Here is a 112,538-nt window from a genome sequence, read left to right as displayed (position 1 = left end):
GGTGTCAGTTCATCGGGTTATTATGCTTGGTTAAAAAGAGCAAACAAATCAGCTAAACTCAGCGAGTATATCCAAAAACAGTATTGGCAACATAAAGCTCGTTTGGGTGCGCCAAGCCTGCTTCATGATGCAAGAGAAGCGGACTATCAAGTTTCAGAAAGGACAGCTTGCCGTGTTTTGCAACAATGGGGATTACTTAGTTTAAGATTGCATAGTAAAGCAGCACGTAAATTCAAGTATAAAACAGATATGGCTCATCGCAATATTGCGCCCAACACGTTAGATAGGCAATTTAACCCTGATAAGCCTAATAAAACATGGGTAACCGATATTACTTATATTAAAACAGGGGAAGGTTGGTTATATTTGTCGGTGATTATCGATTTATATGGACGAAAAGTGATTGCAAGGCAAACCAGACGCTACATAGACCGCCATTTAGTGTGTAATACATTAAAACAAGTCTTATTTCGGCGTTACTTTCCTAAAAATGTACTCATTCATAGTGACCAAGGAAGCCAATATTGCAGTGCTGATTTCAAGCAATTATTGTTACAATATGGGCTAAGGCAAAGCATGAGTCGAAGAGGAAACTGCTTTGATAATGCGATTGTTGAAAGTTTTTTCCATACACTCAAAACCCATATTATTCATGACTGTTACTATAAAACGAGGAAGCAGGCTAATAAAGCACTATTTGAATATATTGAAATCTATTATAATCGGATACGCCGTCATTCAGCCAATGGCTGGGTATCACCTGAACAATATGAACAACAATATTACCAAAACGAAAAAATGATAGAGGCGGGCACTGTCTAATATTTTGGCGAGGATCAACGGTTGAAGGATTTATTGGAGGAACCTTATCAGCAAGTTTAATTGGTGCGTGCTTATTTTGGATCACACCTTTTAGTTTTATCCAAGCAGGTTTTATTTCACTCATGCTTACATTATTAGTTTTTTTGGGTGGTTTGGTTATGTCTGCCATCAAACGAGATAGAGGTATAAAAGATTGGGGAAATTTAATTAGTGGTCATGGTGGTGTGCTCGATCGTTTAGATTCTGTTTGTTTTGCCGCACCGATCTTTTTTCATCTTGTACGTTATTTTTGGGTCTAACTTTAATATTAACTTTAGATAAGCAAACTAGTTTATCTAAATTATACAAATTCACATGCAAAAAAAGAGCAAAATCGTTTAATTTATGATATAAATACAGTTATAGTTTTAACTTTAAAATATAAATAAGGACTTTATTATGTTAAAAGAGCAAATGGTAGTAAAAAATTCAACGGGCTTGCATGCTCGCCCTGTAACAACACTAGTTAAATTAGCTGGTCGTTATAAATCATCAATTGAGCTTGTTTATAATGATAAAGCAATTAAATTAAAAAGTATGATGGGTTTACTTGGTGCTGGGGTTAAAGGTGGTTCAACTGTAGAAATCATCTGTGATGGTGAAGATGAACAAGCAGCAATGGACGAAATCCGTGAATTATTTGCTACAGGTTTTGGTGAATAATTACAACATTAGCTAGCTAATAATTATTTTTTTATTTGATTCCGTCGACTTAGGTCGACGGAGTTGTTTTTTGAAAGGCGTAACTAGATACTTTTAAGTAGACCTAATTTAAAAAGATTAAGTTAATCTTTAATTATTGAATTCAATTCGCTATGATCAATTGATGGCAACGTTTTGGTAAAACCTTTAGTTAGATAAATTAAATAAATAACTCCAATTGCTAACCAAACTAAACCAACAATCATCGCTGTTGCATCAAGACTTGTCCACAACCACAATGAAAGCAAAACGCCAATTGAAGGTAATAGTCCATACTTAAATAGCATTGATGCTGTTTTTGTATTACCACTAAGGTAGCTTTTGATCACACATAGATTGACAAAAGTAAACGCCACTAATGCACCAAAGCTTATCATTGAGAAAACCAAACTAAGATCTAATACTAATGATAGTAATGAAAAACAAGCGACAAAGATAATCGATAAATAAGGCGTTCTAAAGCGTGGGTGAATTTTATAAAAGATCTGTTTAGGTAGCACGCCTTCACGTCCCATTGCATAAAAAATCCGTGATACGCTAGTCTGTGCAGTCATTGCCGATGCAAAGACGCCAGTTAGATATGCCGCTTGGAAGAAATTGTACATAAAATTGTTACTAATTTGTCTAATAAATTCTATACGATTGATTTTATCAAGGTGGTGCATCACATCAAGGCTTGCCGTATCTTGGTTATCAACAAAACTACTCCACATAGGAAAAATCAGATGACCACAATAAGAGACAACCAAAAAGATACAGCCAGCAATAAGAACTGTCCAAATAATGGCTTTAGGCAGAGATCTTTTTGCATCATTGGATTCTTCTGCCAACGTTGCTATCGCGTCAAAGCCTAAAAAAGCAAGGCAAAGTACTGCGGCTCCTGACATTAATCCGCTAAAATCATCAGCATTGATCTTAAGTGGTTTTATTATCACTTCTGGGGTTAAATGGGTATTAGCAAAAGTGAAAAATATAAATAATCCAATAAAAATCATCTGAACAATAATTAAGGTGAAATTTACCGAATTGATCAACTTAATACCCAGATAATTTAAGAGACTAACCCCAATCAATGATCCAAGTACAAATACATAAGCAGGAACGCTAGGAAATGCTTCGTTAAGATAAATACCTAAAACCAAATAATTTAATATTGGTAAAAATAGGTAATCAAGGATTTGTGCCCAACCCACCAAAAATCCAGCTTTTCCACCAAAAGTACGTTGTACATAAGAATAAGCAGAACCAGCAATAGGTAGTTTATTTGCCATACGACAATAGCTTAATGCAGTGAAAAAAATCATGGCAAGGGTGATGATATAGGCTATAGGTAAGTGTCCATTACTTTTAACTGTTACTTCCCCATAAGTGGTAAAGATCCCTAAAGGAACCATATAAGCTAAACCAAATGCAATTAATGCAGGTGTGGTTAAAACTCGTTTCATTTTTATTGCGGACATGACTTACTTTGCTCCTCTGTCCCAAAAAACAATAAAAAACTACTAAGTATAGTTTTGCCTTTTTACCCGCTTAAAGCGGCAGGGAATTCTGCCATATTATAATAATTATGCAAGCTAATTTTTTGTAAAAAATATTAAAGCGGGCAAATTATAAACTTTAAAGTATATTAGCTGCTAATTAAGACCTATTTAATTTAAACTGGTTAGTTAAAACTTTGAATTTCTATTTTTACATTTGAGTAGCAACAGAAATACTAATTTAACAAATCAGTTTATAAAATAAGTGTAGATTATTGTATTGATCTTTAGTGGAATTAGGAGGTATGGTCAGGAGCTATATGGTATGTGATTGATATGTTTATCGGAGTATTGATTATTGCTGCTATCTTACATTTCACAAAAACGACAGCGGGGAAACAGAAAAAGCAAAAGCAAAAGCAAAAGCAATTGAAGTTGATTAAAGCTTGGATAATTATTTATGCTACACCACTAATAATTGTGGTGTAGTAATTTGACATAAAAAATTTAAATTTTAAATTACATCATTTTGATAAACCGTTTTACCGCCAACAATAGTTGTTAACACGTTAACGTTTTGGATATCATTAGTTGGTATGGTAAATGGGTTGCGATCTAAAATAATTAAATCAGCAAATTTACCTTTTTCAATTGAACCAATATATTCATCTTGATTTAATACATATGCAGCATTGATAGTAGCACTACGCAATACTTCAGTAATAGTTAAATTACGATCGCTGTCTAATCGTGGATGATCAGCATCAATTTGTCGAGTCATAGCAATTTGGAAATCATACCATTCGTTTAAAGGATCAATTGGCCAATCGCTACCAAATGCACAGTTTACACCAGCATCAATGTATTGCCCGTGCGCTTCTAATCCATTATAACGTTCTGGACCAAATAGAGTTTGATACTGCTCAACCATTGCTGAACTACAACCAGCCCACTGGAAAGAAAATACTACGCAAGCATTTAATTGTTTATATCTAGCAAACTGGTGTGTTGCGCTTAGTTCGTTATGTGCAGTGCTTGGACGGATATCTGCATCAGGTAAGGCTTTTCGCATTTTTTCAATAGCGTCAAGTACTACTTCAATTGCCCCTTCACCAACAGTATGCATATGTGGATGAAAACCTGCTTTTGCGGATTCAAGTATTAATGCATCTAACATTTCAGTGGAATAATAAAGATCACCGTAACGATCTTTTTCGTTTTCTAACTGATATGGTTTAAGTAATCGTGCCGTCATCAAAGGTGCTTGCATTACGCCATCTACAAATAACTTAGTATGTGATATTTTAATGCCTGGTTTAGGTTGCCAGTTTTTATCATCATAACGAGTGGCAAACTGTTTTACTTTCTCAATGACATTTGGAATATCGGCAATTGATGACACATCATCAGGTGGCAATTCCCGAGCGCCGAACAGGCGGATAGAAAGCCCATCTTGTTGCTGTAGTCTTAAAAAGGCATCGGCTTGAGTTTCAGTAATTCGAGCATCCATAACAGCAGTAACGCCTTGTTTATTTAATTCTGCTTGCGATAATTTAGCAATATTAAGTGCTTGTTCATCTGTTAGTTTAGAAATACTATCAAAAGCACGCATGGCTGGGGCATCTTCTAATATACCATTTAATTCGCCGTCATCAGTACGACCAATTTTACCATCCGATGGTTCTGGAGTGTTTCTATCTAAACCAAATTTCTCTAATGCTATACTGTTAGCAACCAAAGTATGGCAATCATTTGAAAACAAAATAACAGGGCGTTTTGTATTGAGTTTATCAAGATCAAAACGAGTAATATCTGTACCAATTGGCAACACTTCTTGGCGTAACCAACCACGGACTTGCAACCAATTAGCGTTATGATTGGGATTATCTTTATCTAAATAGTCTTGGATAATAGCTAAAGTCTCATCAATAGTTAAACTTTGGTAATTTAAATTACATGATGATAATTGCATGCCACCCCAAAAGGTGTGTAAATGTGAGTCAATAATGCCAGGCATCATTGTTTTACCTTGCAAATCATAAATTATTGTATGATTATCAACATAGTGACTGTTATTTATTTCTTGCGTGGAGCCTGTTGCAATAATATAGCCATTTTCAATTGCGATAGCTTCACACACGCTGTCTTGCTTATCTGCGGTGTAAATATAGCCATTAATATAAATAACATCAGCTTTAACCATTATGTAGGATTCCTTAAATAAAGATAGAAATGAAAGGCTCACGATAACAGATTTATAAAAAATTTGTCAAACGCAATAATTTTCTTTATTGTGTGAGCAGATTATGCTACAAATAGCTATTTAGTTACAGCGTCACAAGGTGAACGGATGAAATATCAACAGCTAGAAAACCTTGAATGCGGTTGGAAATGGAACTATCTAGTTAAGAGACACTTAGAAGGTGAGTTAATTACACGCTATATTGAAAAAAGTGCTGCGCAACATGCGGTCAATGAGTTATTGTTGTTAGAACATAACCCAACTGGTGTTGTTGATTGGATAAAAAAGCATTTAAACCCTGACTTAGATAATCGCTTGAAGCAAACTATTCGGGCAAGGCGAAAGCGCCATTTTAATGCAGAACAACAATATACTCGGAAAAAATCCATTGATTTGGAATTTTTAGTCTGGCAACGATTGGCTAATTTAGCTAAACGCCGTGGATGCACGTTGTCACAAACCATTACTCAATTAATTGAAGATGCAGAGCAGAAAGAACAATATGCAACGAAAGTATCAACAATTAAAGATGATTTACTATCACTCTTAGATGTAAATATTGATAGTAAATAATACAAACAACAGAATAGAAAGGTTTAATTATGGGAAAATCCCTTGTTATTGTCGAATCACCAGCTAAAGCAAAAACGATCAATAAATATCTTGGTAAAGATTTCGTGGTTAAATCAAGTGTAGGTCATATTCGCGATCTACCTGTGAGTGGTAGTAGCCAACGAGCTGAAAAATCAACAAAAGACAAAAAAGATAAAGCAGATAAAAAAGTTAAACGTTCAGAAAGACAGGTCTTGGTTGATCGCATGAGCGTCGATCCATATAACGGTTGGAAAGCACATTACGAAATTCTACCAGGTAAAGAAAGGGTAGTATCTGAACTGAAAAAACTGGCTAAAGATGCTGACATGATCTATCTTGCAACCGATTTAGATAGAGAAGGGGAAGCCATTGCATGGCATCTTAAAGACGTGATAGGTGGTGAAGATAGCAAATATCGTCGTGTTGTTTTTAACGAAATTACCAAAACGGCGATCAAAAATGCTTTTAATGAACCATCGATGCTTGATATGGATCGTGTTAACGCCCAGCAAGCACGTCGATTTATGGATCGGGTAGTTGGCTTTATGCTATCGCCATTACTTTGGAAAAAGGTTGCTAGGGGGTTATCAGCTGGTCGTGTACAATCTGTTGCTGTACGCCTTGTTGTTGAACGTGAACGCGAAATTCATGCTTTCATTCCTGAAGAATACTGGGATCTGTTTGCTGATTTGAACACGGCTAAAAATGAGCCATTAAGTTTGCAAGTTACTCATTATAAAAACGAAGCATTCGAACCTAAAGATAAAGTTGCCATTGATATTGCGCTAGCTGAACTTAGTAAAAACCAATATCAAGTAACTAATATTGAACAAAAGCCAACTAAAAGTAATCCAACAGCACCTTTTATTACCTCAACTTTACAGCAAGCAGCAAGTACTCGTCTTGGTTTTGGTGTTAAAAAAACCATGATGTTGGCTCAAAGATTATATGAAGCAGGTTACATTACCTATATGCGTACTGACTCGACCAATTTAAGTCAGGATGCGCTAGCGATGGTACGTGATTATATCGGTAAAAATTTTGGCGATAAATATCTACCAAAATCGGCTAATGTATACAGTAGTAAAAAGAACTCGCAAGAAGCGCATGAAGCGATTCGCCCATCAGATGTTACTATCTTAGCTGATAATCTTAGTGATGTTGAAGCTGATGCCGCTAAATTATACCAACTAATTTGGCGCCAATTTGTAGCTTGCCAAATGACATCGGCTGAATATAACTCAACAACAATTACGGTTAATTCAGGTGATTTTACTTTAAAAGCCAAAGGTCGGACATTGCGTTTTGATGGTTGGACTAAAGTGCAGCCACAGCTAGCCAAAAATAATGAAGATAAAATATTACCATCACTATCGATAAACGATAAGCTTGATTTAATTAACTTAAATCCAAATCAACATTTTACCAAACCACCAGCAAGATATAACGAAGCATCTCTTGTTAAAGAGCTTGAAAAGCGAGAAATTGGGCGACCATCGACTTATGCAACCATTATTTCGACAATTCAAGATCGTGGTTATGTGCGTTTAGATAATCGTCGGTTTTATGCTGAAAAAATTGGTGAAATTGTTACCGATAGACTTAGTGAAAACTTTAATGATCTAATGAGTTATGATTTTACAGCACGTATGGAACATGCTCTGGATGAGATTGCTCATAAAAAACAAGAATGGCGTGAAGTGCTTGATCAGTTTTTTAGTGACTTTAGTCAGCATCTTGAGGTTGCTGAACAAGCACCAGATAAAGGTGGAATGCAGCTTAATCCATTGGTGCTAACACCTGAAATTAAATGTCCAAATTGTGGGCGTGAAATGGGTATTAAAACTGCCGGTACCGGTGTATTTTTAGCTTGTTCAGGCTATGCGTTGCCACCTAAGGAGCGTTGTAAACAGACCATTAACTTAATTCCTGAGCACGAAACATTAAATATTCTAGAAGAAGCTGAAACAGCAGAAACTGATGCTTTAAGAGCCCGTAAACGCTGTCCAAAATGCCACACGGCTATGGATAGTTATCTACTTGATAATGAACGAAAACTGCATATCTGTGGCAATAACCCGATTTGTGATGGTTTTATTGTCGAAAAAGGTAACTTTAAGGTTAAAAGTTATGAAGGGCCAATTATTGAATGCGAAAAATGTGGTTCAGAAATGCATTTAAAATCAGGGCGATTTGGCCTATATATGGGCTGTACTAATCCTGATTGTAAAAATACGCGTAAGATCTTAAAAAATGGTGATGTTGCACCACCAAAAGAAGACCCAGTTGATCTACCAGAACTAAAATGCACCAAGTCAGATGCACATTTTGTATTACGTGACGGTGCTGCGGGTATCTTTTTGGCGGCGCATAATTTTCCAAAATCAAGAGAAACACGCGCACCTTTGATAGAAGAGTTACAACGTTTTAAAGAGCGCTTACCCGAAAAATTCATTTATTTGACCGAAGCACCAAATAAAGATCCTAATGGTAATCCATCAATTGTTCGTTTTAGCCGTAAAAATAAACAACAATATGTTACTTCTGAAGTTAATGGAAAATCGACAGGTTGGGTGATGCAATATGTAGATGGCAAATGGATCAATAGCAAAAAGTAGGTAGGCACGTCTGAATTTTGTTAAAAACTTTCAGGAAAGTATGCGTTTTAGTATAAAATAATTATTCTTTTGCGCTAAGCTGTGAAATGACTTACCTTAGCAATTCTTCCTTTTGTAATGTTATTAAAAAGGAAGAAAGGCATACAGTTAAAGGAGCGTTTGAGTGTTATGAAATTGCAACAATTACGCTATATTGTTGAGGTCGCAAATAACGACCTCAATGTATCGCTAACATCCGAAAAACTGTATACCTCTCAACCCGGTATAAGCAAACAAATAAAATTATTAGAAGACGAGCTCGGCGTTCAGATATTTACTCGAGTGGGTAAACACCTTTCTCAAATCACACCGGTTGGTGAAAAAATCATTGCTCTTGCCCGAGAGATCCTCAATAAGTCCAATGATATTAAGATTATCGCCAAAGAGTTTAGTCAACCAAATCAAGGCTCATTAACAATTACCACTACCTATACTCAAGCTCGTTATACATTGCCAGTTGTGATTCAACAGTTTATGCAGCAATATCCAAGTATTACATTGCATATGGAGCAAGGATCTTCTCCTCAATGTATTTTACAAACTCAAGAAGGTCTGGCTGAATTTGCGATTGTGACCGATATCTCACAGCTTAGCGATGATATGATAGCCTTACCTTGTTATCACTGGAACCAGGCTGTGATTGTGATGAAAGATCATCCGCTTGCCAAAAGTAAATTAATTTCGATTGAAGAGCTTTCAAAATATCCGTTAGTTAGCTATGATTTTTCTAATGATGGTTCAGATTTAAATCAAGCTTTCTTGCATGCTAACCAATCACCTAATATTGTTTTTAGCACAACGGATGCCGAATTAATTAAAACTTATGTTAAATTAGGTGTCGGCGTTGGTATTGTAGCAAAAATGGCGGTGATCAATACATCAGATGACGATTTAGTTGTACTTAATGCTGGACATATTTTTCCTTACAGCACGACCTATATTGTTTTTCCTCGCTCATTATATTTACGCAGTTATATGTATGATTTTATCAGTCAGTTTTCACCTCATTTGAATCGACAAGCTGTAGACAAACTTATGTTATGTGAAAACAATTCCGAAGTATTAACGATGTTTAACGGGGTAAAATTACCCGTTTACTAATTTATTCTATCTTTTTTTATGAGAATAAAAAATTGAAACAAAGTGCGACATAACTCGCACTTTGGATGGGTTATAACTATTTATGTCTTGCTTTTAAAATACCAATGACATCTTGTAAAGACAGATTCTGGTCTTGGAGTAAAACTAATAAATGATAAATTAAATCGGCAGATTCATTTTTTAGTTCCTCGCTGTCATGAACTGTTGCTGCAAGGGCTGTTTCAACGCCTTCTTCTCCCACTTTTTGAGCTATGCGTTTAGTGCCGTCATGATACAGTTTTGCGGTATATGATGATTTAGGATCGGCATTTTTACGCCCTGCAATTATCTGTTCTAATTCAAATAAAAATCCCCATTGAGTTTTAGTCGAAGCAAAACAACTTGTTGAGCCGGTATGGCAAGTTGGGCCAACTGGATCAACTAAAATCAATAACGTATCATTATCACAATCCGTTGAAATACTCACAACATTAAGAAAATTGCCAGAAGTTTCACCCTTTGTCCAAAGGCGCTGTTTGGTTCGTGAATAAAAAGTGACTTTGCCGCTATTTTGTGTTTGTGCTAACGCTTCTTGATTCATATAGCCAAGCATTAACACATCGCCCGAAACATAATGCTGAATAATGACCGGCATTAAATTATCCACTTTTTGCCAATCCAGTTGTTGTAAATCTAATTGGGTATTGCAATTTTGCGTTAACATAATCGAATATTTACTCCATGCTGTGCCAAATATTGTTTAAGTTCACCAATATTAATAATTTGTTTATGAAAAACTGAGGCAGCTAATGCTCCATCAACTTGTGCTTCATTAAATGCCTGTAAAAAATGCTCAATAGTACCAGCACCGCCTGAAGCAATTAGTGGCACGTTGCATACTTCTCGAACGGCGTTTAGTTGAATAATATCATATCCATTACGAACACCGTCTTGGTTCATCATATTAAGAACAATTTCACCTGCACCACGTTTTTGTACCTCCTGTACCCAGTCGAGAGTGTTCCATTTTGTGGCAACGGTACGTTTTTCGTCACCAGTAAATTGATAAACATGATAATTGTTTGACTGTTTGTCATACCAGCTATCAATGCCAACTACAATGCACTGTACTCCGTAACGATCTGCAAGCCGTGTAATTAAACTAGGATCAGCAAGGGCAGGGGAATTAATCGAAATTTTATCAGCTCCAAAGGTTAATATTTGACCTGCATCTTCAACCGTTTTAATACCACCAGCAACACAAAAAGGGATATCAATCACTTCGGCAACTTTTGCGATCCAACTTTTATCGACAACACGGCCATCTGACGAAGCGGTGATATCATAAAAAACGAGCTCATCTGCGCCTTCTTCTGCATATCTTTTTGCTAAGGGGACTATGTCTCCAATAATTTCATGATTACGAAATTGTACACCTTTAACCACTTGTCCATCGCGAACATCTAAACAGGGAATTATTCTTTTGGCCAACATGAAATTGCCTCCTGAACTGTAAATTTTTCTTCAAGTAAAGCACGGCCAACAATGACACCTTTAACACCACTGTCTTTCAGTGCTTTGACATCACTCAATTGACCAATTCCGCCAGACGCTTGAAAAGCAATCTGTGGGTATTTACGACTAATTTCCTGATACAACTTAACGTTTGAGCCACTGAGTGTGCCATCTTTGGAAATATCTGTACACAATACATGCCTTAAGCCATAAGGAAGGTAATCATCAATCACTTGTTCTAGTGTCTGACAGGAATCTTCTTGCCATCCATGAATAGCGACATATTTATTTCCTTGGTTGTCAATGCGGACATCAAGAGCCAATACTAGCCTTTCTGCACCATATTTTGAAAACCACTGTTTGACCAATTCGGGTTGCTTAATAGCTGTCGAACCAATTACTATGCGAGCAGCGCCGGCAGATAGCAATGATTGTATATCTTTTTCAGTACGAATTCCTCCACCAACTTGAACTGGTATTTGCACACCATTAATCAGATTTTGTATTAGTAAAATTTGGCGTTTTTGGGGATCTTTCACACCTGTTAAATCAACAAGATGTAACAGTTTAGCACCTTGTTTTTCATAATCCTGTAAGCGTAAAAGTGGATCGTTGCCATAATCACGTTTTTGTTTATAATCACCTTGATGTAATCGCACAACGGAACCATCGATTAAATCAAGTGCAGGAATGATTATTGGAAAAGCTGTCATAGTTACATCTCCAAAAAGTTTTTTAGCAATTTTGCACCGGCTAAGCCAGAACGCTCGGGATGAAATTGCACGCCGTAAAAGTTTTCTTTTTGTACGGCTGCGGTAAAGCTTTCGCCGTAATTGGTTTCTGCTATTGTTGCTGAGCATAATGGCATCGCGTATCCATGTACAAAGTAAAAATAAGCATCATCAGGAATATCTCGAAATAGATGATGACCGGCTTTAGGTGAAACCTGATTCCACCCCATATGTGGTAAAGGTAAACCACAATCAGGAATTTCTCTAACTTTTTCGTGAATAATTCCCAATGTGTTAACATGTCCTTCGGTACTATAATCGGCTAGAAGTTGCATACCAAGGCAGATCCCTAATACAGGTTGAGTACAGACTTTGATAAGTTCAATTAAATGACGCTCTTTTAATTTTTCCATTGCTGAACTTGCGGATCCTACTCCAGGTAAAAACAACTTATCTGAGCTGAGCACGATATCAGGGTCAAGGCTAATTATTGGATCATAACCTAATCGTTGCACGGCATATTTGACCGAAGATAGATTAGCACAGCCAGTATCGAGGATGACAATCTTCATTTATAGCACTCCTTTTGAGCTTGGTAATCGGTCACTTTCAATTTTGATGGCTTGTTTTAATGTTCTAGCAAAAGATTTAAATAAACTTTCTACTTTATGATGATCATTATCGCCTTCTGTTTCAATATGCAATGTAATAGCCATAGCATAACTTATTGAGTAAAAGAAATGTTCTACCATTTGCGTGCTCATATCGCCAACTTTAGGGTGAGTAAACTCTGCTTTAAATTTTAGATAAGGGCGTCCTGAAATATCTATTGCACATCTGGCCAAACACTCGTCCATAGGGATAACAGAGGCATAACGGGTAATACCACGTTTATCACCGAGTGCTATTTTTAGTGCCTCTCCTAAAGCTAGTCCAGTATCTTCTATGGTATGATGATCATCAATATGTAAATCACCATCAACTTGGATATTGAGTTTAATTCCACCATGAGTCGCAATTTGATCGAGCATATGATCAAAAAAACCAATTCCAGTATTAATTTGACTGCCACCTTGGCGATCAAGCCACACTTCAACAAGTATTTTAGTTTCTTTGGTATTGCGTACAACTTTTGCATAACGATCTTTAGTGGTTAATCGTTGGGCGATTTCGTCCCAATTTAAATTTTCAGGATGATATCGTAATCCTTGGATTTGCATGTTTTCAGCCAATTGAATATCTGTGACCCTGTCACCAATAACATAACTGTTTTGTTTATCTAATTTACCACTAGTAAGATATGGCAAAACTAATTGGATTTTCGGCTTACGACACTCACAATTATCTTCTGGAAAGTGTGGGCAAATTAAGACATCCTTAAAATTAACACCTTGCGATTTAAAAATCTGCATCATCAAATTGTGTGGACCATCAAAATCAGCCTGTGGATAGCTACTAGTCCCGAGCCCATCTTGATTGGTGACCATCACTAAATGGTATCCCGCAGTTTGTAGCTTGAGTAGGGCTGGGATCACATTAGGTTCAAAAGCCAATTTTTCAAACTGATCAACCTGAAAATCAACTGGAGGTTCAGTAATTAGTGTGCCATCTCGATCAATAAATAAGTACTTTTGTAACATTTTTGCTCCTATTTAATTGTTTTGAGCGCAGAAATGACTGCTTCGCACTCGGCTTGGGTTCCAATGGTAATACGAATAATATTTTGTTGCCCAATAGATCTACTTTGATCTCGTAAAATAATACCTTGGCGCCATAAAATATTAAATACATCTTTATCATGTTGAAATTTAACACACAAATAGTTGGAATAACTTGGATAAACTTTTTCGACAATTGGCAATTGTCGAAGTAAATTGGCAAATTTTTCCTTTTGATTATTTAAATTTACCACATGTAGCTTCATGGTATTCACACCATCTTTACTCAATGCTTGAGCTGCAATATCAGCAACAGGGGTTGCTAGAGGGTATGGTGCAATAACCTTCTGTAAGGCTTCGATCACAGGTTTATTAGCAATGGTGAAACCGCAACGTAATCCAGCCAAAGCAAAGGCTTTGGATAATGTTCGTAAAATCACCAAGTGAGGATAGTCATTAAGCCAACTAACGACACTAGATTCAGGCGAAAACTCAATATAAGCCTCGTCAATAATGACCAAAGCACGATCTTTGGCAATATTAAGTAAAGCTTTGATATCATCAGAATCGATTAAATTACCGGTCGGATTATTTGGTGAACAGACATAAATTAGTTTTACAGTATCAATATTTTGTTTTATACCCCCAAGATCAAGCTGCCAATCAGAAGTGGTTGGCACAGTTTTGGTTTTAATACCTAATGTCTCAGCACTTACTTGGTACATACCATAAGTTGGTGGACAGTACAAAATGCTGTCTTTTTCAGGCTCACAAAATGCACGCATTAATAGCTCAATACCCTCATCCGCTCCACGGCTAACAATTAACTGATCGGCTTGCACGCTTGCATATTGAGCATAACGCTGAATTACTTTTTCAGGCTGTGGTTCTGGATAACGGTTTAAAGTTTGCTCGGACAACTCAAAATGCGGAGCAACGGGATACTCGTTAGCATTCAGCCACACATCGCCTTGACCACCAATACGGCGAGCAGATTGATAAGGCGTTAATTGCTGAACATTTTTTCGAACTAATTGATTGATATCCATTTAAGCCACCTATTTTTGATTTATTGAATTTAATACCGCAAGCCTAAGGCTAACCGCCTGTTTGTGGGCAGTGAGTTGTTCTGCTTCTGCCATCAACTCAACCGCATGACCAATGGCTTTTAAACCTTCTGGTGATAATTTTTGCACCGTCATACGTTTTTGAAAATCTGCCAAACCAAGGCTAGAGCAGGTTGCGGTATAGCCATAAGTTGGCAAAACATGATTCGTTCCTGATGCATAATCACCTGCTGACTCCGGTGACCAATCACCCAAGAAGATCGAGCCAGCACTAGTAATTTGCTCAACTAATTCATCCGCATTCGCAGTTTGAATAATTAAGTGTTCTGGACCATAGCGATTGCTAATAGCAACACATTCATCCAAATCTTTAGTTACAATAAGGCGACTTTCTTGTAATGCTTTTTTAGCGATATTTTGGCGCGATAGTTGCGTAAGTTGCTTATCGACTTCAATCGATACTGCTTGTGCTATTTTTTCATCAGGTGTTAACAAAATAACTTGTGAATCAGGACCATGTTCAGCTTGCGACAAAAGATCAGCAGCAATAAAAGCAGGATTTGCTGAACTATCTGCAATCACTAACACTTCAGACGGACCAGCTGGCATATCAATGGCTGCGCCATCAAGTCGCTGACTGACTTGTCGTTTGGCTTCGGTAACGTAGGCATTTCCAGGGCCAAAAATCTTATCGACTTTAGGAACCGACTTGGTGCCAAGCGCCATTGCGCCAATGGCTTGTGCACCGCCTAATTGATAAACCTCGCTAACATCACATAATTGTGCCGCAAATAAAATTTCGTCAGCAATGGGCGGTGGTGAACATAAAATAACTTGACGACAACCGGCAATTTTAGCAGGTGTTGCAAGCATTAACACAGTAGATAATAAAGGGGCAGAACCACCCGGAATATAAAGCCCAACTGAATCAATAGGGCGCGTTACTAACTGACATTTTACGCCCGGCATTGTTTCGACCATAATGGATTGATAGGCTTGTGCTTGGTGGAATTTTTCAATGTTGGTAACCGCTAATTGCATGGCTTGTTTTAATTCAGGATTAACACGATTTGCGGCGGTTTTTATTTCTTCTTGTGTAAGCTTTATTTGCTCAATTTGAATTTTATCAAATTTGCTACTTAGTGCTTTTAATGCCTTATCACCATCTTGTTTAACTTGTGCCAAAATATCTGCAACAGCTTGGCTAATCGAATCAGAGGCTGTAATTGCTGGACGCATTAATAATGCTGTTTGTTGTTCATTTGTACATTGTTGCCAATAAGAGAGTTTCATATTATTACTCCATCATTTTTTCAATTGGTAATACAAGAATTGAGCTTGCACCTAACGCTTTTAGTTTTTCCATCGTTTCCCAAAAAAGCGATTCACTGCTCACCATATGTAGTGCAACCCGATTTTGCTCGCCAGTTAAAGGCAAAATGGTAGGATTTTCAGCGCCGGGTAATAGTGCAACAATATCATCTAACACCTCGGTAGGGGCGTGGAGCATAATATATTTGGATTCACGAGCTTGAATAACGCCTTGAATGCGTGTCATGATTTTATCGATTAACGCCTGTTTTATTGGCGACATTTCACCTTGACGTTGAATTAAGCAGGCTTTTGATTTATAGATAACTTCGATCTCTTTTAGTCCATTGGCCTCAAGCGTTGCACCACTCGAAACCAAATCACAAATTACATCGGCAAGCCCAGCCCGAGGGGCAACTTCGACCGAACCATTAAGCAAACATGTTTTAAAGTTAACATTATATTGAGCAAGATAACGGCGGAGCAGGTGAGGGTAAGTGGTGGCAATACGCAAATCATTTAAACATTCTGGTCCTGTATACTCAAAATCACGAGGTGCTGCGATCGACAACCGACAGCCACCAAAATCTAAACTGCGCAATTTTTTAAATTGTGGATCTTCGCCTTCGGCCTGCCTATCTAATACTTCCTCTTCTAAAACATTTTCGCCGACAATCCCAATATCGACAACGCCATCAATAACCAGTCCGGGGATATCGTCGTCACGAACACGCAAGATATCAATGGGCATATTTTCAGCAAAAGCGATCAAACGCTGTTCTTGAAGATTAATTTTAATACCACATTGGGCAAGTAACTTTTTTGATTCGTCACTTAATCGACCTGACTTTTGCATAGCAATGCGTAAACGCGAATTATCCAACATATCTTTCTCCAAAGTTATCTAAAAATTTATAAACTACAAACAAAAAACCCTCGGAAGTTTGATCTTCCGAGGGTTTCTGTTTGCTTTTGCGACATCACCGGAAGACCAAAGTCTTCCAGCACCAATTGCCCGAAGACTATTCAGGAATGATGGTGATGATGTGTACTAATAGCATTAGTAATAAAAACGCAAAAACAATTCATAAAAATAAAAAACCTTTAACTGAGTTGATAATTAAAGCTACTGAACAGAATATAACAGAATTTATTTGCTCGCAACTTTTTTTGTTTTTTATGTAAAAAAATCTTTATACAAAAAATAGTCAACAAGTTTAGGTGTAAATTTTTAAAATAGCGTTATTTAATCACTTTTGACTGATGACTAACTTTATAACGGCAATAGAGCTCAAGTTTGTCTAAAAAATGTGGTAAGTTTTGGTCTGTAAATTCACTTTTTATAAAATAACACCCATCGCCTGTGATTTTATAAAATTCGATGATTTCTTTAAACGACATGACCATGTTTTCGAACGAGGTGAATTGATTTGAATTCATATAAATCGTTATAAACTGAAGCTGATTTGTTTTTTCTTTAATAGTAAATTTTTCAATAATATGATTATTATACAATTCTTGAACTCGCTGTCCAACAGCCTGTCCTGACAAATATACTTTTTCGCCAATTTCTTTCCATGATTGACGACTATTTTTTTTAAGTTCATCTAAAATAGCGCGATCTTTTTTATCCATACTTGTTTATCTTTTTCATTTTGAAAGTAGGTAAGTAATAATACTTTCAATTCATTATGTAACAGATAGCGTAATTATCGCATAATTATCAACTCAAACATAATTTAAGGACAAAACAATGAAACAAGGGTTAATAATTATCGACGTACAAAATGACTATTTCCCAACGGGTAAATTTACTTTAAACAATACAGAATTAACTTTACAAAATACCTTAAAACTACAAAAACACTTTAGAGCACAACAATTACCGATCTTTTATATTCAGCATATAAAGTCTGATCCTCATGCGGATTTTTTTGCTAACGGAAGTTTAGGCGCTGAAATTCATCCAAGTTTGTTACCGCTTGGTAACTTGCATGAGTATCTTGTCAAAAAAACATTCCCTAATAGTTTTTATCAAACTGAGCTACAAAAAAAATTACAACAAGAACAGATCCAGCAGATGGTTATTTGTGGAATGATGAGCCATATGTGTGTTGACTCAACAACACGTCACGCATCCGAACTAGGTTATCAACCGATATTAATCCACGATGCTTGTACAACTTGTGATCTCGAATTTGATGGTAAAACGATTCCATCCCAAGTGGTACATAACAACTTTATGTCTGCCTTAACCAATTTTGCATCGGTTGTAAGTTGTGAAATGTTTGTTCAAACCAAACTGGCTATTTTATAAATTATAGCATTGTAATTAAATGATTATGGATAATGGATGCCAAAAAAGCGATAACATAATTATAAACAATCTAAATTGGCTCGATTAACCCACTCAACCCTAAGTAAAGATCAGTCAGAAAAAGTATTTATTTTATTGAGGTTTTTATTCAACTGTTTTGTCAAAAAAACAACTAATATCTCCCCCTCTAATACGCCAAATATTTAGCTAATACACTAAAGCGACCACTTCCTAGCAATGCTAAACTGAGTGCTGTTAGCGCCATAAAGGCAGGATATTCCCAACCGCCACCTGCGTTACTAAATGACCAACCATTCACTGAGTGAATAAATGTAATAACAATCATTTGAATCACTGCCAATAAACTAACAATGCGGGTTAAAAGACCTAAAAGCAATAACAAACCGCCGCCAATTTCAAACATAATCGCTAAATAACCAATGAACCAAGGAACCAAGGAAAGCCAAGTGATTGAAAATATTGCGCAGTACCTGAGGGAGTAAAGACGAGTAGTTTAGTAAAACCGTGCGCCAAGAACATGACACCCAAGGCAATTCGTAACATGAGTGAAGCTAGATCTGTTTGATATTGTTTCATTTTATTTTTCCTGTAAGTTAATTATTGTGATTGGTTAGCACCATTTGTTTATGATAATGGTTATTATTTTGTAGATAAATAAGCTATTATGTGATTTATTGTCAAAATAAGTGGGACAATTGTTTGGTGTTGGTGAAAGGCAGATGGATAGATCTAATAAATTACTAGAAATGATGGTTTTTGTGGCGGTAGTTGATTGTAATAGTTTTGTTGATGCGTCAGTTAAGTTAAATATGTCTAAGCAGGCAGTGTCACGTTATATTCAAGCATTAGAAAATCGCTTGCAAGTTCGGTTGTTACAACGTACAACTCGCAAAATGGTCATTACCCATGAGGGGCAAATTTTTTATTTGCAAACTAAAGCCATTATTAATGCTACTACAGAAGCAGAAAATAGCCTCACTTTAGATCATGCAAGTCCACAAGGTATTCTTCGGGTTAATGTGCCTGTTAGTTTTGGTATTTTGCATTTGGCGCCTTTATGGCAAAAATTTATCAATAAATACCCTAAAATTGAGCTAGATATTACGTTGTCAGATCGTGTGGTTGATCTGCTTGAGGAGGGCTACGATCTTGCTGTTCGAATTGGTCGGCTAGAAAGTTTGTCGCTGATTAGCCGTAAGTTGGCAACTACGCAAATCATAGCCGCCGCGTCGCCTGATTATATTGCTAAATATGGCATGCCGAATGATCCTGATGATTTGTTGAATCATAAAATTGTGATGTATAGTCAGTGGGCAAAAAAAGAGCAATGGCATTTTTATAAAGACAATGCCCATTACTCGGTGAATTTAAAAGCGAATATCTATTGTAATAATGGCGATACTTGCCGCCAAATTATGTTACAAGGAGGTGGTATTTCGTTGCAACCTGATTTTATTATTGGTAAAGATATTAAAATAGGCCGTTTAGTTCGTGTTTTGTTGAATTATAAAGTCGAGAATTTGAATATTTATGCCGTTTATCCAAGCCGTAAATTATTACCGCTCCGAACTCGATGTTTAATCGATTTTTTAGTTAGCGAACTAAAAAATTATCAATGGTCAGTTAGTTAAAACATAACCGTTATTATTTGATATGTAAAAAATCTTTAGACAAAAAATAGTCAAATGTATTACTGATTTTACAATAACACAGAAATGATTTACATTATACTAGTTATTAATTGATTATTCAGAAACAATCTTTACTATATATTGTTTTCAAGATTTATTGTCATTATATGAATATCAATAATAAGGCTTTGTGGCAGCAATTCTATATAAATAAAGTAAATCAAATTATTATCTATAATAGGTATGTTTTTTTATAATGAATAACACATTATAAAAAAGCATCATTTAAGAAATTTTAGTGCAATATTAATTTTTACTATAATTTAACACTCATGTTTTATATTTTCTTATTGATTGTTTTTTAAAGAAATAAAACTCTATTATTAACAAGCTTAGAGCAAAGTTTTAATGTTTTTTTGAGTTTTTAAGACAGTTAGTAGATCTTGATTTACACAAGATCGAAAAGAATAAGTATAATAATACCTAAGTTACTATATTTTACATTTGAATATAACAAAGGTTTTCATTAAAGAATGTCTTTAATTAAACATAATGAGTGCGAAATCGCATTTAATAATATCAAGTTTCAACAACGAAAAATATCGTTTTACATGTAATAAATATATTTGATTTTGTTACCCACTTATTTTAGCTAGGTCTATAAATATAATATCTAATCTGAAGTTACCGACCATTTACCGAATTTGTATTTTTAGTAATATTATTTTAGGAGTTTTAAAAAATGAATCTGATCTGGTCAGCAGTTGGGCAAGTTGTTAGTTCTTGTCTTCCGGTTTTTTTGTTAATTTTTCTTGGTTGGTTATGTGTGCAGCAAGGGATCTTTTCGAAGGATTCTAAAAAATTATTATCAGGACTGGTATCAAACTTTGTCTTTCCTGCTTTACTTTTTGTGCATACGTCTCATGCTAAGCCATCGCAAATATTCAATGGCATTTGGATGATTGCATTTTTCTGTACTATGTCATTTTTATGGATAATTTGTTTTTTAACCAATAAATACATTTTGCATAAAGAGTTAAAGTCAACAGCTATGAATGCAATGCTATGCTGTTTTCCAAACATGGGCGGGATGGGTGTTCCTTTCTTGACGTTAATGTTAGGAGCCGCATCAACTATTTCCGTTGCGATTGCTAATTTTGTTGTTGCATTATCATTGATTCCAATGACAATATTTTTATTAGAACTTTGTGATACTAAATTGTCTGGTGGTAAAGTCACCGGTGGTATGATCTTTAGTGCAGTAAAAAATTCACTTATGAAGCCAATGTTTTTAGCCGTTATTTTAGGGTTAATTGTGAGCGTTACCGATGGAACTAAATGGCTACCACATTTTGTGTTTAACACTTTTGATATTATGTCAAATGCCTGTAACTTCATTTCACTTATTGCGGTCGGTGTTGGTATTCATGGTGTTAAATTGAAATTATCTAAACCATTAATGATTAATGTTGTGTTGAAAAGTTTTATTACACCAATTGTTGCACTTATTTCCGTATATCTATTTGGCATAACAGGTATGGAAGCAGAAGAATTAGTTTTCTTATTGGCAATGCCAACGGCATCAACAGCGGTTATTTTGGCTTACAATTGGAATGTTGAGCAAGAACAAGCATCAAGCATTTTCTTTGCATCAACAGTTTTATCTATCTTCATTTTACCAACCTTATTGCTTATTATGGACTTCACCATTCCAGGTGTTGCTTAATTAAAAGCTAAATATAAATGCTCTCATTTAATTTTAGATGAGAGCTTTTATTATCAATTACACGTTTCTTTGGCAAGCCATGCTGGAATTACTCGGGTTGTTTACAGTAATAATAACCACCGTATTTCAAAAATCAACTAAACTTGCTGCTTACAAACGAATGGAAAAGTAAAAAGAGTAATACCAACTTTGGATTAAAATACGGCATAATCAACAAGTATATAGTGATTCAAAAGGTGAAGACTAAGTCTTAATTGATTAATTATTATAATTTTGTTAACCCCCATAAGGTGATTTTAGAAAAAACGCCTTATGGGGTTTTGGAGTGGTTACTTAACCATGAAGTGTAAATAACCCAGTTTTTTTCTACATATTAACAGTAGCAAGAAATGTAGCGATAATATTGGTAACTAAACTAAAAAGAGCCATTGTTTTTTTAGTTTATTAATTAGAAGCTATAGCGAACACCAGCTAATAAATCAATTGAACTTAGCTCAGCACTAGCATTAGTTCGATAGTATTCATTATGTTTTTTGATGTTTACTTTACCTGCATCCACATAACGAGCAGTGAAATCAACAACCATATTATTATTCAACTTATAAGCTACGCCAGCAGCAACATTCCATGCAAACTTTGTTTTTGTTTTTGATAATGAACGTTCATAATCAACACCATCAACAGAAACGTTATATTTTTCCTTATGGCTATTTTCTAGTTTAGTGAAGGCAACACCAAATCCCGCACCAATAAATGGAGTAATTGGTGAGTCAATATCAATATCATAATAACCATTTAACATTAATGTATTCATGCGGGCTTTGACTTTTTGAGTAGTACGAAGACGATATTCTTCATAATCAGTGTATCTATTTTCTTTTTTATCTGTATTGCCACGTAAGGTAAGAGATAATTCTACACGTGCAGGAATATCATAATTAGAAAAGTTGTAACCTAAATTTAAAGCACCTGCTAATTTAGTTTTATGCATTGAGTCAAAAATACCATCGTTGATAACACCGCCGTGATTATAATGTAAGGTATCCTTAATATTTTTCACTTTTATTATAGAAGCTCCTAATTGACCTCCTAGGTAAAGTTCATTTGTTTCAGCATAAGCAAAATTTGAAAAACAAGCAAAAGTTGTTAGTGCAATTAATGTCTTCTTCATTTTATTTCCTTTATTTATTATGGTTGTTTAAGATTTGCCAATTATAAAGCAAATAAATTAAAAATCAATTTGAGGTATTAGGAAATTATTTCAACGAAAAACAAAAGCCGTAACTGTAACTATCCCTTAAAATAGTACAGCAAGAAAGTAGAAAATTCTCTATAGTAACAAATGCTTGCCGAGTTAAATCTAAAATCGCAGCCTCAGGAAGAAATCATAAAAGCTGTAGTGCCCACATTGCAACGAAAAACATGGGCAAGAGAGCTACAAGCCACTAAATTAATCTCAATTGCCATTAGCTGTCACATTGTGTAATTAAGTCGTTGTGTCTACTATTATCAACCTCACACAGTATTACCATATTTTATACTTGAATCTTGTACTAAGTTTGAGGTATTCACAATAGTTACAAACTTACAAATATACAAAATTTAGGGTGGGTTTAGTTTACTATGAAGTGTAAACAACACGTTTTTTTCTACATATAAATTGATTTACAGGGGCTTTTATAATTAACAGACTACAATCGATAGTTTCCAATCCTCAATTTCTTTCCAATATTTTTTTTCTTGTTCTAAATCAAATAATATCAATTTATTATTTTCAACAAATTCCCGATTAATTTCTATAGTCACTTTAGTTAGTTTATTTTTTATTAATTTTAAACGAAATGCTTGTAAATTAATTTCTGTATTTCGCTGATTATTGATGAGTATAGATAATCTTAGGATTTGCATTAGCGGTATTATATGTTTGTATTCGAACAAACTAAAATAGGGTAGTGTATCTATATTGATAGTCTTTCTATGGTAACGTACAAGAGTAGACAAAAGTAATTGCTGTTCTTCGTTAAATCCGGGTAAATTACTATTTTGTAAAATATAGCTTGAATGTTTATGAACTGAAGAAAAGTTAATTTTTAACCCTACCTCATGTAACAAAGCAGCCCAATATAAAATAGATTCAAGGCTTGCCGGAATAGATGTTGGTGCTTGTTGTTGCCATTGAGAAAATAAATATTTTGCAGTTTTAACAACTTGCGTAGCATGGCGTTGGTCTATATTGTAATGTTCAGAAAGAGTTTGCGCGGTATTTTGTCTAATATCTCGGAAATTAAGACCTCCAACCAACTCATAAAGCACCCCTTCACGTAATGCGCATGGGCTAAATTGTAAAGTATTTAACCCAAATGCGTTAAAAACCCCACTAAATATAGCTAGCCCGCTGACAAATACACTTTTTCTTTCACTAGAAAGTGAAGGGTAGTCAATATCTTGAAAAGAGTTGAATTCTAAAACATAACTAATTAAATCATCGAGCCTTTTTTGGGTAATAATTCCATCACAAACCCCAATATCTAATAAGATACGATAAATAGACTTGATGGTTCCCGATGTACCAAATGCAACAGTAATATTTTGTTTTTTTATAATATTAATCAAGCTTTCAATTTGTTGTTCGGCGGCAAGCTTTGCTTGTTCGAATGAAATAGCGTTAATTTTTTTTTCATGAAAAAACTGTTTAGCATAAGTTATGCATCCCATAGGGCGACTAGCAACAATCAACGGTTTTAGATCATTTCCTCTACCTATTGCAATTTCTGTAGATCCTCCACCGATATCTATTACAAATTTAGTATCATTTGACGATGTTGGTTCTGATGTCATAGTACCTAAATAAATAAGACGTGCTTCTTCTTGTCCCGATATGATTTCTATAGGAAATGGAAATACTTTAGCCGCAGCCATTAAAAATTTATATCTATTTTTTGCAACCCGTAATGTATGAGTTGCTACAACACGAACATTTTCGGGAGGAAAGCCAATTAATCTTTCGGAAAATAGTGTAAGACATTCCAGACCTCGCATAATGCTTGATTCACTTAGATGGTTATTAGCATTAAGCCCTGTGGCAAGATGAATATTTTTTTTATTTTTATAAATGATCTGTATAGCACCATCTATAATACGAGCAATAACCATGTGAAAACTATTTGAACCAAGATCAACTACCGCATATTCATTGAATTTATTCACTTTAAATCCCTTATTCAACCGTTTCTAACTGATTCAAATAATCATAAATGGCATATTGTGCTCTAATTTTTTTCTTATTACCTCTTTGTACATAATTATTAGTTGCATCTTTATCAATAATACGAGCCTTTACATTATCATTGCATTGAATATTAAAAATATTATGGATAGTTGATTTTATTATTGGATCGAAGATTTTTACACCTACTTCAATACGATTATCTAGGTTACGAGGCATCCAATCAGCAGAAGAAATATAAGTATCTTTTTTCCCATCATTTTCAAAAATATACACACGAGCATGTTCTAAAAACTGATCAACAATACTTGTGACAGTAATATTTTCGCTTAAATTAGGAATTTTGGGTATCAAGACACAAGTTCCTCTTACTACAATTCTAATTTTTACACCTGCACAAGATGCACGGTATAATTGGTCTATCATATCTTTATCGGTTATTGCATTGAGTTTTAAATAGATACCAGCTACTTTACCTGCTTTAGCATTATTTATTTCTTGTTGGATAAATTCATAAAATCTCAATCGGGTATTTTGTGGAGACACAAGTAAATGATGGAATGAAACTGGTTTAAATGGGTTTTCAATGAAATTAAATACATTTTTAACTTCATCTGTAATTACAGGATCTGCAGTTAATAACGAAAAATCGGTATAAATTCTTGCAGTCCTTTCATTAAAATTACCTGAACCAATATGGGCGTAACGAACAATTTCGTTATTCTCTTTACGATCAATCAAAAATAATTTAGCGTGGATCTTTAGTTTTGGTTGTGAATAGATAACTTTAATTCCACTACTAATTAATCGTTTTGCCCATTTTATATTTGCCTCTTCATCAAACCTTGCTTGCAATTCAACAACTACAGTGACCTTTTTACCATTATTGGCAGCATTAATGGCCGCATGAATAAAGCGGGAATCTTTTGCAACTCTGTAGATATTCATGCGAATATGCGTAACAGATGGATCAAACGAAGCTTGGCGCATAATCTCTAATACATGTCCAAAAGAGTAATAGGGATAATAAAGCAATACATCTCGATCTTTAATCGCATCAAACGAATTACGAAATTGTTTAAATCGATTATAGCTTAGGCTTGGAATTTTTTTATTTAATAGCTTTTTTTGACCAAAATCAGGAAATTTCACAAGATCTTTAAAATTAGGATAGCGTCCACTTGGCATTGCGTCTTGTTCAGTTAATAACAATTTATTAATCAATAACTCAAATAATGCTTTTGGCATATCTTTTTGATAAGTAAAACGAACTGGCTGAGCAGTCAAACGTTGTTTTAAACCTTGTGACATAAGTTCAAGCAAACTGTCTAATTCTGTGTTTAATTCGTATTCAGCATCTCTATTAATATTAATAGAATAGGCATTTAATTCTTTGGCATCAAAAAACACTTTAAAAATATCGGGTAAACAGTAACGTAATATGTTATCCAAAAAAATGATCGATTTATTTTTAGTTGAAACTTCTGACGGTAATAAAACAAAACGAGAAATATTATCCGTCGGTAACTCAAGTAACGCATAATTGGTTTTATCTTCACAAATAATTTCTACAGCCAAATAGGCATGATCATCTTTTAAAAATTGAATAAGTTCGGTATGACTATCGAGTAAAATAGGGGTAATATATTGTCTAAGATTTTGTTTATAATAGTTTTTTATCCAACCTTCTTGATAAGAAGAAAGTTGTCTTTCGTTAATCAAAAAGATTTGATTTCTCGCCATTTCTAATAATAGTTCATTATAAAGCTGGTCAAACTGTAATTCTAGTTGAATAACTTTTTGGTTTACTTGGCGTAATAAGTTTTTAGAGTTAGAAGATGAGTTGGCTTGTTCTTGTTCAATAAGTACATATTTTTTTAAGTTGGCAAACTGTACTTTATAAAATTCATCAAGATTACTTGAGTATATACCTAAAAAATGTATCCTCTCTATAAGTGGATTACTTTTATCAGCAGCTTCTTGTAAAACTCGCTGATTGAAAGATAACCAACTTAGTTCCTTAGGTAAATATACTTTTTCTTCAATCATTTTAATCTTTCAAATTCTATTAATAGTATTTTATACAGGATATCTTATGTAAAAAAAAAAGCTAGCATGTAGCTAACTTTTTTATTTCAGGACAAATAATAAGTATGCCGTTTTAAATACGGTGAACAGATGTTGTGTTAGTAGTTCCACTTGGTACTAAAGCACCAGATACCATTACAATGATATCACCTTGTTGTAAACCGCATACTTTCACAGCCATCTCTTTACCTAAACGATAAAAATCGTCAGTTGAGTTAATTGAATCAATTAAAATAGGCTCTACACCTTTTGTCACGGCTAACTGATTAACTGTCTTTTGACTTGAAGATAATGCTAAAATACGAGCTCTAGGAAAATAATGACGAACTTCCCTAGCTGATTTACCGCTACGAGTTGCTACAACAATTAATGGAGCATTTAAACGCTCAGCAATTTCTACAGCACCACAGCAAACAGCTGAAGTTATACTCAACTTTTCTTCTTTTGATGTCAATTCTAACGATGCTGGAATTATGCTATCAGTTCGGTTACAGATAGTTGCCATAACATTCACAGTTTCGAGCGGATATTTACCTTTAGCACTTTCACCCGAAAGCATAACTGCATCTGTACCATCAATAATTGCATTAGCTACATCACCAGCTTCCGCACGAGTTGGACGTGGGTTTTTAATCATTGAATCAAGCATTTGTGTTGCTGTTATGACTGGTTTAGATGCTTTATTACATTTTTTGATCATCATTTTTTGAGCAAAAATAACTTCTTCAACAGCGATCTCAACCCCTAAATCACCACGTGCAACCATAATACCGTCAGAAGCATCAAGAATTTCATCAAAATTATCTAAACCTTCTTGGTTTTCAATTTTAGATATAATTTTAATGTTTTCACCACCATGAGCTTTTAAGTGAGTACGAATATCATCTACATCAGAACGTTTCCGAATGAATGATGCAGCAATAAAGTCAACACCTTGTTCACAACCAAAAATCAGGTCATTTTTATCTTTTTCTGCTAGTGCTGGCAATTTAATTGAAACGCCAGGTAAATTAATACCTTTATTTTCACCGAGTTCACCGTTATTTAAAACAGTACAAATAACCTCATTACCTTTAATTTCTTTAACGTCCATAGCAATTAAGCCATCATCAACTAAAACACGATTACCTGGTTTAAGGTCATGCGCAAAACCATCGTAAGTTACGGCTACACGGTCTTTGTTTCCGATAACATTTTTGTCTGTAGTAAACGTGAATGTTTGACCTGCAACTAGGGATACATCATTACCGCCTTCTAATTTAATAGTGCGAATTTCAGGGCCTTTGGTGTCTAGCATAATAGCTGCTTTTAAACCAGTTTCTTGCATTACTTCACGTAAATTTTTGATACGGTTGCCATGTTCTTCGTAATCACCATGCGAAAAATTTAAACGCATAACATTCATGCCTGCATTTAATAATTTTGCTAACATTTCTTTTGATTCAGATTTTGGTCCGATCGTACAAACAATTTTTGTCTTTTTCATAATAGTATCTACTTAGTAATTTATTTAATGTTAAGGTTAATGTTTTAATTCAATTTAAAAAATTCGATAAACCAACTTTTTGCAAAAAAAAAACCAATGGCAAAGCATTGGTAGTTTTATTGGTTAAAAAAGGTATTTGTAGCTCAATATGGCTACCAAAATCACATAAAATCTTTGAAGAATATAATAATTTCATCAATAAGTTAAACCCTTTAAAATTCTTCTTATTATATTCTTAACAGTATTTTAAATAAAGTATTTTATCTTTAATATATTTTGTTATTTATAATAACATACTAAATTATAGCAACTAAACATTTGGCTTACATTAAGTCTTTAAGTTGATAAATTAGTTCATTATTGTTATTTTTCAAGGTTAGTTGATTATTTTTTAAATTGATTTTTGTACCTTCAGTAATTAAGTTCTCAATAATATAATCTAATTGATTTAATTGATCATCATTACAAAGCATTTTAGTCATCACAATTCCACTACCTTTTATGCTACCGTTGTCTAAAGTAACTTTACCAGAAAAATGGTTACACATTTTACCTGTAATTGTCATATTTTCCCCAAATATAAGCTCTGCTTGATCATCTAACGGAATATCTTGACCATTTACTTTAGTGAGTACAAAACGGTGGTGCATGAGGTCGGTCTCTTGTAAAGTACTTGAGTCATTACATCCTGATAAAGCCAGTAAAGCCATAAATAGAGCAGTTAACAAAAACGTTTTTTTCATTTGAACTCCTAATAATAGGTTAAATTTGTTATAATCGTGCATTAATGTAACTATAATTGAAATATCTGAAACGCTATGCTATCTCAACAGCAATTAAAAAATCTTGATTCAATGACTTTCTTAAATAAGCATAAAATAATCAAATTAGCTAAGAAAAGTCAAACTATAGCTGATATAGATTCCGCCATACAAAATGCTAACTTACATTATCAAAGCAGACTAGAGTCGTTACCGAAAAATATTATTTTTCCCAAAAATTTGCCTGTGACTGAAAAAAAACAAGAAATTTATGATGCTATTAAAAATAATCAAGTAGTTATAGTTGCAGGTGAAACTGGCTCGGGAAAAACAACACAGATTCCCAAAATCTGTTTAGAATTAGGCTTAGGTGTCAAAGGCTATATTGGTCATACCCAACCAAGACGATTAGCAGCACGTTCAGTAGCTAATCGTATCGCTGAAGAGCTAAAAACAGAGATAGGGCAGTTAGTTGGTTTTAAAGTCAGATTTTCTGATCATGTCAATGACACAACTCTGATTAAATTAATGACTGACGGAATATTGCTTGCTGAAATTCAGAAAGATAAATTCTTACTACAATATGATACTATTATTATTGACGAAGCACATGAACGCAGTTTGAATATTGATTTTATTTTAGGCTATCTTAAGCAGTTATTATCTAAACGTCCAGACTTAAAAGTCATAATAACATCAGCGACTATTGATGTGGAACGTTTTTCTAAACACTTCAATGAGGCTCCAATTATTGAAGTATCGGGTCGTACCTATCCAGTCGAGGTTAGATATCGTCCCCTAATCCTGAAAGAAGATGATAATAATGATAAAAGTTTTGATTTTCAACCGATTATAGATGCCATTGATGAATTATCAACTGAAAGTCTTGGGGATATATTAATCTTTTTAACAGGAGAACGAGAAATTCGAGATCTTGCCGATACACTTAATAAGTTAGAACTCCGTCATACGGATATTTTGCCATTATATGCAAGGTTATCAGCATCAGAACAAAATCGAATTTTTCAATCACATACTAAACGTCGAATTGTCCTTGCTACTAATGTGGCAGAAACATCGTTAACCGTTCCGGGTATTAAATATGTGATCGATTCGGGGTTAGCCAGAATTAGTCGTTATAGTTACCGAACTAAAGTTCAACGTTTACCTATTGAACCAATATCACAAGCCTCTGCCAATCAGCGTAAAGGACGTTGTGGACGAACATCTAATGGTATCTGCATACGTTTATATGATGAACAAGATTTTTTATCTCGCCCCAAATTTACCGAACCCGAAATATTACGGACCAATTTAGCTTCAGTAATATTACAAATGACATCATTAGGCTTAGGAGATATTGCCGCTTTTCCTTTTGTTGAAAAACCTAATTCAAAATATATTCGTGATGGACTTCGCTTATTAGAGGAACTTGGGGCAATTCATACCATACAGAATAGATATCATTTAACTGAAATAGGTAAAATTTTAGCACAATTACCAATTGATCCAAGATTAGCTAGGATGCTGGTTGAAGCAAGGCGCCTAGGGTGCATTAAAGAAATAATGATAATTACTGCTGCTTTATCGATTCAAGATCCAAGAGAAAGACCTTATGATAAACAGCAAGCTTCTGATGAGAAACATCGTCGTTTTGTTGATAAAGAGTCAGATTTTATTTCTTTAATTAATTTATGGAACTACATTAAAGAACAGCAGAACGTATTATCAGGGAATCAATTTAGACGATTATGCCAAAAAGAGTTTTTAAATTATCTTCGAATCCGTGAATGGCAAGATGTCTATACGCAAATTAGACAAACAATTAAGCAATTAGCGTTTCCGATTAATAGTAAAGAGGCTGATTATAATTCATTACATATCTCGTTACTAAGCGGTTTACTATCTCATATTGGAATGAAAGAGCTTGAAAAGCGTGAGTATATAGGTGCACGTAATATAAAATTTGCAATTTTTCCTAATTCAGCACTTTTCAAAAACCAACCCAAATGGTGTATTGCTAGTGAACTTGTTGAAACAAATAGATTATGGGGAAGAACAGCAGCAAAAATTGAAGCTGAATGGATTGAACCTATAGCTAAACATTTAGTGAAATATGACTATAACGAACCTAGGTGGTCTAAAAAGCAGGGCACAACAATAGCAAACGAAAAAGTAACTTTATTTGGGTTACCAATTGTTACTAATAGAATAGTAAATTACAGCAAAATTGATCCTATTCTAAGTCGCACTCTGTTTATTCGACATGCATTAGTTGAAGGTGATTGGTTCACAAGTCATAAATTTTACAAGCAAAATCAAAAATTGATTAATGAAGTTGAAGATTTAGAACATAAATCACGTCGTCAGAATATTTTAATTGATGATGATGAATTATTTGATTTCTATGATAAACGCATAGATAAATCCGTTATTTCATCTAAACATTTTGATAAATGGTGGATGCAGAAACAAAAATCTGATCCTGATTATCTTAATGTACAAAAAGAGATGCTGATCAGGCAATCAGCACAATTAATTAACTTAAATGATTTTCCTGATTTCTGGTATCAAGATCATTTTAAGCTAGCACTTAGTTATCACTTTGATATTGGTCATAACCGTGACGGCGTCACTATAAAAATTCCACTTGATATCTTAAACCAAATTAAAAACAAGGGATTCGATTGGCAAGTGCCAGGTTTTAGAAAAGATTTAATAATTGCATTAATCAAATCATTGCCTAAATCTTTACGACGAAACCTTGTCCCTGCACCAAATTATGCAGATGCATTTTTAGATAGGGTAGATACTACAGAAAAACCGCTTCTTGAATGCTTAGAAAATGAATTTCATAAAATGACTGGTGTGAAAATTACATCAGAAAATTGGCAATTAGAGCAAGTCCCTGAACATTTAAAAATGAATTTTAGTATTATTGATAGTAATCATAAGGAAATTGCTTCAAGTAAAGATCTTGATATGCTAAAACAGCAACTCAAAACTCAACTTCAACAAGCTTTATCATCTATTACTATTAATAAAAAAGATAACTCAATTGAGCAAAATAATTTGACAGATTGGACATTTGGAAAACTTCCTGATGTTTATGAAGAAAAACAAAAAAACTATACTGTTAAGGCTTATCCAGCTATTATTGATAATCAAAATTCCGTAAGTATAAAGTTAGTTGATAATCAATCAGAGCAACAAAGATTAAATAAATTAGGTTTAAGACGCTTATTAATGCTTAATATTCCTTCTCCAATCAAGTATTTACATGAAAAATTACCCAATAAATCGAAATTAAGTTTATATTTTAATTCGTTTGGTAACGTGTTAATGCTTATTGATGATTGTATCGCTTGTGGTATTGATTATTTAATTGAAACAAATAATAAAGCAATACATTCAACTGATGATTATCAGCAATTACTTGATTATACTAAAACTCATATTAATGAAATAGTTGTTGATATTGCTAAGCAAGTCGAATCAATACTAACTTTGCATTTTAGCATTAATAAAAAGTTAAAAGGGCGCGTTGATTTATCTTTAGCATTTGCCTTGTCAGATATCAAACATCAACTTAATAGATTAGTTTATAAAGGATTTGTTACTCAATCAAGTTATAGAAGATTGAATGATATCTCTCGATATTTATCGGCAATTGAGAAAAGAATTGAAAAATTATTTCAAAATATGGCAAGAGATAGGCAATCAATGAGTATTATAGAAGATGTTCAGAATCAGTATGATAATTGGATTAATAGTTTACCAAACAATCAACGATCGGACACTAAAGTGACAGATATCCGTTGGATGATTGAAGAATTAAGAGTAAATTTATTTGCGCAACAGCTTGGTACATCATATCCAATTTCAGCAAAACGCATCAAGCAGCAAATTGATGTAGTTAAATCACAACTATAGCTTCATACAAAAAAATAGGGCGCTTATGCGCCCGATTGTCTATATAAACTATCGATACAGATCTACAAAAACAGTTATATTTGGACCATTTGAATCATGGGCAATTCTAGCAATATGATAATACTTGGCCCCAGCATCAATAGCTCGTTTACCCGCTTGATAAGAAATTTCCTGATCAGTTACATAGTAACCTCTGAATTTAATTGTATCAAACGCAACCATTTTTGCTGCAGTTGCATCATTCAATTCTTGGATCTTTCGTCCATCGGGTAGAGTGACAGTGTAACGTGTAATGCGTTGTGGCTCAGTTGTTATCGTCGTAACTTGAGATGCAGAAGCATTAGTTGTTGCAGAAGTTGTTGCTTTTTGTGTGGCTTGATTAATGACTTTTACTTTATTATTAAATTTATCGGCATAAAATTTTTCATTAAAAGCTGAAGAAGAATAATAGCCAGGTTTTTCTACCTGCATAGCCGCATCACCACCTTGTGCAAGAGCTTGTTGACCAGCTTCAGAGTCATATGGAATTGCATCCTCAGGTTGAAGTTTACGTTCAGGTGCATCTTTCTTAAACAAATAAGCAGCAACTTGTATATTACTACCTAATTCACTACGTGAATCAATATAATAAGCATAAGCACCTTTTGCTGATGCTTCTCTAGCAATTGCTTGGTTAATATCATATTCACTAGGAAAATAACCACGAATACGCACAATGTTGAAAGGCTCTAAACGTATGGCTTTAGATTTTGGATATTCATAAATACCTTCAAACTTGCGAAGGCTTTCAGCTTGTTCTTCTGCTTTAGGAGCATCGGCTTTATATAATTTCGCATACACAATCCTTAAAGTATCATTAGAAGGACTGATATTAGTTGTGGTTATATAAAAGGAAGCAGCTCCTTCTTTATCCGCAGCTCTCGACATTGCCATGATATAATCACTATCAGTATAAAAAGCTCCGCGGATAGTTATACTTTTAAATGACTGTAAACCTTTAGCTTGTTGCTCCGTTAATTGTTGAGCAGCAAACGAAGAAAAAGAGGTTAGGGACATAGCAACTACAATAAGCGTGTTCTTTAAACTTGCCATATATTAAGACCTTACAAAATTTATTCTGATTATTTTAACATAAATAAATCTAATTACCTAAATCTATTAAACCGTTTAAATTTTTGATAAATAAATATTTTCCTCTAGCTAATAAAATATTTTGTTCTTGCAACTTTGATAAATTTCTGCTAACTGTTTCAATTGTTAAACCTAAATAATTAGCGATATCGGCTCGGCTCATCATGAGCTTAATATTCAATGAAGAATGACCTTTCTTTTCATAACGCTGATAAAGTGAATAAATAAAAGTTGCTACTCGTTCATCAGCCTTTTTTTGAGAATAGCATAATACTAATTTTTGGTAATTATAAATATCAGAGCTTAACAAATTAAACACAAGGTCTCTAATATTTTTTTGAGTATCAACTAACGACATCAGCTCATCATAATAAAGCTCACAAACCAATGTATTACTAAGAGCTTGAATATTATTATTATACACTTGAGTTGCAATTGAATCTAAACCAACAATATCTCCTGGTAAATAAAAGCCATTAACTCGTTGATGATTATCAGAAGTTGTAACAAAAGTTTTTAATGCACCCGAATGAATAATATAAAATTTAGTAAAGGGCGTATTAGATTTTGCTAGGATTTCATTTTTAGCATAAGATATTTTTCTTTCTAATATACTGTTTAATTTATTGTTAAGCAACATGGGAATGCAGAAAGATCCCATACTACATAATTCACATGGAACGGAATAACTTTTTGAACGTAATGTCTTAAAAATATTTTGCATATTAACGAAAGGAAATAATTAAAATTTATTAATTTATTAGAGTAGCATATTTTATAATAAAACAACAATTGCTCATTAATTAATATTTATATTTATTCGTTAAAAAACATTATTTAACATAATATACATTATGCGCACCAAGATGAACGTACGTGAATTCTGTAGATGCAACCAACAAAATCATGACGCTAATTTAAAAATTTGCGGCATCTGATACCAATCGGGAATCTGACAATCTGCAACTTCAACTTTCCTTATTTCTCTGACTGTCACCGGACTAAACTTAGCTAAGTTACAACGTTGTGCTATATCGATGCCAATTTTTCGTAATCTTGCTCTGTGTATTTGCACTTGAGATTTTTCAAAATTAAACGTTTGTCCATGCATCCATTGAATAGCATACATAGCAGTTGTATTAGCTGCTCGTGTAGTATCAACCACCCCGCATCTTATCAATCGCTCGCTGATAGTTTCAAAATCCATAGCATTCACCGATAGCTTCTTATCTAAGTTTAAAAATTCATCATGTAGTTTATTTAATCGTGTATAGTCTGATAATCCCCAGTAATGTAAATTCTCTCGTTTTAAAAATCGGGATTTTAATTTTTGTTCAAATCGTACTACACCGCTATTTTTACAATATTCTATTACGTCAATTAAGTATTTAAATTCTATTGAGTTTTCACCAAATTTGTTTTTAATTTTTGTTATGCTGTGTAATTCAAGTTCATGAGCTTTATTGTAAACAGTTGGATAAATCAGATGTGCATTACCATTTTTTGATAGCCAATCTACAGATTGACCGTTACTGTGTAACCGAGGGACACTGTAACGATAGTTTAAAGTCGATAACCCTGCTAAATAATCATTAACGTTGCCTGCGCCAACCGTTTTATTTGATGTGATATGCAGTTCTTTTATAATTGCTCCATCAGAAAAAGTTTCTATTTTTGAACCACTGGGTTGTCTAAACAGCAATTTAGTGCATTTTGTAAATACGGGTAAATTAAGTTCAGTTAAAATTTTGTTGTAAACATCAACACAATTATCAACAGAACGTAAACCGAACAGATTCTCTATACGTCCCCACCGAGAAGGATTTCCTGACATTTTTAATACCGAACCAGAAATTTTAATTAGAACAGAATCACAAAATGAACCAGAGTGCTTATAAGCAGGTTGAGATAAAGAGCTCACTTCCCCTGTTTCTAAAAATATGCGTTGATAAGCAACGTCACCAATAAGAGGTAGCTGATAACCAAAATCTTGCTCTATATTTAACCAATCGAAAAAACATATTAACACTTGTGTTCATGTGCTCATTAATAAAAAAAATAGCACATTTAACTCATGAACACAAGTGTTAATGAAAACATGAGTATATCAGTTATATAATTAAATCAAATAGGCTAATTAGGGTATACCTATACTAGCCTAGAGTTTTTAAATATTATGAGGGTAATAATGAATAAACGTTCAACTTATAACGTCACAGAATCAAGAAAACTTAAACTTGAAAGGCTTGCTGTTAATGCAACAACAAAGCTAGGTAAGCCTATTATTTGGACGGAAATAATAGGCTTTATGATTGATAATTATTCAAAAGAAGCAATGGATGATTATGTTTCACAAAAACTAAATGAAAAAAACAAATAACCCCGGAAAACCATGGTAAAGTTCGGGTGTCACAATAATGTATATTATGTTAAATAATGTTTTTTAACGAATAAATATAAATATTAATTAATGAGCAATATTTTTAAATACCTTATTTTTTTGCCATAAATATAATCTCACTTCCAGGAAGTGGCTTTTTTAAAATGTGTTTTTTTATTTTACCCCATACTTGCATTTCGCAAGCTTTACAATTGAACTTTAGCAATAATTCTTCATTATTTTGAATTAACTTCATTGGCGTAACTTTAGTTTTAACACCTTGAATTCCTTTTGCTTGTTTTGGACATAAATTAAACGCAAACCGTAAACAATGTTTGGTTATCATTAAGGGCGCTTCTTCTTTAACTTCATGTGCTTCATAAGCACTTTCAATTAATTCAACTCCATGTTGTGTATAAAATTCTCTTGCTTTATGATTATAAACATTTGCCAAAAAGCTCAAATGATTTTCAGGATAAAACGGAACTGGGTTTTGTTCTGGTTTACGTTTTTGGCGACAATAACTTGTTAATCTTTTAGCCGTCAATTCATTAGTGGCATTCCTTCGAAGCTGATTTAGTTGACTACTTGGAATAAAATAAATTTTTGATAAATTTAAATCAAAATCAGTAAGATAATATATAGTTTTTCCTAATTTAGATAAATTATCTCTAATATTTTTTAATGATTTATCTGGTTGTTCCGCAAGTTCGAATTCCCCATTAAGTTCTACCTTGACACAAACGCCCTCTTCGCTTTTTGCAATTAGCTCTATATCTTTTTCAATATTATATAGTTTAAATGACACACCAATTCTGCGATTACTTGATGCTTTCAATAAATTTTGTTGCCACACATGATCAAGATTTCGATTCACTATATAAGGTAATTTAACTGAAAAAAGCGGCTTAGGAATTTCATTTGGATAAATTCGATATTGATTAGCCGAAAGTTTCTCCACCTTATCAGCTCTAAACCCAAAGATCTCTCGTTTTATTAGTACATTTAAGCCATCTCCATTAGTTAATATTTTCTCAGATTTAATATCGATAGTTTTAGGTGTAATTTGAGTTATCTCACCAATTTGCAAACCAATGAATTTAGGTGAATCGAATGCACCTATATTGGATTTTCTTCCATGTACAAAATAATCTGTACTTCCTCGATGAAATGTTTGGTGAGGATCTGGTATAAAAAAGTGCTCAGTTCGACCACTTGACGCTGATTGTAAATTAGACGAATTTGACAAAATAGTATCTAATTTTTGACGATAAAAGGCTGTAATGTTTTTAACATAACTTAGATCTTTATAACGTCCTTCTATTTTAAAGGAGCGTACACCTGCTTGAATTAATTCGTTCAAATTATCTGATTGGTTATTATCTTTCATTGATAATAAATGTTTTTCATAAGCAACAATGCGCCCTTGATCATCTTTTAAGGTAAAAGGAAGTCGACAAGCTTGGGAGCAATCTCCTCGATTTGCACTACGCCCTGTCTGTGCATGTGAGATATAACACTGTCCTGAAAATGCCACACAAAGCGCACCATGTATAAAAAATTCTATTTTTGCATCAATTTGCTCATGAATTTTAGCTATCTCAGTTAAATTAAGCTCACGAGCTAATACTATTTGTGAAAAACCAACATCAGATAAAAATTTGGCTTTTTCAGGTGTCCTTATATCCATTTGAGTGCTCGCATGTAAATCAATAGGAGGAATATCCATTCTCAAAATGCCCATATCTTGCACAATTAATGCATCAACACCTGCGTCATAAAATTGCCATATAAGTTGTCTTGCTGGTTCAAGTTCATTATCGTGAAGAATGGTATTTAAGGTTACAAATACTTTTGCATAATAATGATGAGCAAATTCAACTAACTGGGCAATATCACTAACCGAATTACCAGCATTATGCCTAGCACCAAAATTTGGCCCGCCAATGTATACGGCATCTGCGCCATGTAAAATAGCCTGTTGTGCAATCTCAATATTTTTAGCGGGACTAAGCAATTCTAATTTATTATTGGTGACAAGATTTGACATTATAAACTCTTTGAAAATCTAACTAGTGAATAATTTGGTTTTTATTTTACAAGCATTATTATAAAATTAATAATACTTGTAAAAAACTTTCAGGAAAGTATGTGTTTGAATATAAATTTGATATAGATCATCTAGCCTTAGTTGCGATAAGTTTCATTCCTTAAAGCTTCTATACGTTTTTCTAATGGCGGATGAGACATAAACAATTCAGAAAATTTTGCTTTTTTAGCTCCATTAATGCAGAATGCTAAAATTGAAGTATCTTCACTTGGTTCATGGCTAGTTTTTAGTTTTTCTAACGCGGCAATCATCTTTGTACTGCCTACTAATTTAGCCGAACCAGCATCAGCGTGAAATTCTCGATAACGAGAAAACCACATAGCTATAAGGCTTGCTAAAATACCAAATACGGTTTCAAAAACCATAACTATCAAGAAATAGGTTAACTGTGATAAACCACGATTACGATCATCCAATGCTTGAGCTACAACGGATGCTAACATTCTTGAAATAAAAATAACAAAAGTATTAAGAACTCCTTGTAATAAAGTCATTGTGACCATATCACCATTAGCAACATGACTCATTTCATGACCGATTACTGCTTCAGCTTCATCTTGAGTCATAGTACTTAATAAACCAGAACTTACTGCAACAAGAGAACTATTTTTAGTTGCGCCGGTTGCAAAAGCATTAACATCTTGAGCATGATAGATGGCAACATCTGGCATTTTTATATTAAGTTCCGTTGACAATCGACGAACAACATCAAGTAACCATTGTTCTTGACTATTACTAGGTTGAGTAATGATTTGTCCCCCTACTGACCTCAAAGCCATTCTCTTAGATAATAGAAGAGATATAAAAGATCCTCCAAAACCGAAGATTGCTGCAAATATAAGTAATCCTAAAGTACTATGCGCATCAACGCCTAAAATACTTAAAATGATTCCAAATACAAACATAACGGCTAAGTTAGTTAGAATAAATAATCCAATTCGCATCATGAAAGTGTCCTTTTTTATTGGTGTTAATGAAACTAATAATCAATAAGTAATATTTATTAGCAACCTATCTATTAATAAATAGGTTGCCTTTTAAAAATAAGTTATTTTTTATTGTCCGCAAATTTAATGATCTTTTCTAAATTAGCTATTTCATTATTTACAAACATAGTCAAACCTTGAATATAATCAGCTAAAACTGATGGTGGCATTGACTGATAATTATTATCAAATAACCTATTCAGTAAACTTATAACTTTCTGGTGATCCTTCTGAGAGAGAGCTAGCTTTGCCATTTGTATATGATTCTCCACATCATTTGGAGTATGTTGTTCAAATTCAATTAATAATTTATTTGATTTTTGGTATTCTCCTAAATTACGAAAAATATTAGCCAAAATTAGTTGAGGCAAATATTTTCTTAAAAAATATTTGCATGTATTGGAATTTATTAAATGATTAAATTGGGAAATCGCTTTTTCCCATTTTTGTTGCGTAATATATACAAGCCCATTTAACATATATAATTCTTTTTGTTCAAATAATTCGTTTTTTAAATAATTTGAACTAATTTTTATTGCATAAGAAGAATCCTGAAGATTATAACAACAAATTAGCTGATAAAAGAGGTTTATTGCTTTTTTATTAGTAATTTTTTCCCAACATTGATAAGCTTCATTCCATTTTTCTTGTGTCATAAAAAGAAATGCTTTGGTTTTTTCATCTTTAATATCTTCAATTTTTTCCTTTATATTATTAGTAAATAAAGATATTTTATATGTTCTATAGCTTGCTTCAGCTAACATTTGCTGTGCTATAATTTTCCAATATCCATCTTTCTTCAATAACGCTTTAGAGAAAGCTATAATTTCTTCCCAATTTGCCGACATTTTTAAAGCTTCAATATAATTAATTAAAGCTGAATTAGGAATTATCATAAAATTATTTTTAAATGTTTTTTTTAAATAGGAAATTACGTTGTAATATTCTTTTTTAGCTAAATCTAGTTTAACTTTTTGTAACTTATATTCAAAATTATCAGTAGTATGTTTTTCAAAATTAGCTAATTGTTTTTGACAGTTATCTAGTTTATTAATTTTTATATATACATCTGCCAAAATTAGTTCAGGAAAATATTTCCTCAAAAAGGATTTAGTTACATTACTCTTAAGTAAAAGATTTAATTGTTCTATAGCCCCATTCCAGTTTTTATTAGATATGAATATTAATGCATTGATTAAATATAACATTTTTTTATCATTATTAAAGTTTTGCAAATACTCATTTTTAACTGTAACAGCATAACTACTGTTGGTTAAATAGTGGCAACAACATATTAGCTGATAAAATAAATCGGAGCTTGATTTATTTATTACTTTACTCCAACTTTTATAAGCATTTTTCCACTCTTCCTGTGCCATAAAAAGAAATGCATCAATTTTATTATTTTTAATACTATTCTTATTAACATTATTAAGAAATACTGAAGGTTTTCTCAGATAATAACTTGCCTCAGATAATACAAGTTGGGCAAGTTCTACTTGTTCTTTATTACCTGATAACAACAATTTTGCTCGCTGAATTGCTATTGGCCAATTTTGCTCTTCGTACGCTCTTAACATAAAATCAGCTAAAACTGTAAAATTAATTATTTCTGGGCTTTCAGATTTTTTATCCAACGCTTGGATAGCATCAAAAGTTCTTTTACAGCATAGTCCATCTCTATAAGGGTAAACATTCTTAATTCTTGATAAAAATGGTTCTTCAATAGTAAAACCATTTTTGATAATAGTTTTTAAAGTATTATTTAAATCATCCTCTGTAGTAACTACAGGACCAAAACCATGTTGTCTATAATCAAAATAACCTTTTGAAAAAGTATGTTTACCTGAAAAGAAATCATGCTCATCAAATTGATAATATATGATTTGTTTTTCTAAATATGCCATATCAAACGCTACCGATGAATAGTCAGTTATAAGGAGTGTGGATTTCAAAAATAATTCTTGAATACTACAGCTGTCAGAGTGCCATTGCTCAATATAAGATGGAATATTAAAATCATCTAAATATGGTTCTATGTTTTTATGAAGAGCAAAAATAACTTTTATTCCTTCATTTGTTATTTTTTTCAATACTTCGTTATGTAAAAAACTTCGCCAATGTATAGCATAATCTGTAGTTATAAAATCAGGGTTTATATCTCGCTCAGAACAATCTGTTTTCGCTTTCGGTAAAATAGAATCACGCCATGTTGGCATTATTAAAATAGTCTTATTATTAGATCCAAATTTGTTTTTTTGCGAAAACAAAGCATCATGCCTAGCTAAACCTGTTAATATCACTTCCTTATTAGTTAAATAATATTTATTATCAAATGCAATGGAGTTAAACTCTGCTTCGGTACTAGTGATCATCAAACTTATATTTTTCTTTGTATTGATCCAATTTGATAAATCGTCTTTAATAACACCATGTTGTAAAAATATAAATTGTTGCTTTAACATTAAGCCATCAGAAAAATAATCATTGACATATTTATCAATATGGCTACTAATCACTTTTGACGCTGTTTTTAATAATTTTTTATGTTCAAATGATCCAAAATTTAACAAATTAAAATTATCTTTTTTTAAACGATTCCAATCATGAGATTTATTTGACAATACATAATAAATTTCTTGCTCAGGGTGTTGAGATCTAATATATCTATACAAATGTTCTGCATTATCATCCGCTTTAGTATCTCTATCCATAAGAATCCAATGATCCTTTTTATTTTTTTGAACAAAATGACTTAAATGTTCCATCATTTTTTGATTAGAAACTCCTGTATAAAAAAAAGTTCCTTTAATAAAAATTTTTGAATGAACACCATTAAATTTGATTTCAAATTTGCTAAAATTATCTGGTAAACTAATCCATAATTTATACGTTGTTACAAAATATTTATCGCCAAATGTATGTTTTTTCTTTTTTTGATACTTAGGTATTGTATCTTTATTATCAAACAATATAGAAATATCACTTTCTCTATAACTGTGATATGAAATCAAAATTTCTCTTTTAGTTTGATCATATTTTTCAATATATGCTATCTGAGTTATATCAGTTATACCCTTGAAGGAGCCTAGTAAACCTACTTTATATAAGAACCAAATTCCAGCTAAATCAAAATTTAAAATTGTTTTAATATCAATAAAGGATAAAATCTTTTCAGCATTTTCATAGAATTTTATTTTTTCATCATTACTCAGAATATTTAGAGGATTAGGATTATTAAGTAAATGTCTACAAATCCAAGCAAAATCATATAAAGCTTGTCTTTGTATAAACTCTGGTATTTGTTGTAATTTTTTTTTGTAGAATTCCAAAACAAAAATTGGACCATATTCTAAAGCATCTAAAAATTTACGTTTATCGTTCCATGATGTATCTAAAGTCGATGAACTATCTTCTCTTTTCCTGTAATAATATCTAGCAGATGGTAAAAAAACCACTTTTGATGATTTGATATAATATATGTATTCTGAAGCAAAGCGAGCATCTTCAAACGAAGGTCTTAGCCTAGGATCAAAAAATAAATCATTTTCAAAGATTACCTTTGCAGAAAATACCCCTGAATTAACAGACATCACTATATTTTTACCAAAATCAAAATTTGAATTATATGTAATTCCTTCAGTGAAACGATATTTTAATGGATGTGAATCACTGTATTGATCAATACTTTCACGATAAAAAATAAAATTACAACTAACTAGTCCAATATCTTCAGGATTTTTATCAATTACCTTAGCTATTTCTTCAAAATAGTCCAAACTAACAAAGTCATCGGGATCAATGAAACTGACCCACTTGGTTTTTACATAATCCATACCTAAATTACGTGCAGAAGCTTGTCCACCGTTTTCTTTATGAATATAAGTAATATTATTAGGATATTTTCTTATCCATTCTTGAATTATTTCCGAAGACTGATCTGGAGAATCATCATCAACTAAAATTAAATTAATATGTGTTTCAAATCCAATAGTTTGATTTACTAAGCTTTCAAAATAATCTTTCAAATATTTATCAACGCCATAGACTGCAGATACTACAGTAAATTTTTGTTCGGTCTTATATATCCTTTTTGGAGAATATTTTAATATATTCTCTCTCCTATTTTGATACATATCGTAAAAAAAAAGTTTAGGATTTTTTTTGAATTTTCTCCATTTCTTACTTATTGACATAGTCGTACAATTCCTATCGTAATACAAAAAAGTTAACCTAATATTATTATAGTAAATAGGTATGTTATTAATAAAAAAATCACTGCATATAAAAAGATTCTAAAAATTTGATTAAATTCTTCCGGTATAGTAATTCTGTATTTATTGTAGTCACAAAATCATTCGCACAAATAGAATGAGGAGATGTTTTGCTTTTATAACTTAATATATCATAATAAGTATTAGCAGAGCTCGATCGGATATTGAAGTAATAACAGATATCTCTCGCTAATACTGATTGCTGTTCAAAATACATAATCCATGGAACTAAAAATGTGGCTAAATTAAGATCATTATCATCCCTAAATCGATTATTAATAAAAGAGTTAACTTCAAAATTAAAAAGTGACCATGCAAGAGTAAAATAAGATTTTTTTAATGGGATATATGTATGCGCTAAGGGAATGCATACATTTTTTTGATACTTTTTAAGTAATAATTTTCTTGAGTTAAAACAAGCTTTTAGTGTTGGAGTTGTTACACCTTTTTGCAACATTTCATCTAAATTTCTTTTATTTAAAAAAAGAGAGGATATATTATTTCCTGACAAAAAGTGGGATTTTGGTAAATATCTAGCAACAAATACATCATCATTAAAGTAAATGAAATTTTCAGATAATTCTGGAATATTATGTAAATGAGCCTCAATAACATGGGAATTGAAAGTAGGAAGATATTTTTTATCTATAATTTGGCTATGATCAATAATCTTAACTTTGCTAGGGAGATCAAAGGTGGGTATTTGATTATCTGTAATTAAAAAAATTGTTCTTACCCATGGCATATGTAGTTGAATACTTCTAATTACGTAAAATAACTCCCCATGATCTTCAAATCTCGCATCATCTACAGAAATAGGATTAATATCATTAATTTTTTGATTTTTATAATATTCAAACTTTGCTAACCAATCAGGATCTTTATTATTTACCCATGTAATAACTACATCAACAGGTTCATTACTTTCATTTGCAGTAATATCATATAATCTCAAATCATTTTCAATTAGAATATTTTCATGCAATAAATTATGGTCTTGTTCATCTAAGGACAAGGGATATTTTTTTATAAAATAATCTCTAAAAAATATTCCTGGTTTTTTTAAAAGTTTATTAAGTTTACTCATATTATGAATCTAATGTATATTGATAATAAATTTATTATATTAGAATTTTGGTTGTTTTTTCGAAATAAATAATATTTTGAATAACATATAGTTTTAATATTAATTCATCATTTTGATAAAAAGATTCTTTAAAATTCTCACATTTAAGATCAATATAATATTCTAATTTATTGAAAGTTAATTTTATCTTCAATTTATAAGTCCCATCAGGAATATCATCAATTGATAAACCTTCATTTCTAAAACTGAACATACCTGCTTTATCATAACTAATATAATCACCATTAAATAACTTCCTACTAATATTCGGATCTGAAAATTTTGCTAATTGCTTTGAGTGACATGAACTTTCATTGATAAATAATAAGAAGTTTTTTATACTTGGACTATATTCTGGACAGGGAATTCCAATAATAGCCGCAATTCCCTTTAAATAAATTCTATTTTCCTGAAGAAATATATAATATAATTCAACATAAGGATGATATTTTGTTTTATTAGTGGATTCTTCAAAGGGATTTAATTTGTGTATATTATGAAATACGCCTTGACCTACATAGATGGGTTTATTTTCAATTGTCTTATTCCAATATTCCTTTTTAGATTTTATTTGATTTTGATGGGTTCTAATCCAAGGTTCTCTGAGCATTACATGAGGTCTTTCCCAAGCAATGTTATATTTAGTAGCTCTTGCGGGAGCTCCTACAATTATACAATTATTTAGGTATTTCCCTTTTACTATGCTAGCAAACCCGACAACTGAACCTTCTCCAATTTGACTTCCAGATAAAACTACTGAATTAAAAGCAAACCATACATGTTCACCAATAATAATATCTTTAGATTTATTTACTCGTTCTCCTGAATTAACATCATAAATTGCGTGAGCATCATCAGAACGAATTTGGTTACCTGTAGCAAACATACAATCATCGCCAATGATGATTTTTGTTTTTTCTGCTGATGTGATATATATTTTATTTGTACAAGTAACATTATCACCAATGTTAATGTGACAAGAATAGCCTGCTCTTATTTGTCCTGATAAGTTTCCATTTTTCCCTATTAGGATAACCGCATTATGCGATGGAAAATCAAAATTAATATTACGAATTTTACTTGTATCCGCAATAATTAACTTATTATTATCGCCAACAAAATTTACTGTTACATTATGCAAATTTTTTGGTGCTACAATCAAATTTCCTTTATCATCTGAATAATCACCATCCACATTGATATTTGCCACTGTATATTTCATTTATGTTTTCTCGTATGAATAAACTATTCAATATTTAACTTAAAGTCAGCATAATAAATAGATCCCTTAATTTGGGACTTATTACACAAATAACTACGATATCTTTCAAACAACTGAGTATCGGGTTTATGCCCTTCCATCCAAAAACGGTCAAGTCCATTTTGAAAAGTTAACCCTTTTATATCATAATGTGCTTTACCGAGAGCAATAACAGGTAATCCATGAATCAAAGCTGAAAGTCCACAAGTGCTGTTAACTGTTACCAATCCGATTGCTTTTCTAAGTAAAATTGGCATAGGAACGCCATGGATATATATCACCCGTTTACTAACACCATAACGACTAGCCAGTTTTTTTATTAGTCGGTTATAATTATTAAAACCTTCATCCATCGGATGATGCTTGATTAGTAAATAGCTTTTTTCATCAGCAAATAAAGAAAATGAGCGTATAACTCTGAAAATATATGATTTCATAGAGTGATAATGGCTATGCTCTTGAATTTGAAAATCTTGATTGCATTGTAAAGGAAAAATGTAGAATGGTTTATATTCATTGTCAATAACATTTTTTATCAATCTAGGCTCTATTAACTTTGATTTCAATTTTCTAATTAAAGCTAAAGCCCAATGAAAAGCATAAAAAGATAATGATGTTTTCCTATGATGTATATAATTAGAATATTTATATTTCTTTAATAGCATAAAAAAATAATAAACAATACTGTAGTAAATCATTGAATAATAATGAGACTTCCCATTACTATCATCTATAGAGGTAATTTCAATATTTTGATAAAAATCATGATTTTTAGGTAAGAGAGAAAAACCATTAACCCCATCTTTCTCAAAAGTAATATAATGCGGTCTAAGATAACCTTCTTCAAACACCCAAAATGATAAATTTGGATTAGAATTTACTATTGACTTAGCTATTTTGTGGTATATCCGACAATCGCCAAAAACAATAATTGCGTCGATAGAATGTTGATAGATATAATCTTGTAAAAATTGAGGGAACTCTTCAACTGATTTACAGAAAGAAACACTATTTTTTGAATAAAAATACTCATCACCTCCATTTAAATTTATTTTATAAACGTTACATCCTGATTTTTTCAACCACTCTGCAACGTTTTTAAAAAAAGGACCAATAGGACCTTGTAGAAATAATATATTTCTTTGAGTATGGATTAGTTCGTATAAATAGTGGTTCATTGCTTCATTGAAAGTAACAAATTATATATCAAAAACTATTTACTACTTGAATAATTTATTTTATTGTAATAAAAAATATTTATGAAAATTTAATTTATTAATCTATTCCTATAATATTTATTTTCAATTAGTCAACAAAATTAAACGTCCACATTGAAACATGAAGAAACAAAGAAAGATTAACTTCAGATTCTGGGTAATTAATTAAAACGTTCTATTTTTGCATATATTTTGAATATTCTAACATAAAAATACTAATTTGTAATTTTTTGTTAAAAAATATAGAAATCTTATTTAATCACATAATTGTATGGTTAAACCCAATAAAAGCGATTTAGGAAAAAACGCTTTATGAATTTTTAGTGGATTATTTTAACCATGAGTGTAAATAACTCTATTTTTCCTACAATAAAAAATTTATAGTTGTTTAATTTTCTTTAATTTTAATTTACAAATAATAAAAACAACTTGTTTTAACTTGTTAAATTGTTTTTTTAACCAAACCTGCCTAATTTCTCTTGAAGCTTTTAATTTTTTATCATTTAAATAATTTATTAAAGTTTCTGGATCGGTAAAATTTAAAGAATCAGGATGAATATAAATCGGGTAATCATACATAACTATATAAATTAGTTCATGGAGTGTTAATGACCTATTTCTTCTAACATTAGGATATATATCAATTGTTAACCCCCAGCCTGAGTAAAATGGTTGCCCATAACACACTACTAGTTTATTTCTGATTAAAGCTTCAAAACCTGCTAATGAAGTGATTGTATGGACTTCATCAACTTGCTCAATACAATCGATAATATCAACAAACTCAATAATATTATCAACATATTTTTTTATTTCAAATGCATCAACTTGACCTCTTCGATTACCACTTAAAACATCTGGATGAGGTTTATAAACAATATAATCGTCAGGGTTATTTTGTCTAACAGCTTTTATTAATTCTAGATTTGTTTTTATAACAGGAGAACCATATAAAATAGATGCGTCATCCTCAACCTGTCCAGGTATTAAAATGATTTTTTCCTTATTTCCAATAGGTCTAATATTCATTTTCTTACCAACATTGTATTTACCTAATTTAGTTACAATTAGTAAGTTTTGTAGTGAGCTGGCTTTTTCTTTTTCCTTTTTAGTAACTTTTTTATTTGTTAATAAAATCTCTAATTCACTAATATTTTGGGAATTAAAATAAATACCTAGTTTATCAATAACCAGTGAATATGGCATAACTAGATTGGATCCTAAACCAATAGAACGGATAAAGCCATCCTCAATACGAAATGGATTCATACTGTTAATAATTGGAAGTAACTCTTTTTTTCCTTGCCCCCATATTAATAATTTTTCAGTTTTAAGTTTATTTTTTGCATCTTTGTTATTGAGAATTTTTATATATCTACGCACTGAATAGAATCGACCTTTTACAGAAGGTAGCCTTAAATAAGGTAACAGTACTTGTTTCTTCCAGAATGAAAACCCAACTAAGTCAATATTACCTCTAAGTTTATTATTGAGTGTTTTGATTTTGATTAAATAGTTAATAACATCAAAAATAGTTCCTTTTTTGCCTGTATAAGGATTAATGTATTTACAATATAATATGTAGCTTGCGATAAAAAGCTCTAAGACTGTGGCTTGAGTTCTTCTATCATTTGCTCGTAAATGGTTTATATTTTTATGTCGATCATCAGTACATCCCCAACCAGCATACCAAGGTAAACCAAAGGTAACAACATGTTTACCCAATAAAAGTGCTTCAAATCCCATATGCGATGTAACGACATACACTTTATCAAAATGTTTAAGCAATGAAAGAGGGTTTACATCTTCACTAAATAACATAACAGACTTTTGGTTAACTATTTGAGTTAAATAACCTTTTTTATATCCATTAATTACATCTGTATGGGTTTTTACATAAATTGTTGAAAGTGGGTTCTCATTGACTGCGCAATTTAGCATTGATATAAAGGTTTGTTGATTTGCTCCACCTAGCTCGACAGCCATATCTCCAAATGTTTGATCAATAACTAATACTTTTTTATTTTTATTATTGGTTTTATCCTCGAAACCACAAAAATCAGGTGCATGATTATATTTTGATAACTGTGCTTCAATAATTAATTTTAATGCAAAGGTTGCTTCATTTATATATTTATTTAAATTTGTTTTATTTTTAATTAATATTTCTAATTCTGAAGGCTTTCTAGAATCATAATAAATTCCAATTCTATCGGCAATAAGTGATAGTGGAGGATAGCCTTCTAGACCTAAACCAATAGAACGTAAAAAGCCATCTTCAAGAGCAATAAATGGTAGTAAATGTTTAGTTGCATATGCCCTAGCTTTTATTGTTGTTGGGCGATATCCCCACCCTGCAACTGCATCAATTTTCTTCTTAGTATTTTTTTTACTAAATGACAGATCAGAAAAAAAGTGATTAATACTTTTTATTGTCAGGATTTTTTTTGAAAAGACTAGAACATTTTTCATTTAGAATAATTCTATTAATAATAAGCTTATGTAATTTTTTGTTGTTTATTATGGTAAATATAAGCTTGTTCAATTGTATCAAATTGATATAAGTAACCAGCATCAAGCACCATAGCTTTATCACAATAATTTTTTATAGCATTCATATTATGTGAAACTAAGATAAGAGCGCGATCTTTTTTATTTTCAAATAATTCTGTTTTACATTTTTCTGTAAATCTAGAGTCACCAACAGCAATTACTTCATCAATTAAATAACAATCAAACTCAATTGATAAAGACAACGCAAAAGCTAAACGAGCTTTCATGCCAGAAGAGTATTTTTTTATTGGTTCATATAAATAATCACCTAATTCCGCAAAATTTTCAACATACTCTTTCGTTTTTTCGATATTACATCCATAAATTCGACAAATAAATCTTAAATTATCCATTCCCGTCAAACTACCTTGAAAAGCACCAGAAAAAGCTAATGGCCAAGAAATTGACATATTCCTTATTATTGAACCTGTAGTTGGTTTTTCTATTTCACTTAGAAGTCTAATTAGTGTAGATTTACCTGCACCATTACGTCCCAAAATGCCAATTTTTTCTCCTCTATATAATGAAAAATTGATATTATTTAGGACTGTTTTATATCCTTTTCTTGTTGAGTACCGTTTACCTACATTTTTAACAATAATCATCAATTATCCTCAAGAATATAATTCTCATTAATTTTTACCATGGTTAATCCCACAAATAATAAAACTATATTACAAAAAACTAAATAACTTACACTTTGATGTGTTATAGTTGAGGGGCCAAAATAACCTGCTCTAAACATTTCTGTTCCATTAATTGGTGGAATATAAAGCAGTAACTTTTGTATTTCATGGGGAAAGGTATCAACCCAAAAGAAAGCTCCAGATAAAGGCATAAGGATAAAACTTAAAGTACCCCACATTTTATCAAAAGCACCATATTTGGCAGATAAAACAAAAATGATTAGACCTAACCCCAGAGAAAACCAACACATCAACCCCCATGCACATAACATATAAAAAGGATCATAGGGTATAGCAATTAGCCCAGCAAAAATAAAAATTGATATAACAAAAACTTGAGCAGCACTTGCCCCAATCACTTCAAGAAATACACGTGCATAGACTAGATCTAAAATTTTGATATTACGATGATATAACAATGCTTTATTGGCAGTTACTGAACCTTTTGCTCGAGATGAAGCATTACGCCACATCATTACCATTGGATAGCCTGTTAATACAAATGCAATAATATTAAGATTGGATACAGAATTTATTTTAAAAAAAAACCACATTAAGCTTATTAACAACGTTAACGACATAGGTTCAACAAATAGCCAAAGAAAACCGATATTATTACGTCCATAACGGGTAATTATTTCCCTTAAAATTAAAGCATTCAATACATTAATTTGTATTTTTAATGAACGCATAAATGATGTTTTACTAATTACTTCCGTCATCAATCTTTATGTTCTCTTATACCAGCTGAAAGTAAATTAATAATACCATATACTAAAAAGCTAATTATAAAAGTTGCAATGATATTATAAATGCGTGCGGGTTTAAATGATACATCTGATATACTCGGCTGCTCTATTCGCTCTAGATAAAGTTGCTTTTTAGTTATTTCCACCTGAGCATTACGTAATGATAATGTGGCTGCCTCAAATTGTTGTTTAGCAACCGTATTATTAATTAATATCTGTTGATACTCAGCTAAATTAGCATCTCTATTTTTATTTCTTTGAAATTCAGCTAGAGCATGAGCTTCTTTCTTCATCTGTGATTCAGCATTTTTCAGTTCTGCTAGCGATGCGGTTATGAGATCTTGTTTGGCTCGTAAATTTATTTGGTTTACAAAACCTTCAGCTTGTTTTAATAATTGTTCATTTATTTTGAATGCATCTTGCATATCAAAAGCATTTACACTAATTGTAGCAATACCTGTAGAACTGTCAAAATTGACACTTATCATATTACTCATGTATCGATAGAAATATTCTTTTTTATTATACGAGTCAAGATTAAATCCATTAAATCGAGATATTATATCGCCTTTTTGAGTATACCACTTTTGTACTGGTAAAACTTTTTCAACAGAGGATAGAGCATCTCTAGATTTTATATATGACAAAACAACATATGAATCATCATTAGAGCGTGAAATTCCAACTTTTGAAAAAAAACTTCCCAATCCTCCCAATGATGATTGAGTATCCGAAGAACGTATAATATATGTTGCTTCAGATGTATAAATATTTTCAGCAATTAATCCAAAATAAATTATCGATAATAAAGTTGGTAATGATACAATTAGATATAATAACCAACTTTTTTTTCTTTTAAAATTTAAAAACATAAAATCTCACGAGTGCAATAATTAAAAACTTATTCACTAATCTGGTTAATTTGATTAACAACTCCAACACCTGGTGAGAAAATCGCATATAAGAATTTTTGTAGTTCTAGAATTGGTGCAGATGCAACATAAACAATATCATTATTCTTAATTTGAAAATTCTTCATTATGAAGAATGAATTAGGATTATTTAAATCTATTTGGTAAACAGTTGGTACAAGCTCTTTCTTATTATCTATCGACAAAGTGTCTTGATATCTAAACACAAAAACACCTCGGGCATCAGATTGACTATCTCGTAAACCACCAATACGAGCTAATGCTTGTGACAAATTAATTCCAACAGCTTCAAATCTGACTTCTTTTGTTGAGCCTATTGCCCCCATAGAAATAAAAGAACTAGGCTTATTAATCAAAGTAATAACATCATCTTTTTGAAGATGAACATTAAATTTAGGATTAGATAATACTAAACTTAGTGGAATTTTATTAACTTTATTATTCCTAGTGACTTGTATTAAAGTATCTTTAATATCATACATATTGCTACCTAACATGGTAACGGCATCTAATAAACGCTCCCCCTTAGCTGTTATAGGCATTTTACCACTAAATTTATCACCAATAACTGTAACATTTGAAGAACGTTTTTCTAAAACAGTGACAATTACTTGGGGTCTATTTGCAATTCCAGATAACTTTTCAATTATTTCTTTTTGTAGCTGAGTGGGAGTTTTATTAGCAACTTTCACATTTCCAACAAACGGCAAAGAAATAAACCCTTTAGAATCAACAATTACTATTGGTAATTCAGTTAATCCAGTTTTTGGAGCACCTGTATCACCTGAACCTACAAACAGTATTGCTGGAGGGGTTTCAATTACAGAAATCTTTATACTATCGCCTTTACCTATATTATCAACTTTTTTATCTTGGCTATCCCTTTCATTAATAAGCTTTGTAAAGTTAAATAAATTAGTTTGCGCTTCTTTTATAGAATCAGATGAAATATTTAAATCAACGATTTTTACTTTATTATAAATTTTATCTAATTCAGCATGTTGTTTATTTATATTTTTTATAGATAAAAAATTTGGTCCTGAATGAGGTAAAACAGTACAACCACTCAAAATAATTGCTAGCGTTATTGGAAGAAGGGACGGTAATTTCAAAATAAATTTCCTTACTCATCAATTAATTATATATTTTTAAAAGTTTTGGATTAGAAATTTACACATGTATTTTAGTTGATAAAATATATTTAATTTTATTTATAATTAAAAAATAGGTAAATTTACTGCAAACATGCATTGGAGGAGACCCTATCAGCTACATCCCACACACATGTATTTTACTTTGGCTGCTTCCTTCCGGACCTGACCTAGTGAGCAAAAAAATGTTGCAAGAGAACCCATAGAGCCTCCATTGAATCGGAGGTATCATACTCGAATTATTAATTTTTTACAACTACTTTTTAGTATAACACAACTGTTCGGCTTTTCTTTAGATGCTATATCAAAAGAAAAGCCATTATTTGAAATGATAGTATGTAATTAAGAAATTAGATTACTAGATTTTTCTCAACACGCTCTCTAAATTTTATACCTGGTCTAAATGTAACAACTCTACGAGCTGAAATATCAACACTTTCACCTGTTTTTGGGTTTCTACCTGGGCGTGAATTTTTATCACGTACTGTAAAATTACCGAATCCAGATAATTTAACTGGTTCACCTTTTTCTAAAGCCACCCGAATCTCTTCAAAAAATAGCTCTACAAGGATTTTAGATTCTTGTCGATCAATATTAAATTTTTCGGCAAGACGATCTGCAATATCTGCTTTAGTTAATGTCATATTATTATTCTCTTAATAGGGCTTTAAAACGATTTTGTAAGGTAGTAACGCATTTGCTTACAATGTTAGTTATATCTTCTTCTTCAAGCGTACGTGATTTATCTTGTAAAACCAAACTAATAGCAATGCTTTTTTGATCTTCTTTGATATTTTCACCTTGATACACATCAAAAAGAGTAACTTTAATAAGTTGCTCACCACCCGCTTTTTTACACTCTAAAATAATATCCGCTGCTGGTATTGTATTTGAAACAATAATAGCTATATCACGTTTATTTGACGGATACTTGGATAAATCCTGAGCTACAGGTACCTCTTTTTTACTAATTTTAGCTAAATTTATTTCAAAAACAAGCGTTTTACTATTTAAAGACAATTTTTTTTCAATTTCTGGATGCAAGACTCCTAAATGACCTAATAACTCATCATTTAAATAAATCGCAGCACTTTGTCCAGGATGTAAAGCTGGGAGTTCAGATTTTTTAAATTGTATTTGATCACCACACCCTAAAAGAGAAAAAATTGACTCAAGATCACCTTTAAGATCATAAAAATCTACATTCTTTTTAGGGAGTTGCCAGTGTTCTTCGTATAAATTACCAGTAACAATACCAGCTAACATTAACTCCTGACGTACACCAAATTCACAATTTTCATCAGGAATAAAACGCAAACCAGTTTCAAATAATCGGGCACGCGTTTGCTGACGATTTTGGTTATATAGTATCACATCTAATAACCCAGACCAAAGTGATAAACGCATAACTGACATTTCACTTGAAATTGGGTTAGGTAATTTGATTTCTGAATGTTCAGGATATAATATTTGCTGAACTTTTGGATCGACAAAGCTGTATGTTACCGCTTCTTGATACCCTCTATCGACCAATAAATCCTTTACTCTACGTAATGGGATTTGACTTTCTGGTTTTGGTTTCATTACTGATTCAATTTTCAAATTAGCATTTGGGATATTGTTATATCCATAAATGCGGGCAATTTCTTCAACTAAATCCTCTTCAATTTGTAAATCAAATCGCCAACTTGGTGATTTTACAATCCAAATGTTATTGTTATTGTTATTGTTATTGTTATTGTTATATTCAACTTCACAACCAAGTCTGTTTAAAATATCACTGATCTTTTGTGTTTCAATTTTATAACCAATGATACGATCAATTTTATTGCGGTGTAACTCAATAGTTGCCTGTGTAGGAAGATCATTTTGATTTGTGACATCAATAATTGGACCTGCTTCACCACCACAAATTTCAATTACTAATTGACTAGCTCTTTCCATTGCCACCAACTGTAAAGCAGGATCAACGCCACGCTCATAACGGTGAGAAGCATCGGTATGTAGACCATACTCACGAGCTTTTCCTATTATTGCTAATGGATTAAAAAATGCTGACTCAAGAAAAATATCTTTAGTTGATTGTGTTACGCATGATTTTTCACCGCCCATAATTCCTGCTAATGCCAAAATTTTTTGGTGATCAGCAATAACTAAGGTTTTATTATTAAATTTAACTTCATTACCATTGAGTAAAACTAGTTTTTCATTTTCTTTAGCATAACGGACAACAATGCCCTTTTCTATCTGAGCCAAATCGAAGGCATGCATTGGATGACCAAGCTCTAATAACACATAGTTAGTAATATCAACAACGGCATCAATTGAACGAATCCCACCTCTACGTAATTTTTCTTTCATCCAAAGCGGTGTTGTAGCATTAACATTAATATTTTTTATAACTCTACCCAAATAACGTGGCGCAGCTTTAGTTTCATCAACCTGAATGGGTAATGTATCGGTCATTGTTGTCGGAACGCTGTCTACTTTCATTTCTTTCATAACTATATTGTTAACTGCAGAAATATCTCTAGCAATCCCAACAATACCAAAACAATCTGCACGGTTTGGTGTTACACTAATATCAATTATTACATCATTAAGATTTAAATATTCGCGAATATCCATACCTAAAGGAGCATCATCAGGTAATTCAATAATACCATTATGTTCATCAGCAATCCCTAATTCTGAGTATGAACATAGCATGCCTTCTGACGGTTCACCTCGTAACTTAGCTGATTTGATTTTAAAATTACCTGGTAAAACAGCTCCCACTGTAGCACATGCAACAGTCAAACCTTGTCGGCAATTTGGTGCTCCACAGACAATATCAAGTAATTCTAGTTTACCTATATCAACTTTTGTAACACGTAATTTATCTGCATTTGGATGCTGCATACATTCAACAACTTTGCCAACAACCACACCAGAAAAATCACCTGCAACCTTTTCAATATCATCAACTTCTAAACCAGCCATTGTTAATTGATCGGCTAGCGTTTCGCTACTAATTTCTGGATTGATCCATTCACGTAGCCAACTTTCACTAAATTTCATGCTTTGATCTCCAGAATCAATTAAATTGTTTTAAAAAGCGTAAATCATTTTCAAAGAAAGAACGTAAATCAGTGACACCGTAACGTAACATAGTTAATCGTTCTATCCCCATGCCAAATGCAAAACCGCTATATACTTCAGGATCAATACCAACATTACGTAATACATTAGGGTGAACCATTCCACAACCTAATACTTCTAACCATTTACCATTTTTAGCTTTAATATCAACTTCGGCTGAAGGTTCAGTAAATGGGAAATAGCCTGGTCTAAAACGAATTTCCATATCATCTTCAAAAAAGCAATGTAGGAAATCGTGTAATAATCCTTTTAAATGAGTAAAGCTGATATCTTTATCAACAAGCAACCCCTCCATTTGGTGGAACATTGGTGTGTGAGTTTGATCGTAATCATTACGGTAAGTCCGCCCTGGAGCAATAATTCGAATCGGTGGTTTTTGATTTTCCATTGTACGAATTTGTACGGTTGAGGTTTGTGTTCTTAATAATCGTTTTGCATCAAACCAAAATGTATCGTGATCAGCACGAGCTGGATGATGAGCAGGAATATTTAATGCATCAAAATTATGGTAATCGTCTTCAATTTCTGGGCCTGTTTCAACAACAAACCCTAATTCACCAAAAAAATCGACTAAGCGATTGATTGTTTTAGTAACGGGATGCAATCCACCTAATTCAAGAGTTTTACCTGGTAAAGTAATATCTATTGTTTCATTAGCTAATTTTGCATCAAGAGCCTGACGCTCTAAAAAATTGCGCTTTTGATTTAATATTTCAACGACTTTTTGTTTTGCGTCATTGATTTTTTGACCGACTGCTGGGCGCTCATCAGCAGGAACATCACGTAATGAGGCCATATGCATTGTAAAATGGCCTTTTTTACCAAAATATTCTACTCTAATTTGTTCGATCATATTAATGTCATTAGCACTTTCAATAGCGGATTTGGCTTTATTTACCAGTTCAACTAATTGAGACATACAGTTCTCCTGCTTATTGTTCATTATATAAAAAAAGCCTCTTTTTGAGGCTTTTATAATCATTTTTTGTTTTTTCTTTGCCTCACGAATTAGTATTACTAAAGAAGCCAAAAAAGAAACAAAAAACAACTAAATTCATAATTAAATTACTCTTTATGATAAAAATCAAAAATTAAAATAATAAAAGCCGAGATAACTCGGCTCTCATAAATATTATAGTGCAGCCTTAGCTTTTTCAACTAATGCAGCAAATGCATTTTTATCAAATACTGCAATATCAGCAAGGATCTTACGATCGATCTCAATTGAAGCTTTCTTTAAACCATTAATAAAACGGCTATATGAAAGACCACATTGGCGTGCTGCAGCATTGATACGCACAATCCATAATTGACGGAATTGACGTTTACGTTGACGACGGTCACGGTAAGCATACTGCCCAGCTTTGATTACAGCTTGGAAAGCAACACGATACACACGTGAACGAGCACCATAATAACCTTTTGCTTGTTTTAAAATTTTCTTGTGACGTGCACGAGCAATAACACCACGTTTAACACGAGCCATAAACTATATCCTCTAAATAATTAACCAATAAATTAAGCGTATGGAACACACGCAGTAACTAAACCTAAATCGCCTTTTGACACAGTTGTCAAACCACGTAAATGACGTTTACGTTTGGTTGATTTTTTAGTTAAGATATGACTCTTGTTAGCTTGCTTATGCTTAAAGCCACCAGAAGCTGTTTTTTTAAAGCGCTTTGCTGCGCCTCTTACAGTTTTAATTTTAGGCATTTTATTAATTTCCACTTCGCATTGTTAATAAAAATAAAATAATGGTGTAACTTTCAATAAATCAAAAATTAGCTTGTAAAACCATTATTTCTTCTTCGGCGCTAGCACCATAATCATTTGTCGACCTTCAATCTTAGTTGGATAAGATTCAATAATCGCCAAATCAGCTAAATCCTTTTTAATACGATCAAGCATTTCAGAACCTAACTGTTGGTGAGCCATTTCACGACCACGAAAACGTAACGTGACTTTAGCTTTATCGCCATCTTCAAGAAAGCGAATCAGGCTGCGGAGTTTTACCTGATAGTCGCCTTCGTCTGTACCAGGTCGGAACTTAATTTCCTTAACCTGAACAACCTTTTGCTTTTTCTTCTGCTCTTTTGTTGCTTTACTCTTTTCATAGAGGAACTTGCCATAATCCATAATTCGACAAACAGGTGGCTCTGCATTAGGGCTTATTTCAACTAAATCTAAAGTTGCTTCTTCAGCTTGTTTTAAAGCTTCATCTAAGCTTACTATACCGAGCTGCTCACCATCGACGCCGGTTAACCTCACCTCACGAGCTGTAATTTCATCATTGATTTTATGTGCTCGTGTTGACTGAATTCGTTTACTGACTTTAATATCTCATTCCTCCAAATTAATTTATCATTAATTCATTTGTTCTAATGAACGACTATGAATTTCGTTAAGCAACAATTCTATAACATGTTTCACTTCAAAGCTACCAAGATCTTTACCTTGACGAGTTCGAACTGAAATTGTTCCTGATTCCATTTCTTTGTCTCCACAAACAAACATATAAGGAACACGTTTTAGAGTATGCTCGCGAATTTTAAACCCTATTTTCTCATTTCTCAAGTCCGCTTTTGCTCTAATGCCAACTTTTTGTAATTGTGCGGTTAATTGTTTGGCATATTCAGCTTGATTATCGGTAATGTTAATTACTGCAACTTGCAATGGAGCAAGCCAAGTAGGGAAAAGACCTGCACAGTTTTCAGTCAAGATACCCATAAAACGCTCCATAGAACCTAAAATAGCTCTATGAATCATAACCGGGACATGACGTTCATTATCTTCACCTACATAAGTCGCATCTAAACGTTCAGGTAGCATAAAATCAAGCTGAACTGTACCGCATTGCCATGCTCTACCTAAACAGTCATGCAAGGTAAATTCTATTTTTGGGCCATAAAAAGCGCCTTCACCTGGTAAATATTCGAATTCAATGCCATTTTCTGTTAAACATTCAGCTAAATCTTTTTCAGCAAGATCCCAAGTTTCATCCTTACCAATTCGTTTTTCAGGACGGGTTGATAACTTAACAGTAATATCATTAAAACCGAAAGTACTATAAGTATCATAAACCATTTTGATACAGCTATTTACTTCACTGCGAATTTGATCTTCAGTACAAAAGATATGTGCATCATCTTGTGTAAAACCTCGAACGCGCATCAAACCATGTAAAGATCCTGAAGGTTCATTACGATGGCAACTACCAAATTCCGCCATACGTAATGGTAAATCACGATAAGATTTTAAGCCTTGATTAAAAATTTGTACATGTCCTGGACAGTTCATTGGTTTAATACAATATTCACGATTTTCAGAAGAAGTAACAAACATTAACTCTTTATAATTACCCCAGTGACCTGTTTTTTCCCACAAAACACGATCCATCATAAATGGACCTTTTACTTCTTGATAATCGTATTCTTTCAATTTAGTGCGAACAAAAACCTCAAGTTCACGGAAAATAATCCAACCATCATTATGCCAAAACACCATACCAGGCGCCTCTTCTTGCATATGATAAAGATCTAGTTGCTTACCAATTTTGCGATGATCTCGTTTAGCGGCTTCTTCTAAAAATTGTAAATAGCTATCAAGTTGTTTTTTATCTGCCCATGCTGTTCCATAAATACGTTGTAACATTTTATTATCACTGTTACCGCGCCAATAAGCTCCAGCAATTTTTTGCAATTTAAAATGATGGCAAAAACGCATATTAGGTACATGTGGTCCACGACACATATCAATATATTCTTCGTGATGATAAAGAGCTGGTTTTGAATCTTTTGGAATATTTTCATCTAAAATAGCAATTTTGTATGGTTCATGTCGCTCCCAAAAAACTTCTCTAGCGCGCTCCCAACTAACCACTTCTTTTTTTACTTCATAATTTTTTTTAGCCAACTCATGCATGCGTTTTTCTAGTGCATCAAGGTCTTCCTGAGTTAAAGAGTGATCTAAATCAACATCATAATAAAAACCATTATCAATTGTTGGACCAATAGCCATTTGTGTATTAGGCCATAGTTGTTTAATTGCGTGACCCAATAAATGTGCACAAGAATGACGAATAATTTCGAGTCCATCTTCATCTTTGGCTGTAATGATGGCTAATGTTGCATCTTGATCAATGACATCACAGGCATCTTTACGCTCGCCATTTACACGCCCAGCTATACAAGCTTTAGCAAGACCTGCTCCAATACTTTGAGCAACTTCTAAAACAGTAACGGGTTTATCGAATTGACGTTGGCTTCCGTCAGGAAGAGTAATAATTGGCATAACAAATCCTTATAACAGTGGTGCGCCACACGAAAGCGCACTTGCTTACTTAAAAAATAGGTCGAATATACTACCACTTATCATCTGGATTTAAAATAGAAAGAATCATATTAATATGAAGCTTAATAAATATACTAAAACACATAGTTACCGGAAACTTTTTTACAAATAAATGGTTATTTTTGTATAACAAAGATTATAATCATTAACTAATAAAAGTTTATAATATGAACACATATGCTATGAATATTTGGATTGATGCTGATGCCTGCCCTAACCCAATTAAAGAGATTTTATATCGAGTTGCAAATCGAAAAGCAATAAATACAACATTAATTGCAAATCAATGTTTAACTATCCCCTTGTCACCTTATATTAAAACTTTATTAGTTGAAAAAGGATTTGATGTAGCAGATAGAAAAATAATTGAGTCGGTTCAAAAAAATGATTTAGTTATTACCTCAGACATTCCACTTGCATCCGAAGTTTTAAATAAAAATGCATTAGTGCTCACGCCACGAGGTGAACAATATACACTAGATACAATTAAAGAACGATTAATTATGAGAGATTTTATGGAAACCATGCGAGCAAGTGGAATACAATCTAAAGGTTCAGCTCCATTTTCCAGCAAAGACCGAGAAAAATTTGCTAATCAGCTTGATATATTACTTAATTCAACATCGAAATGAATTTAATAACTCTTTTAAATCGAGCAGCCAAATTAGCAAAACTAAATTTTTAGAAATAGCTCTCTGCTTTTGAATGGTTTTGATCCTACATAAGGTTTCAACGCCATCCTAGTAAAGCGTTTAGCTGCTTTTAACGTATCGATATTATCAAATTGACGTTTTCCTAAAGCTAAAACCTGCTCGCCAGTAAAGCTGATGCTATTTTGTAATAAACTACTGATAAATCCTTTTTCCGATTGATATTGATAATACATCGATTTAACAATGTCATCGCCAGTTACACAGCAGTGAAAAAAATCAACGTGATATCCTAAATTTTCTAATAACGATAATTCAAAAGCTCGCAACACATTTTCAGCAGGAACCTGTTGGGCTAATTGTTGCAGACTTTTTAGATAATCATCAAAAAGAGTTGGCAATTCTGCTTCTGCAACTAAAACTCGATGTAATAGTTCATTTAAATAAAATGCGCTATACAAAAAAACAGATACCAATGGCAATGCAAGCGACATAGCTTCAACCTGACGCAATGTTTTTATTTCACCTTGGCCTGAGTATTGCACAATAAGTGGAGTAAAAGGTTGCAACATACCTTTCAAGGCAGAGCTTTTTCGTTTAGCACCTTTAGCTAATACCTTTACTTTTCCGATATTTTCAACAAATAGATCGACTAATAAACTAGTTTCAGTATAAGAACGAGTATGTAGTATAAATGCTCTTTGCCAATTTTCCATTCAAAATACCTTTCAATTACACTACTGTTTCTTGGTTAATAATTGTATCTGAGTAAAATTTAGATAAATCTATGAAATTTTCAACTGAAATTTAGTTGAAGATCCGATATAATCAATGTAAACAATAGGATTATAGGATAAATAAAAGAGGAACTATGGATCTTTTTTCAATAATTTTACTACTAGTTTTAATTGTATCACTTTCTGGTGTTGTTATTAAAATGCTACCAATACAAATCCCATTGCCTCTAATGCAAATATTATTAGGTTGTATATTGGCTGCCTTTGGAGTTTATGTCAAATTTGACCCAGAGTTATTTCTTGTTTTATTCATTCCACCTTTACTCTTTGCCGATGGGCGCAAAACATCGGTAAAAGATTTTGTGCACAATGTTAGAGAAATTGTTGGGCTAGCGCTAGTTTTAGTTGTAATAACAATTGTAGCTGTTGGTTATTTACTTTATTGGATGTTACCAAAAGGAATCGATCTAGCTGCAACATTTGCATTAGCAGCAGTTTTATCGCCAACAGATGCCGTAGCATTAAGTGGAATTGTAGGTAAAGGTCGTATTGAAAAAGAAAAGATGGAAATCATCGAAGGTGAAGCATTGATGAATGATGCTTCAGGTTTGGTTTCTTTAAAATTTGCTATTGCTATTGCCGTTGGTGATGCAGTATTCAATATCTTTGATGTTAGTGTCCAGTTTTTTGTAGTTGCTATTGGTGGATTAGCTATTGGTGTTTTATTTACTTGGTTATATGCACGTATCTTACGTAAAATAAATAAGCTTACTCACAATGATCCCGCTATTCAAATAGTATTACTATTTTTACTACCTTTTGCCGCCTATATCATTGCTGAGGAATGTCATTGCTCTGGTATTTTAGCAGCAGTAAGCGCAGGTATGACAGTCAATCATTCTGGTATGATGCGAAACGCACCTTTAACTGCACGTTTGCAATCAGATAGTACATGGTCAATGTTAACCTTTGTGTTTAATGGATTTGTATTTGTTTTATTAGGTATTCAACTACCAAGCATTTTTAATAATACTTTTGTAGAAAACCAAATTGATACCTCAATTGAGGTATGACAACTATGTTTAATTGTTTTATTCGTTTTTGCTGTATTGATGGGAACTAGATTTGCTTGGTTATGGTCAATGAAACATATGCCAACGATGCCTTTTGGAACTAAGAGACCTCTTGCATTTAGGGCATACTCAACCAGAGATCTTTTAATTTCAACATTTGCTGGCGTTAGAGGAGCTATCACTCTAGCTGGTGTTTTATCTATTCCAATGACAATTAATGGACGTTATCAACTGGTCTTTATTGCGACAGGTATCATATTAATATCATTGATTGCAGCGGTGATAATCTTACCTATCTTGTTACGAGGTAGTGTAATTTTAGATAATTCTGAACAAAAAAATGAAATTTTATCAGTTAAAGGTCAAATGGCAGAAGAAGCGATTATCAGTCTTGAAAAAATGCAAAATAATTTATTGCAAGAAACGTCTGAATCTGGCTTAGATCAGGAAATTATACATGAAATTGGTTCTCGTGTCATTGGTTCATTAAGACGCCGAACTGGACTTAAAGATTTAGAACAAAAAGCACTAGAGGCTGAAAACTTAGAAAGACGTATGCGTCTAGTTGCAATTGGTGCAGAACGTACAGCTTTACTACAAATGAAAGTTCGTAATGAAGTGAGCGAAGAAGTTTATGAACATTTAAATAACGATCTGGATATTTATGAAAAAATGATTTCTGGGGATGCATAAATGATTGGAGCAAAAAGCCAAATTCTAAACAAAATTCATTCACAGTTTGTCAATAAAGCGCCCCATATTTTGGGGCTTACCTTACGATACATTCCTTTTAATGTCAAAAAACAAACCATAGAACAATTATTGAAATTACAATTTGAACATTCTCTACAAGATGGTGATCTAGATTTTTTAGAAAATCGTTGGCTTAAAATTCAAGTTACTGATCTAGAGCTTGTGTGGTTTGTTAGTTTAATCGATAACAAATTAGTTGTTAGCCGGGAAGAAATTGCTGATGTAAGCTTTATAGGTAATGCTAATGATTTGATTATGATAGCAACTAGACGACAAGATCCCGATTCACTATTTTTTCAACGTCGCTTGATTGTTGAAGGTGATACTGAATTGGGGTTATATGTAAAAAATTTAATGGATTCTATTGAGTTGGAAGCTATGCCAAAATTTTTAAGGCTAACACTCGAAAAACTAGCAGATATTATCGAAAGTGCACCAACTAATTAAGAATAAATTATACTCATTTTAAATCATTCAAAATTTTGAATTGATTAATTTCTACCTTGCTAATAATAAATTATTCTAAGCCCCCTATAAAATGGGGAAAAGAAGCTGATTATTTTGAGTATATATAATGAAATTTATGAGTTTCTTGACAGAAAACATAAAATATATGGTTACACAATGAAAAATAACCAAGAACAGCCAACTTTTTACTTCCATGATTATGAAACATTTGGAACTCATCCTGCATTAGATCGCCCTGCTCAATTTGCTGGAATTCGAACTGATGAGAATTTTAATATTATTGAAAATCCTTTGGTTATATATTGTTGTCAAACTCAAGATTATCTACCCAATCCAGAAGCGGTACTAATTACTGGCATAACACCTCAAGAAGCTAATAACAAAGGAGTTTGTGAAGCTGAATTTATTCGACAAATTCATCAAGCTTTTAGCAAACCTAATACTTGTATTTTAGGCTATAACAATATTCGTTTTGATGATGAAGTAACGCGTAATCTTTTATATCGTAATTTTTATGACCCTTATACTTATTGTTGGCAACACAACAATTCAAGATGGGATCTACTTGATGTAGTTCGTGCTTGTTATGCGCTAAGACCAGAAGGAATTAATTGGCCAACTAATGATGAAGGTCTACCAAGTTTTCGTTTAGAACATCTAACAAAAGCAAATAACATTAAGCATGAACATGCACATGATGCAATGTCTGATGTTTATGCAACTATAGCAATGGCTAAATTAATAAAAGAAAAACAACCTAAACTGTTTAATTATTTTTTCTCATTACGTAAGAAAAATAAAGTTGCTGAACTTATTGATGTAGTTAATATGACACCAATAGTTCATGTATCAGGTATGTTAGGCAGCCATCGTGGTAATCTATCTTTAGTTTCACCTATAATTTGGCATCCAGTACAAAATAGTGCCGCTGTTATTTGCGATTTAACTGGAGATATAGATCTCTTAATCGATCTACCTGTTGAGCAAATAAAGGAAAGGCTCTACACCAAAACTAAAGATCTACAATTAGGTGAATCACGAATACCTTTAAAATTGGTTCATACCAATAAATGTCCTGTTATTGCACCATTAAAAACATTATTACCTGAAAATGCTGAACGGTTTAACATTGATATAGAGCAATGTTTAATAAACCAACATAAATTGTTAGAAAATCAAAATTTATTACAAAATAAAATGCAGACGTTATTTAATATTGATAATAATAGTCCTATTAATACTATTAACGCTGATGTTGATGCTCAAATTTATGGAAAATTTCTAAATAACCAAGATAAGTTACGCTGCGAGACTATTCGAACAACTCCAATTCATCTATTAGATAGTTTATCATTAACGTTTGATGATCCTCGTTTACCAACACTATTTTTTCGTTATAAAGCGCGAAATTACCCACAAACATTAACAGAGCATGAACAGATTATTTGGAAAGATTATTGTCGCGATAAACTCAACACCCCAAAAATTCAAGATTACTTATTAATATTAGAACAATATGCTGAAACTTATATTCAGCAACCAGAAAAACTAGCAATAATTAAACAACTTTATCATTACTGCCATTATTTAGTTGGTAATTAATTTTGACGAGCGTATCATATAGACAAATAACTTTATGTCACTCTAGCATCCGTCATAATTTATAATTAAGATTAATAGCATTTACGTTATGAAACATTTTCTAGCTAAGCACGCCACCATCAGACATAGACTATATTCTTTATACTATACTCTTTTTAGTTATGGTCGTGGATTGGTCATATTAACTCTTTGTTTATGGGTAGGTAATATTATTTCTAAAATATTACCTATAATGATTCCTGGCAGTATTATTGGTTTATTGATCCTGTTCTTCTTACTTGCATTTCAGTTAATTCCCACTTGCTGGATCAAAAATAGCTGTAATCTATTCATGCGTTACATGACATTGTTATTTATTCCTGCAGCAATGGGGATTATGGATAATTATTCACTTTTATTACAAAATTGGGTTCCGATTATATTTGGCTGTGTAGGTGGTTCTCTTATTGTATTGATTCTAACTGCATTTTTGACGGAACAATGTCATAAAGTCGCAGCAAAAAATACAATTTCATCACCAAAAGGTGAGGTCAATCAGCTATGATATGGATGCTATCATTAACGCTTTTTATTTTCTTCATTATTAGAAAAATATCATTTAAAATAAAAAATCCGTTATTTAATCCCCTAGTGATTACGGTCATAGTATTAATTCCAATTTTACTGATAACAAACACCAGTTATACACAATACGTTGACAACGTACAAATCATTAATAACCTATTGCCTTATTCTGTTGTTGCTCTCGCCTATCCTTTATATGAACTTATCCCCCAAATTAAAGCGCGTTGGAAGTCAATAATGATTATTACTTTTACCGCATCGCTTGCTTCAATGATAACCGGTGTTTGTATTGTATTTTGGTTAGGTGGAAGTATCGAGATTGCTGCATCTGTGCTACCTAAATCTGTTACTACTGCCATTGCAGTAACAATTGCAAGTAATCAAGATGGTGTACCGTCAATAGCTGCATTATGCGTGATATTAGTTGGAACATTAGGCGGTATATTTGGACATCAAATATTAAATTTAGTAAGAATAAAATCAGCACCAGCAAGAGGATTAGCTATCGGTGCTGTTTCACATGCTGTCGGCACTGCCCGTTGTATTGAAGTTGATTATAACGAAGGTGCGTATAGTTCGTTATCATTAGTTTTATGTGGTGTTATGACCTCATTGACAGCACCTTTTTTATTTCCAATAATGGTATTTATTTTTAACTGGTTTTAGCATGAAATTAAAAAAGCTTATTGCTTATATTGCTAGTTTCTGCTTGATTTCAATAACTGCTATTGTGGTTTTAGATTATTGGGTCAGCTATAAAACAGCTCCTTATATTTATCATGATGAAAACAAACTTCCTTACCGAACTATTGGTGTTGTACTTGGAACATCGAAATATGTTCGAGGAGGAGGTTTAAATGATTTTTATCGTAATCGTATTGATGGAGCAATTGATCTTTATTGGCAAAACAAAGTTGATTATTTATTATTAAGTGGTGATAACGCTCTTTTAAGCTACAACGAACCAATTACTATGAAGAAGGATTTGATAAAAGCTGGAATTCCTAGCAATGTGATCGTTTTGGATTATGCAGGTTTTAGAACTTTCGATTCGGTGGTTCGTGCCAATAAAGTATTTGATGCAAATAATTTTACTATTATCACTCAAGAGTTTCATTGCGAACGAGCTATTTTTATTGCACTTGCACAAGACATACAAGCGCAATGTTTTGCTGTACCCTCCCCTAAAAATATGAAGTTAGTCCGTATCCGCGAAATGTTTGCGCGTGTTAGTGCATTTATTGATCTTTATATTCTAAAAAAAGAACCTAGATATCTTGGTCCTGTAATTCCTATTTTATCTAATGCTCAATAACCATCCTAAATAACAAAAGATTGTAAAAACTTTCAGGAAAGTGCATCTTTAAGTATAAAAACCAGACAAAAGAGGACTTGTCTAATAAATTAGATTGCATTTTTATGCAGAAAAAAGTAATATTTAATCAACTTTAGCATCAAAAAAATGTATAACTAACAATGAATATTGAATTAAACCATATTAACTGTTTTTATGGTAAACATCAGGCCTTAAATGATGTTTCACTCTGCTATCCACTTGGTGAAACCATTGTATTACTTGGTCAAAGTGGAGCAGGAAAAAGCTCTTTATTAAAAGTTTTTAACTTACTTGAAATACCTAGATCAGGGCAGATGACTATTGCTAACACTCATTTTGATTTTTCTGAAAAAATTAGTGAATCAACAATTAGACATCTCCGTAAAAATGTAGGCATGGTATTTCAAAACTATAATTTATGGCCGCATTTGACGGTACTAGAAAATTTGATTGAAGCACCTTGCCAAGTATTAAAGTTATCTAAAAAAGAAGCTTGCGATAAAGCAATGGCGATATTACAAAGATTGCAAATTGATGATATGGCACAACGCTACCCGCTTCACCTCTCAGGTGGACAACAGCAACGTGTCGCTATTGCTAGAGCGTTAATGATGGAACCTCAAATATTATTATTCGATGAACCTACAGCAGCATTAGATCCAGCAATTACATCGCAAATTGCCGAAATTATCAATGAGCTATCTCAAACAGGTATTACACAAATTATAGTTACGCATGAAGTTGATTTTGCACGCAAAATTGCTTCACAAGTAATTTATATGGAGCAAGGTAAAATTATTGAGCGAGGACAACTCGAATGTTTTGCTCATCCTAAAACTGAAGAGTTTAAAGCTTATTTGTCACATTAATTAAAATAAAATTAGGTGGATATATGAAAAAAACGTTACTAGCCATTTGTCTTGCAGGAACAGCTTTTGTAGCTCAAGCAGCAGACACCTTAACAATCGGAACAGAAGCAACTTATGCGCCTTTTGAATTTACTAATGAAAAAAATGAAATCATCGGCTTTGATATTGATGTGATTAATAAGATTTGTGATGAAATAAAAGTTTCATGCAAAATTGTCAATCAATCATTTGATGGTTTAATTCCTAGCTTAAAAACTCGTCGAATTGATGCTGCTATAGCCGGAATTGATATTACGCCAGAACGACAAAAACAAGTTGATTTTACTAAAATTTATTATGATGATAGCTCAATCCAATTTGTTACATTGAAAGATACATTGACTAGTCTCGATCAACTAAAAGGTAAACGAGTTGGTCTACAAAAAGGAACAACTTATCCTAAATATTTAAGTGATAAATTCCCAGATATGAAAGCGGTTAGCTATGATAGTTATCAGTACGCTATTTTAGATTTAAAAGCGAAGAGAATTGATGCAATAGTTTCAAGCTCAATCGTAGCTGGCGAATGGCTAGGCAAAGAGGCAGATATTGTTGCTTTAAGCGATAAAATCACTGACCACGACTATTTTGGTGAAGGTTTAGGAATTGCTATCCGTAAGGGGAACGAAAAATTACTTAACCAATTCGATCAAGCAATAGATAAATTAAAAGCTAACGGTGAGTTAGATGCTATCTATAAAAAATGGTTTAATAAATAAACTATATTTTTAAATAAATATTACAATGATAATCTCGCCGCATTATCTTGCGGCGAATTTATTTTTTAAATTAACCTTGGTTTTTTTATGTTTGATTTTTTTGCAAATAAAATGATATGGATCTCATCGTTAATGGATGGGTATATTTTGCCGCTTATACAAGCAACAGGTATCACATTATCATTGGCCTTTGTATCATTAATTATCGGAATTGTTTTCGCTTTAATTTTCTCAATACTAGCATCTGTTCCATTTAAACCCGTTGCGTGGGCAATGTCCTTATTTAACTTAACAATTCGCGCGTTACCTGAATTATTAATTGTGGTAGCTATTTATAACGGATTACCACTATTATTAATATTATTAAATGATGGTTTCACAATCGATCTTTATTATTTGTCGTTGACGATACAATTAGATATTCAAGATTTTAATATTAGTCCTTTTTTATGCGGTGTTGCAGCACTATCACTTTTATACGCTGTTTATGCCTCTCAAACGTTACGCGGTGCATTTAAAGCAATTTCTAACGGACAAAAACAAGCAGCTCAAGTACTTGGGTTAAGTAAATCACGCACGTTTCTTCGTATTATAATGCCACAAATGTGGCGTCATGCCTTGCCTGGATTAAGTAATCAGTGGTTAATTTTGTTAAAAGACACCGCATTAGTTTCAGCAATTGCAATTGATGATTTAATGATGCAAACCAAAACTATCATCGCGCGAACCAACCAACCTTTTTTATGGTATTTTGTTGCAATGATCATTTATCTAATTATCTCAATTTTAAGTCAAAAGGTTATAACGCGTATTGAAAAACGCTCAACCTATTTTGAACAACCTACATCAGCGAAAAGTTAGTAAGGCCGTATTATGTCTGATAATTTTATTCATTACCTTAACATCATTGCCCAAGGTTTACCCGATACATTAAGTTTAGGTATTTTGGGTATTTTATCTGCTGGATTGATTGCTGCTTGTCTATCATGCATATTGTCATTAAATAACTTTATATTAAATAAAGTTATACGCACATATATCATTATATTTACAGGTACACCTTTACTAGTACAACTTTTACTAATTTATTATGGGCCATCACAATTTAGAGATATTTTAATCAAAATACCGACGTTTTATAACATTATTTCTTCGCCTTGGTTTTGTGCCTATTTAACATTAACACTCAATAGTGCCGCCTATACAACTCAAATTTTTTATGGTTCATTAAAAGCCTTACCTAAAGGACAGTGGCAAGCTTGTGAAGCACTTGGCATGAATAAAAAACAAACTTTAAAAGTTGTTTTGCCTTATGCATTAAAAAGAGCCCTTTCGACTTATTCAAATGAAGTTGTCTTTGTAGTAAAAGGCACAGCATTAGCATCAATGATTCCTGTTATGGATGTTATGGGCTACAGCAATGAATTGAATGCGGATTATTATGATTTCACTATTTTTATTGCTGCTGGGTTAATATATCTCTTGATAAATGGTTTACTTAGCACCATTATGAGGATTATAGAGAAAAAAGCCCTCAAATTTGAAAACTAATATGAGCCAATTTGATTCAGCATCTTTTTTAAAAACAGTTCCACATAAGCCAGGAATTTATCAAATGTTTAATGATAAACAGACGATTATTTATGTGGGAAAGGCTAAAGATCTTAATAATCGCTTAAAAAGTTACTTTAATAATAGTAAAAAAACGCTAAAAACGGATATGCTCGTTAGTCATATCCATCATATTGAATTTACAATTACCAATACCGAAACCGAAGCCTTACTGCTTGAACAGACTTATATTAAAAAGTATCAACCCCGATACAATGTACTGTTAAAAGATGACAAAAGTTACCCTTTTATAAAGTTAAGCAAAGAACAACATCCGCAATTGTCTCTTTATCGTGGTGCGGTCAATCGAAAAAAAGATGAATTTTTTGGCCCTTATCCAAGTGGATATGCAGTAAAGCAAATATTAGCTTTATTACAAAAAACATTTCCAATAAGACAGTGTTTAAATTCAACCTATCGCAACCGAACTCGCCCCTGCCTACAATATCAAATTAAACGTTGCTTAGGGCCTTGTGTGTCTGGATTAGTCAGTGATGAAGATTACCTAGAACAAGTTAACTATGTTAGATTATTTTTATCTGGTCAATCAGATCAGATAATACAAAAAATAACTGAAGATATGCAAAAAGCTAGTAGCGAACTCAACTTTGAAAAAGCAGCGGTTTTGCGTGATCAACTTCAAGCAATAAAACACATTAATGAAAAACAAGCAATATACAATAATAATGATAATCTTGATGTTATTGGATTCCATTATGAATTAGGATTAGCTTGTATCTATGTACTGTTTATTCGGAATGGGCAAACTTTTGGTCATCGATCATACTTTCCTAAAGTACCATCAAATACAGAACTAGAAGAAGTTATAGAAACTTTTTTAGGACAATTTTATCTACAAGGTAACCAGAATAGAAATATTCCGAGAAAAATTTTACTCAATTTTTCATTATCAGATAAACAACCAATGGAAGAGACACTGTCACTTATTGCAGAGCATCAAGTTAAACTCATTGATGAACCTAAAGGAGATAATCTTAAATTACTCAATATTGCAACAGTAAACGCTCAAACTGAAGTTAAAAATAAGCTATTAGAAAATTCTACAATAAAACAACGATATGACGCATTAAAATCTTTTTTGGGAATCGATAAAATTAACCGAATGGAATGTTTTGATATCAGCCACTTTATGGGTAAAAACACGATTGCATCTTGTGTTGTATTTGATGATAAAGGACCTGTTAAATCTGAATTCCGTCGTTATAATATTACTGGTATCACACCTGGCGATGATTATGCGGCAATGGAACAAGTCTTAACGCGCCGTTACAGTAAAAAAGAACTACCCGATGAAAAAGTTCCTGATATTATTTTTATTGACGGTGGTAAAGGGCAACTTAATCAAGCTCTAAAGGTATTTGAACAATTAGAGGTAAATTGGAACAAAAATCATCCTATACTAATTGGTGTTGCTAAAGGAGCTGATCGTAAAGAAGGATTAGAAACCCTCTTTTTTGAAGCTCATGGTACAGGACATTATCTTGATGATCATTCCCCTGCACTATTACTCATTCAGCAAATAAGAAATGCATCACATGATCATGCTATTGTTGGTCAACGTAAAAAAGGGACAAAACAATTAACCGACAGCGCCTTAGAACATATTGAAGGTATTGGCGCTAAAAGGCGTCAAGCACTACTGAAACATTTTGGTGGATTAAGAGAGTTAAAAAATGCCAGTATTGATGAAATAGCGCAAGTACAAGGTATATCAAAACAATTAGCTGAAAAAATTTATCTAAATTTACAACAATAACCCATTGAAAAAATAACATATTTCAGGCAACATAATCATTAAGAAAATACTGTTTTTTATTAATCTATAATGCATTGATTAATAAAATAAAAAAAGAGCTTTTGTCACATGAAAATTAATTTTCCAACATTTTTAACACTATTTCGAGTTATTTTAATTCCTTTTTTTGTGCTGGCATTTTATTTGTTCCCTCATGAATGGTCTGGTTTTTTCTCTGCATTAATTTTTTTAATTGCGGCCGTGACTGATGTATTAGATGGTTATCTTGCTCGCCGCCTAGGACAGACAACCAAGTTTGGCGCATTTTTAGATCCAGTCGCCGACAAAATCATAGTAACAATAGCGCTTGTTTTAATTACACAATATTATCAATCATGGTGGATCTCAATCCCTGCAATTATTATTGTTTCACGAGAAATTATAATATCGGCCTTACGGGAATGGATGGCTGAAATTGGTAAACGTAACAATGTAGCTGTTTCGTCAATTGGGAAAATCAAAACGATAGCACAAATGACAGCATTAACTTGGCTACTTTGGCGTCCTTGTGACATTGTTATTTACGCAGGTCTTGCAGCATTGTTTATTGCAACAGTATTAACGCTATTATCAATGTTGCAATATTTATGGATAGCACATAGCGATTTATTAGAAGAATAATAACTTTTAGTTAATATTTCTACCTAAGCATGTTTTTATTCGAGTAATTTTGTTGATAAATTCTAGTAAACAAAATTACTCATCCCCTTCAAAACCAACCAATAACTTCTATTTAAATTGTTAATCAGTCAAACATTGAGCAATTAAACGATTTATTTAAAATTTTTATTGACTGAAACCATAAGATCGGTAAAATGCACAGCATTCAAAACAAATTACTTTTTAGTAATTAATTTTGAGCCCGGGTGGTGAAATCGGTAGACACAAGGGATTTAAAATCCCTCGGCCTTTTTGGCCGTGCGAGTTCAAGTCTCGCCCCGGGCACCACTTCTTACCTATGCGGGAATAGCTCAGTTGGTAGAGCACGACCTTGCCAAGGTCGGGGTCGCGAGTTCGAACCTCGTTTCCCGCTCCAATTAAAAAGTAATAATTAAGACAAGAGTTAGTGGCAATAATTTTATTTTTAAAGTCCTAATTTAGGTTTAATGATTTTTGTTGTTTGATTCATTTCTAGCATCCCCTTTTGCGTTATAAAATAACTCAAATATCAAATTAAATAAGGACTATTACAAATTACAAATAATCAAATGTAGACAATTTAATCTCTCTTTAAATTTTCAATGCGTCAATAACAGCTCGTAGCGCAGGAGATATATTTCTATTAGGGTAATAGATATACGATGCTTCGAGCTTAAGACTAAAACGCTGTAGCACTCTAATGAAAACGCCTTTTTCTATATCATCCGCTACCAATTCTTCTGGTACATAGGCTAACCCCAATCCCAAGCGAGCAGCTTTAGCTTCCAAATAACTATCAGCAAAAACCCATTTTCCCTCAGGTCGGTGGGTAATTTTTTCGCCATCTTGATAAAGCTCCCACGAGTACAAACTTCCGTCACCAAGCTGATATGCAATGCAAGGATGTGCCACTAAATCTGCTGGTATTTGTGGAAATCCATAGCGACGAAAGTGGTCGGGAGTGCCAACAATTGCCATTTCCATATCTGGGTAAATACGTACAGCAACCATGCCATCGTTAATTTCTGGACCTAGGCGCACACCTGCATCAAATCGCTCAGAAATAATATCAACAAACCTGCTTTCATTAATAAGTTCCAATCGGATATCAGGATAAAGTTGTTGAAATACCGCTAACTTAGGTAATAGCACTTTATCTATAACATGCTGGCTAGCATTGATGCGAACAGTACCTGATGGAGTATTACGATAATAAGCTAGAGAGGTTAGTCCGTCATTTAATGCATCAAATCCAGACAGTACTTTTTGATAAAATTGTCCACCCGCCTGCGTCAGAGATAATTTGCGCGTTGTGCGAACCAAAAGCTGTAAACCAAGGCGCTTTTCAAGCTCACGGATAGAACGACTTATCCCTGATTGTGCAAGCCCAAGCCGTTTTGCTGCAGCGGTAAAGCTTCCTTCCTGTACAACAATCATAAACAGGTAAAGATCATTGTAGTTTTCTCGCTTAGTTAGCAAAGTATTTTTTTACTCTTATTTATAACAATTTAGTATTAATCTTAGCATTTTTTCCCCACTAATCAATACTATTAATATTAATTATAATAATTACTAATACAATTTCTGCTGAGTTATCTAAATATAATCTATATCAGTAAAAAAAATGAGTAATAAGAGCTTTTAGCAAAATTTGTTCCACCAACTACTATACTATTCACACCAATAAGTGGAGTTATAACTATGAGTACTGATAAGATAAATCAAATTTCACCTTTATCACTGATCGAAAAATGGGACAAGACCTTTCCTAAAAGTACAAAAGTTAATCACCGTAAAGTCTCCTTTCAGAACCGCTATGGAATTATATTAATCGGCGATCTTTATATTCCCAAAAATCAAAATGAATGCGAATTAGCTGCAATCGCAATCAGCGGACCTTTTGGTGCAGTAAAAGAACAAGCGAGCGGGCTATACGCTCAAACACTAGCCGAACAAGGTTTTATTACGTTGGCTTTTGATCCATCTTATACCGGAGAAAGTGGTGGCTACCCACGTAATGTTGCTTCTCCCGATATCAATACCGAGGATTTTAGTGCTGCAGTTGATTTTCTTGGTCTACAAAAAGAAGTGGATCGTAATCGTATTGGACTGCTCGGCATTTGTGGCTGGGGCGGTATGGCATTAAACAATGCAGCAATGGATACTCGTGTAAAGGCTGTTGCAACGAGTGTAATGTACGATATGAGTCGTGCAATGGGTCATGGGGTTGGTGATGGAAAAGATCGTTATTCAACATCTGATCGACATTCTGTTTTGCAATATCTGAACGAACAACGTTGGGAAGATGCTAAAACAGGTATTCCCACATTAGGTGGACATGATATTTATATCGATGAGAAAGGTAAAGTCAGTGCTTCTAAACGTATTTTGCCAGAAACATTACCAGAAAATCCGCCTCCAGTGTTGAAAGAGTTTTATAATTACTACCGAATGCCTCGTGGTTTTCATCCTCGTTCTATTAATTCGGTTGGAGCATGGAATGCAACAATGCCTCTTTCATTTATGAATATGCCGCTACTAAACTATGCAAATGAAATTACTATTCCCACATTAATTGTTACTGGTGAAAAGGCTCATTCTCGTTATTTTGCTGAGGATGCTTATAAAATGGTCGGTGGCAAGAAAAAAGAATTGGTAATTGTTTCTGAAGCAAATCATGTCGATTTATATGACAATACCACAGGAAAAATACCATTTACTAAATTTGAACAGTTCTTTAAGACCAGCTTAAAATTATAAGGTATATATATTAGCCATCCCAACAAAAATAACTGTATTTACTGATGGCTATTATCATTATATAAATGACAAAAATGTTATTTCTAATATTTTGTTTTTATTAACTTTATAACTACTATATACAGAAACAACATTTGCCCTTAATGCAACTCGGCCGGTCAAAAAGGTATGAGGATAAAGCTATAATGTCTAAAAAAAATCTCAATATACCAAACAATACAACATACACACACTGGAGCGGTATATTTTCTATGACGCTATGCGTTTTTGTATTAATTGCTTCAGAATTTTTACCTGTAAGCCTACTTACACCTATTGCTAGAGATTTACAAATTACCGATGGACAAGCGGGTCAAGGTATTGCTATATCAGGTATACTAGCAGTACTAACTAGTCTGACAATTCATAAACTTACAGGAAACTTAGATCGAAAACTACTGTTACTATTTCTTACGTTTTTAATGGCTTTATCCGGGCTAGTTATCGCTATCGCATCCTATTACTTGGTTTATATTCTGGGAAGAGCACTAATTGGTATTGCTATCGGTGGATTCTGGTCAATGTCAGCTGCAACGGCTATTCGTTTGGTGCCACAGCATCAAGTACCTAAGGCTCTGGCTATTTTCAATGCCGGAAATGCTCTTGCGACAATTATAGCCGCACCACTGGGAAGCTACTTAGGAGAAACAATAGGCTGGCGTGGAGCATTTATTTGTATCATTCCCCTTGCTATTTTTGCATTTATTTGGCAATGCATTAGCCTGCCTACTATGAAAACCTATAAAGAAAATCAACCTAACAAGCCTATGCTTCAACTGCTAAAAAAACCAATTCTATCTATAGGCTTACTGGCATGTGGATTATTTTTCATGGGACAGTTTACTTTATTCACCTATGTGCGCCCTTTTCTAGAAACAGTGGCTAAGGTAGATAATTTTAATCTATCTTTAATTTTACTTGCTATAGGTGTCGCTGGTTTTATTGGAACAATGGTAATTGCAACCTTTCTGAAAACTAAACTCTATCAAACACTAATGATGATTTCTTTAATAATGACTGTCATTATCATAGGTTTATTTTTAACTAGTAGTCACATCTGGACTGTAGCTACTTTATTCAGTTTATGGGGATTGTTTGCTACGGCCGCACCAACTGGGTGGTGGGCATGGATAGCACAAACATTACCCAAAGATGCAGAAATTGGTGGAGGACTAATGGTTGCAGTAATTCAATCATCAATTGCGATAGGTTCAACGATAGGCGGATTGTTTTTTGATTATCTGGGATGGCAAAGCAATTTTGTATTAAGTGGTATATTATTAATTGGTTCGGTAATAGCAACGTCTATTGTATTTTATAAAAATAAAACAAAAAGTTAAAAAAATTATTTCTCTAATAATCTTTTAGGCTCTATTTTCATCTTTCAGTTGATAAAAGATACCTTAAAGGACAATTTGGGAGTCATAATAACTGTCTACTGGAAAAGATTGCTAAAAAAGCATTATAAGTCATCATTTAACTAAATCATAGCTAGATATTACTATACCAAAATTAATTACTAGAATGTATAAAAACTGAATATTATTAACAACAATATTCGACATTTAATTACATAGGCCTATTATATAATTTGCTAATAGTTAAAAATGTAAAGAAATTTTATGATTAATACAAAACATCAACGACTCTAATAAAAAACCAAATTGATGATATTTTATCAATCCGATATAATAGGCCATTAAAAATCATTGACGTATCGAAATAGCTTTATATAATACACAACATCTAAATAAAAAACCTATCTAAGTCTCCTTAGCTCAGCTGGATAGAGCAACGGCCTTCTAAGCCGTAGGTCACAGGTTCGAATCCTGTAGGGGACGCCATTACAAGCAAGATTCAAACTAATTAAGTTTGGTATGATACATTATGGTGTATGTGTTGATTCTAAAGAAATATCTTACGATTTAAGCTATATTGTAACAGGACTTTGTAAGCTATTAATTTGCGGTAGTTCAAACTTAATCAGATATTTTGCCTAATCAGTCACCGTTATTTTTTCTTTGTGATATAAGCACCATATCTCTTGTCTGTGATAAGGCGTTAGTTTTGTTTTTTTATGTATATTTATTACAGTAGTTTCTCAAATTATTGTAAATAATTCTAGTAAATAATGCGCTTATCAAATACCTAATTTGAAAAAGGGTTTATCCCAATTTTAGAAAATGCAACATACAATCAAAATGGAATTTTTATTTTTTCCTTTTGTTTTACTAATTTAAACTTAGTTTTTGTTAGTGTATTTATTCCTGATTAAAGATACCTCTAAAAAAGTTGAGTCTAAGTGGGATTAAATGAGGTTAAAAGGCCTTGATAAACAAGGCTTAAAATAACAAAAAAAGACAATATGAGATTACGTGATATTAAATACAATTATTCCCATTCAATAGTCGCTGGCGGTTTTCCGCTTATATCATATACGACACGAGAAATACCATTAACTTCGTTGATAATTCGATTTGAAACTCGTCCTAGGAAATCATAAGGTAACTGAGCCCAATGAGCCGTCATAAAATCGATGGTTTCAACTGCACGCAAGGATACAACCCAATCATATTTACGACCATCCCCCATTACACCTACTGAACGAACAGGTAAGAACACAGTAAAGGCTTGACTTACTTTGTGGTATAGATTAGCTTTATAAAGTTCTTCAATAAAAATAGCATCAGCTTGACGTAACAAGTCGCAATACTCTTTTTTAACCTCACCAAGTACACGCACGCCAAGACCTGGACCAGGAAATGGATGACGGTAAAGCATGTCATAAGGTAATCCAAGTTCTAAACCCACTTTACGGACTTCATCTTTAAATAATTCGCGCAGTGGCTCAACTAAGCCCATTTTCATATCTTCTGGTAATCCGCCTACATTATGATGTGATTTAATTACATGGGCTTTGCCAGTATCAGCAGCAGCCGATTCAATAACATCTGGATAGATAGTACCTTGAGCTAACCATTTTACATCTTTTAATTTTGCCGCCTCTTCATCAAATACAGCAACAAATTCACGCCCGATAATTTTACGTTTTGCTTCAGGATCTGCTTCACCTTTTAGTGCAGCTAAAAAGCGATCTTCAGCATTTACAGCTATGATATTTAAGCCAAATTTATTACCAAACATATCCATAACTTGTTGAGCTTCGTTCAAACGTAACAAACCATGATCAACAAATACACAAGTTAATTGATCTCCGATAGCTTGGTGTAATAACAATGCTGTAACAGAAGAATCAACCCCTCCTGATAAGCCAAGTAATACTTTGTCATTGCCAACCTGTTCTTTAATTCGAGCAATAGCATCGGTAATAATTGAAGATGGTGTCCAAAGTTTTTCGCAGTGACAGATATCAATCACAAAACGTTGCAATAACTCGAAACCTTTAACAGTGTGAGTCACTTCTGGGTGGAATTGAACACCATAAAATTGTTTTTCGTCATTAGCCATAATAGCAAATGGACAAGTTTCAGTACGACCAATTAGTGTAAAACAATCAGGCAAGGTTGTTACTTTGTCACCGTGGCTCATCCAGACATCAAGTTGATTAATGCCTTGTTCGCTTGTACTATCCAAAATACCATCAGTTAATTTTGACGATCCAATAAGATCCACTTTAGCATAACCAAATTCACGTTGGTTAGAGCCAGTGACTTGACCGCCTTTACCAACTTGAATTGCCATAGTCTGCATGCCATAACAAATACCCAAAACAGGTACGCCAGCATTAAAAACATACTCGGGAGCACGAGGACTATTATCATCGGTGGTACTTTCAGGACCACCTGATAAAATAATACCTTTAGGATTAAATTGTTTGATTTTCTCTTCTGATACATCCCACGGCCAAAGTTCACAGTACACACCAATTTCACGAATACGTCGAGCAATTAATTGAGTAACTTGTGAACCAAAATCGAGGATTAATATGCGCTGTTGGTGGATGTCTTTTTTCATCAATTTTATTCCTAAACTATGAACTAATACAAAATCAGGCTGATATTGTACCATTTACCAATTAAATTGAGAGCATTAATTAAAAACAATTATAAATATTTTATATTATTAATAATTTCGAAATCATCTTATTACAGAATTCAATATCATGGTCATCAAATTAACCTTGTAATAGGTCAACAAATCAAAAAAATTGAATTCTCTTTACTTAATTAATAAGTAGACTTATAATAAGTTAACTTATCAAAAGGAGACGCTATGAATACCATTTCAATTTCTTTCATATTACCAACCAAAGCTAAACCAACTCAAATTTGGCAATACTATACTGATCTTAATTTAAGAAAATTATGGGAAACTGATCTTGAAGACTTTCGTATATTTGGTGACTTAAAAACAGGGTCTAAAGGTATTTTCAAATTACAAAATATACCGGAAATGGAAGTGACTTTATCAAAGATTATTGATAAGCAAGAATTTACAGAGCAATTTGATATGCCTGAAATAGGTTTACTGTTTTTCTCACATCAAATTATTGAAATATCGCATAATCAATATGCATTAAAATCAGAAATTTCTCTAAAACCGGATCCAAAAATGGATACTAAAGCATCCTATGATTTTATAAAACAGATTTCAGATGATATTATAGATAAAACTTACAAAGTAAATGGCTTAGTTGAAGGGTAAATTATGACAAAGGACAATAAGTTTTTGACTCAATTCCAAACTGATTCTGAATCTATTGGTTTTATTTTTATGAAAACTTATTCGTCCTGGCATACGAATATCAAAAATTGCTTGAAAAAACAGTCTATCACTCATCCTCAATTTATAGTGCTTGCAACGCTTGCTTATCTATCACAGCGACTAGATGAAATAACACAAATTATTTTATCAAATAAAACAAATATCGATGTGATGACAATTTCCCAAATATTAGAGAATTTAGAAAAAAAGGATTATATAAAACGCTCTTGCTCAATTAAAGATAGTCGAGCAAAATCCATTCAATTAACACAAAAAGGATTGAATAAAGCAAATGAAACTGTACCTTTAGTTGAACAAATAGATAAAGATTTTTTTTCAACATTACAAGGTGATAAAGAACAATTTATGGAAATGTTATTAACACTATTAAAAACCAACATGAAGGGATAAAATCATTTATAAATTTTTATTATTTATTGTTTTTATCAACGTTGAATGCTTGGACTTAACTTAAAATAAGTTTTTGGAGACCTTGTCTCAAATTTCTAGAACAAAATACTTTAAAACTGAATCTTTATAACTCAAGCTTTTAAAACTCATTACTTGGTTAAATTTAATTAAAAAAGGTGATATTGCATCACCTTTTATCAATCGTTAAAACGTTTTGCTAAACTTATTTTGTAGCATTTTGTTCTTGTGCTGATTGAATTGCGGTTAATGCAATAGTGTAGACAATATCGTCAACTAATGCACCACGAGACAAATCATTCACAGGTTTACGCATGCCTTGTAGCATAGGACCAATCGAAACAAGATCAGCTGAACGTTGTACTGCTTTATATGTAGTATTACCTGTATTAAGATCAGGGAAAATAAATACAGTAGCTTTACCTGCAACTTGTGAATTAGGCGCCTTTGATTTAGCTACATCAGGCATTACCGCTGCATCATATTGTAATGGGCCGTCAATCATTAGATCAGGACGTTTTTCTTGAGCAATGCGAGTTGCTTCTTTCACTTTTTCAACATCAGCACCTTGACCAGAACTACCTGTTGAGTATGAGATCATCGCAACGCGAGGTTCAATACCAAAGGCGATTGCTGTATCGGCTGACTGAATGGCAATTTCGGCTAACTCTTGTGCGTTTGGATCTGGATTAATTGCACAGTCACCATAAATATATACTTGGTCAGGCATTAACATAAAGAACACCGATGAAACAAGGGAACTGCCTGGTGCAGTTTTAATTAATTGTAACGGTGGACGAATAGTATTAGCGGTTGTATGTACAGCACCTGAAACTAAACCATCAACTTCATTAGCTTCAAGCATCATGGTACCCAATACGACATTATCAGCCAATTGCTCACGAGCAATAACTTCAGTCATCCCTTTGTTTTTACGTAATTCAACTAGGCGAGGAACATATTTTTCACGGATATTTTCAGGATCAACGATCTCTACTCCTTGACCTAAAGTCACGCCTTGTGAAGCGGCAACTTTACGCACTTCGTCAGGATTACCAATAAGAACACATTTTGCAATGTTACGTTCAGCACAAATTGCAGCTGCTTTAACTGTTCTTGGTTCGTCACCTTCTGGTAATACCACTACTTTTTTCGCATTACGTGCAAGTTCAGTTAATTGATAACGAAATGCAGGAGGAGACAAGCGACGTGCAGAATTCACTACTTCATTTAATGATTTAATCCATTTAGCATCAATATGATCAGCTACATAATTTTGGGTGTTTTCCATACGTTCTTTATCGTCAGCAGGAATTTCTAAATTAAATTGTTGTAGACTAATCGATGTCTGGAAAGTGTTGGTTTTAACTGTAAATACAGGTAAACCAGTATCAAATGCAGGTTGGCATAATTTTGCAATTTTATCGTCGATTTCATAACCACCAGTTAGGAGTACACCACCAATTGCCACACCATTCATTGCCGCTAAACTGATAGTAACTAACACATCAGCACGATCAGCAGAAGTCACTAAAAGTGCATTTGGTTGTAGGTGGTTAATAATATTTGGTACGCTGCGAGAGCAGAAAGACACATGTTTAATACGACGATTTTTAATACAACCTTCGTTAATGATTTTTGCATCAAAATGCTTAGCAATATCTATAGCACGACAAGCACTTAGATCAATATTCCAAGGAATACAACCAAGAACAGGCAATGGACTGTGTGCATTTAAATCATCGATAGTAATTTTCTTATCATCAAATTTAGGGGTATGATAAATTTCAGCAACATCAGGACGAGCAAGATTTTGCTCTTCAACTGGCGCATTAACTTTATTAACAATCACACCGACGATTTTATCATTTTTAATACCACCAAAGTTAGAACGAGCAATTTCAATACGATCTCTAAGTTGTTCTGGCGTATCTTTGCCCATATTAACTACAAAAATAATTTCGGCGCCAAGAGTTTTAGCAATATTATTATTAAGTTCATTAGCAAAAGGATAATCAGATGTTGGCACAATACCTTCAACTAAAACAACATCAGCTCCTTTAGTATTTTCGGCATAAAGGGCAACGATTTCTTCCATTAACACATCTTGTTGATTTAAACCTAATAGGTTTTCAACATGGCTCATTTTAAGCGGTTTTAGTGTTGGAATTGATGTATTGTTGCTCACTAGAGTTGTGGTATTATCTGGCGCATCGCCACCAGCTCTTGGTTGCGCGACAGGTTTAAACACATTTAAATTAATACCTTGACGCTCCATAGCTCGAATAACGCCCAGACTCACACCTGTTAACCCGACATTAGTGCCAGTTGGGATGAGCATAATTGTACGAGACATAATTATTACCTCTTAAATCTTTATTGTATAAAAACAAACCGCCATTTAGGCGGTTTTGAATATTTATTAAGCAGTTAGACGCGCAGCATCTTGAGCAATGACAAGTTCTTCATTGGTTGGAATAACCATCGCAATAGCTGAACCATCTTTAGTAATTTTGCCACCCTTACCAAAACGAGCTGCAAGGTTACGTTCTTGATCAAGTTCAAAACCAAGAATACCTAATTTTTGTAATGCCATACGACGCACTTCTTCTGAGTTTTCACCGATACCTCCAGTAAACACGATAGCATCTAAACGACCATCTAAAAGCATAGCATAGCCGCCGATATATTTTACTAAGCGATGAACAAACACATCTAAAGCGTTTTTAGCGTTTTCATCTGTTTCGTAATTATCGGTTACATAACGGCAATCACTGCTCACACCAGTCAAACCTAATAAACCAGATTTTTTGTTTAAAAGGTTATTAATATCAGCAACAGACATTTTTAAGTTATCATGTAAGAAGAACATAATCGCTGGATCGATATCACCACTACGTGTACCCATCACCAAGCCTTCAAGCGGAGTTAAACCCATTGAAGTTTCAACACATTTACCATTTTTAACAGCTGTAATTGATGCGCCATTACCTAAATGACAAGTAATAACATTAGTTTGGTCAACTGGTTTATTTAATAATTTAGCAGCTTCGCGACTAACATAATAATGGCTAGTGCCATGCGCACCATAACGACGAACACCGTGTTTAGTATAAAGTTCGTTTGGAAGAGCATATAGATAAGCTTCTTTTGGCATTGTTGTATGGAATGCAGTATCAAACACTGCAACGTTTTTAGTTTTTAGGTGTGGGAACGCAGCAAATGCTTCACGAATACCGATTAAATGTGCAGGATTATGTAACGGCGCAAAAGCAGATGCTTCTTCAATTCCTTTTAATACTGAATCATCAATAACAACTGACTGGGTATATTTTTCGCCACCATGAACAATACGGTGACCAATCGATTTAATGCTATCTAATAATTCTGGCTTTTGTGGAAAGATGCTATTAACAATAAAACGAATTGCTTCACTGTGTGCTGCACCAGCGCCTAAAGAAGCTTCGTTCTTAACACCATCAAGCTTCCACTTAATACGAGCATCAGGAAGATGAAAACATTCAGCTAAACCAGATAAAAACTCATCACCATTTTCAGGGTTTATAATGGCAAATTTTAATGATGAACTTCCGCAATTAAGAACAAGAGCGTTATTACTTGATGACATAGTAATTCCTATAAATTGAATAATAAAGACATATACCAATCAAAATTGGTAACTCAACACATGATTTAAAATCAATGTGACTACGCTAAGGTGACTTCTGATATCTTGTTTTTTGAGATAAAATAGAGAGAGTCCCCAATTTGAATGGCACTATTTTAAGACAATAAGAAGTGAATGTCGAGGAATCACAATAATATGAATTTAATAACCACATTTAAAGCTGGTCAAAGGTATATGAAGCTTTGCCCAGTAGACAAACAATTAACACATTCATTTCCTGAATTAAAAATTATTAACTACATAAAAACCGCAAATAAATACTTGCCTCCTATCATTATTGGCTTACTCTTTTGGCAGTATTTCATGCCGGCACAAATTGCTGTAACAATAATAACCATACTATTCACCTTAAGCATGCCTTTGCAAGGAATATTTTGGCTAGGAAAACGTGCTCTATCGCCCTTACCACTTAATTTAATTGACTGTTATAACCAATTAAAAATAAAATTAATTGCTAAAAAAATTATTGCCGAAAAAAATAGTTTAGATGACAATAAATTAACATTTGAAGCATTTATGAAAATTATCAACCTAGCCAAATTACATTTAGGTGATTATTTCGGTCAAGACAACGATAGCTCAACTTATTATAAAGAATAATCACAATGGCAAATTTACTCACTATACTACAAAAACAAATTGACAAATTAGAACAGCAAATTAATTTAGCAAACGAGCAACTATTTCAAGAACCTTATTTTGACGAGCAACTATTTCAAACTAATAAAGTTGTAACAGATAAAACGTTTTACCTTGAAAAAATCAAACAAACTTATCAAGTATTAGTTGCTAACATAAAATTAGAAAAAGTTGAACAAATAACTTTTTTATCTGACAAGTTAGTTAACCAAATTGCAGCCCTAACGCGTGAACTAGCAACCCAAAACCTACGCAAAAAAGGGTTCCAAAATATTATTGCAGAAACCTTAGCCCAAAAACATACGCGTCACCTAGATTACTTGCGCCGACTACAAAATATGAAATACGAACTAGAGCTATCGCCCGAAATTATCAATCAAAGTAAAATCGCCGCAATTGATAACCGAATTTACCGCTGTGAACAAGCAATTAAAAAGATTGAATTTGAAATTGAGAATGATATCAATTAATAAATTTCATACTTTCCTAATTTTAATCTGATCTCATTCATTTGATTGAACAGTTTTATTTGGATTTATCCTATAGTTAATTTACGATTAATCAATGCCCTGATACTTTTGAAAATAAATTAATAATCACAACACCAAACATAATAAACCCCATACCAACTAAAGCTGCAAAATCTAAAGTTTGTTTTAAAAAAACCCATGCAATTAAGCTTATTAATACAATTCCAATTCCAGACCAGATAGCATAAGCAATACCTACGGGAATAGTTTTTAGAGCTAATGAGAGTAAATAAAACGAAGCGCTATAGCCCACAATGGTAATGATGGAATAGATAAGATTGGTAAATCCATCAGATAGTTTTAATGAAGAAGTTGCAACAACTTCACAAATAATTGCAAAAAAAAGTAATAAATATGAATTCATCTTAATACCTATAGTCGTTAAATAAAAAGCCTATTACCTAAAATTAATGTTGAAATCTTATAACAATCAATATCTAATTAACTGTTAAACATTGATAGATGAAAAATATAGTTTTGCTTTGTTTTAATATCATTAATTGTGATGAAGAGGTAAAGATAGATAGCTATTAACGCTTGAAAAGGAAAAGCTTTATGATAGCTTAGGTTTCCATTTTAAAAAATAAATTATTAATTATTAATTATTAATAAAAATGCATATCAAACCAACTCCACTATTCTATATAATAGCCATTATTATACCTAAAAATAAGGCGCTTTGTAGTGCCAATAAATTTTATACTGCACAAAAAATTTAGTAATTCTATAAATAATTTTGATATTTTAATTTTCTTATTATAGGTGTTAATGTAAAACAATCTGTTAATGGTGCACTATCTAATGCCCAGTAATTAATTAAATCCTCATAATTCTTATAATTGTTAAAAAGAATATTTAAAACCTTTTGAATAACTTTATCATTAGGGTTTAATCCCGAAGAAATTAAATCGTTACAAACATCAAGAGATAAAATCATTAATTCTTTTTTTTCTATTGAAGAATATCCATTATATAAATATGCAAAAATATATTTATTTAACCAATATTTTGTTCTATATTGATCTGGTAACTCATAAGCCCAATCCTGAGTAAATCGATCGCCATATGGCAAATTAAGGTCATCACATAATTTTTTAATTATTTGCATGTTATCCTCAAATTTTCAATTTAAAAATGATGAATTAAATGGAGTTGATATTCGTACTGATGCATCAAATTTCACAACTGTTCTTGCCATATCAAGGGAAATATTATCTCACTAAGTAAATAGTCTCTTTTTTCTCTACTCATATTTTTACTAGATGACCATGATATTTAGTCAGCTTATCCAAATAGCGGATAATTATTGGTAAGCTGACCGCAATATCAATATCTAACACTTCACAATTAAAGCCATTTTATTACATTGAATGTTCTGAAATGACGTTAATTTCTACTACCATCACTTATAAAATTCATTGATTAACATTCACAGTACCTATAACTTTTTTAATGATTCAAGGTGGAATATGTATTATTTTAGAGGATAGTTACAGTTACATAACAATTAATCCAGACCTATTATCTTCCACCATAAAATTCCAACAGTAAATACGATAATTAGATTTACAACACTACAAATAAACCCAACTTTCCACCAAGTTTTTACTGGTACAAAACCTTCGGCAAATAATAGTGGATTTCGAGCATTGGCAAACTGTGTAATTGATCCAAAGTAGTTAGTACAAATAACCAACGCAAAAATTGCAGTTAGAGTTGGTACACCTAAGGCAATAGCGATCGATAGGAAAACGGGAAATAATGCAGCAATATGAGCATTTCCACTTGCAAAGAAATAATGTAAATAAACATAGGCAACACACAAAATAACTAATACTAATACCCAACTGCTTTCACCTAAATGACCTTGTACAGCTCCACCTATTGTGTCCCCTAACCATTTTGTTACACCAAGTTTATTAACTTGCCCCGCCATCATAAGTAATGCCGCAAACCAAATTAATGTGTCCCAGGCAGCTTTTTCTCCTTTTATATCATCCCAGCTTAATACACCAGTTAAGATCAAAATAGTTAAGCCAATAAACGCAGTAGTTGTTGAATCAATACCGAAATTTTTACCAAAAATCCAGAGCGCTAACAAAAGTACAACAGTAACGCCCATAATGATTTCTTTAACAGTAATTACCCCCATTTTCTTTAATTCTTCAGCCGCTAATTCTGGCGCTTCTGGTGTTCTTTTTAATTCTGGATTAGTCAGAAAGTAAATCACCAAAGGTATCACAACGAATGAAACTAAACATGGCGCAATTGCTGCAACAAACCATTGGCCCCACCCTAATGTAATACTTAATGATGTTGTAACTAATTTAGCTGCTAATAAATTTCCTGTAAATGCCGTTAGAAACATTGCCGAGGTGATATCATTTACATGGCTAATAGTTAGCATTAAAAAAGTACCTATGCGATTTCTTGATTCATCCTTGGGATTGGATTTAAAATTGATTGCTAGTGCTTCCGCTATTGGATAAATAACGCCGCCAGCACGTGCTGTTGTACTTGGAATAGCTGGTGCCAATGCAATATCAGTAACGGATAAACCATAAGCAAGTCCTAAGGTATTTTTACCCAAAATTTTAACAAGATAATAGGCTATTCGTTTACTTAAACCTGTTTTGATAAAACCACGAGCGATCATAAAGGCAATAACAATTAACCAAATAAGACTACTATTTAATTCGCTTAACGAGATTTTTATTGACTCAGTCGCTGTTGTTGCACCAGATGGTCTCAATACAGCAAAAACAGTAATTGCTAATAGACCAATTGCGCCAATTGGCATTATTTCGGCAACAATACTGGCAATTGTTGCAACAAAAATGATGCTGGTTTGCCAACCCTCTTGACTAATACCTTCAGGTGGAGATACAAACAACCAAAATATCGCTGAAATTACCACAATAATGATAAGTGGCAACCATTTTACTGGTGGTTTCTTTACTACGCTCATAATATTTTCCTTTTTAACTTAAATATTATTTAATTTATAAGATTTAATTCAGTTACAATAATACTATTCTTTGTTTGGCTATTATTTATAATTGCTCATGTTTGTATAATCAAAAAAATAAATAAAATCAACAATCTACCTGAATGTTTTTTGTGAAAAGACCTATATATTAAGCCATTTACACAAAAAAAAATTCATAAAAAATAATAAAATTATATCGTTAACTAAAATCGCATTTATTGCAAATTGAATAATTAATCTATTTTTATAGTGTATTGAGTATCGGTTTTTTGAAAACTAAAGTTATCAGGATTTATTAATGCTATAGTTTTATTTTTTAGCAAAAATATGGCTGATAAATTTTGATTCTTTCGCAAATACGCCTTACTTTTCTCAATCCCCCATCCATAAAAAACAGTCGAATAAATATCGCCTTCTAATGAAGAATCTGAAATTATTGTCACACTTTCAAGTTCGTTGTCCAACGGATAGCCTGTTTTGGGATTAAATATGTGATGATAAAGTTTATTATTTTGCATAAAAAAGCGCTCATAAATTCCCGATGTGACAACTGATTTATTTTTAACTTTAATAACGCCAGACAGCTCATCACTAATTGAAAACGGTTTTCTTAATCCTATATTCCAATAACCACTTTGTTCTGTTAAACACTCACCTAAAGTTAATACATTTCCACCTAAGTTAATAATACCTTGATACACTTGATTTTCGAGTAAAACCAATTTGACAATATCAGCAATATACCCTTTAGCAATTGCACCTAAATCAATTTCCATTCCAGTTTTTTTTAAAAAAACGGAATGTGTGTTTGTATCAAGTTCGACATTTTTAGGATCAATTAACAATAGTTGTTGTTTTATTAATTCAGCAGATGGTACTTGATAACCTTGGAAACCAATCTTCCAAAGCTTAACTAATGGGCCAATAGCAAAATTAAAGCAACTATTGAAATACAGACTGACTTTTTGAGCTTGTTCAATTAGGGAAAAAATAGGTCGACTCACTGTCACTGGGTGTTTACCCGCAGCTAAATTAATTGACATAACTTCTGAAAATAGCCGGTTAACAGTCAATTTATCCTCAAGCATTTTTATAATTTGAAAAACAGTGTGTGCAACGGCTTCATTTGGCTCTAAAAGCGTTAATGACACCGTTGTTCCCATTAAAGTTTGAGAATATTCATATCTCGAACATACCATATTAAACAAGCTCAGCTAGTTGTAATAATTTAATTTTTAATATAATCAGCAGCCTTTTTACCTGCTTGTCTACCAAAAATAATGATATCAGCAACAGCATTGCCACCAATACGGTTAGCACCATGTACACCACCAACAACTTCGCCTGCGGCAAAGACCCCTTGGATGATATTTTTATTAGCATCTAGGACTTGTGTTTGGGTGTTGATTGTCACTCCCCCCATGGTATGGTGAACGCCCGGTGCGATCTTTATTGCATAGAAAGGACCTTTTTCTATTGGATGACGTATACCTGTTGTTCGGCCAAAATCCTTGTCTTGTTTGGTAATAGCAAACTGATTATAACGCTTTACAGTTTTAGTTAATGTATTAGTATCAATTGATAATTTTTGTGCTAATTCCTCAATTGTATTTGCTTGTGATACAAGTTCATTTGAAACATATTCTTCCACTGCTTTGTTTTCATTACGGACTTGCTGATCAAATAAGATATAAGCATAGTGCTCAGGTAATTTTATAATCTCAGCTGAAACTTTATCTCTTGTATCAAGTTCATTAACGAATCGTTGACCATTTTGTGATACAAGTATTGCGCCTCCACCTCGAATCGATTCAGATATTAAATAAGATGTTGTTTGTTCAACCGTTGGGTGGATTTGAATCTCTCCCATATCAACGGTTCCTGCACCAAGTTTTTCCAATAACATAATGCCTGAACCAGTAGCGCCTTTGTGATTAGTGGTGACAAAACCTTTAAGATCGGGTCGATATTTTTCAACCATTGTGGTATTGGCACTAAACCCACCAGTTGCAATAATAACTACTTTTGTTTTTATTACGTGATTTGAGCCATCTTCTTCTGAAACTTTAACACCAACCACTTTATTATTTTCTGTCATAATTTCAGTAACTACAGTATCAAGCATAACATCAATACCACGCTTATTGATGTTTTTAACTAGGCCACTAATTAAGAAACCACCTACTGCAGCACCACTTTCAGGACGGTGAGTTCGATCAATACTCATTCCACCAGTTGTTGTAATACCACTTAATTCAATACCATTTTCATCTAACCAATCAATGGCATTTGGTGCATTTTCAACAAAATAATGTAATAAATCAGGGTTATTTTTATTTTTTCCGCCTATCATCGTTTCGTTATAAAAGAGTTCTTTACTATCTGTAATACCTTTGAGTTTTTGGAATTTGGTTTCTGCCGCATTCATACCAGCTGAAGCTTTATTGGTATTACCGCCAATTACAGACATTTGTTCAACAATAACCACATTTGCACCAAGATCATGAGCTTGGATCGCAGCAGTAAGCCCTGCACCACCACTACCAACAACCACAACATCAAAAGATTGGTCATTAGGATCACCACCTTCCGCAAGAATCGCTTCTTTGTTAGATTTGGCTATTGCTTTGGTCACAGCTTTTTTGAAGGCTTCGCATTGAGTTGTTGCGCCAGAAATGGTATCAACATGAGGGCTATTTGAATCAATAATTCTATTTTTAATGATCGAAAAATTATCTAGAACGTTACTATCAAACTCTTTAGCATTTACCAATTCCATGTCTTTTATAAAGTCTTTAGCTAATTCCACATTAATAAGGAATTCGTAAGATTCGTCATTAACTTTTTCTTGATAATTTCCCGGTTTGAATTTTTTAATATTAAGATTCACATCACGAATTAAACTTTCAACGAGAGAAAAATGCCATAGAGGTTCTGGGATATTCAGATCTTCACGTTTATCACTATTGATAAATAGCTCTAGTTTTTCACCTTTCTTTATGCGACTAACCCAATCAGGATAAGCAATGCAAGCTCGACCAACCGCAACTAAATCATAGCCATTGTCGATGGCACTATCCAAATCACTTTGATTAACAACATTACCGACACCTACAACAGGAATTTTTGATAAAATTGGTGAACGCATCGCAACAAATTTTTTAATTAATGGAGTTGGATCTTGAGTATCAACAATCGACGATCTAAGCGTTGTTCCCATTGAGAAATGGACATAATCAAGCCCTTTTAGGGCCAATTTTTCAAGCAAATACATTGTGTCATCAAAACGAATGCCTGGGATTTCTAATTCTTCTGGAGAAAAACGATAACCAACGATAAACTCTGGGGATGCATATTGTTTTGCCATACTATGAGTGATATCTAAGACGGCTAAAGGGAATTGAGTACGATTATCACGACTTCCCCCCCACTTATCATCTCGTTGATTTGAATTTGGTGAATAGAATTGCTGAATAAGGTAAGTATTTGCACCATGAATTTCAACACCATCAAATCCAGCTTGGATAGCGCGTCGCACTGCTTGGCCAAATTTATCGATCATTTCATCGACTTCATCAGCGCTTAGTGCAACTGGTGTTGCTGCACCAGATCGTGGTGCTGCTATTGCACTTGGCCCCACAGGCGATTGTCCACCAATTAATTTTGGCTCAACCATTCGCCCTCCATGGTAAACTTGAATTACCGCTTTGGAGCCTTTTTCTTTGATTGCCTTCGCAATCTTTGCTAATCCTTCAATTTTGTCATCACTATCTAAACCAATTGCACCAGGAAAAGCTAATCCTTTATTATCAACAAATCCACATTCAACAATAATTGTCCCTATTTCACCAGATCGTACACGATAATATTCAATTAGATCTTGAGTAACTGAACCATCATAAAAACCAGAACAAGTTGTCATTGGGGCCATCATTATACGATTTTTTAGTTCAACGCCATTAGGTAAAGTTATCGGACTAAAAATATGTTCATTTTTCATTTTTATATACCTACTCACTAGTATTTAAACTTTTTAATTATGATAACATTAACAATAGTTACTCTCCACATGGATTATCTACATTAATAACAACAAGTATCATTTTTTAGACAGAAATTTTTTAGTGTTATTAAGCAATTATAAAATTATCACGATAAATAGGATAAGATCATGCTTATTTTGGGTATTTTAGAGAGATTATATTGTCGGATTTATGATTTAAAATCTAGAAAAAAATACTATAACCTTTTCATTTAGTTAAATATTTTTATGATTTTTATATTGAACTTTAATTTTATTCAGATAAAATGTGTACAAATTTATACAATAGAGAATAACTTAATGTCTTTAATTCCAATTAGCAGTTCTGAATCTACCCCATCTTTCTACTCTCTATTGTTCCTATTTCTTAATCCTCCTTATGGAGGATTTTTTTTGGCTCTAAAACCTTATTCATTTTATTTTTATTACAACTTAATACCCAACTTCACTTTAAGAACATGCATGATCAGGAGATAGTATGGAATCTTTAACACCTTTTTATAATCCTTCTATAAGCTACGAAGATAATTATGCTCAAGGACCATTTGGGCTTTTTACACAATTAGATAAAGCTGAGCAAATCCCAACAAAATCTTCAAAATTTTTAAACCATGACGTTAATTTACCATTTGGTATACCGGCAGGTCCTTTATTGAATGCAAACTACATTAAAGCCGCATTTGCCTATGGATTTGATTTATGCGTATATAAAACAGTTCGAACCAAACTACATAAATGCCATCCATTACCGAATGTGTTATCAGTTCATCCTAAAGGTAAATTATCGTGTAATTTAGATACAGTATTAGCTGATACTGCTTACAATCAACCTCTATCAATTACCAACTCTTTTGGGGTTCCTTCTTTTTCTCCAGATATTTGGCAACCAGATATGGCTGATGCAGTAAAATCTGCAGGTCATGGGCAATATGTAATTGGTAGTTTTCAGGGGACGCAAAGCAATGAAGCAATAGAAAACGATTATGCTTTAGCTGCAAAATTAGTTAGAGAAACCAATGCGCCTATTCTTGAAGCAAATTTAAGTTGCCCAAACGAAGGAGCAAGTAAACTACTTTGCTTTGATATAGATAAAGTCGAACGAATTGTTAACGCTATTAAAACAGCTGTTCCTGATCGCCCACTTATTTTAAAACTAGCCTATTTCCCTGATGATGAAAGGATCGTTTCTTTATTGACTCGTGTCGGTTCTATTATCGACGGCTTAAGTACAATTAACACACTGTCCGCTAAACCAGTTGATGCTAAAGGTAATCCTGCCTTAGGGGAAAATAGAAAAGAAGGCGGTGTCTGTGGAGATGCAATTCGTTGGGCTGGTTTAGATATGGTAAGTAGATTAGCTAAATATCGAAAAGAAATGGATCTAAAATTTGTTATTGTTGGTGTTGGTGGTGTTAGTTCTAGTGAGCATTATCGTCAGTTTATCGATAATGGCGCAGATGCGGTCATGAGTGCTACGGGTGCCATGTGGAACCCAATGCTTGCTATAGAAATTAAGAAAAATCTTAAATAAAATTATTTACAGTTAGGCTCACATTTGTTACAGGGTAACTTACCCTGTAATTTTTTACTGCCTATATACCCTACTGCATTCTTAATTTTTCCTAAAATAATAAAATAAAAAGTATTTACAATACAATTAAGGCCATTGCTAACATTTCAAACAAATTTATTTTTGTTGCTTTCTTTTTTATATATAAGTTTGATAGTAATGATTATCAGTAAAATAGCTATAAAGACGATCTGAGATATTGTTCAAAAAATAGGTCGTTAATAAATAAAAAAGCACTGTTGGTAGGAGCGGCACGAAAATACTAACTGTCCCAATAAAAATGAAGCACTACCTATAATTATAAAAAACCATTTTTTAAACATTATAAAATGTAACTTAGAAAGGTTTCAGTATTCAATTCAATATGTAAATACCCCAAACTTAGTACACAACTCACGTAGAAAATCATGCTGCCTGTTTTAGTGTTTTATACTCAATCGGTGTCATGTTATTTAATACCTCATGCGGTCTTTCGGTATTATAAATCGTTAACCATTCTTCGGTTATTCTCCTTGCTTGTGCTAAGTTGTTAAAAAGATATAAATCGAGTACTTCAGTACGATAGGTACGATTAAATCGTTCAATATACCCGTTTTGATATGGGCTGCTGGGGTTGATGTAATCTATAGTTATACCATGTGATTTTGCCCAATTAGTAAACGTGTTTCTAGTGAATTCCGGTCCATTATCTACTCGTATTTTGAGTGGATAACCATGATATTCGGCCAGTTTATCCAGATAACGGGTAATCCTGCCAGCTGGTAAGCTTACTGCAATATCAATGCCTAGCGCCTCACGATTAAAGTCATCTATCACATTGAAAGTTCTAAAGCGTCGTTGATTGCGACTGCTGTCACTCATAAAATCCATTGACTAGCATTCACCTTGTTTATTGGGTACTGATAGTCTTTCCGGGCTTCGTGGAGGAATGCGTTGTTTACGCTTTACCCTGAGATTAAGCTTCAATTCACAATACACCCGATACACACGTTTATGATTCCATTTATAGCCGAGCTTTCTGATGCGATTATAACACTTGGGAAAGCCACAGCGTAAATGCTTATCGGTGATCGCACTGAGTACCGACCTAATTACTGAATCATCTGGTAACTTGGGCTGATAATAGTAAGCACAGAGCGGCTTAAGCCAACAATAGCGCAGCTCATGGTAATAGTAACAGGATGATTTTCTTGTAACTCCAAAGCCCATGCTTTACGTGCCTTGGTAGGTACTATAGCTTTTTTATGATTTCCTCCTGAAGTTGAGATTTTAAACTGAGCTCAGCAAACACCTGCTTAAGCTTGCGGTTTTCAGCCTCCAGCTGCTTTAAACATTTGATATCGGAGGTTTCCATACCACCGTATTTATCACGCCATTTATAGAAAGTTGAATTCCCCATACCATATTTACGGCAAAGTTCTTTGACAGGAATACCGGCTTCAACTTTTTTTTAAAATAGCTACGAATTGATATGGTGTTATCTATTTCATGTTTAAATCCTCTGTTGGTTAATGAAGAGAATTTTCTACTTTTTTGCTGTACTATTTTAGGGGATAGTTACACGCTTCAAGTATTTTGTCAGCGCATTCTATGACAGATGTGAAATCGTCATTATTCATTTCGCCAAAAATGATAGAAAAAATCTCAACTATTTCATCTGGTTTACCTATCTTTGTCATATTAAGAAAAGATGGAATAAATAAATAATCAATTTCCTTATGATGAATTATAAATTCCCCAATGTCCTTTATTACTGGTTTCATCTACGGTTTTCCTGAGACTGGGATAACAGCTCTTGTTACATTGCCTGCACTTGTCCCCTCAATTGACCACGTGCAAACATCATCGTATGGGTATTCTTCCGTTAATGAAGACAATAAATAACAACCCTCAATCACCCTATTAATAATAGGATTTACAATTTTAATCCAAACATAAGGCTGTCCGTCAGTATCTTGCGATGGGCTTTCGATGTGGTCCAGCAAAACTCCTTGGTTTTGAATGTCATCACCACGGGATACACCATCAAACGATACTGTTTTTTCTTTAGTTGTAACCATTGATTCAGTTGTACCATCTTCAGATGTGTCGGCTGTAACATCAATGGTGTTCCAGTTCACGCCTCGTGACTTACCCCGAATCATTCCCAACCGCTTATAATCCTTTTCCGCAGGTCTTGTATCAGGATTACCTATTTTGTAATAGACGGCAATTTTCCGTCCTGTTCCTGCATTACTTTTAGCCATAAATGTACCTCTTATCTTGATATAATCATTTGAGCGGTAAATTCGAAAATAAACCGCCCCTCTTCTGTATTTGCTTGAGTTATTCCGCTGATTGGACTCATTGAAATAACGTTGTTGGATTCAAAATCATCTAGCATAAATTGCCTGATTTCATCTGCTTTATCATTAACCGCTACAACGTCCGAATCATTAATCGCTGAAATAATTACAATCCTAAAATAATCTCGCGTTATCGCCTCACTAGCATTACCGCCTCCAGCAGGGACAATCACAATATATCTATTGGATTTTGTGTTTTTTACTTCAACCCATTTCCGAAATTGTAAAATGTAATCATCAAGTAAATTATGTGAATTCAGCCAGCTTTTTATTGAGTTATATGTATCAGAAATCATATTTTGTAACTCTCCCTAATAACCTGCTGTATGACATCCTTACCGTCCCGCTCAAACCCTTTTTTGATAAAATCAGGCTCAGCATTAGGAGACCAGTAATTACCCTTTGATTTTTTACCCGTTCTCGGTTTCCCTCTTAATTTTGCTTTAGCGCTATTAACGAAAGCAGCATAATTAGCCGTATAACCAACTCGACCAACCCAACCTTTTGGGATTGGTTTTAGCTCTCTATACTGCGAATTAATAAGATTGGACGTGTCGATTGGAGTAAGTGGAGCAACAAAAGACATACCCACAATCATAACTTGCTGGATAATCCTTTGAGTTCTGATGTTAGCAATTTCATTAGTTATCCTGTGAATATTTCTATTCACCTTTGAAACGCCTTTAACCGCCATTAGGTAACCACCTCATAATCAGGGATTTCACCAAAAGCGCTCATATCATATTCAAGCACAAACTCTACTTGTTCAGCGTTTGAGGCTTCTAACGATAACGAAGTTTTATCACCTTTTGCTATGAAGTCGCCCTGTTTAATTCGATTGTCTTCGGTGTAAAAAGTTGTTTTTCTTACTCTTTCAACACCTAAAGAATCAATGTAAGCACCCAGTGCGTTTGGTGCTTCATCTTTCCATGTACACTTGATTAAATAAGGTGCTCCATAAGTATCGACATTGCTTTCTCCATCGTACCCTGTATGAGGATATACGGTTGCAACATTTGTATAGCTCCAATTCGCGGTATTACTCATCCCTACCTCCAACAACTAAAAAAAATGTTTTTTTGAGCAAGAAATACCTAGACAATCAGTACATCCGTGGACATCAAGATTTTTTAGTAATGAGTACATAGATTTAAAACCCACGTCATCATATTTAAATGACCTTGACGCACCGCTTGGTGCTGATTGTGATGCGATTTTTCTTGCTCCTTGCATTTGAGCCAGTAAACAAGCTGAGTAAATCAGTATCAAAAGTTGGTCGGCTTCTGAATAACCATGAGTAACCAAGCAATCACTAATTGAATTCACCTTGTTAAGGATTGCGTTAATAACAATGCTCGGTACAGAATAACCAAGCTCTGATAACATTTGATTAACGTCTTCTGCGGTTACCTGTACTGACATGATTATTTACCCTTTTTCTTTTTGTCTGCTTCAACTTCAACAGATTGCTGCTCTAACACAATTACACGCCCAATAAAAGCAGTAGGAATGTCTGTAGCATGGAATTCATACCCAATAGGTAGTTCAGTTACCGCGCCATCAATGCGGCCGAAACAGCCGCGTTTAGTTACCCGTAATTTCATCAATTACCCCCGAGCGTTAAAGACTTTGCTTTTACCGTTAAAGTCACGTTTGATTTGCAAGCCAAATGCCGACCAAACAAGTGTTTGATAGTTGTCATGTGGGTTGATTCGTTGCTTCATGAACGAGCCAATCGGCGCAGCAATACGGGTTTTAATGTACTGAGCATTGCGAACGTAACCAATGAAGTGGTTGCCTTTTACCTCAAATGTTTTAGTGAATGAACCAATGTGCGCTGAGTAACGTAAAATATAGTCTTTTACTGTCCCCTCTTTAAATCCATTTGAATTAGAGTACGGAAGATTTAGACGGCGCTGAATTTCGGGAGAGATAAAGACTTTTAATTGTTCTGACACTAAATTAGCATCAAGAATGACAACAAAGTCTTTTGTGAAGAAATTAATAATATCGTCGTTACTTGTGGCTGTTGATGTTAAGTCAATATTCAAACCAGACGCACTTAAATCCACTTGATTGGTGTGCGGATGATTAGTGATGCCTTTGCCTTCAAAGTTTTGTACTTTGATTTTTTCATCACCTGTTAAAATGTATTGCGCCATATCTTGGCGTAATGCTGCCACTGCCGCTTCTTGGTCATCTGACATTGCGTCGATGTTTTCCGTTTGTAAACCTAACCATTCACGCCATTCACGAGCATAACCTGTTTTAAAGATTGGTACAGGGTCGCCGTAATGGTCATAAACAACCTTATCTAACGTTTCTGGCTCTTGTCCTGACATTGAACGATTAACATATCCTGCATCGCTTGAAACACGGTATAGCGCTGCTGTTTTGCCAATGGAGATAGGTGTACCTAACGATAACAAATCATCAAGTAATGGTGCGCCCTCATCATCACGGATAACACGGGTGGTCACGTTATCTACTTCACGCCAGTAATCTTGGGTTAAGATTGCGGCTTGATTAACTTCAATAGCATTGCCGTGTGTTGCGCTCATTTGGTTTTGAGCATTGTTAAAGATTTGACGGCTTGCTTTTAACTGATTCCAAGCCTGTGCCACTTGGGCAGAGTTGGTAATTAATTTTTTATTAAAAATAATCTTTTCGTTCTTCATTATTGCTCCTTAAGCTTTACGAACTCGAACTTGTTCAGCGGTTGCGCCAACGGTATAGGTTTCAAATGCATAGAACAGCACCGCATCAGTACCGCTTGTTTTTTTTAGTGTTCCGTCACCGTTAGATGCTAATTTGTCACCAACTGTTAACGCTTCACCTGCTTTTACTAAAACATGGTAAGTAACATCATCCTCACAAATAATGGCGATACCTGATGTGTCATTCGGTACATTGTCACGGATATCATGACCACCTAGATAATCATTTGTGATGACTAAAGCTTGGGTTTGCTCACCTGCTGCTGAGTGTTTCATTAACTTATTGTTAACCACAGCAACCAAAGAGCATGGCGCAATCGCTTCACCTGTTTTTAAGTCAATTGTTTGTGGGTCGTTTTTGCGTGCAGGACCACCAATCACTGTTTTAAATCGAATCATTACTCTGGAGCCTCCATGTTTAATAGTGAATTATCTGAATTATTAGCAAAACCGCCGCTAATAGGTGCTGTTTTAACGCACTGTGCGTATAAGGCATCTAACGGCTCACCAGATAGCGCATTGACTGCGGTTTGTGTCATGTTGAACTTGTTTTTTACTGCTTCTCGCTTAACTGAGAGTTCTTTTTCTGTGTTTGCATTTACTGCTAATTCAAGACTTGTAACCTTGTTCATCAATGCTTTAGCCCATGCTGGTGCATCTTCGGCATTAGTTGCATTTTTCTTCTCCTGTTCAGCTTTTTTCTTTTCTTCTTCCTCAGAAGTTTTCTTTTTTTCAATTGCTTCTTTGGTTGTTTGCTCGTTATAAGCTTTTAACAGTTGCTCATCTGATAAGCCGTCAGTCTTAATACCTGCAGCATTTAGAGCTAGTAAGATTTTTTTCTTTCATTAAGTTTTCTTCCTCTTTTTGATTAAATTTAAATACGCTTAAAACCTCTTTAATGGTTTTACTAATTACATTGCTTATTGAATCTTCTGAGCACTCAATAAGACTTACATTTTCAATTGGCGATTTTTCACCGTTGGAGTTAACAAAAATGCCCACTCCGTCATCTGGCGTGGCAGCACCTTGTTTATCGGGTAGTATTGCGACATGATCGAACTTCATATTTCGAGCTATTGACTTATACCGTTTGCCTTTTGATGTGCCTGATTGATTATCGGGCGTGTAAGTTAACCCCGTCGATACATGAATTGGTGTGGTGTTTTTCCCACTCATCATGTCATCAAGCCGATTCACAAGCATTCGCCCCTTTTCGGTACTTTCAGCAAATTTCCTATCGATATACGCATCCATTAAGACCTTATCGTTAGATTTGCGAACATTTCTACCCCACGCACCAATATAGAAGTTATTAATAGCTTGAGGGTTTAATGCGGAAACGTGCTCGTTATTTATTCGTGGATGGTCAAGTGGCATTAAATTATCATTTAATGTCATGTACGATTTGTTAATTTCATCTGCCGGATAGAAAATTCCGTTCATGACAATATCATCCACGATAGGGACCACATCATTGATAACAATGTGCTCTTTCCCGTCAATGATTTGCGTTGATATTTTGGATTTACTATTAACGACAGATAAAACATTTACACTTTTAAGTGTCATGCTTTACCTCGTGTGGATTTTAGATGTAAAAAAACCGCCAAAGCGGTTTGGGTGATTCGGTTATGAATGCCTGATAACGAAAAGTGCTTCCGCTAAACAGCCTAGTTGATATCTTCCGTAACTAGTACTTGCTTGCTCAATTAAACTCTTTAATTGTTCTTCCGCGTCATCGGGAAGCGGTTCGGTATTAATGAGCTTAGATGCAATATCTATTAATGATTCATCGTCTTTCACTTTAACCTCTTATCTAATGACTCAAAAAACTTAAATAATTCTGGATATAAACGTTTTTTTGCTTCAACTGGATTTTCAATATACAACGAAAACGACTCGGCAACAAACTCCATTTTATTATATTGAGCGTACTTACTAATTGCATGAGCCCAACCGCGATCCCACGCTTTCCAGATGATGTCGTCAATTTCTTCTTGATAATGATAATGATAATGCAATGCATGCCCCATCTCGTGAGCATAAATACCTCTTGGCGTGGATACCGCACTCCACGGCATATAATCCATTTCGTGAATTATTTTAGCTAATTGCTCATTCTTACCTTTGATGGCTATCAGCATAGAATTTCGCTTATACCCTTTCGTTTTGCTGTGTAAATCAGATTCTAGCAAAGCTTTTTTATCGACGCTATCTGATGTAATAAGGAGGGCTTTAGCTTCATGTGAGTATGCTGCCAACATATCTTTGGGTGGCTCTCTATATTTATAAATATCCCCTGTTATCGAGCCTGTGTATCTAAATTGAGGTAAATCAAATCGTTTCTGTATTTCTGATACCAACTGTAAGCAAGGAGCCAACTCTTTGGTATCAATATCCTGTGGCAGGTTTGAGGTTTCAGTAATGTGTTTCCTTGCCCATTCATTAGCATCTTCAACAGAATTTAAACTTTGTTGTTTCGGTCTGTTTTGCTCACGCCAGTCATCAGATTCTTTTAATAATCTATCAATACTAGCTTGATTATATGGCTCACCTTTTTCATTAAGCAGTACCGTTACTTGAGCGCAATAACAATTAAATCGGTTGCCATTCTCTTCATACCAATCTGCCACTTGCTCAACAGTATAAACCTTACCGTGCCTATCGACATGTGTTGACCTAGAATTAGGCTTTAAAGCAGACATATGTAACAAGCCTGTTTTTAACCCTAATTCTTCTTGTGTGCGTTTAGTTTCATCCCATGTAGCTTGACGAAGTGCGCCTACTTGTTCAGTTTGCGCCAAGGCTTTAGCTCTGCTATATGAAACATCAATACGCTTACTGATAATATCGGCTGTTTCTCGTGGGTTAATCCCTCGGGCTACAGCGCTACTTAAAACCGTACCTAAATCACTCTTTAGATTATCTGCAAGTCCTTTCCAGTCGTTGAATGTTGCTGTATATGCAAGCCCAATTCGACGAATGTAAGCATCACTAAATAACAGTGATTCCAATGATGTAGCTTGTGAATAAAGTGGTGATTGAACGGATAGATTATGAAAAGTGCGATTAGTCCCCATTTGATACATATCAGCAACAAACTTACCTGCCCAAAACTTCTCAATACCGCCATCAATTAAGTTTTCATCAACAATTTCTTGAATGCGAGTTAACACCCTAGCAAGTTGATTGCCGTCAACAGTGTAATTAACACTAGCATTAACGACATAGAGTGTATTATCAACGAATATCGCTGTTTTAATCGGCTCTTTAGCATAGTAGCCTAAGCTTAATTCGATATGCTCAATAATTGATTGTTTGATTGTTTTGTAGCGTTTTTGTATTTCGCTACGCATTTGGAGAATTTGTTTGTTGGTGAGTGTAGGGTTGTTTTTACTTTTCGGTAGTATCGGATTCTTTGGAATCGGCTTTATTATCTTCGGTCTTTTCAATATCGATATCCTCTAAATCAGGATCGGGCTCATAACCACCAACTTCTCGTATTTCATTTGGTGTAAACACAGGAATGCCTATAGATTGTTGCGCTTTGACGTTCACGTCTGACATTTTGAGCATTAATTCGATTTTTTCAGCTTGGCTCGGTGCTAACAAGTCGGACCATTTAAGAGTGAGCGTACCGTTAACTAGTGGCTGAATAACTTTTAGCGTAATAAGCTGATTAACAAACTCTTTGATTAATGTGCTCAAAAAACCATTACGTCTAGACATTCCTCGTTTTGCGTAATCTGTCTTATCTTCATCTGATGCTAACCGCCCCGTTTGTTGTCCAAAAATAATGGTAAATGGCATTCTGACAGAGGCAGCAAAACTATTTGCGGATACCGACCATCCTGAACTCGGATCGGCGGGAGCAACCGATAAAATATTCGCTGTCGCACCTGCTGTAATTAGTGCGCTGTCTGTACCTGAGTTTAACAATGCGATTTGTCGGTTTAATGCATCAGCAGGCTTTTCAAAGCCTCGCTTTCTTAACTCTCGCTCCAGTTCTTCCATGTCGGTATCAGTGTCATAATTCAGATGAACTTGCCTGCTAGCATTCTTTAGGAAGCCCTCTGCGCTACCGCCTGAGTATTTCATCATGTCGATTAAATCGTTATAACCAACCTCAAGCTGTGATTCACCATCATCCATGGAATTAATGACGGATGTTTCATTAAGTATGACCACCCTGTTTGGATGTATCCTGCGAGAGATATTGGGCTTGCCTGACTTGTCACCTACCGCTATTTCATTAAATTGGTACATTGTTACTTGGCCATAGTTTTCGTCGGCTTCGTCATTATTCCATTCGCAAGCCGTTAACTGAGCTTCCCAAGCAGGGATTAGCTTAACAATGGCATCTTTTGGTTCAAGTCGGTTCAATACGACCGTATCAACTGGTTCTTCCCATTTTCTGCTATCTCGTAATTGAATAATGAGTCCTGAATATCTACCCACAATTCCGCGCTTATCCGCTTCGGTGATAGCTGACCACAATTTATCGTTAAATAAATCAGTAACTATTTTCTCCCAAGTTGTTAGCTTTGAGTCTTGTTCTCGAATATCGCCATCTATAAATTTAGAGTAATCTAGCCAACAAATATCACTCAATCGCTCAACAAAGCCACGGGCTGCGCTGTTTCGCTTATATAGTTTATAGAAATCTGAGAAAGTGAGATTTTCTGGATAACCAAACTCGCGATCGATAAATGCCCTTTTCGTGTTACTAACCAATCCTTGTGATGCATACGCTAACCGTTGTCTACTTATATCCTGATTGCTATTAATTGCGGTTTGAGCAGCGTTTAATAACTGCTTGTCTGTTAAATTCGAATAACCCATTGTTACCTCATAAATAATCCTGCTGAGCGTTTGCGTTTATTTCGATTAGCCACAGCAAAATATCTAAACGCATCCGCACCGTGTGATGTATGGTCATGTAGCGGTTTATCTCGCCAACAGCCGTTTTTATCATCCCATGCTTTTCGATAGGCTTCTAAATTAGCAATACCTTGTTCGCATTTGCTTGAATCAAATGCACAAAGAGGAAGAATTTCACGAACTGATTCGATGCCATCATCAACACTTAACCTTGGGGCTACATTAAACTTAATGCTGTATTTCTCACCGTCAATTTCATAGCCTTCTTTTGCTATCTGTTTACGGCTCTTACCATCACCCGATAATTCACGATTATCAATATCATGCGGTGCCCAGTGCTCAGCATATTCATAGCCAAGTTTTTGGGCTTTATCTTTCAGGACCTTCATGTAGTGCCTGAGACCCTCACCACTATTTTCGTAGTAGTCGATGATGTGAAATTCTTCACCCACTTTGCGCACAAACCAAATAGCGGTTGAATCACCAACCCCCAAGTCCCAATAGGTATAAACTGGTAAATGGCTATTATCAGGTAGTACGGTAATGCGTTTTTCTTTGTATAGCTCTCTGAATTGCCTTGCATAGTAAGCACCCTCGATTGATTGCTCAAATGCTTCACTTGGAATAGATGGATATTCACGCTTCATATCATCGCCAAGCGTTTTCTCTTTAGCGTGATACCAAGCTTTTTGTTGTTCGGTTAAGTCGATACCATGCTTAGCTTTTATTTCGCTAAAATACTCTTCTAATCGAGTTGGTATCGGTTCAACTGGCGCTATCGCATAAAGCGGATTCTTCCACCAAGAGAAGAAGAAAAATTTCCAATCAAGTGATGATAAAGGCTTACCTTGAATATGGGCTTTTTCAGCTGTATTGCAGTAATCATAAAAATAACCACTTTTACCCTCCGCCGTGCTTTCGATAGTAATGAAACAGCCTGTAGCAACCGCCTCAAACGCACCTGTGACGATTTCCTTGGCTTTATCAGGAAACTTAGCACAAATCTTACCAAACTCAGAAACATGCAAGTAACGCAATGTACCGCCACGGAATGAAGTTGATACATAAAGCGAGCCACCTTTTTTAAATACCAACTCACCTGCGGCATCATTACTAGCAGGATTCGCTTGCTTTATTTCTTCTGGCAACCTGTCATACGCATATTTTACTTTTTCTCTAAATAATCGTTTAGCATCATTTAGAGTATGAGCAATCAACGCACACTTGGCTGATTCAAATAATGCCGCGTCTAGCTGAATAATGCACACCTCGGTAGTAAATCCTAATTGACGAGCTTTTAAAATGATATTCCTTGTATGCATCCCCTCGAAGTATTCAAGCTGTTCGGGGGTCATTGTGAAGCGAATTTGCTTACCTGCTTTATCCGTGATGTAGTAGAGGTTATTTAAACGCCAAAGTTTATTACTGAGTTTTTTTAAATGACCAGGAGATAACATTAACCCTCCCGTGATAGTTTATCCATTAAATCCGAAAGTTGGCCAACTGAATTATCTTTTGGTGTATCATCAATGTTGTAAGCTTGACGCTCTAAAGTGATTAAATTTTTCAACGTTTCACTTAATGCTTTCATTGATTTCACCCTTTCAGGTATAGATATGACGGACATATAAACTTCATTGAGTTTGTCCCTGCCGTTTTGGTCTGGATTTGCTAATAACTCACCAAGTTTTTTGAATAACTCTATATCAGCACATTCAGCGCCAAGCTCTTCAAATAAGGCGTTCGTAATATTACGAGCTTTACGGATATCGCCTCGGTGTTCCATTCGGATATTAGCTATTACTTCGGCGTTAGCTTCAATTAATACCCTTTCTGATAATGAGTTTTCCGTGCGTACTTTTGTGCGTACCTCTTTAGTGCGTACCAATTCATCAGATTTATTTTTAATCTTTTCTGATAAGTCTCTGGACCAATTTTCTTTTTTTGCCCTTTTCCTGATAGCTCCGTCGGTTATCCCGTTTTTGCTTGCTATCTCTCTTATAGACAGTAATCCAGCCCTGTAGGCTGATTCGATAGCCTCCCAGTCTGGCTTTTTCATAATCTTTCCTTTTATGCAGCCAGAATAAATTTAATCTGACCTTTTGTATTAAATATTGTTGAGCATCGAGCCTCAAAATCTTTGTAATCAATACAGCCTTTTGCAATTGTTGTTATTGCTATTAACTGGTCTTCTACTGCTTTTAGTGCGTCTGGTTTTAAGAATTGATGGATTTTTTCACCTTTCTTTGTGCGTTCTTTGATGCTCAGATAAACCTTTTTAGGTAGCACGACACCATAAACCCATTTTTGCGTTATCAGCCCAAATAATGATGGACAACCGCCAACATGATTATTGAATGGCAAGTTAGTCATTTTTGATAATGCCTGATAAAAAGGTTGTTGGAATCGCTTTTCCCATGTTTGCGGTTGACTATAAGTTAGTATTGCTAATACTTGCTCATCTGTATAAGTAACAGCCTGAGAACGAATAAGCTTATCAATTTGCTCATCACACCATATCTCAAAATCAACAGATAACCAACGTGCAAATCTAACCGCCAACTTAGGATGAATCCAAGTACCACCACCACGATCCTTTCTAGCTCGGCTCGTTTTTACATACGGGATTTTCTGGTATGTAGATTCTAAAGCATTGATATAATTAACTGTATCTGGAAGAATTAGCCAGTCATTTGGACGTTTACCAAATCTTGATGCTGCTTCTGTTGCATTAATCCATCCATCATCATTGAAACCAACTTGATGACCTTTAAAGTCAAATTTAATAATATTCATATTATGTCCTTTATAGAATGAGCCTAAGTCACACAGAATAAACAGCCCCAAGAGTTCAGACATTAGCTGTCATTCTCTTAGGCTCATTCTGTAAAGCTCTTGGTTAATATTTGCCGTGTGATGGCAAATTTCAGACATAAAAAAACCGCAATTAAGCGGTTTGATTAAATATGCGGTTATTTTTTATAACAGCCCGGGATTTTTTATGGTTTATGCGGTAAAAGTGAATAGTTATTTATAAACAGCCGATCGAGTTAAGCTATTACGACGCAACCTCAATTGTTTTCGCAATTCAATCATAGAGAGATTTTTTTGCTCAATGCTTAACTTTAGCTTTTCTTTTAAATCATCATCATTGTTATACATGAGCATATATTTTGTTTTTTCCTTATCCAAGATTGAATAAATATACACATCATACAATTTCTTGCCAGCCGGTACTTTTGGATCGTCGCATTGTCTTTCGGTCTCTGTATAGCAAATAATTTTGTAAAACTCACGAGACAAGAACAATGATTTATCTATTTCGTATACGCCATTTTCTTGCACTCTCTCGCTTGGCGGGCTGTACGATGAATAATGAACAAAAGATATTTTCCTTCCTGTCACCGTTGTGAGATTTAATTCAAGCATTTCATTTCCCGTTGCTAATTAGATTTATCGCCCTTTTATCCGCATTGCACTGCCTAAGCCCGTTCAATAATTCAGTGTAAAGGGCTGGACATTGTCCCCAAGTGATTCGCTTATCAATATGAGGCTCGTTATTTGGTTGTGTCAGCGAAGCAGGGATATTGCATTGATAAACGTACTCAGTTTTTACCGTTCCGCATCCAGTCAGAAATATTGCTAGGCATAAAATCATTAGCACATTGATTATTTTTAAGCGCATCTTTCATTTGCTCTTGAAGTTGTTTAATTGACATAGCGTCTTGAGCTTTTTCTTGCTCTCGTTGCACTATGATTTGATTGTTTTTAGCAATGTTCTGCTCTAACTGTTCGATTTTTCCGAACAGTTCAGCGTTATCTTTTTGTAGCAGTTTCTTCTCTTGATAATTGCTGTAACCGAAATAGATAGTAAAGACAAAAACAGCAATGGTTAATGCGATGCTTAATATCCTTTCTTTACTCATACCAAACCACTTAAATAAACCGTTTTACCGCCCTGCTTAACTGCTGTTAACACTATTTGACGATTGTTAGTTGGGCTAAATCCAATATGGACCCATTGGTTGTGCTCTTGAATTAATTTATCGAACTGTACACCAGAATCAATTAATCGTTGGCAAATCTCTTTTGACGTACCAAATGATGATTTAAAATCAACTGCCAATCCTTTCGTATGAGCGCTTGTTGCTACACCGCCAACTTTAGCATTTAGCGCAGGACAACGATATCCAGACGTGATAATAATCGGCTTACCCAAAGCTTTTCTTACTAGCTCCAATTTAACAGCGGTTAGTTGCACATTAGACATTAAATCGGCAGGCACAGAGTTATCAATTTTTAATCTGCTGGCTGTTGTCGAGCGAGTAAATTCTTCTAGTGTGAAATGTTCAGTTAGCTTGGTCATCGTTGTTATCAATCCTTTTTCTTAACATTGAATTTGATATTTGACGTAATTTATCAACCCCTAAAAATCCAATTGCGCCACCGATGAACGGATTCATGCTAACGGGCAAACCAAAATAATCTAGCCCACTGCTAGCAGCTAATGACAACGCACCACACAGCAACGCTTCCACCCATTTACGGCGTCCACCCACACCATCATACGTTAAACGACCGTAGGCTATGATGATGGATAAAACGACGCCATAAATTAACGGCGCATTCGATTGTAACCATTCCATGATTGATGATTTATACATTTTATTATTCTTCATATGAGTTAATGATGTGACAGCGTACTAGCTAAATGTTAGTTATGTGTGTGTCTAGCTTTGCTGTCGATTCTGTAGAAGGCCCCAAACGTATCTATAAATCAATTGTTAGATTGACTTATAGAAAGTGGCGTAGGGGTAAATTTGGACATAAAAAAACCGCAATTAAGCGGCTTCATTCAATAATTTTATTCGGCAATAAATCTATAAAAAATTAAAATTTTTAGATAAATAGTGTTGACCTTTATTATAGGTTAACCTATAATAATAACCATCAAGTGAGGGACTTGATAAGGTAAACCCCCGACCTAAGACGAGGGCTTAAGGAGAAGTAAAATGAAGTTCAAAATATTCATTTTAATTCTGCTACTTTTGATTAGCTCCCCAGCATTCTAAAGTAGTTCAAAGGAGAGGGAAACCTCTCCGATGACCTTAAATATATCAATTGACACTTAATAAATCAAGGTGATTTTATGGCAAAATCAATGACAGAAATTCAAGCAAAAAGTGACCAAAAACGAGGTGTTAAAGTAAAAGGCTTCAAACTACACGTTGATGATATCGCATTAATTGAACAGGCAAGTAAAAGCTTAGATGTACCACAAGCTCAACTTATTGTTGATGCTGTTAAATTCTATCTTGATAACAAAAAAGCCTCTTAATTGAGGCTTATATGTAACTATTTACACTGTTGAGTAATGAATTTATTATCATTACCCTGAATTTTTTCTATCAGTTTGTTACGCTCACATTCCCATTTTTCAGGCGGAAACATTTTATCCCACGCTGTCATCAGCTTTTCTTCTTGATTAGATAAATTAATTTTGTATTTATCAGACATATATAGATATGTGCGCGCTATCATCCCGCGAATTTCATCGCGCGGCTGAAATTTTCTTTCTTTGAAATCTACAGTAGTTTTACACTGCCCATACTGATTAAATTTGTCCGTAAACTGCGAATAACGATAGTTAGAACGGTCTCCATTTACTTCGCCAATAGCGGGTTGTAGATTGTGCATATCCCCCTCCATCAAGTTGAACGTAACATCTTTTTTACACGCTTTACGCCCACCGTCTCGCCAACATTGTAGATGACGTCCGAAATTCTCAGCGGCAAACGACGCCCATCCATCAGGCGAAATATTATGAGCATGAAATCTCAGCACTTCATCAAGACCAAATTTTGTGCCATCCACCTCTATTAGTTGTATAAGCTGATTACCCTCAAGGGTTTGTAAATCTTGTGTTATTGGCATGGTTTTCTCCAGACATAAAAAAAGCCCGCAATAGCGAGCTTTAGGTTTGATTTTATTTTGTATATCTACATTAGATTTTCCATACTCAGTTAACAACAATCAGCATGTTTTTGTGAGGAAAACTGCATTTGCAAACCTAATGCTTGAACAATTTTAAAGATTGTATTAAAAGTGGGGTTCCCCTCACCTGATAACGCTTTATAAATACCCTCACGACTTATACCTGTATCACGTGAAAGCTGACTGATGTTTTTAGCTCTAGCTATATCACCAAGTGCAATAAATAAAAATTTAGGGTCTCCTTCTTCTATTGCGGCATTTAAATATTCTTGCATTTCTTCATCAGTATTTAAAAAATCAACCACATCAAAAGTTTTTAGTTTTGTAGTCATAATTAACCCCATTTATTTGCTAATTCTTTAGCAATTTTAATATCTGTTTGTTGTGTATCCTTGTCACCGCCACACAATAAAATAACAATTTCATTATTGCGGTTAACAAAATAAACCCTATACCCTTTTCCACAGTGAATACGCATTTCTGATACACCGCTGCCTACAGGCTTAACATCACCAAAATTACCTTCTTGCATGCGACGAATTCGAACTTTAATTTTAGCTGCTGCAGTTTTATCTTTAAGCGACTTCAACCATTTTTCCATTTGCTGTGTATAACTTACAGTAATCATGCTTTATTCCTGTTTTAATTTAAAACTATTATATCTTACACTGTTAGAATGTCAACTGCGGTTATCAATTATAATTATTTATATTTATATTTTTACTAAAACTTATATAATGCTTATATTGAGGTTAATCATAAAAATAATAATGAATAAAACAATCGATGTTGAAACAGGTGTACCAAACGAAGTTGTTAATATGGTTTTTGATAATAACTATTCTCCTGCACAAGCATGGCGTGAGTATTTAAAATTATCTCAAGTTGAAGTTGCGAATAAAATAGGTATTAGCCAATCAGCTTATTCTCAATATGAAAAAAGCCAAAAGCTAAGAAAAGCAACACGGATTAAAATTGCCGAAGCACTACAAATCGAGCCTGAACTGTTAGATTTTTAATAAAAACCCGCCGAAGCGGGTTAGGATCTAATAATATTTAAATCAAAAATTAGGGGCTGTTGATCTTTGCTGTACATAAATTACTCAACAATACATTGGCAGCCACATTAACATAAATGCCAGTGATACCATACTGGCATAATTCCTTTCTAACTTATCG

Annotated in this window: 104 protein-coding genes, 3 tRNA genes, 1 other RNA gene, 5 pseudogenes and 1 other annotated feature; of the genes and pseudogenes, 38 read left to right on the top strand and 75 right to left on the bottom strand. The window is 33.7% G+C overall.

The window, feature by feature from the left end; genetic code table 11:
• The 3 genes and pseudogenes from ACGH80_RS08260 to ACGH80_RS08250 all read left to right on the top strand — a co-directional run.
• Positions 1 to 822, top strand: an 822-nt coding sequence (locus ACGH80_RS08260) for an IS3 family transposase (protein WP_411630865.1), incomplete at its 5' end; no start/stop codon positions are given.
• A gap of 17 nt (positions 823 to 839) precedes the next feature.
• Positions 840 to 1,121: pseudogene (locus ACGH80_RS08255) on the top strand (phosphatidate cytidylyltransferase); the annotation flags it as partial.
• Positions 1,122 to 1,260: 139 nt separating this feature from the next.
• Complete coding sequence (locus tag ACGH80_RS08250) at positions 1,261 to 1,524, top strand: HPr family phosphocarrier protein (RefSeq protein ID WP_034913021.1); 264 nt, start codon at positions 1,261 to 1,263, stop codon at positions 1,522 to 1,524.
• 122 nt (positions 1,525 to 1,646) lie between these two features.
• On the opposite strand, the gene ACGH80_RS08245 is transcribed toward ACGH80_RS08250, so the two are convergent.
• Positions 1,647 to 3,023: an APC family permease gene (locus tag ACGH80_RS08245; RefSeq protein ID WP_411630863.1), complete on the bottom strand. Its 1,377-nt coding sequence runs from the start codon at positions 3,021 to 3,023 to the stop codon at positions 1,647 to 1,649.
• A gap of 345 nt (positions 3,024 to 3,368) precedes the next feature.
• Between ACGH80_RS08245 and ACGH80_RS08240 the strand changes: the two genes are divergently transcribed.
• Complete coding sequence (locus tag ACGH80_RS08240; protein ID WP_411630862.1) at positions 3,369 to 3,530, top strand: hypothetical protein; 162 nt, start codon at positions 3,369 to 3,371, stop codon at positions 3,528 to 3,530.
• 25 nt (positions 3,531 to 3,555) lie between these two features.
• Here ACGH80_RS08240 and ACGH80_RS08235 read toward each other — a convergent pair whose 3' ends face one another.
• On the bottom strand, positions 3,556 to 5,244 hold the full coding sequence (locus tag ACGH80_RS08235; protein ID WP_411630860.1) for an amidohydrolase: 1,689 nt from the start codon (positions 5,242 to 5,244) through the stop codon (positions 3,556 to 3,558).
• A 147-nt stretch (positions 5,245 to 5,391) separates the two neighbouring features.
• On the opposite strand from ACGH80_RS08235, the gene matP reads away from it, so the two are divergent.
• The 3 genes from matP to cysB all read left to right on the top strand — a co-directional run bounded on the left by matP (position 5,392) and on the right by cysB (position 9,635).
• Positions 5,392 to 5,856 (top strand): macrodomain Ter protein MatP, encoded by a 465-nt coding sequence (gene matP, locus ACGH80_RS08230; protein WP_085164035.1) that lies wholly within the window; start codon positions 5,392 to 5,394, stop codon positions 5,854 to 5,856.
• Between the two features lie 29 nt (positions 5,857 to 5,885).
• Complete coding sequence (topA, locus tag ACGH80_RS08225) at positions 5,886 to 8,495, top strand: type I DNA topoisomerase (protein ID WP_065609511.1); 2,610 nt, start codon at positions 5,886 to 5,888, stop codon at positions 8,493 to 8,495.
• Positions 8,496 to 8,663: 168 nt separating this feature from the next.
• Entirely contained in the window at positions 8,664 to 9,635 is a 972-nt protein-coding gene (gene cysB, locus ACGH80_RS08220) for an HTH-type transcriptional regulator CysB (protein WP_411630857.1), read from the top strand.
• A gap of 76 nt (positions 9,636 to 9,711) precedes the next feature.
• Here cysB and hisIE read toward each other — a convergent pair whose 3' ends face one another.
• The 9 genes from hisIE to ACGH80_RS08175 form a co-directional block, all read right to left on the bottom strand.
• Complete coding sequence (hisIE, locus tag ACGH80_RS08215; protein ID WP_065560083.1) at positions 9,712 to 10,338, bottom strand: bifunctional phosphoribosyl-AMP cyclohydrolase/phosphoribosyl-ATP diphosphatase HisIE; 627 nt, start codon at positions 10,336 to 10,338, stop codon at positions 9,712 to 9,714.
• Positions 10,332 to 11,108 carry an imidazole glycerol phosphate synthase subunit HisF gene (hisF, locus tag ACGH80_RS08210; protein WP_065590971.1) on the bottom strand — a complete coding sequence of 259 codons (777 nt, stop codon included), beginning with the start codon at positions 11,106 to 11,108 and terminating at the stop codon, positions 10,332 to 10,334. The genes hisIE and hisF overlap by 7 nt, the downstream gene beginning before the upstream one ends.
• A complete protein-coding gene (hisA, locus tag ACGH80_RS08205) occupies positions 11,090 to 11,827 on the bottom strand; it encodes a 1-(5-phosphoribosyl)-5-[(5-phosphoribosylamino)methylideneamino]imidazole-4-carboxamide isomerase (protein WP_411630872.1) in 738 nt (245 codons plus the stop codon). The genes hisF and hisA overlap by 19 nt, the downstream gene beginning before the upstream one ends.
• A 17-nt stretch (positions 11,828 to 11,844) precedes the next feature.
• Positions 11,845 to 12,432, bottom strand: a complete 588-nt coding sequence (gene hisH, locus ACGH80_RS08200; RefSeq protein WP_065590970.1) for an imidazole glycerol phosphate synthase subunit HisH — start codon at positions 12,430 to 12,432, stop codon at positions 11,845 to 11,847.
• On the bottom strand, positions 12,433 to 13,500 hold the full coding sequence (hisB, locus tag ACGH80_RS08195; protein ID WP_174798291.1) for a bifunctional histidinol-phosphatase/imidazoleglycerol-phosphate dehydratase HisB: 1,068 nt from the start codon (positions 13,498 to 13,500) through the stop codon (positions 12,433 to 12,435).
• Between the two features lie 8 nt (positions 13,501 to 13,508).
• On the bottom strand, positions 13,509 to 14,567 hold the full coding sequence (gene hisC / locus ACGH80_RS08190) for a histidinol-phosphate transaminase (protein WP_174798290.1): 1,059 nt from the start codon (positions 14,565 to 14,567) through the stop codon (positions 13,509 to 13,511).
• Between the two features lie 9 nt (positions 14,568 to 14,576).
• A complete protein-coding gene (gene hisD / locus ACGH80_RS08185) occupies positions 14,577 to 15,878 on the bottom strand; it encodes a histidinol dehydrogenase (RefSeq protein ID WP_174798289.1) in 1,302 nt (433 codons plus the stop codon).
• 4 nt (positions 15,879 to 15,882) lie between these two features.
• A complete protein-coding gene (gene hisG / locus ACGH80_RS08180; RefSeq protein WP_174798288.1) occupies positions 15,883 to 16,782 on the bottom strand; it encodes an ATP phosphoribosyltransferase in 900 nt (299 codons plus the stop codon).
• A gap of 39 nt (positions 16,783 to 16,821) precedes the next feature.
• Positions 16,822 to 16,941 (bottom strand) — a sequence feature (His leader region).
• A 197-nt stretch (positions 16,942 to 17,138) separates the two neighbouring features.
• On the bottom strand, positions 17,139 to 17,531 hold the full coding sequence (locus tag ACGH80_RS08175) for an AsnC family transcriptional regulator (RefSeq protein ID WP_174798287.1): 393 nt from the start codon (positions 17,529 to 17,531) through the stop codon (positions 17,139 to 17,141).
• A 118-nt stretch (positions 17,532 to 17,649) separates the two neighbouring features.
• Between ACGH80_RS08175 and ACGH80_RS08170 the strand changes: the two genes are divergently transcribed.
• Positions 17,650 to 18,213, top strand: coding sequence for a cysteine hydrolase family protein (locus ACGH80_RS08170; RefSeq protein ID WP_034913065.1), 564 nt, complete (start codon positions 17,650 to 17,652; stop codon positions 18,211 to 18,213).
• Between the two features lie 187 nt (positions 18,214 to 18,400).
• On the opposite strand, the pseudogene ACGH80_RS08165 reads toward ACGH80_RS08170, so the two are convergent.
• Positions 18,401 to 18,810: pseudogene (locus ACGH80_RS08165) on the bottom strand (DoxX family protein).
• A 143-nt stretch (positions 18,811 to 18,953) separates the two neighbouring features.
• Here ACGH80_RS08165 and ACGH80_RS08160 point away from each other — a divergent pair.
• Both ACGH80_RS08160 and ACGH80_RS08155 read left to right on the top strand, forming a co-directional pair.
• On the top strand, positions 18,954 to 19,865 hold the full coding sequence (locus ACGH80_RS08160) for a LysR family transcriptional regulator (RefSeq protein WP_174798286.1): 912 nt from the start codon (positions 18,954 to 18,956) through the stop codon (positions 19,863 to 19,865).
• Between the two features lie 742 nt (positions 19,866 to 20,607).
• Entirely contained in the window at positions 20,608 to 21,591 is a 984-nt protein-coding gene (locus ACGH80_RS08155; protein ID WP_065590963.1) for an AEC family transporter, read from the top strand.
• A gap of 448 nt (positions 21,592 to 22,039) precedes the next feature.
• On the opposite strand, the gene ACGH80_RS08150 is transcribed toward ACGH80_RS08155, so the two are convergent.
• The 5 genes from ACGH80_RS08150 to ACGH80_RS08130 form a co-directional block, all read right to left on the bottom strand.
• The gene (locus tag ACGH80_RS08150) at positions 22,040 to 22,762 is read right to left on the bottom strand and encodes an outer membrane protein (RefSeq protein ID WP_174798285.1); all 723 of its coding nucleotides are present in this window, start codon (positions 22,760 to 22,762) and stop codon (positions 22,040 to 22,042) included.
• Between the two features lie 512 nt (positions 22,763 to 23,274).
• Positions 23,275 to 24,798: an exopolyphosphatase gene (locus tag ACGH80_RS08145; RefSeq protein ID WP_202983904.1), complete on the bottom strand. Its 1,524-nt coding sequence runs from the start codon at positions 24,796 to 24,798 to the stop codon at positions 23,275 to 23,277.
• A 10-nt stretch (positions 24,799 to 24,808) separates the two neighbouring features.
• Positions 24,809 to 26,866, bottom strand: a complete 2,058-nt coding sequence (gene ppk1, locus ACGH80_RS08140; RefSeq protein ID WP_296301616.1) for a polyphosphate kinase 1 — start codon at positions 26,864 to 26,866, stop codon at positions 24,809 to 24,811.
• Positions 26,867 to 26,978: 112 nt separating this feature from the next.
• Positions 26,979 to 28,391: a pyruvate kinase PykF gene (gene pykF, locus ACGH80_RS08135; protein ID WP_174798283.1), complete on the bottom strand. Its 1,413-nt coding sequence runs from the start codon at positions 28,389 to 28,391 to the stop codon at positions 26,979 to 26,981.
• A gap of 323 nt (positions 28,392 to 28,714) precedes the next feature.
• Positions 28,715 to 29,134, bottom strand: coding sequence for an META domain-containing protein (locus ACGH80_RS08130; protein ID WP_065590958.1), 420 nt, complete (start codon positions 29,132 to 29,134; stop codon positions 28,715 to 28,717).
• Positions 29,135 to 29,245: 111 nt separating this feature from the next.
• Here ACGH80_RS08130 and hrpA point away from each other — a divergent pair, with 111 nt between their 5' ends.
• On the top strand, positions 29,246 to 33,085 hold the full coding sequence (gene hrpA, locus ACGH80_RS08125; RefSeq protein ID WP_174798339.1) for an ATP-dependent RNA helicase HrpA: 3,840 nt from the start codon (positions 29,246 to 29,248) through the stop codon (positions 33,083 to 33,085).
• Between the two features lie 48 nt (positions 33,086 to 33,133).
• Here hrpA and ACGH80_RS08120 read toward each other — a convergent pair whose 3' ends face one another.
• From ACGH80_RS08120 to ACGH80_RS08110, 3 genes are all read right to left on the bottom strand, one after another.
• Positions 33,134 to 34,177: a YdgH/BhsA/McbA-like domain containing protein gene (locus ACGH80_RS08120; RefSeq protein WP_174798282.1), complete on the bottom strand. Its 1,044-nt coding sequence runs from the start codon at positions 34,175 to 34,177 to the stop codon at positions 33,134 to 33,136.
• Between the two features lie 49 nt (positions 34,178 to 34,226).
• The gene (locus ACGH80_RS08115; protein ID WP_238786377.1) at positions 34,227 to 34,940 is read right to left on the bottom strand and encodes a helix-turn-helix domain-containing protein; all 714 of its coding nucleotides are present in this window, start codon (positions 34,938 to 34,940) and stop codon (positions 34,227 to 34,229) included.
• A 180-nt stretch (positions 34,941 to 35,120) separates the two neighbouring features.
• The gene (locus ACGH80_RS08110; RefSeq protein ID WP_411630870.1) at positions 35,121 to 36,239 is read right to left on the bottom strand and encodes a phage/plasmid replication protein; all 1,119 of its coding nucleotides are present in this window, start codon (positions 36,237 to 36,239) and stop codon (positions 35,121 to 35,123) included.
• A gap of 165 nt (positions 36,240 to 36,404) precedes the next feature.
• Between ACGH80_RS08110 and ACGH80_RS08105 the strand changes: the two genes are divergently transcribed.
• Positions 36,405 to 36,596: a hypothetical protein gene (locus ACGH80_RS08105; protein WP_411630855.1), complete on the top strand. Its 192-nt coding sequence runs from the start codon at positions 36,405 to 36,407 to the stop codon at positions 36,594 to 36,596.
• Positions 36,597 to 36,708: 112 nt separating this feature from the next.
• On the opposite strand, the gene ACGH80_RS08100 is transcribed toward ACGH80_RS08105, so the two are convergent.
• The 19 genes from ACGH80_RS08100 to thrS all read right to left on the bottom strand — a co-directional run bounded on the left by ACGH80_RS08100 (position 36,709) and on the right by thrS (position 61,075).
• Positions 36,709 to 38,646, bottom strand: coding sequence for a peptidase U32 family protein (locus ACGH80_RS08100; RefSeq protein ID WP_411630853.1), 1,938 nt, complete (start codon positions 38,644 to 38,646; stop codon positions 36,709 to 36,711).
• Positions 38,647 to 38,783: 137 nt separating this feature from the next.
• Positions 38,784 to 39,653, bottom strand: a complete 870-nt coding sequence (htpX, locus tag ACGH80_RS08095; protein WP_174798279.1) for a protease HtpX — start codon at positions 39,651 to 39,653, stop codon at positions 38,784 to 38,786.
• A 101-nt stretch (positions 39,654 to 39,754) separates the two neighbouring features.
• Positions 39,755 to 43,888, bottom strand: a complete 4,134-nt coding sequence (locus ACGH80_RS08090; RefSeq protein WP_174798278.1) for a CDP-glycerol glycerophosphotransferase family protein — start codon at positions 43,886 to 43,888, stop codon at positions 39,755 to 39,757.
• A gap of 79 nt (positions 43,889 to 43,967) precedes the next feature.
• Positions 43,968 to 45,053 carry a stealth family protein gene (locus ACGH80_RS08085; RefSeq protein WP_174798277.1) on the bottom strand — a complete coding sequence of 362 codons (1,086 nt, stop codon included), beginning with the start codon at positions 45,051 to 45,053 and terminating at the stop codon, positions 43,968 to 43,970.
• 34 nt (positions 45,054 to 45,087) lie between these two features.
• The gene (locus tag ACGH80_RS08080) at positions 45,088 to 46,314 is read right to left on the bottom strand and encodes an acyltransferase (RefSeq protein ID WP_174798276.1); all 1,227 of its coding nucleotides are present in this window, start codon (positions 46,312 to 46,314) and stop codon (positions 45,088 to 45,090) included.
• Between the two features lie 23 nt (positions 46,315 to 46,337).
• A complete protein-coding gene (locus ACGH80_RS08075; RefSeq protein WP_174798275.1) occupies positions 46,338 to 47,531 on the bottom strand; it encodes a capsule biosynthesis protein in 1,194 nt (397 codons plus the stop codon).
• Positions 47,532 to 47,948: 417 nt separating this feature from the next.
• Positions 47,949 to 50,042 carry a capsular polysaccharide biosynthesis protein gene (locus ACGH80_RS08070; RefSeq protein WP_174798274.1) on the bottom strand — a complete coding sequence of 698 codons (2,094 nt, stop codon included), beginning with the start codon at positions 50,040 to 50,042 and terminating at the stop codon, positions 47,949 to 47,951.
• A gap of 26 nt (positions 50,043 to 50,068) precedes the next feature.
• Entirely contained in the window at positions 50,069 to 50,728 is a 660-nt protein-coding gene (locus ACGH80_RS08065) for an ABC transporter ATP-binding protein (RefSeq protein WP_174798273.1), read from the bottom strand.
• Complete coding sequence (locus tag ACGH80_RS08060) at positions 50,728 to 51,531, bottom strand: ABC transporter permease (protein ID WP_174798272.1); 804 nt, start codon at positions 51,529 to 51,531, stop codon at positions 50,728 to 50,730. The genes ACGH80_RS08065 and ACGH80_RS08060 overlap by 1 nt, the downstream gene beginning before the upstream one ends.
• Positions 51,531 to 52,430 (bottom strand): hypothetical protein, encoded by a 900-nt coding sequence (locus tag ACGH80_RS08055; RefSeq protein ID WP_411630851.1) that lies wholly within the window; start codon positions 52,428 to 52,430, stop codon positions 51,531 to 51,533. The genes ACGH80_RS08060 and ACGH80_RS08055 overlap by 1 nt, the downstream gene beginning before the upstream one ends.
• 29 nt (positions 52,431 to 52,459) lie before the next feature.
• Positions 52,460 to 53,560, bottom strand: a complete 1,101-nt coding sequence (locus ACGH80_RS08050; protein WP_411579489.1) for a polysaccharide biosynthesis/export family protein — start codon at positions 53,558 to 53,560, stop codon at positions 52,460 to 52,462.
• Positions 53,561 to 53,750: 190 nt separating this feature from the next.
• Positions 53,751 to 53,846, bottom strand: an RNA gene (gene ffs / locus ACGH80_RS08045) — signal recognition particle sRNA small type.
• Between the two features lie 145 nt (positions 53,847 to 53,991).
• On the bottom strand, positions 53,992 to 54,285 hold the full coding sequence (locus ACGH80_RS08040) for an integration host factor subunit alpha (protein WP_034913150.1): 294 nt from the start codon (positions 54,283 to 54,285) through the stop codon (positions 53,992 to 53,994).
• 4 nt (positions 54,286 to 54,289) lie between these two features.
• Positions 54,290 to 56,701 carry a phenylalanine--tRNA ligase subunit beta gene (pheT, locus tag ACGH80_RS08035; RefSeq protein ID WP_411630850.1) on the bottom strand — a complete coding sequence of 804 codons (2,412 nt, stop codon included), beginning with the start codon at positions 56,699 to 56,701 and terminating at the stop codon, positions 54,290 to 54,292.
• 16 nt (positions 56,702 to 56,717) lie between these two features.
• The gene (gene pheS, locus ACGH80_RS08030) at positions 56,718 to 57,701 is read right to left on the bottom strand and encodes a phenylalanine--tRNA ligase subunit alpha (protein ID WP_174798269.1); all 984 of its coding nucleotides are present in this window, start codon (positions 57,699 to 57,701) and stop codon (positions 56,718 to 56,720) included.
• A 213-nt stretch (positions 57,702 to 57,914) separates the two neighbouring features.
• Entirely contained in the window at positions 57,915 to 58,268 is a 354-nt protein-coding gene (gene rplT, locus ACGH80_RS08025) for a 50S ribosomal protein L20 (RefSeq protein WP_024496189.1), read from the bottom strand.
• Between the two features lie 32 nt (positions 58,269 to 58,300).
• A complete protein-coding gene (gene rpmI / locus ACGH80_RS08020; RefSeq protein ID WP_025315575.1) occupies positions 58,301 to 58,498 on the bottom strand; it encodes a 50S ribosomal protein L35 in 198 nt (65 codons plus the stop codon).
• A gap of 84 nt (positions 58,499 to 58,582) precedes the next feature.
• Entirely contained in the window at positions 58,583 to 59,122 is a 540-nt protein-coding gene (infC, locus tag ACGH80_RS08015) for a translation initiation factor IF-3 (RefSeq protein ID WP_065590951.1), read from the bottom strand.
• A 27-nt stretch (positions 59,123 to 59,149) separates the two neighbouring features.
• Positions 59,150 to 61,075 carry a threonine--tRNA ligase gene (gene thrS, locus ACGH80_RS08010; protein ID WP_174798268.1) on the bottom strand — a complete coding sequence of 642 codons (1,926 nt, stop codon included), beginning with the start codon at positions 61,073 to 61,075 and terminating at the stop codon, positions 59,150 to 59,152.
• Between the two features lie 242 nt (positions 61,076 to 61,317).
• On the opposite strand from thrS, the gene ACGH80_RS08005 reads away from it, so the two are divergent.
• A complete protein-coding gene (locus tag ACGH80_RS08005) occupies positions 61,318 to 61,767 on the top strand; it encodes a YaiI/YqxD family protein (protein WP_065560286.1) in 450 nt (149 codons plus the stop codon).
• Positions 61,768 to 61,808: 41 nt separating this feature from the next.
• Here the strand turns inward: ACGH80_RS08005 and recO are convergent, their stop codons facing one another.
• The gene (gene recO / locus ACGH80_RS08000; protein ID WP_065610871.1) at positions 61,809 to 62,501 is read right to left on the bottom strand and encodes a DNA repair protein RecO; all 693 of its coding nucleotides are present in this window, start codon (positions 62,499 to 62,501) and stop codon (positions 61,809 to 61,811) included.
• A gap of 155 nt (positions 62,502 to 62,656) precedes the next feature.
• On the opposite strand from recO, the pseudogene ACGH80_RS07995 reads away from it, so the two are divergent.
• The 14 genes and pseudogenes from ACGH80_RS07995 (at position 62,657) to ACGH80_RS07930 (ending at position 74,408) form a co-directional block, all read left to right on the top strand.
• Positions 62,657 to 64,288 (top strand): annotated as a pseudogene (locus ACGH80_RS07995) (Na+/H+ antiporter).
• 21 nt (positions 64,289 to 64,309) lie between these two features.
• Positions 64,310 to 64,795 carry an SCP2 sterol-binding domain-containing protein gene (locus ACGH80_RS07990; RefSeq protein ID WP_174798338.1) on the top strand — a complete coding sequence of 162 codons (486 nt, stop codon included), beginning with the start codon at positions 64,310 to 64,312 and terminating at the stop codon, positions 64,793 to 64,795.
• A gap of 177 nt (positions 64,796 to 64,972) precedes the next feature.
• The gene (sbcB, locus tag ACGH80_RS07985; RefSeq protein WP_411578467.1) at positions 64,973 to 66,418 is read left to right on the top strand and encodes an exodeoxyribonuclease I; all 1,446 of its coding nucleotides are present in this window, start codon (positions 64,973 to 64,975) and stop codon (positions 66,416 to 66,418) included.
• 88 nt (positions 66,419 to 66,506) lie between these two features.
• Positions 66,507 to 66,962, top strand: a complete 456-nt coding sequence (locus ACGH80_RS07980) for a CidA/LrgA family protein (RefSeq protein ID WP_174798229.1) — start codon at positions 66,507 to 66,509, stop codon at positions 66,960 to 66,962.
• Positions 66,959 to 67,648 carry a CidB/LrgB family autolysis modulator gene (locus ACGH80_RS07975; protein ID WP_174798228.1) on the top strand — a complete coding sequence of 230 codons (690 nt, stop codon included), beginning with the start codon at positions 66,959 to 66,961 and terminating at the stop codon, positions 67,646 to 67,648. The genes ACGH80_RS07980 and ACGH80_RS07975 overlap by 4 nt, the downstream gene beginning before the upstream one ends.
• A gap of 1 nt (position 67,649) precedes the next feature.
• Positions 67,650 to 68,279 (top strand): annotated as a pseudogene (locus ACGH80_RS07970) (ElyC/SanA/YdcF family protein); the annotation flags it as partial.
• Positions 68,280 to 68,458: 179 nt separating this feature from the next.
• Positions 68,459 to 69,187 (top strand): arginine ABC transporter ATP-binding protein ArtP, encoded by a 729-nt coding sequence (gene artP, locus ACGH80_RS07965; protein ID WP_296210296.1) that lies wholly within the window; start codon positions 68,459 to 68,461, stop codon positions 69,185 to 69,187.
• 23 nt (positions 69,188 to 69,210) lie between these two features.
• Positions 69,211 to 69,945: a transporter substrate-binding domain-containing protein gene (locus ACGH80_RS07960; protein ID WP_065560282.1), complete on the top strand. Its 735-nt coding sequence runs from the start codon at positions 69,211 to 69,213 to the stop codon at positions 69,943 to 69,945.
• 132 nt (positions 69,946 to 70,077) lie between these two features.
• Positions 70,078 to 70,806: an arginine ABC transporter permease ArtQ gene (gene artQ / locus ACGH80_RS07955; RefSeq protein ID WP_411630868.1), complete on the top strand. Its 729-nt coding sequence runs from the start codon at positions 70,078 to 70,080 to the stop codon at positions 70,804 to 70,806.
• A 12-nt stretch (positions 70,807 to 70,818) separates the two neighbouring features.
• Entirely contained in the window at positions 70,819 to 71,496 is a 678-nt protein-coding gene (gene artM, locus ACGH80_RS07950) for an arginine ABC transporter permease ArtM (protein WP_174798226.1), read from the top strand.
• Position 71,497: 1 nt separating this feature from the next.
• Positions 71,498 to 73,333, top strand: coding sequence for an excinuclease ABC subunit UvrC (gene uvrC, locus ACGH80_RS07945; RefSeq protein WP_065575175.1), 1,836 nt, complete (start codon positions 71,498 to 71,500; stop codon positions 73,331 to 73,333).
• Between the two features lie 108 nt (positions 73,334 to 73,441).
• Positions 73,442 to 73,993, top strand: a complete 552-nt coding sequence (gene pgsA, locus ACGH80_RS07940; RefSeq protein WP_034913104.1) for a CDP-diacylglycerol--glycerol-3-phosphate 3-phosphatidyltransferase — start codon at positions 73,442 to 73,444, stop codon at positions 73,991 to 73,993.
• 239 nt (positions 73,994 to 74,232) lie between these two features.
• A tRNA-Leu gene (locus ACGH80_RS07935) sits at positions 74,233 to 74,320 on the top strand.
• A 12-nt stretch (positions 74,321 to 74,332) separates the two neighbouring features.
• A tRNA-Gly gene (locus ACGH80_RS07930) sits at positions 74,333 to 74,408 on the top strand.
• Between the two features lie 194 nt (positions 74,409 to 74,602).
• Here ACGH80_RS07930 and ACGH80_RS07925 read toward each other — a convergent pair.
• Positions 74,603 to 75,490 carry a LysR family transcriptional regulator gene (locus ACGH80_RS07925; RefSeq protein ID WP_081296763.1) on the bottom strand — a complete coding sequence of 296 codons (888 nt, stop codon included), beginning with the start codon at positions 75,488 to 75,490 and terminating at the stop codon, positions 74,603 to 74,605.
• A gap of 189 nt (positions 75,491 to 75,679) precedes the next feature.
• On the opposite strand from ACGH80_RS07925, the gene ACGH80_RS07920 reads away from it, so the two are divergent.
• The 3 genes from ACGH80_RS07920 to ACGH80_RS07910 all read left to right on the top strand — a co-directional run bounded on the left by ACGH80_RS07920 (position 75,680) and on the right by ACGH80_RS07910 (position 78,654).
• Entirely contained in the window at positions 75,680 to 76,771 is a 1,092-nt protein-coding gene (locus tag ACGH80_RS07920) for an alpha/beta hydrolase (protein ID WP_411630867.1), read from the top strand.
• A gap of 185 nt (positions 76,772 to 76,956) precedes the next feature.
• Positions 76,957 to 78,150 carry an MFS transporter gene (locus tag ACGH80_RS07915; protein WP_411630848.1) on the top strand — a complete coding sequence of 398 codons (1,194 nt, stop codon included), beginning with the start codon at positions 76,957 to 76,959 and terminating at the stop codon, positions 78,148 to 78,150.
• A gap of 427 nt (positions 78,151 to 78,577) precedes the next feature.
• A tRNA-Arg gene (locus ACGH80_RS07910) sits at positions 78,578 to 78,654 on the top strand.
• Between the two features lie 547 nt (positions 78,655 to 79,201).
• Here ACGH80_RS07910 and guaA read toward each other — a convergent pair.
• A complete protein-coding gene (gene guaA / locus ACGH80_RS07905; RefSeq protein ID WP_065589135.1) occupies positions 79,202 to 80,785 on the bottom strand; it encodes a glutamine-hydrolyzing GMP synthase in 1,584 nt (527 codons plus the stop codon).
• A gap of 258 nt (positions 80,786 to 81,043) precedes the next feature.
• Between guaA and ACGH80_RS07900 the strand changes: the two genes are divergently transcribed.
• Positions 81,044 to 81,475: a hypothetical protein gene (locus tag ACGH80_RS07900; RefSeq protein ID WP_411630846.1), complete on the top strand. Its 432-nt coding sequence runs from the start codon at positions 81,044 to 81,046 to the stop codon at positions 81,473 to 81,475.
• 3 nt (positions 81,476 to 81,478) lie between these two features.
• Positions 81,479 to 81,946 (top strand): MarR family winged helix-turn-helix transcriptional regulator, encoded by a 468-nt coding sequence (locus ACGH80_RS07895; RefSeq protein ID WP_065589137.1) that lies wholly within the window; start codon positions 81,479 to 81,481, stop codon positions 81,944 to 81,946.
• 223 nt (positions 81,947 to 82,169) lie between these two features.
• Here the strand turns inward: ACGH80_RS07895 and pta are convergent, their stop codons facing one another.
• Positions 82,170 to 84,320 (bottom strand): phosphate acetyltransferase, encoded by a 2,151-nt coding sequence (gene pta / locus ACGH80_RS07890; protein WP_065589138.1) that lies wholly within the window; start codon positions 84,318 to 84,320, stop codon positions 82,170 to 82,172.
• 66 nt (positions 84,321 to 84,386) lie between these two features.
• Positions 84,387 to 85,592, bottom strand: a complete 1,206-nt coding sequence (locus ACGH80_RS07885; RefSeq protein ID WP_296318361.1) for an acetate kinase — start codon at positions 85,590 to 85,592, stop codon at positions 84,387 to 84,389.
• Between the two features lie 195 nt (positions 85,593 to 85,787).
• Between ACGH80_RS07885 and yfbV the strand changes: the two genes are divergently transcribed.
• Both yfbV and priC read left to right on the top strand, forming a co-directional pair.
• Entirely contained in the window at positions 85,788 to 86,252 is a 465-nt protein-coding gene (yfbV, locus tag ACGH80_RS07880) for a terminus macrodomain insulation protein YfbV (protein WP_167370046.1), read from the top strand.
• A 5-nt stretch (positions 86,253 to 86,257) separates the two neighbouring features.
• Positions 86,258 to 86,761, top strand: coding sequence for a primosomal replication protein PriC (gene priC, locus ACGH80_RS07875; protein ID WP_411630844.1), 504 nt, complete (start codon positions 86,258 to 86,260; stop codon positions 86,759 to 86,761).
• Between the two features lie 91 nt (positions 86,762 to 86,852).
• Here the strand turns inward: priC and ACGH80_RS07870 are convergent, their stop codons facing one another.
• The 5 genes from ACGH80_RS07870 to ACGH80_RS07850 form a co-directional block, all read right to left on the bottom strand.
• Complete coding sequence (locus ACGH80_RS07870) at positions 86,853 to 87,185, bottom strand: DMT family transporter (protein ID WP_034910602.1); 333 nt, start codon at positions 87,183 to 87,185, stop codon at positions 86,853 to 86,855.
• 360 nt (positions 87,186 to 87,545) lie between these two features.
• Positions 87,546 to 87,929 (bottom strand): hypothetical protein, encoded by a 384-nt coding sequence (locus ACGH80_RS07865; RefSeq protein ID WP_034910600.1) that lies wholly within the window; start codon positions 87,927 to 87,929, stop codon positions 87,546 to 87,548.
• 399 nt (positions 87,930 to 88,328) lie between these two features.
• Positions 88,329 to 89,789, bottom strand: coding sequence for a DASS family sodium-coupled anion symporter (locus ACGH80_RS07860; protein ID WP_174798220.1), 1,461 nt, complete (start codon positions 89,787 to 89,789; stop codon positions 88,329 to 88,331).
• Positions 89,790 to 90,043: 254 nt separating this feature from the next.
• Positions 90,044 to 91,009, bottom strand: coding sequence for an FAD:protein FMN transferase (locus ACGH80_RS07855; protein ID WP_085164070.1), 966 nt, complete (start codon positions 91,007 to 91,009; stop codon positions 90,044 to 90,046).
• Positions 91,010 to 91,038: 29 nt separating this feature from the next.
• A complete protein-coding gene (locus tag ACGH80_RS07850; protein WP_411630842.1) occupies positions 91,039 to 93,810 on the bottom strand; it encodes a flavocytochrome c in 2,772 nt (923 codons plus the stop codon).
• A 520-nt stretch (positions 93,811 to 94,330) separates the two neighbouring features.
• Here ACGH80_RS07850 and ACGH80_RS07845 point away from each other — a divergent pair.
• Positions 94,331 to 95,383 (top strand): dihydroorotate oxidase, encoded by a 1,053-nt coding sequence (locus tag ACGH80_RS07845; RefSeq protein WP_411630841.1) that lies wholly within the window; start codon positions 94,331 to 94,333, stop codon positions 95,381 to 95,383.
• Between the two features lie 177 nt (positions 95,384 to 95,560).
• On the opposite strand, the gene ACGH80_RS07840 is transcribed toward ACGH80_RS07845, so the two are convergent.
• The 12 genes and pseudogenes from ACGH80_RS07840 to ACGH80_RS07785 all read right to left on the bottom strand — a co-directional run bounded on the left by ACGH80_RS07840 (position 95,561) and on the right by ACGH80_RS07785 (position 101,023).
• On the bottom strand, positions 95,561 to 95,698 hold the full coding sequence (locus ACGH80_RS07840; RefSeq protein WP_411578473.1) for a DUF454 family protein: 138 nt from the start codon (positions 95,696 to 95,698) through the stop codon (positions 95,561 to 95,563).
• A gap of 129 nt (positions 95,699 to 95,827) precedes the next feature.
• Positions 95,828 to 96,872: pseudogene (locus ACGH80_RS07835) on the bottom strand (IS3 family transposase); the annotation flags it as partial.
• Positions 96,873 to 96,963: 91 nt separating this feature from the next.
• Positions 96,964 to 97,185 (bottom strand): DUF6246 family protein, encoded by a 222-nt coding sequence (locus tag ACGH80_RS07830; protein WP_174798215.1) that lies wholly within the window; start codon positions 97,183 to 97,185, stop codon positions 96,964 to 96,966.
• Positions 97,186 to 97,668 (bottom strand): phage tail tube protein, encoded by a 483-nt coding sequence (locus ACGH80_RS07825; protein WP_411630839.1) that lies wholly within the window; start codon positions 97,666 to 97,668, stop codon positions 97,186 to 97,188.
• Positions 97,669 to 97,679: 11 nt separating this feature from the next.
• On the bottom strand, positions 97,680 to 98,063 hold the full coding sequence (locus ACGH80_RS07820; RefSeq protein ID WP_411630837.1) for a hypothetical protein: 384 nt from the start codon (positions 98,061 to 98,063) through the stop codon (positions 97,680 to 97,682).
• Complete coding sequence (locus ACGH80_RS07815; protein WP_411578994.1) at positions 98,060 to 98,437, bottom strand: hypothetical protein; 378 nt, start codon at positions 98,435 to 98,437, stop codon at positions 98,060 to 98,062. Before ACGH80_RS07815 ends, ACGH80_RS07820 begins: the two co-directional genes overlap by 4 nt.
• 23 nt (positions 98,438 to 98,460) lie before the next feature.
• Positions 98,461 to 98,814 carry a hypothetical protein gene (locus tag ACGH80_RS07810; RefSeq protein WP_411578995.1) on the bottom strand — a complete coding sequence of 118 codons (354 nt, stop codon included), beginning with the start codon at positions 98,812 to 98,814 and terminating at the stop codon, positions 98,461 to 98,463.
• Positions 98,815 to 98,829: 15 nt separating this feature from the next.
• Positions 98,830 to 99,189 carry a hypothetical protein gene (locus ACGH80_RS07805; protein ID WP_411630835.1) on the bottom strand — a complete coding sequence of 120 codons (360 nt, stop codon included), beginning with the start codon at positions 99,187 to 99,189 and terminating at the stop codon, positions 98,830 to 98,832.
• A 2-nt stretch (positions 99,190 to 99,191) separates the two neighbouring features.
• Positions 99,192 to 99,371 (bottom strand): hypothetical protein, encoded by a 180-nt coding sequence (locus ACGH80_RS07800; RefSeq protein WP_065636185.1) that lies wholly within the window; start codon positions 99,369 to 99,371, stop codon positions 99,192 to 99,194.
• A gap of 3 nt (positions 99,372 to 99,374) precedes the next feature.
• Positions 99,375 to 100,445 carry a major capsid protein gene (locus tag ACGH80_RS07795; RefSeq protein ID WP_411578998.1) on the bottom strand — a complete coding sequence of 357 codons (1,071 nt, stop codon included), beginning with the start codon at positions 100,443 to 100,445 and terminating at the stop codon, positions 99,375 to 99,377.
• 9 nt (positions 100,446 to 100,454) lie between these two features.
• On the bottom strand, positions 100,455 to 100,883 hold the full coding sequence (locus tag ACGH80_RS07790) for a hypothetical protein (RefSeq protein WP_296318107.1): 429 nt from the start codon (positions 100,881 to 100,883) through the stop codon (positions 100,455 to 100,457).
• Complete coding sequence (locus tag ACGH80_RS07785; protein ID WP_411630833.1) at positions 100,883 to 101,023, bottom strand: hypothetical protein; 141 nt, start codon at positions 101,021 to 101,023, stop codon at positions 100,883 to 100,885. Before ACGH80_RS07785 ends, ACGH80_RS07790 begins: the two co-directional genes overlap by 1 nt.
• Between ACGH80_RS07785 and ACGH80_RS07780 the strand changes: the two genes are divergently transcribed.
• Positions 101,022 to 101,249 (top strand): hypothetical protein, encoded by a 228-nt coding sequence (locus ACGH80_RS07780; RefSeq protein ID WP_411630832.1) that lies wholly within the window; start codon positions 101,022 to 101,024, stop codon positions 101,247 to 101,249. The two genes, ACGH80_RS07785 and ACGH80_RS07780, sit on opposite strands and share 2 nt — an antisense overlap.
• Before the next feature lie 36 nt (positions 101,250 to 101,285).
• Here the strand turns inward: ACGH80_RS07780 and ACGH80_RS07775 are convergent, their stop codons facing one another.
• The 11 genes from ACGH80_RS07775 to ACGH80_RS07725 form a co-directional block, all read right to left on the bottom strand.
• Positions 101,286 to 102,053: a DUF2213 domain-containing protein gene (locus ACGH80_RS07775; RefSeq protein ID WP_411630830.1), complete on the bottom strand. Its 768-nt coding sequence runs from the start codon at positions 102,051 to 102,053 to the stop codon at positions 101,286 to 101,288.
• A gap of 60 nt (positions 102,054 to 102,113) precedes the next feature.
• Complete coding sequence (locus ACGH80_RS07770) at positions 102,114 to 102,287, bottom strand: hypothetical protein (protein WP_411630828.1); 174 nt, start codon at positions 102,285 to 102,287, stop codon at positions 102,114 to 102,116.
• Complete coding sequence (locus ACGH80_RS07765) at positions 102,284 to 103,936, bottom strand: phage minor head protein (protein WP_411630827.1); 1,653 nt, start codon at positions 103,934 to 103,936, stop codon at positions 102,284 to 102,286. Before ACGH80_RS07765 ends, ACGH80_RS07770 begins: the two co-directional genes overlap by 4 nt.
• Positions 103,878 to 105,326 (bottom strand): anti-CBASS protein Acb1 family protein, encoded by a 1,449-nt coding sequence (locus ACGH80_RS07760; RefSeq protein WP_411630825.1) that lies wholly within the window; start codon positions 105,324 to 105,326, stop codon positions 103,878 to 103,880. Before ACGH80_RS07760 ends, ACGH80_RS07765 begins: the two co-directional genes overlap by 59 nt.
• 2 nt (positions 105,327 to 105,328) lie before the next feature.
• Complete coding sequence (locus ACGH80_RS07755) at positions 105,329 to 106,822, bottom strand: terminase (RefSeq protein ID WP_411630823.1); 1,494 nt, start codon at positions 106,820 to 106,822, stop codon at positions 105,329 to 105,331.
• On the bottom strand, positions 106,822 to 107,424 hold the full coding sequence (locus tag ACGH80_RS07750) for a hypothetical protein (protein ID WP_411630820.1): 603 nt from the start codon (positions 107,422 to 107,424) through the stop codon (positions 106,822 to 106,824). The genes ACGH80_RS07755 and ACGH80_RS07750 overlap by 1 nt, the downstream gene beginning before the upstream one ends.
• Before the next feature lie 11 nt (positions 107,425 to 107,435).
• Positions 107,436 to 108,161 carry a KilA-N domain-containing protein gene (locus tag ACGH80_RS07745; RefSeq protein ID WP_411578952.1) on the bottom strand — a complete coding sequence of 242 codons (726 nt, stop codon included), beginning with the start codon at positions 108,159 to 108,161 and terminating at the stop codon, positions 107,436 to 107,438.
• Between the two features lie 231 nt (positions 108,162 to 108,392).
• Positions 108,393 to 108,794, bottom strand: a complete 402-nt coding sequence (locus ACGH80_RS07740; protein WP_411578951.1) for a hypothetical protein — start codon at positions 108,792 to 108,794, stop codon at positions 108,393 to 108,395.
• 176 nt (positions 108,795 to 108,970) lie between these two features.
• Complete coding sequence (locus ACGH80_RS07735; RefSeq protein WP_411578950.1) at positions 108,971 to 109,291, bottom strand: hypothetical protein; 321 nt, start codon at positions 109,289 to 109,291, stop codon at positions 108,971 to 108,973.
• A complete protein-coding gene (locus ACGH80_RS07730) occupies positions 109,288 to 109,731 on the bottom strand; it encodes a D-Ala-D-Ala carboxypeptidase family metallohydrolase (RefSeq protein ID WP_411630818.1) in 444 nt (147 codons plus the stop codon). The genes ACGH80_RS07735 and ACGH80_RS07730 overlap by 4 nt, the downstream gene beginning before the upstream one ends.
• Positions 109,715 to 110,029 (bottom strand): phage holin, lambda family, encoded by a 315-nt coding sequence (locus ACGH80_RS07725; protein ID WP_065590024.1) that lies wholly within the window; start codon positions 110,027 to 110,029, stop codon positions 109,715 to 109,717. The genes ACGH80_RS07730 and ACGH80_RS07725 overlap by 17 nt, the downstream gene beginning before the upstream one ends.
• Before the next feature lie 485 nt (positions 110,030 to 110,514).
• Between ACGH80_RS07725 and ACGH80_RS07720 the strand changes: the two genes are divergently transcribed.
• On the top strand, positions 110,515 to 110,703 hold the full coding sequence (locus tag ACGH80_RS07720) for a ribbon-helix-helix protein, CopG family (protein ID WP_174798197.1): 189 nt from the start codon (positions 110,515 to 110,517) through the stop codon (positions 110,701 to 110,703).
• 17 nt (positions 110,704 to 110,720) lie between these two features.
• Here ACGH80_RS07720 and ACGH80_RS07715 read toward each other — a convergent pair whose 3' ends face one another.
• The 3 genes from ACGH80_RS07715 to ACGH80_RS07705 form a co-directional block, all read right to left on the bottom strand.
• Positions 110,721 to 111,299, bottom strand: a complete 579-nt coding sequence (locus ACGH80_RS07715) for an endonuclease (RefSeq protein WP_411630815.1) — start codon at positions 111,297 to 111,299, stop codon at positions 110,721 to 110,723.
• Positions 111,300 to 111,388: 89 nt separating this feature from the next.
• Positions 111,389 to 111,691, bottom strand: coding sequence for an addiction module antidote protein (locus tag ACGH80_RS07710; protein WP_065561131.1), 303 nt, complete (start codon positions 111,689 to 111,691; stop codon positions 111,389 to 111,391).
• A gap of 2 nt (positions 111,692 to 111,693) precedes the next feature.
• Positions 111,694 to 111,987 carry a type II toxin-antitoxin system RelE/ParE family toxin gene (locus tag ACGH80_RS07705; protein ID WP_065578846.1) on the bottom strand — a complete coding sequence of 98 codons (294 nt, stop codon included), beginning with the start codon at positions 111,985 to 111,987 and terminating at the stop codon, positions 111,694 to 111,696.
• A 142-nt stretch (positions 111,988 to 112,129) separates the two neighbouring features.
• Here ACGH80_RS07705 and ACGH80_RS07700 point away from each other — a divergent pair, with 142 nt between their 5' ends.
• Positions 112,130 to 112,378 carry a helix-turn-helix domain-containing protein gene (locus tag ACGH80_RS07700; RefSeq protein ID WP_411578948.1) on the top strand — a complete coding sequence of 83 codons (249 nt, stop codon included), beginning with the start codon at positions 112,130 to 112,132 and terminating at the stop codon, positions 112,376 to 112,378.
• Positions 112,379 to 112,538 lie beyond the last annotated feature (160 nt).

Source organism: Gilliamella sp. BG1 (assembly GCF_046635625.1).
Lineage (GTDB): Bacteria > Pseudomonadota > Gammaproteobacteria > Enterobacterales > Orbaceae > Gilliamella > Gilliamella bombi.
This window is presented reverse-complemented; position numbering and strand designations above follow the sequence as displayed.

Coding starts and splice junctions, on each gene's coding strand:
- ACGH80_RS08250 (WP_034913021.1), top strand. CDS start 1,261: ATGTTAAAAGAGCAAATGGTAGTAAAAAATTCAACGGGCTTGCATGCT.
- ACGH80_RS08245 (WP_411630863.1), bottom strand. CDS start 3,023: ATGTCCGCAATAAAAATGAAACGAGTTTTAACCACACCTGCATTAATT.
- ACGH80_RS08235 (WP_411630860.1), bottom strand. CDS start 5,244: ATGGTTAAAGCTGATGTTATTTATATTAATGGCTATATTTACACCGCA.
- matP (WP_085164035.1), top strand. CDS start 5,392: ATGAAATATCAACAGCTAGAAAACCTTGAATGCGGTTGGAAATGGAAC.
- topA (WP_065609511.1), top strand. CDS start 5,886: ATGGGAAAATCCCTTGTTATTGTCGAATCACCAGCTAAAGCAAAAACG.
- cysB (WP_411630857.1), top strand. CDS start 8,664: ATGAAATTGCAACAATTACGCTATATTGTTGAGGTCGCAAATAACGAC.
- hisIE (WP_065560083.1), bottom strand. CDS start 10,338: ATGTTAACGCAAAATTGCAATACCCAATTAGATTTACAACAACTGGAT.
- hisF (WP_065590971.1), bottom strand. CDS start 11,108: ATGTTGGCCAAAAGAATAATTCCCTGTTTAGATGTTCGCGATGGACAA.
- hisH (WP_065590970.1), bottom strand. CDS start 12,432: ATGAAGATTGTCATCCTCGATACTGGCTGTGCTAATCTATCTTCGGTC.
- hisB (WP_174798291.1), bottom strand. CDS start 13,500: ATGTTACAAAAGTACTTATTTATTGATCGAGATGGCACACTAATTACT.
- hisC (WP_174798290.1), bottom strand. CDS start 14,567: ATGGATATCAATCAATTAGTTCGAAAAAATGTTCAGCAATTAACGCCT.
- hisD (WP_174798289.1), bottom strand. CDS start 15,878: ATGAAACTCTCTTATTGGCAACAATGTACAAATGAACAACAAACAGCA.
- hisG (WP_174798288.1), bottom strand. CDS start 16,782: ATGTTGGATAATTCGCGTTTACGCATTGCTATGCAAAAGTCAGGTCGA.
- ACGH80_RS08175 (WP_174798287.1), bottom strand. CDS start 17,531: ATGGATAAAAAAGATCGCGCTATTTTAGATGAACTTAAAAAAAATAGT.
- ACGH80_RS08170 (WP_034913065.1), top strand. CDS start 17,650: ATGAAACAAGGGTTAATAATTATCGACGTACAAAATGACTATTTCCCA.
- ACGH80_RS08160 (WP_174798286.1), top strand. CDS start 18,954: ATGGATAGATCTAATAAATTACTAGAAATGATGGTTTTTGTGGCGGTA.
- ACGH80_RS08155 (WP_065590963.1), top strand. CDS start 20,608: ATGAATCTGATCTGGTCAGCAGTTGGGCAAGTTGTTAGTTCTTGTCTT.
- ACGH80_RS08150 (WP_174798285.1), bottom strand. CDS start 22,762: ATGAAGAAGACATTAATTGCACTAACAACTTTTGCTTGTTTTTCAAAT.
- ppk1 (WP_296301616.1), bottom strand. CDS start 26,866: ATGATTGAAGAAAAAGTATATTTACCTAAGGAACTAAGTTGGTTATCT.
- pykF (WP_174798283.1), bottom strand. CDS start 28,391: ATGAAAAAGACAAAAATTGTTTGTACGATCGGACCAAAATCTGAATCA.
- ACGH80_RS08130 (WP_065590958.1), bottom strand. CDS start 29,134: ATGAAAAAAACGTTTTTGTTAACTGCTCTATTTATGGCTTTACTGGCT.
- hrpA (WP_174798339.1), top strand. CDS start 29,246: ATGACTTTCTTAAATAAGCATAAAATAATCAAATTAGCTAAGAAAAGT.
- ACGH80_RS08120 (WP_174798282.1), bottom strand. CDS start 34,177: ATGGCAAGTTTAAAGAACACGCTTATTGTAGTTGCTATGTCCCTAACC.
- ACGH80_RS08115 (WP_238786377.1), bottom strand. CDS start 34,940: ATGCAAAATATTTTTAAGACATTACGTTCAAAAAGTTATTCCGTTCCA.
- ACGH80_RS08105 (WP_411630855.1), top strand. CDS start 36,405: ATGAATAAACGTTCAACTTATAACGTCACAGAATCAAGAAAACTTAAA.
- ACGH80_RS08100 (WP_411630853.1), bottom strand. CDS start 38,646: ATGTCAAATCTTGTCACCAATAATAAATTAGAATTGCTTAGTCCCGCT.
- htpX (WP_174798279.1), bottom strand. CDS start 39,653: ATGATGCGAATTGGATTATTTATTCTAACTAACTTAGCCGTTATGTTT.
- ACGH80_RS08090 (WP_174798278.1), bottom strand. CDS start 43,888: ATGTCAATAAGTAAGAAATGGAGAAAATTCAAAAAAAATCCTAAACTT.
- ACGH80_RS08085 (WP_174798277.1), bottom strand. CDS start 45,053: ATGAGTAAACTTAATAAACTTTTAAAAAAACCAGGAATATTTTTTAGA.
- ACGH80_RS08080 (WP_174798276.1), bottom strand. CDS start 46,314: ATGAAATATACAGTGGCAAATATCAATGTGGATGGTGATTATTCAGAT.
- ACGH80_RS08075 (WP_174798275.1), bottom strand. CDS start 47,531: ATGAACCACTATTTATACGAACTAATCCATACTCAAAGAAATATATTA.
- ACGH80_RS08070 (WP_174798274.1), bottom strand. CDS start 50,042: ATGAAAAATGTTCTAGTCTTTTCAAAAAAAATCCTGACAATAAAAAGT.
- ACGH80_RS08065 (WP_174798273.1), bottom strand. CDS start 50,728: ATGATTATTGTTAAAAATGTAGGTAAACGGTACTCAACAAGAAAAGGA.
- ACGH80_RS08060 (WP_174798272.1), bottom strand. CDS start 51,531: ATGACGGAAGTAATTAGTAAAACATCATTTATGCGTTCATTAAAAATA.
- ACGH80_RS08055 (WP_411630851.1), bottom strand. CDS start 52,430: ATGTTTTTAAATTTTAAAAGAAAAAAAAGTTGGTTATTATATCTAATT.
- ACGH80_RS08040 (WP_034913150.1), bottom strand. CDS start 54,285: ATGACATTAACTAAAGCAGATATTGCAGATCGTCTTGCCGAAAAATTT.
- pheT (WP_411630850.1), bottom strand. CDS start 56,701: ATGAAATTTAGTGAAAGTTGGCTACGTGAATGGATCAATCCAGAAATT.
- pheS (WP_174798269.1), bottom strand. CDS start 57,701: ATGTCTCAATTAGTTGAACTGGTAAATAAAGCCAAATCCGCTATTGAA.
- rplT (WP_024496189.1), bottom strand. CDS start 58,268: ATGGCTCGTGTTAAACGTGGTGTTATTGCTCGTGCACGTCACAAGAAA.
- rpmI (WP_025315575.1), bottom strand. CDS start 58,498: ATGCCTAAAATTAAAACTGTAAGAGGCGCAGCAAAGCGCTTTAAAAAA.
- thrS (WP_174798268.1), bottom strand. CDS start 61,075: ATGCCAATTATTACTCTTCCTGACGGAAGCCAACGTCAATTCGATAAA.
- ACGH80_RS08005 (WP_065560286.1), top strand. CDS start 61,318: ATGAATATTTGGATTGATGCTGATGCCTGCCCTAACCCAATTAAAGAG.
- recO (WP_065610871.1), bottom strand. CDS start 62,501: ATGGAAAATTGGCAAAGAGCATTTATACTACATACTCGTTCTTATACT.
- sbcB (WP_411578467.1), top strand. CDS start 64,973: ATGAAAAATAACCAAGAACAGCCAACTTTTTACTTCCATGATTATGAA.
- ACGH80_RS07980 (WP_174798229.1), top strand. CDS start 66,507: ATGAAACATTTTCTAGCTAAGCACGCCACCATCAGACATAGACTATAT.
- ACGH80_RS07975 (WP_174798228.1), top strand. CDS start 66,959: ATGATATGGATGCTATCATTAACGCTTTTTATTTTCTTCATTATTAGA.
- artP (WP_296210296.1), top strand. CDS start 68,459: ATGAATATTGAATTAAACCATATTAACTGTTTTTATGGTAAACATCAG.
- ACGH80_RS07960 (WP_065560282.1), top strand. CDS start 69,211: ATGAAAAAAACGTTACTAGCCATTTGTCTTGCAGGAACAGCTTTTGTA.
- artQ (WP_411630868.1), top strand. CDS start 70,078: ATGGATGGGTATATTTTGCCGCTTATACAAGCAACAGGTATCACATTA.
- artM (WP_174798226.1), top strand. CDS start 70,819: ATGTCTGATAATTTTATTCATTACCTTAACATCATTGCCCAAGGTTTA.
- uvrC (WP_065575175.1), top strand. CDS start 71,498: ATGAGCCAATTTGATTCAGCATCTTTTTTAAAAACAGTTCCACATAAG.
- pgsA (WP_034913104.1), top strand. CDS start 73,442: ATGAAAATTAATTTTCCAACATTTTTAACACTATTTCGAGTTATTTTA.
- ACGH80_RS07915 (WP_411630848.1), top strand. CDS start 76,957: ATGTCTAAAAAAAATCTCAATATACCAAACAATACAACATACACACAC.
- guaA (WP_065589135.1), bottom strand. CDS start 80,785: ATGAAAAAAGACATCCACCAACAGCGCATATTAATCCTCGATTTTGGT.
- ACGH80_RS07900 (WP_411630846.1), top strand. CDS start 81,044: ATGAATACCATTTCAATTTCTTTCATATTACCAACCAAAGCTAAACCA.
- ACGH80_RS07895 (WP_065589137.1), top strand. CDS start 81,479: ATGACAAAGGACAATAAGTTTTTGACTCAATTCCAAACTGATTCTGAA.
- pta (WP_065589138.1), bottom strand. CDS start 84,320: ATGTCTCGTACAATTATGCTCATCCCAACTGGCACTAATGTCGGGTTA.
- ACGH80_RS07885 (WP_296318361.1), bottom strand. CDS start 85,592: ATGTCATCAAGTAATAACGCTCTTGTTCTTAATTGCGGAAGTTCATCA.
- yfbV (WP_167370046.1), top strand. CDS start 85,788: ATGAATTTAATAACCACATTTAAAGCTGGTCAAAGGTATATGAAGCTT.
- priC (WP_411630844.1), top strand. CDS start 86,258: ATGGCAAATTTACTCACTATACTACAAAAACAAATTGACAAATTAGAA.
- ACGH80_RS07870 (WP_034910602.1), bottom strand. CDS start 87,185: ATGAATTCATATTTATTACTTTTTTTTGCAATTATTTGTGAAGTTGTT.
- ACGH80_RS07865 (WP_034910600.1), bottom strand. CDS start 87,929: ATGCAAATAATTAAAAAATTATGTGATGACCTTAATTTGCCATATGGC.
- ACGH80_RS07860 (WP_174798220.1), bottom strand. CDS start 89,789: ATGAGCGTAGTAAAGAAACCACCAGTAAAATGGTTGCCACTTATCATT.
- ACGH80_RS07855 (WP_085164070.1), bottom strand. CDS start 91,009: ATGGTATGTTCGAGATATGAATATTCTCAAACTTTAATGGGAACAACG.
- ACGH80_RS07850 (WP_411630842.1), bottom strand. CDS start 93,810: ATGAAAAATGAACATATTTTTAGTCCGATAACTTTACCTAATGGCGTT.
- ACGH80_RS07845 (WP_411630841.1), top strand. CDS start 94,331: ATGGAATCTTTAACACCTTTTTATAATCCTTCTATAAGCTACGAAGAT.
- ACGH80_RS07830 (WP_174798215.1), bottom strand. CDS start 97,185: ATGAAACCAGTAATAAAGGACATTGGGGAATTTATAATTCATCATAAG.
- ACGH80_RS07825 (WP_411630839.1), bottom strand. CDS start 97,668: ATGGCTAAAAGTAATGCAGGAACAGGACGGAAAATTGCCGTCTATTAC.
- ACGH80_RS07820 (WP_411630837.1), bottom strand. CDS start 98,063: ATGATTTCTGATACATATAACTCAATAAAAAGCTGGCTGAATTCACAT.
- ACGH80_RS07810 (WP_411578995.1), bottom strand. CDS start 98,814: ATGAGTAATACCGCGAATTGGAGCTATACAAATGTTGCAACCGTATAT.
- ACGH80_RS07805 (WP_411630835.1), bottom strand. CDS start 99,189: ATGTCAGTACAGGTAACCGCAGAAGACGTTAATCAAATGTTATCAGAG.
- ACGH80_RS07800 (WP_065636185.1), bottom strand. CDS start 99,371: ATGAAATTACGGGTAACTAAACGCGGCTGTTTCGGCCGCATTGATGGC.
- ACGH80_RS07795 (WP_411578998.1), bottom strand. CDS start 100,445: ATGAAGAACGAAAAGATTATTTTTAATAAAAAATTAATTACCAACTCT.
- ACGH80_RS07790 (WP_296318107.1), bottom strand. CDS start 100,883: ATGATTCGATTTAAAACAGTGATTGGTGGTCCTGCACGCAAAAACGAC.
- ACGH80_RS07780 (WP_411630832.1), top strand. CDS start 101,022: ATGTTGAACTTGTTTTTTACTGCTTCTCGCTTAACTGAGAGTTCTTTT.
- ACGH80_RS07785 (WP_411630833.1), bottom strand. CDS start 101,023: ATGACACAAACCGCAGTCAATGCGCTATCTGGTGAGCCGTTAGATGCC.
- ACGH80_RS07775 (WP_411630830.1), bottom strand. CDS start 102,053: ATGACACTTAAAAGTGTAAATGTTTTATCTGTCGTTAATAGTAAATCC.
- ACGH80_RS07760 (WP_411630825.1), bottom strand. CDS start 105,326: ATGGGTTATTCGAATTTAACAGACAAGCAGTTATTAAACGCTGCTCAA.
- ACGH80_RS07755 (WP_411630823.1), bottom strand. CDS start 106,822: ATGTTATCTCCTGGTCATTTAAAAAAACTCAGTAATAAACTTTGGCGT.
- ACGH80_RS07750 (WP_411630820.1), bottom strand. CDS start 107,424: ATGAAAAAGCCAGACTGGGAGGCTATCGAATCAGCCTACAGGGCTGGA.
- ACGH80_RS07745 (WP_411578952.1), bottom strand. CDS start 108,161: ATGAATATTATTAAATTTGACTTTAAAGGTCATCAAGTTGGTTTCAAT.
- ACGH80_RS07740 (WP_411578951.1), bottom strand. CDS start 108,794: ATGCTTGAATTAAATCTCACAACGGTGACAGGAAGGAAAATATCTTTT.
- ACGH80_RS07735 (WP_411578950.1), bottom strand. CDS start 109,291: ATGAGTAAAGAAAGGATATTAAGCATCGCATTAACCATTGCTGTTTTT.
- ACGH80_RS07730 (WP_411630818.1), bottom strand. CDS start 109,731: ATGACCAAGCTAACTGAACATTTCACACTAGAAGAATTTACTCGCTCG.
- ACGH80_RS07725 (WP_065590024.1), bottom strand. CDS start 110,029: ATGTATAAATCATCAATCATGGAATGGTTACAATCGAATGCGCCGTTA.
- ACGH80_RS07720 (WP_174798197.1), top strand. CDS start 110,515: ATGGCAAAATCAATGACAGAAATTCAAGCAAAAAGTGACCAAAAACGA.
- ACGH80_RS07715 (WP_411630815.1), bottom strand. CDS start 111,299: ATGCCAATAACACAAGATTTACAAACCCTTGAGGGTAATCAGCTTATA.
- ACGH80_RS07710 (WP_065561131.1), bottom strand. CDS start 111,691: ATGACTACAAAACTAAAAACTTTTGATGTGGTTGATTTTTTAAATACT.
- ACGH80_RS07705 (WP_065578846.1), bottom strand. CDS start 111,987: ATGATTACTGTAAGTTATACACAGCAAATGGAAAAATGGTTGAAGTCG.
- ACGH80_RS07700 (WP_411578948.1), top strand. CDS start 112,130: ATGAATAAAACAATCGATGTTGAAACAGGTGTACCAAACGAAGTTGTT.